This is a genomic window from Streptomyces krungchingensis, assembly GCF_054729265.1.
The window spans coordinates 961,678-1,075,748 of sequence record NZ_JBPUKY010000001.1 but is presented as its reverse complement, the minus strand read 5'-3'; the positions used below and the strand labels follow the sequence as shown (position 1 = coordinate 1,075,748).

Here is a 114,071-nt window from a genome sequence, read left to right as displayed (position 1 = left end):
CAGGTCGAGCGCGGTCTGCACGGTCCAGCGGCCGGTGCCCTTCTGCCCGGCCGCGTCGACCACGACGTCCACGAACGGCGCGCCGCTCGCGGGGTCGGTGTGCGCCAGCACCTCGGCGGTGATCTCGATCAGATACGAGTCGAGGCGGCCCTTGTTCCAGCGACGGAAGATCTCCGCGATCTGCGCGGGCGCATATCCGCCGACGCGCCGGAGCAGGTCGTAGGCCTCGCCGATCAGCTGCATGTCGGCGTACTCGATGCCGTTGTGGACCATCTTCACGAAGTGCCCGGCGCCGTCCGTGCCGATGTGGGTGGCGCACGGCTCGCCGTCGACCTTGGCACTGATCGACTCGAACATCGGGCCGAGCGAGGCGTACGACTCCGGAGACCCGCCGGGCATGATGCTCGGGCCGTTCAACGCGCCCTCCTCGCCGCCCGAGACGCCCGCCCCCACGAAGTGGATGCCACGCTCGCGCAGCGACTGCTCGCGGCGGCGGGTGTCGGCGAAGTGGGCGTTGCCACCGTCGATGATCATGTCGCCCGACGCGAGCAGCGGGGCGAACTCCTCGATGACGGCGTCGGTCGCCGCGCCCGCCTGCACCATGATCATGAGGCGGCGCGGGCGCTCCAATGCGGCCACGAACTCCTCCGCCGTTCCGGCCGCCACGAAGGCGCCCTCGTGCCCGAACTCCTCGATCAGCGCCTTGGTCCGGGCGGGGGTGCGGTTGTGGACGGCGACGGTGTACCCGTGCCGGGCGAAGTTCCGGGCCAGATTGCGGCCCATCACCGCGAGCCCTGTGACACCGATCTGCGCGGTCGCCTTCATGGTGTGCTCCTCGAATCCGGATCTGCGTCCCCGCGTACCTGACGGGCGAGCAGTCGACTGTCGCTCTCCCGGTCAAGTACGGACGGCGGGGGCCGCGGCGTTCAGCGTGCGGGCGTTGTCCGCGCGGTGAGTTCCGCGGGCCGCTCCCGCAGCCGCCATCCGTGGTCGACGGGGCCGATGCCGGCACCGAGCGCGAAGCCCGCAGCGATGGCCGACGTGACGTACTCCTTGGCCTGCCGCACGGCGTCGGGCACCGAACGGCCCTCCGCCAGCCCCACCGCGATCGCCGAGGCGAGGGTGCACCCCGTGCCGTGGGTGTGCCGGTTGTCGTGCCGCGGCGCGCGCAGCCAGTGCTCCTCCGTCCCGTCGGTGAGCAGATCGACGGCCTGTCCCGGAAGATGACCGCCCTTCACCAGGGCCCAGCGGGGGCCGAAGTCCAGCAGCCGCCCGGCCGCCCGGCGCATGCCCGCCTCGTCGTCCACGGTCACTCCCGTGAGTTCGGCGACCTCGTCGAGATTGGGCGTCACCACCGTCGCCACCGGCAGCAGCCGGCCGCGCACCGCGTCCAGCGCGTCGTCGGCCAGCAGCCGGTCCCCGTGCTTGGAGACGCTCACCGGATCGACGACGACGGGCGCGGGCACGTCCGCCAGCAGTTCGGCCACCGCCGTGACCAGGCCGGGCGACGCCAGCATCCCCGTCTTCACGGCCTGTACGCCGATGTCGTCGACGACACTGCGGTACTGGGCGCGCACCGCCTCCACGGGCAGTTCCCAAGCACCCTGCACACCCACCGAGTTCTGCGCCGTGACCGCGGTGAGCACGCTCATGCCGTGCGCGCCGAGCGCCAGCATCGTCTTCAGGTCGGCCTGGATTCCGGCGCCACCGCCGGAGTCGGAACCGGCGATCGTCAGGACCAGGGGTGGCCGGGGCATGGGGTGCTCCTCTCAGCGGTGCTGCGTGCGGACGGCGGGCAGGGCCGTCAGCGGACGGGAACGGCGGTGCGGCCCCGCGACCGCAGCGGGGCGTACACGGCGAGCGCGACGAGGAACGCCACGTAGTAGGAGAGGTCGGCGCCGTGCAGCGCTTCGGCGACCGGACCCACGTACAGGCCGGTGTCCATGAACGGGACGGCCGCGGCGAACGCGGCGACGAACGCCAGCAGCGCGGGCCGGGCCGGCTGCGGCAGCGACGCCTCGGCGGTGACGTCGAACGCGGCACCCCCGCGGGCGCGGGCTCGCGCGACCCAGTCCACGACGACGATCGCGACGAACCCGGGGATCCAGTAGCCGACGAACAGCAGCACGTTCTGGAACCGCGTGGTGGTGTCGGCCGCGTGCATCCACAGCACCAGCGGGAAGCCGAGCACGGCGGCGAGCGCGGCGGCCACCGGGCGGGGCACACGCACCCCCACGGTCTGCAGTGCCAGCGAACCGCTGTAGTCGTTCATCGCGTTGCTGCACACCGCCGCCAGCGCCACCGCCAGCAGTCCGAACGCACCGGCGGCCCCGCCGCCCAGCAACTCGTCGACGCCCGCGGCCGTCTGGTCCGTGAGCACGGACGCGCCCCACAGTCCGAGGGCCTGCACGGCCACGAACGACACCACGAGACCGAGCAGCGTGCACCAGAACATGCGCGTACGGGAGGTGCCCCGCGGCAGATACCGGCTGAAGTCCGTCGCGTACGGAGCCCAGGACAGGGCGAGGCTCAGCGCGATGGTGCTGGTCAGCACGAACGCGCCCGCACGGTCGGCGCCCGCCGCCGCACCCGTCGAGGCGGGGTGGACACCGTCCAGCATCCGCCAGGCGATGACCGCGAACGAGGCGGCGAGCACGAAGGTCATGACGATCTGGAGGCGGTGGATCGCCTCGTACCCCAGGACGCCCAGTGCGCCCTGCGCGGCCATCATGACCAGCACTCCGATCCAGAACGGCCAGCCGCACAGCCGGGCCAGCGCGTCCCCGCCGAACAGCCCGATCAGCGCGTCCCAGGCCACCGACGACACCCACTGCAGGATGCCGGGCAACGCCACGGCACGGCCGAAGGCCAGCCGGGCCAGGGGGAGTTGGCCGGTCCCGGTGAGGCCGCCCCAGGTGCTCAGATACGCGGTGGGCAGGGCGCCGAGCACGGTGCCGAGGACGACCGCGGCGAGTGCGGTGCCGAAGTCCAGGCCGAGCGCGACGCCGATGGTCCCGGTGAACACACCCGTCATGGTCAGATTGGGGGCGAACCACACCGTGAACAGCCGTCCGGCCCCGCCGTAGCGGTTCCCCTCCGGGACCGGCTCGATTCCGTGTCCCTCGACCCTCAGGTCCCCGGGAGCGGCCGGCATCCTGCCGTCGAAGACGGCCGGCCGGCCATCGGCGGGCAGCCCGCCGGAAACATGCGCCAATGGCATGAAGACATCCCTCCGCCAGTACGAACTGGTTCAGGTTCGACGGGTGTGATCTCAGCCCTCGATCGGGGCACCCCGTGTCCGGTACGACGCACACCCTAACGGACGCCGCGACCGGCGGGTGAGCCCAGGTGTTAGCCCGTATGTCCGACGCGGGGGCGACGCCGCACACGTCCCGGCGGACACTGGGGGCAACCGTATGGCGGGCCGGCCCGCAGCCCTGTCATCCCCGGACGCGCTGAGGAGTCACGGCATGCCGCTTCTTCACTCGGGCGACCTGGGCATCCACTACCAGGTCGTCGGGGAGGGCGACCCGCTCGTCCTGGTCCACGGCTCCTGGAACGACCACACGTCGTGGCGGGCGGCCATCGACGCCGACGCCCGCGCGTCGTTCCGGGTGATCACCTACGACCGGCGGGGCCACGGCCGCAGCGAGGCGGCACCGGGCCAGGGCACCAGGCGGGAGGACGAGGACGACCTCGCGGCCGTGATCGAGCAGGTGGCGGGGGAGTCCGCGCACGTGGCGGGCAATTCGTTCGGGGCCTCGATCACGCTGGGCCTGGCCACACGGAGCCCCGGGCTGTTCCGGAGCGTCACCGCCCACGAACCCCCGCTGTTCGCGATCGTCGCCGACGACCAGGACGCCATGGCGGAACTCCGCCCGACCCAGGACTCCGTCGACGCGACCCTCGACCATCTCCGCAACGGCGAGTACGAGCAGGCCGCCTGGCTGTTCGTGGAGGAGGTCGCTCTGGGGCCGGGCATGTGGGACCGGCTGCCGGCCGAAGTGCGCGAGACGTTCGTGCACAACGCGCCCACCTGGTTGGACGAACAGTCCGACGCCGGCTGGGCGACCCTGGACCTCGACGGCCTCGCCCGCTGCTCCGTACCGCTCCTGCTGAGCCGGGGTTCCGAGAGCCCGGCCTGGACGGCGAAGGTCCTCGACCGGCTGGCGGCGGCCGCGCCACAGGCTTGCTACCAGGTCATCGAAGGGGCGGGGCACATCCCCCACATCACCCACCCGGAGCAGTACGTCGACGCGCTCACCCGCTTCATCTCCCGGCTGCCGGCCCCGGGCGGACGAGCGGAAGGAGGCAGCACGCCGTGACCGTCATCTCCCTGAGGTCCGCGCGGCTGCGCGACGGACTCACCCTCCCGTACGCCGAGGCCGGGTACCCCGGGGGCACACCGGTCGTCCTCGTCCACGGGCTGGCCGACTCCTGGTGGTCCTTCGAGCCGCTGCTGCGGCGTCTGCCGGCGTCCCTGCACGGCTACGCGCCCACCCAGCGCGGCCACGGCGACGCCGACCGCCCTGCCACCGGGTACGCGCCCGAGGACTTCGCCGCCGACCTCGTGGCCTTCCTCGACGCCGCGGACATTCCGCGCGCCGTCCTCGTCGGCGCCGACGGCGGCGGCGTGCCGGCCCGGATCGTCGCGGGCAGCCACCCCGACCGGATCTCCGGGCTGGTGCTGCTCGGTGTGCCGGCGACGCTCGCGGACAAACCGGCGGTCGACGCGATGCGGGAGACCGTGCGGGGGCTGTCGGATCCGGTGCCACGTGATGTCGTCGAGGCGTTCATGGCCGCCGCCGTGGCGGACCGTCCGGTCGCCCGGGGACTCGTCGAGACCATGGTCGAGGAGAACCTCAAGGTTCCCGCGCGCGTCTGGAAGGAGACCCTGGAGGGTCTGCTGCAGGCCGATCTCCGCGCCACGCTCGCCGGCATCCTGGTGCCCACCCTCGTGATCTGGGGAGAGCAGGACGGCATCCTGCCCCGCGAGGACCAGCAGACGATCCTCGACGCCATCCACGGATCACGCCTGCTCGCCTACGAGGGGACGGGCCACGCCGTCCACTGGGAGCAGCCCGAGCGCGTGGTCGCCGACATCGCCGCGTTCGTCGCGGGCATCGAGCACCCCGGCACCTCCGCCATGCCCTGACGATCCGCGGTCCCGGCATCCCGCGGACGCCGATGTGCCCGCCCCGGGAAGGGCGGGCACACGCACGGCCGAGAAGAGACGGGGCAGCGAGGACTACGAAGCCTGACGATCCGTCACATCGGTGATTCTCCACCGCTGATTGGCGCCGGAGTTGGGCGTCCACATCGTGACCGCGGACCCTTCGGCGGTGGCCTGGCCGCCCACCTCCAGCAGCCCGCCGGTGGCCGCGTTCACCAACGTCCAGGTGCCGTCGCCGGTCGTCGACATGATCCACTGCGCGGCCCTGTCGCGCGGACCGCTGTCCGCCTCCAGCACCGGGGATCCGTCCCGCACGGCCAGCCGCCTGCCCCCGGCCGCGTCGGCGAACACGTAACGCTGCCGGCTGCCGGTGTCACCGGTGACCTGGAGCAGCCGCCACCGCTGTCCCGCGTCGCCCGGCCCCGTGCCCGCGGACCTGATGACGAGCTTGGTGCCGTCGTCCGCGACGGTCAGGTCCTTGCCGCTCTGCACACCGGTCAGCTCGTAGGCGCGGCCCTCGCGCAGCAGAGCCGCGTCCTCGGCCACCCCGGACACGCCCTTGACGAGGAACGACGTCACCGACTGGGCGGGCACGGTGAAGGTCGCCTGCCGCCCGGTGACCCGGACCGGCGTCCCGCGGACCAGCTTGCCCTCGGAGCTCGTCACGACGGGAGTGACCGCCGCGTTGCCCGCGATGTGACCGAACCCGGACAGGTCGATCGTCACCGTACGGGAGTCGGTGGAGCTGTTGACGTGGACGACGGTCGCCGCGTTGCCGCTCTTGGACACGGCGGCGGCGCTGGACCTGTCGTCGGTCTTGACGAGCCGGTCACCCGGCTTGATGTAGTGGGTGAAATTGCGGGCCGTGTCGAACTTGGTGTTCGTGCGGACCGGACACGTCTTCAGGGTGTCCGCCGAGGTGCAGCTGAACGGGACCTGGATACTGCCCCAGTTGCCGCCCTTGGCGGACTCCCCGCCCGGCTTCATGTTGTCGTAGTCCTCGACGGGCTGCCAGAACACCCAGGCGCGCGGCTCCAGTTCGCGCAGGTCGTCGACCATCTGCTGGGCCAGGCCGAGACCGGGCCGCATGTCCGTGAAGCTCTGTCCGTCGCCCCAGTCGCCCTCGACCTCGCTCATCCACAGCGGCTTGTCCGCCGCCTTGGCCAGGTCGCGGACGCTGGTGCGCCCGCCCGTGCCGTAGGTGTGCACATTCATCCGGCCGACCAGCGAGCGGACGTCCTGCGGGTAGGTGTTCCAGTTCTGCGTGAACAGGTTGGGGTTGGTCTCGTCCATCGCCGAGATCTTCGTGCCCGTCCTCGCGGCCTTCAGGGCCGGGGCCAGCGCCCGGATCACCTTCTGCTGGAGTTCCGGTCCGATGTGGGCGCCTTCCTGGCGGCCGCCGACCGGCTCGCCGTCCGCGCCCAGCCGTGTGCTCCAGTAACCGGTGTTGGGCTCGTTGAACGGGTCGAGGGTGTCGACCTTGATGTGGTGCGCCTTCTCCAGCCGCGCGGTCGCCCCCGCCAGGTAGGCGGCGAAGTCGTCGACGGACTCCTCCTTGAGCTGGTCCGCGTTGGCGTCGAACCCGCCCGAGACGTAGCCGCTCTTCGTCATGAACCAGGGCGGGGAGTTGCTGAACGTCTCCCAGTGGTCGATGTCCTTCTTGATCCGGTCCACCCACCAGCGCTGTGTGGCGTCGGCGTCCGGGTTCCAGTCGGCCGCTTCGTCGGCGCTCCACCAGTCGGTGTCCGTGCGGGTGGTGCCCTCCGGCGCCTTCCACCAGCCGTCGACGGCCCCGCCGGCACGCAAGTAGTCCTGGACGTCGGGGGCGTTGCCGCCGCCTATGTTGTAGCGGGCGATGTTGAGCGCGAGGCCGTCGTCGTCGAAGAGCAGCTTCGCCAGCTTCTCGCGGATCTCCGGCGGGTAGTCGCCGGTGGCGTTGGCGAACCAGACCAGGCTGGTTCCCCAGCCCTCGAAGCTCTGCTCCTTGTAGGAGGGATCGGGCCGGACGGTGACGGCGGCCTGGGCCGCCGCGGAGGTCTCCGCCTGTGTCGGCGGGGCGGTGAGCAGGGCTGCCCCGGTGGCCAGCGCGGTGACGGAGATGGTTCCCAGAAGCCGTCTTGTGCGGGTACGGCGTGCCAATGTGTGCTCCCAACTCGTCGGTCGACGTTTCGGTGCACCGCCGTGCCCCGCGCGGAGCACGGCGGAATGACCCCCGGACGGGCGCCTGACCGTCCGGGGGTGTTCAGGGGAGGGAGACCGCGCGACGGACCTCGTCGTCAGGTCGCGGGCTGCCGCAGCACGGCGACGCCCCTGGGGGACAGGACGAGCGCTCCGTCCTGCTCGGCGCCACCGGTCAGCGGTTCTCCGGTGAGCCCGGCCACCGGCACCGGCTCGTCGCTGCGGTTGACGAGGAAGAGGTAGCGGCTGCCGGCGTCGCGGCGCACGGCCAGCTCGACCTTTCCCCGTGCGCCCTCGGGCAGTTCACTGCCGACCCCGGCGTGGGCGAGCAGCGCGGGCAGCAGGCCGCTGAGGCCGTCCGGGCCGAGCCTGGTGGAGACGTACGAGGCCGAACCCCGGCCCAGCGCACGGCGGGTGACGGCGGGACGATCGGCGGAGGGACCGGTGAGGTACCGCGCCAGTACCTCCACCTCGGGGTCGACCACCGAGATCCGGTCGGTCCACAGGGTGCCCGTCGCGACGCGCCCCGCGGTCCCGTCCGGCACGTCGTCGCCCAGCAGGACGTCGGCCGTCTCGCCGGCGAGCAGCGGCCCGAACTCCTCGACGCGGATGCCGAGCAGCTCGCGCAGCGCGCCCGGATAACCGCCGAGCCACACATGGTCGTTCTCGTCCACGACTCCGGAGAAGTACGTGGTGACCAGGTGGCCGCCGTTCTCGGTGTACCGGGTGAGCTGCTTGGCGAGCGCCGCGGGGACCACGTGCAGCACCGGGGCGATCAGGACCTGGTACGTGTCGAGGTCGGCGCACGGCGTGACGACGTCCGCCCGGACGCCGAGCGCGAGCAGGGCGGAGTACCAGTCGAGGGCCTCCCGCCGGTAGTCGAGCAGGGAGGTGGGGTGCGAGTCCTGCTCGCTCGCCCACCACGACTCCCAGTCGAAGACGATCCCGACCCGGGCCGGCTCCCGCGTGGTCCCGGCGACCGGGGCGAGTTCCCGCAGGGTCCGGCCGAGCCCGGTCACCGCACGGAACACGTCGCTGTCGGAACCGGCGTGCGGCACCATCGCCGAGTGGTACTTCTCGGCGCCCGCGGCCGACTGGCGCCACTGGAAGAAGCAGACCGCGTCGGCGCCGTGCGCGACGTGCAGGAGCGAGTCGCGGGCGAGCTCGCCGGGACGCTTGGCCACGTTGACGGGCTGCCAGTTGACGGCGCTCGTGGAGTGCTCCATCAGGAACCACGGGCGTCCGCCGGAGATGCCGCTGACGAGGTTGGCGGAGAAGGACAGTTCGTCCCGGTCCTGCGGATCGGGCACCACGTAGTGGTCGTTGGAGACGAAGTCGATCTCGTCGGCCCAGTCGGCGTAGTTCATGCCCTTGGTGCCGCCCATGACCATGAAGTTCGTGGTCACGGGGACGTCCGGGGTGATCTCCCGCAGCACGTCCCGCTCCGCGCGCAGATAGTCCTTCAGCGCGTCGGACGAGAACCGCTTGAAGTCCAGCTGCTGCGTGGGGTTGGGGTGGGAGGCGGCCAGCCGGGGCGGCAGGATCTGCTCCCAGTCGCTGTAGCGCTGCGACCAGAACGCCGTGCCCCAGGCGTGGTTGAGCCCGTCGAGGGTGGTGTAGCGGACGCGCAGCCAGTCGCGGAACGCGCGGGCGGCGTCGTCCGAGAAGTCGTAGACGTTGTGGCAGCCCAGTTCGTTGGAGACGTGCCAGGCCACCAGCGCGGGGTGGTGCGCGTACCGCTCGGCCATCTTCCGCACCAGGCGCAGCGCGTGGGAGCGGAAGACGGGCGAGGTGGGCCGCCAGTGCTGCCGCGCGCCCGGCCACACCGTCTCACCGGACGCGGTCACCGGGAGGATCTCCGGGTGCGCCGCGGTGAGCCAGGGCGGCGGGGACGCCGTGGCAGTGGCCAGGTCGACGCCTATGCCGCCCGCGTGCAGCAGGTCCATCACCTCGTCCAGCCAGGCGAAGTCCCACTCGTCCTCCGCCGGCTGGATGCGTGCCCAGGAGAAGATCCCCACGGAGACGATGTTGACGCCGGCCTCCTGCATCAGCCGGATGTCGTCCTGCCACACCTCGCGCGGCCACTGCTCGGGGTTGTAGTCGGCGCCGTACGCGAGACGTGGGGTGGGGTCACCGTCCGGCCCATGGGGGTGCTGGGACAGGAGGGTGGAGATCATGGTGGTCCTTCCGGTGTTCCGCACGGTGCGGCACGGGGGTGCGTGGGCGCGCCCGACCGGTCGCGCCCACGGGGACGCTTCCGGTCGGCCGCTTCCGGGCCGGCTACTTCTGAACGGTGAAGCCCTGCTCGTTTCCGTACTTGACGGAGGCCTCCTGCCAGCTCTGCAGACCGGCGGTCAGCCTGGTGCCGGAGACGTAGGCCTTGCCGACGGTGTCGTTGAAGATGGAGTTGGCGTAGACCTGGTAGGGCAGGTACGACCAGTCCGCGGCGACGTTCGCGGCCGAGTCGGCGAAGACCTTGTTGGCCTTCTGCCCGCCGAAGTACGGGAATTCGGTGTTCTGGAACGAGCTGGACTGCAGGTCCGCGGTGGTCGCGGGGAAGGCGCCCGCGGCGAGGCGGGTCTGCACACCCTTGCCGGCGTTCGCGTACTCGACGAAGGCGTAGGCGAGTTCCTTGTTCTTGCCCAGCGCGGGCAGCGCGAGCGAGCTTCCGCCGTTCTCCGCGCTGGCCTTGTCACCGGCGGTCCAGGCGGGCAGCGGCGCCGCACGCCAGTCGCCGGAGGCGCCCTTCACGCCGGAGGCGAAGTTGGCGGGCATCCAGGCACCGGTGGCCAGGGTGGCGATGGTGCCGTCACCCAGCCCCTTGTACCAGTCGTCGCTCCAGCCGGTGATCGGCGCGAGCAGCTTCTCGTCGATGAGCTTCTGCCAGACCTCGGTGTACTTCTTCGCGCCCGCGTCCGAGAAGTCGATCTTCACGGTGGTTCCGTCGACCTTGTAGGGCCGCGAACCGGCCTGCCACAGCAGGCTCGTGGTCTCGCCCGCGTCGCCGGTGTCGTTGGCGATGTACGCCTTGGGGTCGGCCTTGTGCAGGTCGCGGGCGGCCGTCAGGTACTCGTCCCAGGTGGTCGGCACCTTGATCTTGTACTTGTCGAAGACCTTCTTGTTGTAGAACAGCGCCATCGGCCCGGAGTCCATCGGCAGGGCGTAGATGTTGTCGGTCCCGGCCTTCACGGCGTTCAGCGGGCCGGGCGAGTACTTGTCCGCGAGCTTGTCCGCCCCGTACGGGTTCAGGTCGTCGAGCCCCTTGGTCAGCGCGTACTGCCCCAGCGCGTAGTACTCGATCTGCGCGACGTCGGGGACGCCCTTCTTCGCGGAGATCGCGTTCTGCAGAGCCTTGTACTGGTCGTTGCCGGTGCCCGCGTTGACGAGCTTGACGTGGACGGCGGGGTGTTCCTTCTCGAAGTCGGCGACGACCTGCTTCAGCGTGGGCTCCCAGGCCCAGACCGTGAGGTTGCCGCCCTTCTTGAGAGCCGCGTCGATGTCCTTCGCGGACACCGCCTTCTGCGCGGCGTCGCCGTCGTCGGAGCCGCCGCAGGCGGTCGCGCCCAGGGCGAGGGCGGAGACCAGGGCGAGGCCGCGCAGCAGGCGGCGGGGGTTCATGTGCATGGAGGTGCTTCCACTTCGTCGTGGCCGAAACCGTGCCTGATGAGGGTTGAGGAACTGTGGGGGAGTCAAAGGGGGGAGCGCCTGCGCCGTGGTGCGGAGGCGGGACGCCGGGGCGCGGGCCTACTCCTTGACGCTTCCGGCGGCGAGTCCGGACTGCCAGTACTTCTGGAGCAGGAGGAAGGCGGCGATCAGCGGCAGGATGGTGATGAGCGAGCCGGTGATCACCAGGTTGAACACGGGCTGTCCGCCGGCGGTGGCGGCCTGCGCGTTCCAGCTGTTCAGGCCCAGGGTCAGCGGATACCAGTCGGGGTCCTTGAGCATGATCAGCGGCAGGAAGTAGTTGTTCCAGGTGGCGACCATCGTGAACAGCGAGACCGTCACGATGCCGGGTGCCAGCAGGGGCAGAACGACCTGGAAGAAGGTGCGCACTTCACCCGCGCCGTCGATGCGGGCGGCCTCCAGCAGTTCGCCGGGGACGGCCTCGGTCGCGAAGACCCACATCAGGTACAGACCGAACGGCGAGATGAGGGACGGAATGATCACGGCCCAGGGAGTGTCGGTCAGTCCCATCTTGCTGAACATCAGGAAGGTGGGTACGGCCAGTGCGGTGCCCGGTACCGCGACGGCGCCGATGACGACGGCGAAGACGGCACGCTTGCCGGGGAAGGCGAACTTCGCGAGGGCGTAACCGCCGAGGACGGCCAGCAGGGTGGCACCGCCCGCGCCGGCCACCACGTACAGGACGGTGTTCAGCAGCCAGCGGGAGAAGACGCCGTCGTTGTAGGTGAACGTCTCCTTGACGTTGTCCCACAGGGCGAAGTCGCCGTTGAACCACAGTCCGAACGAACTGGCCAGCCCCTCCTGGGTCTTGGTGGCGCTGATGACGAGCCAGACCAGCGGCACCAGGGAGTACAGCAGGACCAGTCCGGTCAGTGCGGTGAGCAGCATGCTGCGCCGCGGGCGGCTGGGGCTGCGCCGGCGTGCGGCGCGCAGCCGGGGGACCGGGGCGGCGGTCCCGGCCGGCGGAGGCGCGGGCTGGGAGACGGTGCTGACGGGGGTGCTCATCGCTTCACGCTCCCTTGCGCATGCCGCGCAGCTGGACGACGTAGGCGATGACCATGGTGATCAGGCCCATGACGATGGCGACCGTGGCGGAGTAGTTGTGCTGCTGGCCCGAGAAGGACAGCGAGTAGGTGTAGTAGTTCGGGGTGTAGTCGGTGGTGATGGCGTTGGGCGCCAGCTTCTGGAGGATGCTCGGCTCGTTGAAGAGCTGGAAGGTGCCGATGATCGAGAAGATCGTCGCGATCACCAGGGCGCCGCGGATGGCCGGGAGCTTGATGGCGGTGATCACGCGTATCTGCCCGGCGCCGTCGATCTGCGCGGCCTCGTAGAGGGAGTGCGGAATGACGCGGAGTGCCGAGTAGAAGATCAGCATGTTGTAGCCGACGAACTCCCAGGTCACGATGTTGCCGATGGACGCCAGGATCAGGTCGGGCCCCAGCGGGTTGGGCAGCGAGACACCGAGGGCGTCGTTGATGTCGCTCACCAGGCCGAACCGGGTGCCGTACATGAAGCCCCACATGAGGGTCGCGACGACGGCGGGCACCGCGTAGGGCAGAAAGATCGAGATCCGGAAGAAGTCCCGGCCGTAGAGCCGTCCGCTGTCCAGGGCCAGGGCGACGAGCAGCGCGATGCCCAGCATGATCGGCACCTGGACCAGCAGGAACAGCGACACGCGGGCGAGTGAGGACCAGAACTGGTCGTCCTGAAGGGCCTGTTGGTAGTTGTCCAGCCCCACGAAGGTGGTGCCGCCGATGAGCTGGTCGCGGAAGAGGCTGAGGTAGATCGAATACGCGATGGGTGCCAGGAAGACAAAGGCGAAGACCACCGCGAAGGGGCCGATGAATCCCCACCCGGTCCAGGAGCGGCGGTCCCGTCTCGCCGGTGGCCGGGTCGGCGGCCGTGTCGCGGCCGGTGGCTGAAGCGTCGTCATGTCGTTCCTCGCTCGTCCATCTCGGAACCGGCGCCGGGCGCCGTCGCGATGTTTACGCAAACATCGATGCCCCGAGTCCGCTCCGAGCTGTTATGTTTACGTAAACATCTGATGGCGGCATGTCTACACTGCCCCCATCTCGGTGGTCAAGGGTCACCTGATGAATCTGAGACTCGGGCAGTAGGGGAGACGGGTGGACACAGCGGACGGTGCCTCGACGAGCGAGGACCGGGCACGAACGCTCACCGGGCGGCGGGGCCGGCGCCGCGCGCAGACCGCGTCCATGGCGGACGTCGCCCGTCTGGCAGGCGTCTCGTCCCAGACGGTGTCGCGCGTGTCCAACGGCTACGCGGGCGTCAACGAGGAGACGCGACGGCAGGTGCTCGCCGCGATGAAGGAGCTGGGCTACCGGCCCAACAGCGCGGCCCGCGCCCTCAAGCGAGGCGAGTTCCGCACCATCGGCGTCATCACCTTCAACCTCTCCACCACGGGCAACATGCGCACCCTGGAGGCGATCGCCACGTCCGCGGCGCAGGAGGGGTACGCCGTCACCCTGCTCCCCGTCGCGGTCCCGACCCAGGACGAGGTGCGCGGCGCCTTCTCCCGGCTCGGCGAGCTCGCGGTCGACGCCGTCATCGTCATCATGGAGGTCCACCTCCTCGACACCGCGACGATCTCCCTGCCGCCGCACGTCCAGGTCGTCGTGGCCGACTCCGACGCCGGTGACCGGTACACCGTGGTCGACACCGACCAGGTCGGAGGAGCGCGCTCCGCGGTCCGGCACCTGCTGGACCTCGGCCACCGCACGGTCTGGCACCTGGCCGGTCCCGAGGAGTCGTTCGCGGCCCAGCGCCGCGCCGACGCCTGGCGCGCCGAACTCGCCGGCGCGGGCCGGACCGTGCCCCCCGTGGTGCGCGGCGACTGGTCGGCGGAGTCCGGCTACCGCGCCGGCCTGCAGCTCGCCGACCGGCCGGACTGCACGGCGGTGTTCGCCGCCAACGACCAGATGGCACTGGGCCTGCTCCGGGCCCTGCACGAGCGCGGCAGGAGGATCCCCGAGGACGTCAGCGTCATCGGTTTCGACGACATCCCCGAGGCGGGCTCCTTCCTGCCTCCCCTGACCACGGTCCACCAGGACTTCGCCGAGATCGGGCGGCTGTGCGTCGAGGGCGTTCTGCGCAGGATGCGGCAGGAGGGGGTGGAGCACGGCACCACGCTGGTGCCCACGCAACTGGTGGTGCGTGACAGCACGGCTCGGCCGGCCCCTGAGGCGGAGGGCCGGTAGCGCTGAAGCCGGGCGGCCGGGGCGTGAGGAGGCGTCGCGCCGTGCGGGCTGTTCACGCTGCGGAGTGTTGTTCGCAGCCGGGTGCGCGCGTACTCGGGCCCTCGGTGGAGCTCTTCTGGACACCTGGGCCGAGCCGTCTGCCACGCCCATGGCCCGGACAAATCGATTGATCGACCCGGTGCCGTGAGGTAGTCATGCCGGATGATGACAGGCGAAAAGGTCGGGCTCAGGGCCCGGCGCGAAGCGGACGTGCCCGTGCTGCACGCGGGGCTCCACGACGATGTGCTCGTCCGCTCGCAGAGCGACACCCGGCCCTGGCAGCCGATCGGGCAGGACTCGGCGGCCTCCCCCTTCGCGGTGTCCGAACCGTCGGAGAAGGTGGCGCCGTTCTCCGTGGTCGACCTCGACTCGCAGGAACTGGTCGGCGCGGCCATGCTGTGGGCCATCGACAGCCACAACAGGACGGCGCACCTGGGCATTTCCGTCCTGCCCGCCTTCCGCGGGCGGGGGCTGGGCTCGGACGTCGTCCGGGTGCTGTGCGAGTACGGCTTCGTGGTGCGCGGAATGCAGCGCCTGCAGTTGGAGACCCTCGCGGACAACGCGGCGATGATCGCGGCCGCGCGGAAGGGCGGCTTCACGGTCGAGGGCACACTGCGGCGCTCGGCCTGGGTGTACGGCGGGTTCAAGGACGTGATGGTCCTCGGACTTCTCGTCGACGAGTGGACCACCTGACCGCTCGCGCGTGACCGGCCGGACAGGGCGCGGCGGCGACGGACGAGTACGCCGACCGGGCGCGGCGGCCGGCACCGCCCTTCCGCCGCGCAGCCAGGGCGCCCGGTTTGGTCCAGGCGGCCGACGGACCGAAGTCCGCCCAGGAGCAGGGGAGTTCGTATGCCGATGGAGGAACCACGCCACGTGCTCGTGCACGCCCGGGGCGAGGCGTCGCCGCTGTACGAGCCGCACGAGGGCGGAGCGCCCGAGGACGTCGGGACGTTCACCCGCGGCATCGCGCTGGACGCGCCCGGCCTCGGTCTGCCCGGCGACCTGGCCGGCCCGCTGCACTCGTGGTCGCTGGTCCGCCCGCCGGAGGGTTTCCTCTCGCGTCCGGCCCTGCGCAAGCATGTCGGACTGGGCCTGGCGCTCACCCGGAGGCTGGCCAGGCATCTCGGGCCGTCATGGGCCGTTCGCTACCGGGACGAGCGCCACAGCACGTCGAAGTGGGTGTGCTGGGGCTGCGACCGTCTGTACTGGGAGCGCGACAGCCATGGCACGCCCCCGCATCCGGTGGACGTCACCGTCGAAGGCGAGTTCGGGTTCGGCCCGCTGCGCGCCGACGGGTTCGGGGACTTCGCCCCCGACGACCCGGCCGCCGCCCTGAACCTGTCCGACGGACTCGTCGCGGCCCTGAACACGTGGGCCGCCGGCATCGACACCACGATGAACCTGTACGTCCGGGACCGGGCCGACGGCACGTACGACGCCGACTTCGATCGGCTGTTCCACGAGGGCAAGGACCTGGCCCGACAGGTCGCGCACGAGCTCGGCCCCGCCAGGAAGGTGACCTACAAGGGCCTGGCCAACGGCGGCCTGGCCGCCATGACCTCGGTCACCTGGCAGGGGGACCGAGAGCTATAGAGAGTGTCGTGCGGATCGGCTCGGATCAGGCCATGCCGGGCATCGCGGACCCGGGCTGATCCGAACGAGACCCATGGACGCCGGGCGGGCGCTGTGCCCGGCGTGTTGAGAACTGCTCGGGCGGGCGCGCGGCGTAGCGCGCACTACCATGCTGCCCGGAGACGGATCCTCTCGTGGGATGCCGGCTTCACCCGCTGACGGCCTCCTGCGACAGCAGGGGGCCGTCGTGCGTGGCGGCCCGCCGGGAATCGGCGGACAGGATCCGGCGGGCTCGGCGCCCCACACGCGACCCTGGAGCGAATGAGCTGGAAGGGTCGGCCAGTGACGTGAGCCGGGGCTCCGCTCCGCGGCCCGGGCCTGTCGGCGGGACGGGCGTGCGGGCCGATGTCCGTTGGTCCCGCCGCGCATGACGGCATGTGTCAAACTGCCCCGATGACCTCAGAGATGATCACCGCGGACGCCGCGGGAACATGGAAGCTGGGCGAACTCAGCGTCAATCGGATCGGTTTCGGGGCCATGCGGCTGACGGGCAGCGCCGCGTTCCACCACGGGACGCCGAGCAACCGGGAGCGTTCGATCGCCGTGCTGCGACGGGCTGTCGAGCTGGGCGTCGATCACATCGACACGGCCGCCTTCTACTTCTCTTCGCTGCGGTCCGCGAACGAGTTGATCAACAGCGCGCTGGCGCCGTACGCGGACGACCTCGTGATCGCCACCAAGGTCGGACCGTACCGCGACTACGCGGGGGACTGGAGCACCTCGGCCAGGCCCGACCAGCTGCGCTCCCACGTCGAGGAGAACCTGCGGCAACTCGGCCGCGACCACCTCGACCTGGTGTATCTGCGGCGCATGCGGCAGGACTCGATCGCCGAGCACTTCGGGGCGCTGGCCGAGCTGCGCGAGGCGGGCCTGGTCCGGAACCTGGGCGTCTCCGACGTCGAGGTCAGGCACCTGGAGGAGGCTCGTGCGATCGCGCCGGTGGTGTCCGTGCAGAACCAGTTCGGGCTCGGCACCCCGGATCCGCAGGCCGACGCCGTCCTGCGCGCCTGCGGCGAACTGGGCATCGCGTTCGTGCCGTTCTTCGCCATCGCCGGCCAGGGCGGTGCGATGGGCCCGGGGGAGGCCGACGAGCCCGAGGTGACCGCCGTCGCGGAGGCGCACGGCGCGACGCCCGCCCAGGTCCGCCTGGCGTGGACGCTCCGACAGGGCCCGCACGTCCTCGCCATCCCCGGCACCGGCAACCCGGACCACCTCGCGCAGAACGTGGCGGCCGGCGCGCTGCGCCTCACCGACGAGGAGACGGCCCGCCTCGACGCGGTCCGCGCCGGCGGCCGGTGACACCGAGGGCGCCGAGCGAGACCGAGGGCCCCTGCCGGCCGTGGCAGGGGCCCTCGCCCGTCAGCCCGCGTACGCGCTCAGCGGGTAGTGGTCGGAGAGGTTCGTGTACGTGTAGTCGGTGCCCCAACTGGACACCGTCCACGGCGCGCACGACTCCTTGACCACCTCGTTCCGCCAGGCCCCCGGGCGCGCGTGGCCGGCCCGGTGCAGGACGTAGTCGAGGTCCTCGCGCGGGTCCGTCGGGTAACGGTCGTGCGCGATGGAGTTCTCCTGCGTGTCGAAGGAGTACGGGTGCCCCGTGCGTGCGTCCGCTCCCACCAGGTCCGCGTCGGCGAGCATGGAGGCGTACTCCGGGGTGCGGGAGTCGACGTTCATGTCACCGGCGACCAGGACCTGTTCGTCCGCGGGGATGTTCTTGGCGTCCAGGAACGCGTCGATCGCCTTGAACTGACGGCTGCGCATGGCCGCGGCCTCACCCGCACCGCAGCCCGGGTCCGTCGACTGCGCGTGGGTTCCGACGACGTGCACCTTCGCGCCGTTCACGTTCAGCACCACATAGGCGAAGCCCTTGTTGGACCACCAGTCCGCACCGCAGGCGTCCTTGTAGACGTACTGCTCCTTGTGCACGATCGGCCACTTGCTCAGAACGGTCACCCCACCGTCCTCGGGCGTGGTCGACGAGTACGCCCCGCCCGTCGCGTCCCAGCCGCTCCGGCTCCGCCCGACGACCGGCGTCTGGTACGGGTAACCGCCCGCCGCCGCGCTCTTGAGGGCGTCGGAGGCGCCGTTGTCGAACGCCTCCTGGAGCACGACGACGTCGTTGCCGCGGAAGAACGAGGTCTTCGGGATCTCCGCGGCGCGGTGGTCCTGGCCCCAGTTCGGGTACAGGGACTTGCTCATGAGGAAGACGTTGTACGTCAGAACCCGCATCGCGGGTGTCGTCGCGGCGTCGGCCGAGGGGACGGCCGACGCGGGCGCGGCTCCGGCGAGGCCCGCGGCGGTGAGCGCGAGAGCGAGGGCGGCCGCGCCGCGGGTGCGGCGCGCTGAGGAGAGCGGCACTGGATCTCCCTGTGGGTGAGGGGGGTTGAGTGGCGCCGCACATCAAATCACCGGCAATTACCGCCAGGTAACTACCGTGCGGGAAAATGATGTCCGCGAGAAGTACCTCCTGTGCGACGAGAAGTACCTCCCGTGCGACGAGAAGCGCCTCCCGTGCGAGGCCAAGTGCCTCCCGCGCGAGGAGGAATGCCCTCCGTGCGAGGGGGAATGCCCTCCGTGCGAGGAGGAGCGCCTCCCGTACGAGGTCGAGTGCCTCCTGTGTGCGACGCCAAGTGCCGCCCCTGGCCGAGCGGATGCCGTGGTGCCGCGCTCAGCCCAGCTGCTCCCGCAGGAAGGCCAGCGTGCTCCGCCACGCGGCCGCGGCGGACGCGGGGTCGTACGTCTCCGGGCGGCCGTCGTTGAAGAAGGCGTGGCCGGCGGGGTAGAGCCGGATCTCCGGAGTGATGCCCGACTGCCGCTCGATCGCCTCGACCAGCCGCTCGCGGCTCTCCTTCGTGATGCTCGTGTCCTGTTCGCCGTAGTGGCCCAGGATCTGCGCCTTCAGACGGGAGAAGTCGGGCAGCTCGCCCTGGACCACTCCGTAGAAGGGCACCGCGGCGGCGACGCGAGGGTCGGCCGCGGCCTGCTCGATGACGAAGCCGCCGCCCATGCAGAAACCGACCGAGGCCACCGACTCCGAGGTGACCTCGGGCAGTCCCAGCAGATGGCCGACGGCGCCGGAGAGCAGCTCGACACCGCGCGCCACGGGCAGTTCACGCATCATCCGCAGGGCCTCGCCACTGTCGTGGGCGACACTGCCGCCGTACAGGTCAGGGGCGAGGGCCACGAAGCCCTCCGCCGCGAGCCGGTCCGCGACGTTCGCGATGTGGTCGGTCAGGCCCCACCACTCCTGGATGACGATCACTCCCGGGCCCGACCCCGACGGCGGCAGCGCGAGATAGCCGTGCGCGGTGCCTCCGGCGCTCGGGAAGGTCACGTTCTGACGGGCCGGGGCGCCCGTCGACTTCGGCAGCTCGGACATGGCGGTCCACTCCTGTGGGGCAGAGTCGGAACGGGGACCCGATGGGGCGGGCCCTTGACGATCTTCACGATCGATCTCCACCATGCCATGCGCGCGCCCGACGCCGCCGCCCGCCTCGCACCACCCGGCCCGCCGCCACCTTCTGGAGCAGGCTGTACGCGAGGACCGGGAGCAGGACGTGCGGCCGGTCCGGCAGCGTCGTCGCGACCAGCACGGCGCCCGCACTGCTGTTGGTCATCCCGCAGGCCAGGGTGACGGAGGCGCCGACAGACGCGTCGAGACGCAGCAACCGGGTGGTGATCGCGCCGAGCGCGAAGGACAGGCCGCAGACGGTGGCGGACACGGTCAGCGCGGCCGTGAAGAGCAAGGGCTCCGGGTGGGTGAGGAACGGTGCGAGGGCGGCGCCGGCGTTGACGTAGGTCAGCAGCAGTGAGCCGAGCAGCGCCGCCGGGACCGCCAGGTCGAGCAGGCGGGCGGTGAGCCGCTGCGGCAGGGCCGTGCGGCACAGGATTCCGGCACCGCACGGCAGCACCCCGGAGAGCGCGAAACCGCTGCCCGCGGACTGCGCTGCCGCGGCCAGTGTGCCCGCGTACGCGCCGTCCAGCAGGGGACAGAGCGTCGTCATCGTGACCGGGATCGTCAGAGGGCTGACGAACGTCGAGGTGAGCACCAGGCCCACGGTCGTCGGCTGGTCGCCGGCCCCCTTGCCGGTCCATACGGTCGCCCCCGCCGCCACCGGCATCGCGACGATCACGATCATCCCCGCGATCAGGCCGCTGCCCCCGTCGCTGTCGGGGGAGTGACGCAGCGCGAACGCGACCCCGGGAATGATCAGCAGCGGCGCGACCAGATGGAGGACGAGCCCGGTCAGCAGCGGCGTGGGCCGGCGGACGAGGGAGCGCAGGTCGCGCACGGGCACCTGGAGGCCCGCGGAGAACAGGACCAGGGACAGCAGCAGGTGCGAGGTGTCGACGGGGACCTGGAGTACAGGGTGGGTGCGGCGCAGCCACAGACCCGGACCGGGCGCGGCCGCGGCGGCGAGGTAGGCCGCGCCCACGGCCCAGCCGAGGTGCCTGCGGAGCAGGCCGAGGTGGCTACGGAGACGATGGAGGGGGGACCTCCCTCTCGGTGCGCGATGCATGGCGGTGCTCTTCCGTCGTGGGACCAGGGCGGAGAGAGGGCGCCGATATCGCGGAGTGGGCACGGGGGGCGAACCGTGCGAGGGCGTAGGTGCAGAGGCCGAGCCAGCAGGTGGCGAACAGCCAGCCGCCCAGGACGTCGGAGAACCAGTGGACGCCCAGATAGACCCGGGACAGCCCGACCAGAACGGCCCAGCAGCCGATGGCCAGGGCGATCGGCCAACGGCCGCGCGGAGCCCTGGCGAGCACGGCGAGCGCGAGCAGTCCGGCGGCGACGGCCGACGTGGTGGTGTGGCCCGAGGGGAAGGACCAGCCCGAGGCGTGGGTGGCCCAGTCGGCGGCCGCGGGGCGGGGGCGGGCGACGAGCGACATCACCCCGTACCGGACCGCCTGCGCGGCGGCCAGGCAGAGGAGACAGACGGTGACAGCGGTGAGCCGCTGCCGTGCCGTCCGCGCGACCACGAGCCCCGCCAGGGCGGCCAGGACGTACGGAACGACTCCGGTGCCCGTGTCCGTCACGCCGCGTGCCAGGGCGAGCGCGACGTCCGGACGGTGCCCCACCGACCACGCGGTCAGGTCCTCGTCGCCGAACAGCGCGGTCCCGCCGCGGCCGGCGACGACCAGCGTCAGCAGCACGAACGCGACCGCGCTGCCCAGCGCCGTCGAACCGGCGAGCTCCGTGGTGTCCTCGCGCTTCACGACAGCGTCCGGAGACTGCCGGCGTCGCGCGACGACGCCACGCACCGGGCTGCTGCGGACATCGGGACCCCTTCCACCGCGCTTCCGTCACGGGCGCGCGGGACACCACACACCCGATGACTACAATTCTGTAGACGGTCTACAGAACAGTAGACGATTCGCGCGACGCGTGCGTTCCCGGGGTGGCCCGGCGGATTCCGCCGTCTGCGCGGGCCCGCCCGATTCCGCCGCCTGTGCGACCGCTCGAATCCGGCGGCTCCGCGGCCGGCGGATCTCCGTGACGCATACCGCTTCCGCTGGTCATGCCGACCGTCCCGTGGGATGCCGTACGCTACGTGTTACGTATAACCCTGGAGGGGCTCCGATGAGACGCATCGCCCTGGTCACCCTCGTCGTCGACGACTACGACGAGGCGATCCGCCACTACACCCAAGCCCTCGGCTTCCGGCTGGTCGAGGACACGCCGCGGCCCGACGGCTCACGCTGGGTCGTCGTCGCACCGGACGCCGGGCGCGACGGCAGCGGGCTGTTGCTGGCCAGGGCCAAGGACGACGCGCAGCGCGGCCGGGTCGGCGACCAGACCGGCGGGCGCGTGGGCTTCTTCCTGCACACCGACGACTTCGCCCGCGACCACGAGCGGATGCGGGCGGCGGGCGTGACCTTCCTGGAGGAGCCGCGGCACGAGCCGTACGGCTCGGTCGTGGTCTTCCAGGACCTGTACGGAAACCGCTGGGACCTGCTCCAGCCGGCCCCCGCCCCCTGAGCGGTCCGCCACCCCCTCCGCGCGGCCCGGCGACGCACCCGCCCGGCCCGCACCCGACTTCCGACCCGCCGAGCCCCGAATGCCACCGGAGCTCCGCCGAGCCTGCCGAGAACCCCGAGGAAAGACACGCATGACCGCGCCCCGCATCGACATCGACACCATCCGCCGCCTCCCCAAGGCCGTGCTGCACGACCACCTCGACGGCGGTCTGCGCCCCGCCACCCTGGTGGAGCTCGCCGGGACGGTCGGCCACACCCTGCCGACCACCGACCCGCAGGCACTGGCCGACTGGTACTACGAGGCCGCCAACTCCGGTGACCTGGTGCGCTACATAGCGACCTTCGAGCACACGCTCGCCGTCATGCAGACCCGTGAGGGGCTGCTGCGCACCGCCGAGGAGTACGTCCTCGACCTGGTCGAGGACGGCGTCGTCTACGGCGAGGTCCGCTACGCGCCCGAGCTGATGGTGAACGGCGGGCTGACCCTGCCCGAGGTCGTCGAGACCGTGCAGGAGGGCCTGGCCGCCGGCATGGCCAAGGCCGCCGCCGCGGGCACCCCCGTGCGCGTCGGCACCCTGCTCTGCGGCATGCGGATGTTCGACCGCACCCGCGAGATCGCCGATCTCGCGGTCGCCTTCCGTGACGCCGGCGTCGTCGGCTTCGACATCGCCGGCGCCGAGGACGGCTTCCCGCCCGCCGACCACCTGGCCGCCTTCGAGCACCTGCGCGGCGAGAGCGTCCCGTTCACCATCCACGCCGGTGAGGCCCACGGCCTGCCGAGCATCCACCAGGCCCTCCAGGTGTGCGGCGCGCAGCGCATCGGGCACGGCGTGCGGATCACCGAGGACATCGTGGACGGCAAGCTCGGCCGGCTCGCCGGCTGGGTGCGCGACCGCCGCGTCGCCCTGGAGATGTGCCCGACGTCCAACCTCCAGACGGGCGCGGCCACCTCGATCGCCGAGCACCCCATCACCGCGCTGCGCGACCTCGGCTTCCGTGTCACCCTCAACACCGACAACCGCCTCGTCTCCGGCACGACGATGACCCGCGAGATGTCGCTGCTGGTCGAGGAGGCGGGCTGGACCGTGGAGGACCTGCGCACCGTCACGGTCAACGCGGTCAAGAGCGCGTTCATCCCGTTCGACGAGCGCAACGCCCTCCTCCACGACGTGGTGCTGCCCGGCTACGCGGCCGCGCTCTGAGGAACCCCGGGACCCAGCTGGGCCATCCGGCTCTCAACCGGCGCCGAGCAGCCCCCTGACGTAGGCGGCCTGGCCGACGTGCTGCAGATCGTCGGCCAGGACGCTCACCAGCCGGACACCGAAGGTGACCGCCGGGGTCCAGCGGTCGTCCACGACACGCTCCAGGTCCTTGGCGGTCACCTCGCGCAGGACTCCGAGGGTCTGCTCGTGGACGGCGTCGTAGTACCCGGTCAGCAGGTCGCCCGAGTCCACGCGGACCTTGGCGACCTGCTGCGAGCTGTGCCCGTACCCCGTGTCGTGGCGGGGCAGTCCGAGCCCGAAGCGCTTCTCCCAGTCCTGCGCGAGCCACACCTGGTCGAGGCCGGCCGCGTCGGCGACGTGGTCGTCCTGGACGCGGGTGAGGTGCCAGACCAGCCACGCGATGGAGTTCGCGTCGGCGGCGGGACGGGCGTCGAGTTCCCCGGGGGAGAGTCCCCCGACGGCGGCATGGACTTCTTCCTGGATGCGGCTGAACGCGTCGATGAGGATGTCCTTTGCATGCATGCGTCCACCATCGCGCATCACCGCTCCTCACGCGTCCGCAATCCAGCTCCCGTGGAAGCCGGGCGGCACCCGTCCCGGCAGGTGGATGCGGGCGAGCGGCTCGCCGGTGAAGTCCTCTTGCGTGCCACGGCGGACGACCGGATCCGCCGGTTGCGGTACCGCTCGGCGCGGCCGTCCCGCAGCCGTACGCCGTGCACCATGCCCTCGCCGAGCATCCAGTGGTGGGCCCTCGGGTCCTCGTGTCCCAGCACGTCGGGCCCGTTGCGCAGGAAGCGGCCGTTCAGTTCGCGGGGTATCCGCCCCGCCCGGTGACCGGCAGGTCGAAGGCCGGCAGTTCCTCGGTGACGGGCGTGAACGCCCCCTCCAGGAAAGGAAAGCGGCGTGCCTCCCGCGTCCCGGCAGGCGGGGTGGGCGTGGTGGCCGCCGTCGCCCGGAGGCCGCCCGCCGTGCCGGCCAGTCCGGCTGCCGCCGTGCCGGCCGCTCCCCGCAGCACCGTGCGTCGTGTGTGATCCCTCATGCCCGCTCCCGACTCGCGTTCCCGTGTGGACGTCCACGAGTCTGCGGCGGCGCAGCGGTGATGCCAGGAGTGCCAGAACCCCTCCTGGGGTGGTGTCAGACCCCCTCCTCGGCGGTCTCCAGGAGCGCCATCAACGCGCGCGCGGCCGGACTGGTCGCTTCCGGCGGCGGCAGCATGGCGACGGTTTCGTACGAGGTCTCCCGTGCCCCCTTGAACGGGAGCGAGACGAGGTCGCCCGCTTCGCGCTTGAGGCCGAAGTGCCGCGGCACGACGGCGATGCCGAGGCCCTCGTGGACCAGCTCCAGCAGGCTGTGCACGTCGTTGACCTCCAGGGCCACGGTCCGCCGTACGTCCGCCGCGGCGAAGGCCGCGTCCGTGGTGCGGCGCGGTCCCCAGTCGTGGTGGAAGTCGACGAACGCCTCCCCGCCCAGCTCCTCGGGCGTGACCACCGCGGCACCCGCGAGACGGTGTGCCGGATGGCAGAGCACGGTCATCGGCTCTCCGGTCAGCGGGACCGAACGCAGCTGGTCGGTGTCCGCCCTGGTCCGCACCCCGAAGGCCAGGTCCAGCCCGCCCGCTGCGACCTCCTCGGCCAGCGCTTCCGCGCCCGCCTGCCGCAGCCGGATCTCCACGTCGGGGTGACGCCTGCGGAACCGGGCGAGCAGCCGGGCCACCTGGACCCCGGCGATGCACTGTTCGGTCCCCAGCGAGAGAGTGCCGCGCAACACGCCCTGCACGGCGGCCACCGCGTCCTGGGCCGACCGGACCTGCGCGAGGATCCGCTCCGCCTCGCCCAGCAGGGCCCGGCCGGCCTCGGTGAGCGTCACACGACGGGTGGTGCGCACGAACAGCGCGGCCTGCAGCTCCCGCTCTAGGGCGCGGATCGACGACGACAGCCCCGACTGCGACACCATGAGCCGCTCGGCGGCCCGGGTGAAGTGCTGGTCCTCGGCGACGGCGACGAAATGCTGAAGGTGGCGCAGTTCCATGACGTGGAAGCCTAAGGGCTGTCCCGTCATCCCTGGCGGGCGCACGACGACAGCTACGGCACCTCGCCGCGTTGGAGGGTCGCCCGAATACGCCCAGTATGAGGACGCCCCTCCGCCTTGCGATGCACCGCATCTGACGCCGCGCGCTGATCCACCAGGGATGACGGGACAGCCCTTGGCCGCCGATTGAGAGCCCTCGCCGCTCAATGCCATCCGATTCTCCCGTTGGACCGCTGCCGCGGGCGCGGGCGAGAGTGGAGACCTGACTTCCCGGCCTTCCAGGAGTACGCGTTGTACACCGCACACCCCGACCGTTACGCGGACATGCCCTACCGGCGCACCGGACGCAGCGGCCTGAAGCTCCCCGCGCTGTCGCTCGGCCTGTGGCACAACTTCGGCCCCGACCGGCCCGTGGAGACCCAGCGGGCGATCCTCCGCCGCGCCTTCGACCTCGGCGTCACCCACTTCGACCTCGCGAACAACTACGGACCGCCGCCCGGCGCGGCCGAGTCGGCCCTCGGCGACGCGCTGAAGGCCGACTTCGCGCCCTACCGCGACGAACTGGTCGTCTCCACCAAGGCCGGATACCTGATGTGGCCCGGCCCGTACGGCGAATGGGGCTCCCGCAAGTACCTGCTGTCGTCACTGGACCAGAGCCTGGCCCGGATGGGCCTCGACCACGTCGACATCTTCTACTCGCACCGCTACGACCCGGAGACTCCCCTGGAGGAGACGATGGGCGCCCTGCACTCCGCCGTGCAGCAGGGCAAGGCGCTGTACGTCGGCGTCTCCAACTACTCGGCGGAGCAGACCCGGGAGGCCGCCCGCATCCTGGGCGAGCTGGGCACCCCGCTGCTCATCCACCAGCCCCGCTACTCCATGCTCGACCGCCGCCCGGAGGCGGAGGGGCTCCTGGACGCGCTGGACGAGCTCCAGGTCGGTTCCATCGCCTACTCGCCGCTGGAGCAGGGCCTGCTCACCGGCCGCTACCTCGACGGCATCCCGGAGGGGTCCCGCGCCGCGAGCGACAGCCCGTTCCTGAGCGCCGAGACCGTCACCGAGGACCTGGTACGGAAGCTGCGGGCGCTCGACGAGATCGCCAAGCAGCGCGGTCAGTCCCTCGCCCAGACCGCGCTGGCCTGGGTGCTGCGCGGCGGCCGCGTGACGTCCGCGCTGATCGGCGCGAGCAGCCCGCAGCAGCTCGAGGACAGCGTCGCCGCCATCGGGAACCTCGACTTCGACGCGGACGAGCTCGCCCGCATCGACGCGATCATCGAGCCGTGACACGGACCGGCCGGGCGCCCGGGCGCCCGGCCGGAACACTCGTCGCCGTGCCCCGCAGGGCGACGGCTCCTGCGACCGCGGGTGTGGGGCCGGTGGGACGCGAGTGCATTTGTGCGACTGGAGCAGTGGGCCAACACTGGATGAGCATCGGAAATCGACACAGATGGCGGGCGGCACACGGCCAAGGTGCCGTCGCCGGACAGGTGGCCCCCCGTGACGATCTCGCCCTTCGGGTCGAACGACCCGTTCTCCGATCTCTTCAACCGCTTCTTCGGCATGAGTCCGGCCACGTCCCCGCCGGCGGTGCAGCGCGTCCCCATCGGGCGCCTGCTCAGCGACTCCGCGCACGATCTGCTGGCCGCTGCCGGCGCCCGCGCGGCCGAGGACGGCTCGGACCTCGACACCGTGCACCTGCTGTGGGCCGCCACCCAGGTGCCCGCCGCGCGCCAGGCACTGGAACACGCAGGCGTGGACATCGACCGGCTGGAGCGGGACCTGCGGGACACGCTGCCCTCCGGCCCGGGCACCGGTGAGCCCGCCCTCACACCGGCGGCGAAGCGCGCCCTGCTCGCGGCGCACGCGCGGTCACAGGCGGCCGGAGCGTCCTACATCGGCCCGGAACACATCTTGGCGGCACTCCTGTCCGAGCCCGGTTCCGGCGCGGGCCAGGCGATGCGGGCCGAGGGGGCCGCGCCCGGCGGTGGCCGGGCGGCGTCGGCCGGAGGGCACGGAGACACCCCCACCCTCGACGAATACGGGCGGGACCTCACCGAGGAGGCGCGCAGCGGCCGGCTCGATCCCGTCGTCGGGCGCTCCGAGGAGATCGAGCAGACCGTCGAGGTCCTCTCCCGCAGGACCAAGAACAATCCCGTCCTGATCGGCGATCCCGGCGTCGGGAAGACCGCCATCGTCGAGGGCCTCGCCCAGCGCATCGTGGCCGGTGAGGTGCCCAAGGCGCTGCGCGACCGCCGGGTGGTCGGACTCGACCTCGCCGGGCTCGTCGCCGGGGCCAAGTACCGGGGCGAGTTCGAGGAACGGCTGAAGAAGGTGATCGACGAGGTCACCGAGGCCGAGAAGAACGTCATCCTGTTCATCGACGAACTCCACACGGTCGTCGGCGCGGGTGCCGGCGGCGAGGGCGCCATGGACGCGGGCAACATCCTCAAGCCCGCGCTGGCCCGCGGGGAACTGAGTGTCGTCGGTGCCACCACCATCGACGAGTACCGCAGGTACATCGAGAAGGACGCCGCACTCGAACGCCGTTTCCAGCCGGTCATGGTCCCCGAACCCAGCGTCGAGGAGACCATCGAGATCCTGCGCGGGCTGCGCGACTCCTACGAGGCACATCACCAGGTCCGCTTCACGGACGAGGCGCTGGACGCCGCCGCCGCGCTCTCCGACCGCTACATCAGCGACCGCTTCCTGCCCGACAAGGCCATCGACCTGATGGACCAGGCGGGCGCGCGGGTGAGTCTGCGCAGCGTCGACGACTCCACCGAGACCGTCGACATGGAGGACCGGCTCACCCGGCTGCGCCGCGAGAAGGACGAGGCCGTCAGCACCGAGGCCTTCGAGCGCGCCAGTGAACTGAAGGTGCAGATCAGCGAGTTGGAGGAAGAGCTCGCCGGAGTCGGCGAGGGCCGGACCCCCGCGCCCAGCGTCACCGCGGACGACATCGCCGAAGTGCTCTCCGTGCGCACCGGCATCCCGGTCTCGCAGTTGACCGAGACCGAGCGCGACCGGCTGATGAAACTCGAGGACGTCCTGCACGAGCGGATCATCGGCCAGGACCAGGCGGTCACCGCCGTCGCCCAGGCGGTGCGACGCGGCCGGGCCGGCATGGGGGACCCGAACCGGCCGACCGGCAGCTTCCTCTTCCTCGGCCCGACCGGCGTCGGCAAGACCGAACTCGCCAAGGCGCTCGCGGAACTCCTCTTCGGTGACCCCGAGCGCATGATCCGCTTCGACATGAGCGAGTTCCAGGAGAAGCACACGGTCTCCCGGCTGGTCGGCTCCCCGCCCGGATACGTCGGGTACGAGGAGGCCGGACAGCTCACCGAGGCGGTGCGCCGCAAGCCGTACAGCGTGGTGCTCTTCGACGAGGTCGAGAAGGCGCACCGCGACGTCTTCAACCTGCTGCTCCAGGTACTCGACGACGGACGCCTGACCGACGCGCAAGGACGCACGGTCGACTTCCGCAACACCGTCGTCATCATGACCAGCAACATCGCCTCGAAGCACATCCTCGACCACCAGGGCGACCTCGACGAGATCAAGGACGATCTGATGGCCGAACTCCAGGCGCACTTCCGCCCGGAGTTCCTCAACCGGATCGACGAGATCATTGTCTTCCACGCCCTGAACCGCTCCGACCTGGTGCGGATCGTCGACCTCCTGCTGGAGCACAGCCGGCGTCGGCTGCGGGCGCAGAAGATCGACCTGGAGGTCACCGAGGCCGCGAAGGAATGGCTGGCCGACCGGGGCTACCAGCCGGAGTTCGGCGCCCGCCCGCTGCGCCGCACCATCCAGACCGAACTCGACAACCGGCTGTCGACCATGCTGCTCGACGGCACGCTCAACCCGGGCGACACGGTGCTCGTCGACGTCAAGGACGACGAGCTGTCGCTGAGCCTGAAGGAGCGGGCCGCCGGGGAGGGCGCGACGGAAGCCGCGGCGCCGTCGGAGGGTGAGGCGCAACCCCAGGAGTGAGACAGGACCGGGAGCTCGGCCGACGGTGGACGCCGGCCGAGTTCACCCCCGTGGCCTGCCCCCGGCTCCGCGCCACGCGCCTGGCCGCGGGCTATCCCGGGACGCGGTCCAGGAACCCGTACACGCTCCGGATACGGTCCTCACCGTCCAGGGTGATCACGTCGGACCCGGCGACGGGCGCCGAGCCGTCCGACTCGTCGACCAGTTCCCAGCCGAAACGCGCGGTGTCGTGATGGCCGTCGACGCTGCCCAGGAGCCGGAAGGAGAACCCGGGGAACTGTTCGTGCGCCGCGGCGATCACCGCGGCGATCCGATCGTGGCCGCGCACGTCGGCCAGCGGGTCGGTGTACGTGCCGTCGGTGGCCCAGGCGGCGGCGACCGACTTCGCCAGCGCGTCCTGCCCGCTCGCGTTCCAGGCCTCGAAGTAGCGGGCGACGGCGGTCTCGTAGCGGTCGGTGTTCGCGGACATGGTGAATCAGCCTCCATCGAGGTCGTCATTGCTGGTCGGAGTCCGGATCCCGGGCTGTCGCGCCCCGTTGGGATGCGGTACGACCACCATGCCGGGCTCCGTCCGGGGCGTCGATTACCCCTCGGGTAATGCCCGGGCTCCGCCGTGCCACGGCGGGACTTCACCGCGCGCACGGACGGGCAGGACGGGCCGGAGGGCGCGCTGCCCGGCCCCGTGGGGGGTTTCGGCCAACCGCGGCGGTGAATATGCCAAGAGACTGGCTGGAATGGCATGGTGACAGAGTGTCAGGAGTGGCGATACTCGATAGCAGGGCAATTCAGCCACGCTCTGTGAGCATCACCGCCCGATCAGCACCATCGTGCACAGCAGACGAGCCGCGGGGAAAGAGAGGCCCGGCCGGCAGCGAGCGACGCCAATGGGGGAACGATCGTGCACGACGAATTCCTGTGCCACGTCACCGCGTACGGAATATGCGGTGGTCGGCGTGTCGGCGTACCCCTCGGGACGTATCGCGCGCCGACTCTGGCACTGGCCCTGTGGTGGATGCGCGACCGCGCGGCATGGATGGCGGAGCGGCTCGACCCGCAGCCCGAGGACCCCGCCTTCCCGCCGAACTCGATCGCGCCGGTTCCGGACACCGTTCCGGACGTGCCGGGCATGCTGCGCGCCTGGTGCGGGGACACCGCCCAACAGGAGCTGGTCGCGGAGGAATTGGCCGCGGGAAAACTCGTCCGCGTCGCCACCAGCGACGACACCACCGAGTACGAGCTGCTCGCCGAGTCCGTCGACGCGCTGCGGATGCAGCGGACCGCCGCGGTGCTGGGCATCTCCGCCGCCTGAGCACCCCGCCGCCGCGGCGCGACGGCACCCGCGTCCGGTGCGCCGAGAGGCCCTGCCGATCAGGCGCACATGTGGGCGAATCGTTAGAATTCTGGCATGCGAGAGCGGCCGGTCACGCCCACTGCGCCGGAACTCGTCCTCGAGACCGAGACCGGCTCCACGGTGATGAGTCCGAGCCGCGACTACCGAGTGGGGCGCGATCCCCTGAGCGACGTCGTCCTCGAGGACGAGCGGGTCTCGTGGCACCACGCGGTGATCCGCCCGGAGGCCGACCACTGGACACTGGAGGACGAGCACAGCACGAACGGCACGTACGCCGACGGCCGGCGCGTCCACGAGTGGGGCGTCGGCCCCGGCAGCGTCATCCGCTTCGGCAACCCCGCGGACGGCCCCCGCGTGGTCCTCGCGGACCGTCCGCCCCCCGCCTCCGAGCGCCCCTCGGGCGTCACCGCGCCGGGCGCCACCGGCACGTTCCGGCGGCCGAGCGCCGTCCGGCCGCTGCCCACCCGCACCGTCCGCATAGGCCGCGACGCGTCCAACGACCTGGTCATCGAGGACCTGATCGTCTCCCGGGAGCACGCGGAGCTGCGGGCCCACGCGGACGGCACGTACGAGATCGTCGACCTCGACAGCCACAACGGCACGTTCCTCAACGGCCGGCCCGTGGACCGCGCCGCGGTCACACCGGGTGACATCGTCGGTATCGGCCACGCCGCCTACTGTCTGGTGGGCGACGAGCTCCAGGAGTACGTCGACACCGGCGAGATCTCGCTCGACGTCCAGGACCTCACCGTCGACACCGACCGCGGACGCAAGCGGCTCCTGGACGAGGTGTCCTTTCCCGTCGGCGCGAAAAGCCTGCTGGCCGTCGTCGGTCCGAGCGGTTCGGGGAAGTCCACCCTCCTCAACGCCCTGACCGGGCAGCGCCCCGCCGACGAAGGCACCGTCCTGTACGACGGCCGCGACCTCTACCGCGACTACGCCGAGCTGCGCCAGCGCATCGGCCTGGTCCCGCAGGACGACATCCTGCACACCCAGCTGACCGTGCGCAGGGCTCTCGGCTACGCCGCCCAGCTGCGCTTCCCGCAGGACACCGCGAAGGCCGAGCGCCGGGCGCGGGTCGACGAGGTGATCCGCGAGCTGGGCCTCGAACAACGCGTCGACCAGTCCATCCACAGCCTCTCGGGCGGCCAGCGCAAACGGGTCAGCGTGGCCCTGGAACTGCTGACCAAGCCGTCCCTGCTCTTCCTCGACGAGCCGACGTCGGGCCTCGACCCCGGCATGGACCGCTCGGTGATGCACATGCTGAGGGGCCTCGCCGACGACGGCCACACGGTCATCGTGGTCACCCACAGTGTGCTCAGCCTCGATGTCTGCGACCGGCTGCTCGTGCTCGCCCCCGGCGGCAGGGTCGCCTACTACGGGCCGCCCGAGGACACCCTCGCCTTCTTCGGCTACCGGCAGTGGCCGGAGGCCTTCGAGGCCTTCGAACGGGACCACGGCCGGAACTGGGCGGAGGAGTACCGGGAGTCGCCGTTCCACCGCCAGTACATCGAGAACGCCAGCAGACAGCCCCATCTGGCACGCGGCGCGACCGGGCCCGTCGCGCCGCCCCACAAGCCGCAGAGCTGGATCGTCCAGCTCGTCACACTCGTCCGCCGCTACGCCCGGGCCCTCAGCAGCGACCGGACCTTCCTCGCCGTCATGATCGTGCTGCCGTTCGTGATGGGCGTGATGGCCCGCGCCCTGGCCGGCAGCCGGCTGACCCAGGAGACCGCGATGAACGCGCTGCTCATCCTGTGCGTCGGCGGAGTCCTGACCGGCGCGGCCAACGCCGTGCGCGAACTGGTCAAGGAACGGGTGATCTACCAGCGCGAACGCGCCGTCGGCCTGTCCAGATCGGCGTATCTGATGTCGAAGATCGTCGTCCTCGGCACCATCACCGTGCTCCAGGCCGTCGTCCTCACCCTCGTCGCCCTCCTCGGCGTCGACCTCGACGCCCCCGGCGGCGAGGGCGTCCTCATGCCGCCCCTCGTGGAGCTCACGGTGGCCGTGGCGCTGCTCGCCTTCACCGCGATGATGCTCGGCCTCCTCGTCTCCGCCCTGGTGACCAAGGAGGAGGTCACCATGCCGCTGCTGGTGCTGCTCGCCATCGTCCAAGTGGTCTTCTGCGGAGCACTGTTGAAACTGAACGGCGTGCCCGGCATCGAGCAGCTGTCCTGGCTGGTGCCCGCGCGCTGGGCGCTCGGCGCGATGGCCGGGACCATCGGGCTGGCGCGGATCGTCCCCTGGGACCTGACCGCCGATCCGCTGTTCCGGCACTCGGCGGACGTCTGGCTGTTCAACATGGGGATGCTCGTCGTGCTCTGCGTCGTCTTCGGACGGCTGGTCGACCGGCTGCTCCAGCGGCACGAGCCCGCCGTACTGCGGAAGTAGGTGCCGATGACGACTCCCGGCTTCCACCCCACGCATGTCGTACCGCAGGACGGTCTCCCGGCCTGGGAGGAACCGGACCCGTCCCGGCCGACCGTGCCGCTCGACCCGCTGCTGCCCGTCGAGTTGGTCGACCGGCTCGGCGACTGGGGCCGCGTCGTCTGCTCCAACGGCTGGTCGGCCTGGGTCGACGGCCGCCTCCTGGTCCCGGTGCCGCAGGCGCCCCCCGAGGCCGGCAGTCCGCTCGCCCGCACCGCGGACCCGCGCCCGCTGCTGACCCGTGTGGAGGACGCGCTCATCCGCTACCGCAGGGCCGCCGAGGAACTCGCGACCGGGCGGATCGACGGGGAGAGCTTCCGCGACCGTACGAGGGGCCAGCGGATCGGGGTGATCGTGGACGGCGAATCGGTCTGGATCTACGACGGTGAGCACGAACGGTGGGTGTACTGCGACGGGACACGGCTGAGCACCTTCGCGGCGGAGCACGACCCGTCGGCGGCGGCACCGGAGCACCCCGCGGACCCCTACCCGCGGGAGCAGACCGGGGTCGTCCAGGCACCGGCTCGCGACGACCGGGAGCCCACGCGCCTGGTGTCGTACGACGGTGACGAGCTGGGAGAGACGTGATGGGCCGGACCTGGGCGGACCCGCGGCCGCACGGCGTCAGGCGGACGGTGTGCCGTCGGAGGGGCCGGGCGCCACCCCGGCCTGGCCCCGGCGGTGTACGCGCCTCGCCGACAGACCGCCCACGAAGCCGGTGACGAGGCCCCACAGTGCCGCCCAGCCGAGCGCGGACCACACATCGGGCCGCAGGAGCAGCTCGCCCCCCAGGCCGCCGCCGAGGTCGCCGATGCCGAGGACCGACAGACCGAAGTGCGCCGAGACACGGCCGACGAGGCAGATCATGAGCACGGTGAGCACGAGTGCCACCGCCATGTGCACCGCGTGCTGCCGACTCCGCATCCGCGCCGGTGACCGGGCCGCCATCAGGAACGCGGCGGCGAGCAGCAGCACCGCGTCGACGACCGGCAGCCACCACACCCGGCCGTCGTGGGCGGCCAGGGTGCCGAGGTCGAGGGTGGAGACGTCCGGTGTGCGGAGCACCTCTTCGAGCAGGGGCGGCATGGGCAGCCCGAAGGGCCCGTCCACGCGTCCGTGCCAGGTGGCGCCCAGCCCGATGGTGAAGGCGAGCCAGACGAGGTTCGGGAGGCCGAGGAGGATCGCCGCGAACGTGTCCGCCGCATGACCGCGGGTCGCCGCCACGACCAGCCCGACCACCAGACCGAGGGCCACGTACGCGAGCAGCAGGGCCACCATGGCGAACGCGGCCGGACGGACGGACTCCTGGAAGCGCAGCAGCCGCGCGAGCAGCGGTGCCCCGGGCGAGACCAGCAGGGCGAGCACGAGCACGCCGAGCAGCCACAGCATCCCGAAGCCCAGGGTCTGCGGCACGTTCGCCTCGAACCCCACCTCGGGCGTGACCCCGAACAGGTCGCCGATGTCGCCGATGGTGTCGTCGCCGAGGGAGATCGTGAACGTGTGACGGGCCGGCAGCGCGAGCGCGATGAGGACCACGAGCCATACGACGGCGATCCGCGCCGCCCATCCGGCCAGTTCACGGGCGCCGGTGACGGCCCGATGGCGCAGCGGTCGCAGGAAACCGGCCGCGACGACCAGGGTTCCGGCGAGCGTCACCGACAGGGGAAGCACCGTCAGGCCCGCCTCGGTGTCGGCGACGAGGCCTGCGCCGCCCGCGAATTCGACGGTGCCGCCGACCGCGGTGACCACGGTCGCCGCCACGACACGCGCGAACGCGCCGTCGGGGAGGTCCGCCGCTCCCGCCGCCCACAGTCCCAGCGCCGCGACGGCCATCATCACTACCGTCCCCGCCAGTACGGCCACTACGGCCTGACCCCAGCCATGGTGAGCCGCCGTCCGCTCACAGCGGAGGGCTCTTGCCTGGTCGGACGGGGTTTCGGGACTCACGCTGCCACGTTAGGCAGGGCCCGCACGTGCCGCCCCTCGGAGGGGGCCGACCGCGTCGGCTTGCGGGGGGCACGGGGCTGGAGCACACAATGGTTCAGTTGTGGAAGAAAGCGGCACGAGTTACACCAGGTGCCGCGGAATCCCTACAACGGGAGCAGCTCGTGAGCGTCGAACCGCCGACTTCCGGCCAACCCACAGGACCGCCCTCCGGCCCGCTGGCGCGTCCGTCGCAGCCGAGCCGGCCCAGTCCGAGTCCCACGCCGACCCAGCCGGACAGCCGTGTTCCGTCGGAGCCACCGCCGGGTGGGTCCGGTCCGGGGGGCCGCGGAGGCGGTGGGGGCGGGCCGTCCGGAGGCGGTGGTCCGGGGCAGGGGCCCGAGCATCCCTGGTGGAGGTCGGCACCCCGAGTCGCGCTGCTGACCGGCGTCGTCGCGCTGGCCGTGGTCGTCGGTCTCCTGTTCAGCAACAACGGCGGCGGTGGCAAGAACACCGCCGGTGAGGTGTTCCTCCAGCCGGCGGCCGCGGTCGGGCCCGACCCGTTCACGGAGTCGACGGCGATCGAAACCGGCACCGAGCCGGGGACTTCGAAGACCGGCACCACGCAGCCGAAGACCACGGAGCCGGGGGGCACGACGCCGAAGACGACGGAGCCGGGGGGCACGACGCCGAAGACGACGGAGCCGGGGGGCACGACGCCGAAGACGACGGCGCCGAAGACGACGGAGCCGGGGGGCACAACGCCGAAGACCACGCCACCGAAGACGACGCCGCCAGAGGGCACGACACCGAAGACCACCGGCGCGCCGGTCGAGACACGGACGCAGGGCGGGGGCACCGTCGAGGTGCCCGGCAACGTCACGCGTGGCGCGGTGGGTTCGGCGCCGGGGCTGTACGCGGGCCAGAAGAACGTCTCCCCGTGCAACGTGGAGAAGCAGATCAAGGTGCTGCAGGCGGACCCGTCCAAAGCCAGGGCCTTCGCCTCGGTGGAGGGCATCACGGCGGGACAGATTCCCTCGTACCTGCGGTCGCTCACACCGGTTCAACTGAGTGCCGACACGCGCGTGACCAACCACGGCTACCGTTCCGGTGGCCCCACCAGCTACCAGGCGATCCTCCAGTCGGGCACCTCGGTCCTCGTCGACTCCCACGGTGTGCCCCGTACGCGCTGCGGCTGCGGCAACCCGCTGAAGGAGCCCGTCCAGCAGAAGTCCACGCCCAAGCAGACGGGCCAGCGCTGGGCGTCCTTCCAGCCGCAGAACGTCGTGGTGATAGCGCCCTCCGTGACGATCATCAACGTGTTCGTCATCGTCGACCCGGACAACGACAAGTGGACAGCCCGGTACCGGGGTGACAACACGCACCACGACCGCAGGACGCACCGTCCGCCACGCCCCTTCCCGACGGTGGTCGTGACCCCCACACCGACGACGCCTAAACCGACGCCGTGCGTCACCCCGACCGGTGGCGGGGCGTGCGTCCCGACCACCCCGCCCACGTCGCCGTCCTCGCCCTCCCCGACGTCGTCCGGGCCCTCCAAGTCGGGCTCGTCTACCTCACCTTCCGAGTCCTCGGCCTCGCCGTCGAAGTCCGAACCCTCCAAGTCCGAGTCGTCGAAGCCCGAGTCCTCGAAGTCGGAGTCGCCTTCCGCGTCGAAGTCGGAGCCGTCCAAGTCCGAGTCGTCGAAGCCCGAGTCCTCGAAGTCGGAGTCGCCTTCCGCGTCGAAGTCGGAGCCGTCCAAGTCCGAGTCGTCGAAGCCCGAGTCCTCCAAGTCGGAGTCGCCTTCCGCGTCGAAGTCCGAGTCGCCGAAGCCCGAGTCCTCGAAGTCGGAACCGTCGAAGTCGGAATCGCCCAAGCCCGAGTCCTCGAAGCCGGAGTCGCCGAAGTCGGAATCGCCGAAGCCCGAGTCCTCGAAGGCCGAGTCGCCTTCCGAGCCGAAGTCGTCGGCACCCGAACCGACCGCCACCCAGCCCGCGCCGACCGCCACGCAGTCGGCCCCGCCCGCCGAGACGCCGACGCTCTCGTCCGCGCCCGTCACGTCCGCTCCCGTCTCGCAGGAACCGCCCCCGTCAGAACCCGCCGAGACGGCCCAGGAGCCGGGTCAGACAGGCCAGGAGGAGCCCGGTGAAACCGCCCAGGAGCCGGCCGAGACCGAGCAGGAGCCCGCCGAAACGGGCGGCGGGGCCTGAGGGGCAAGACCCTCCCTCCCCAACCACGCCGCCCGCGATCCGGACCCACCGGACCCATGGCCCACGGATTCAACGATTCCTGGAGCCCGGGATTCACCGAGAGCGGAACGCCGATCCCTTCCCGTCCGGCTCACCCCTTCTAGGCTGAAAGGGTGAGCAACGACGCGCCCGACGAAGCCCGAGTCATCCCCCTGCGCCCGGCGGCCGGGTCCGGTCCGGCCAGGGCGGTGCCCGCGGTCCCCGCCCCGCCGCCGCGACGAGCCCGGCCGGTCCTCGCACCGCGCCCGCTGCCCCAGGCGCCCCCGGGACGCGAGCCGTTCGGAGGCAAGGAGCCCCTCTGGCGCGACCTCGTGGGCGACGTCCTGCGGCGCGAACGGCTCGCCCAGGAGCGCACGCTGAAGGACGTGGCCGAGGAGGCCCGGATCTCCATGCCGTACCTGTCGGAGCTGGAGCGCGGGCGCAAGGAGGCGTCCTCCGAAGTGCTCGCGGCGGCCGCGCGCGCACTCGGCCTCGGGCTCACCGATCTGCTGTCGCGGGCCCAGGACGAACTCGTCCGGCTGGACCGGCTCGCCGGGCTCGGGCGGGGCCGCGGCACCTCGGTGACGCCGGCCGCGAGGCCCACGACGTCCGGGTACGACGGCATGTGCCTGGCCGCCTGACCCCGGCGGGCGCCGTCAGGGCACCGCGGGCCGCGCCGTCAGAGCACCGCGAGCCTTCGGCTCAGCACCTCGTCCGCGAGTCCGTAGGCGACGGCCTCGTCCGCGGTGAAGATCTTGTCCCGGTCCATGTCCGCGCGCAGGGTCGCGATGTCGTGGCGGGTGTGGCGGGCGAGGACCTCCTCGACCTGGGAGCGGATCCGGATCATCTCCTTGGCCTGCAGGCTCAGGTCCGAGACCGTGCCCTGGCGTCCGCCGCTGGCCGGCTGACCGAGCAGGACGCGCGCGTGCTCCAGCACGAACCGTCGCCCCGGGTCGCCCCCGGCCAGGAGCACCGCCGCGGTCGAGGCCGCCTGCCCGACACAGAAGGTGGAGATGGGAGCCTGGACGAAGGTCATCGTGTCGTAGATGGCCATGAGCGAAGTGAACGAACCTCCGGGCGAGTTGATGTAGATCGCGATCTCGCTCTCCGGGCTCGACGACTCCAGATGGAGGAGCTGCGCGATGACGACGTTCGCGACGCCGTCGTCGATCTCCGTGCCGAGGAAGATGATCCGCTCGGACAGCAGACGGCTGAAGACGTCGTACGACCGCTCGCCCTGCGGGGTGCGCTCGACGACGTTCGGGATCGTGTACGTACCCATGTCAGAGCCCCATCCTTCGCCGTGCGGCGGCCGGGCGGACGTCGTCGAGCGACTCCACGACCCGGTCCACCATGCCGTACTCCCGCGCCTGTTCGGCCGTGAACCAGCGGTCGCGGTCGCCGTCCCGGGAGATGGTCTCCTCGCTCTGCCCGGTGTGCTCGGCGGTGATCCGCTCGATCGCCTTCTTCGTGAACTCCAGGTTCTGCGCCTGGATCTCGATGTCGGCCGTGGTGCCGCCGATGCCGGCCGACGGCTGGTGCATCATGATCCGCGCGTTCGGCAGCGCGTAGCGCTTGCCGCGGGTGCCGACGGTGAGCAGGAACTGCCCCATGCTCGCAGCGAATCCCATGGCGAGCGTGGACACGTCGTTGGGGATCAGCCGCATCGTGTCGTAGATCGCCAGACCGGCGGTCACGGAACCGCCGGGGCTGTTGACGCACAGACTGATGTCGGTGCGCGGGTCCTCCGCGGACAGCAGGAGCAGCTGGGCGCAGACCCGGTTCGCGGAGACCTCGTCGACCTGTGTCCCGAGGAAGACGATCCGCTGTCCGAGCAGTTGCGCGGCGAGGTGGTCGTCGAAGCGGGACGGCGGGGTGTCGCCCTCCTCGGCCCGCGGCGCGTGGGCCGGGTGGCGGCCCGTGACGAGTGGAGACATCGGTCCTCCTTGTGGTGAGGCGGCCGACAGGGGTGGCCGCGCCCTCCACTCTCGGCCCGGCCTCCCGGCCGTGTCCGGTTTCTCTGCCTGCGGCAGATCTGCCACGGGCAGAGGCCGACACGACCCGGCCGGCCCGCCGGTCTGCTGCACCGGGCCATGAGGCAGTACCGGCCCCGGCGTCCGGGGCCGAGCGGCGGGCGGTGACCGGCACATCGTCCCCTGGGCGGGGCGCCGGGCGTGCGTCACCCGAACGATCCGCGTGCCACCGATGAGTTTGCGGGCGACGGCCGGTCGATACGGGTAAGGATGTTTTCCCGCCCGAGGAGGTACACATGCCCGCCGACGGATTCACCACGTGCCTGTGGTTCGACGGCCAGGCCGAGGAGGCCGCCCACTACTACGTCTCGATCTTCAAGAACTCCAAACTCGGCAGGATCGGCCGCTACACCGAGGCGGGGCCCGGCCCTGCCGGATCCGTCCTGGCCGCCGAGTTCGTGGCCAACGGACAGAAGTTCGTCGCGATCAACGGCGGCCCACAGTTCACGTTCGACGAGGCCATCTCGTTCCAGATCCACTGCGCGGACCAGGAAGAAGTGGATCACTACTGGAACAAGTTCGTCGAGGACGGCGGCGAAGCGGGCCCGTGCGGCTGGATCAAGGACAAGTACGGCCTGTCCTGGCAGGTCGTGCCCAGCCGGCTGATCGACCTGATCAGTGACCCGGACCCGCAGAAGGCGACCCGCACGGTCCAGGCGATGTATCAGATGTCCAAGCTGGACATCGCGGCCCTGGAGAAGGTGTACGCGGGCGAGTGAGCGGGCCGGCCCGGCCCCGACGGGCCGCACGCCCGCAGCCGTGCGGCCGTGCGGCCTGCCCGGGCCGGAACCGTTCCGGTGCCCGGGCGGGCCGGTCGACCTCAGGCGGGCTGACCGCTGTACAGAGCCGCGTAGGCGCCGCCGCGCCGCAGCAGCTCCTCGTGCGAGCCGATCTCCTGGATGACGCCGTCCCCCATCACGACGATGCGGTCGGCGCCCCGGACGGTGGACAGCCGGTGCGCCACGACGAACGTGGTGCGGCCCCGCAGCAGCCGCGCCAGCGCCTGCTGGACGAGGGCCTCGGAATGCGTGTCCAGCGCCGAGGTGGCCTCGTCGAGGATGAGGACCCGGGGATCGCGGATCAGCGCCCGCGCGATGGCCAGCCGCTGGCGCTGCCCGCCGGACAGCCGCGCCCCGTGCTCGCCCACCACGGTGTCGAGGCCCTGGGGCAGCCCGTCGACGAACTCCAGCGCGTTCGCGTCGCGCAGAGCCTGCCGCACCACCGTGTCCCCGGCGTCGTCCATGCCGTACGCCACGTTCTCCCGGACGGTGCCGTCGAAGAGGATCGACTCCTGAGGGACGACCGAGACGAACCGCCGATACGTGCGCAGGTCCAGGGTGCTCATGTCGGTGCCGTCGAGCAGCAGGCGGCCCGACCCGGGGCGGACGAAACCGATGACCAGGTTCAGCACCGTGGACTTGCCCGCGCCCGATGCGCCCACCAGGGCGACGGTCTCGCCCGGAGCGACGGAGAGGGTGAAGTCCCGTACGGCGGGCCTGCCTTCCTCGTAGGCGTGCCCGACGCCCTCGAAGGTGACGGCGCCTCGCACGGATGTCACCTCCGACTTGCCCTCGTTGTCCTCCAGTTCGGGTGCCTGGAGGACCTCGCCGACCGAACGCACCGACTCCAGACCCTTGGTGATGACCGGAGCCAGCCCCGCGAGGGTCGTCGTGGAGTTGGTGAGGGTGGTCAGGAAGGCACTGAGCATGACGACGTCGCCGGGTGTGACACCCCACACGCCGTAGTAGGACACCAGTGCCGCGCAGGTGAGGAAGACCACGCCGACGACATTGAGGAACACCCAGGCCAGCGAGGCGAACCGGCCGTTGAGCAGGTCGAGGCGGAGCCCCGAGTGGAGCACCTGCCGCAGCGTGCCGTCCATACGGCGCAGCGCCTTGCCCTCCAGCCCGTGCGCCCGCGTCACCGGGATGAGCCGGGTCATCTCCGTGACCCGCGACGACAGATGCTCGACCTCGTGGCGGAAGTGCTCGTTCTGCGAACGCAGCCGGGTCCGCAGCCGGGCGACGAGCAGGGCCGCGACCGGCACGACGCACACGAACACGGGCACGAACTCGGGGGTGCGGACGGCGATCACGACGAGGCCGCCGGTGAGCACGGTGAGCGCGCCGAGCCCGGTCTCGGCGGTCTGCTGCACCATCTGCTCGACCGTCTCCACGTCGCGGACGACCTTGGCCTGGAGCACGCCGGCGCTGACCCGCGAGTGGTAGCCGATGGACAGTTGCTGCATGCGGGTGCACAGCGCCGACCGCAGATCGGTGCCCATGCGGCGCACGCTGCCGTACAGCAGCCGGACGTAGAGCAGGTGCAGCGGGATGTTGACCAGCAGGATGAACAGGATGACCCCGGCGCTCAGCCACATCCGGCCGATCGGCTGGTGCTGGACGACGGTGTCGATGATGGCCGCGGTGATGAGCGGCAGGAGCCACACCGGACTGTGCTTCACGGTGAAGACCACGAAGGCGCCGGCCAGCCGGCGGCGGTCGGCGCGGAACAGGTAGGCGAGGGTGCGGATCGGGTGCTCGCCCCGGTAACGGTGGTCGAGCGGTCTCTCGGACGACGCCATCGGCGATGGTCCTCCCCAGTGGCCGAGTAGAGGGCAAGCGCTTACTGCCCGGACGGCGCGCACGTACACCCCGCGGGCACCACGGATGACCCCGGATTTCCCGGAAGCCGCACCCGGACGTCCGGGAAGGACGCTCTTCCTTCGCGGACGTCCGCCGGCCCGCCTCGGCGGCTAGACTTCTCCGGCACCAGCCGCACCGGGGGAATCGGGGGACACGGTGGGCGACGGCCTGACACGTCGGATGGACCTCCTGCTGGAGGGCGACGCGGACAGTGACCAGGAGGAACTGGACGCGCTCACCCGGCAGTTGAGGGAACGACTGCTCGAACTCGAAATCGTACGAGCCGAGTTGAACCGATCGGGCGCAGTACCCGATCGCGCCAAGCCGGGCGAGGCGATCGCCGTCGGAGCGCTCGCGGTGACCGCCGCGCCGGTCGTGCTGCGGAGCGTGCTGCAGACCGTGGCGTCGTGGCTCGGCAACCGGCCCGTCCGCACCGCCAGCATCACGATCGGCGAGGACCGCCTCGAACTCCAGGGGGTCTCCTCGGACGGCCAACAGGCCCTGATCGACGCCTTCCTCGCCCGCCACGTCGCGCCCCCGCCGGCCTCGGCGGATCCGGCCCAGGGGGCCACGCCGGCATCCGGGAACGGCACGGCACCGGGGGCCTGAACCGGCCGCCGGGCCGCTTCGCCGGCAGGTCGACCCCGCCGCCCGGACCGGAGCAGCCGCCCGGACCGGATCAGCCGGCGTGATCGGCGACCACGCGGGTGATCTCCCGCGTGATGCGCTGGATCCCGGGGGAGCGGACCGGGCAGGGCTTCGGGGTGGTCGTCGTGGGGGCCAGGCAGAAGTGCAGGTAGTCGTCGTCGCGGTGGAGGGCCGTGCGGTCACTGCCGGGCTGGGTGCAGTACGTCGGATGGGCGCGCTCGTACGACGTGCAGGGCAGGTACTGCGTCCAGGTGTAGCGGGCCGACGTCGCGCTCACCGTCCTGCCCGCGTCCGCCACCAGGTCGCCGGAGGCGCGGGCCCGGGCCTCATACAGCTCGTTCACCCGTTGAATCCGGCCGGGGGTGATCGGGTCGGGCCCCTGGAGCACCCACACGATCCGGGGCCGTGAGGCGCCGTCCGCCGCCTCGGCCATCTGGTCCGTGAGCCGCTTCATGTCCGCCTCGTACCGCTGGAAGTACGGGCCGCGCTGCTTGTCGTAGGTGATGCCGTCCATGCAGGGGGTGTAGCCCCAGGAGTTGCCCCAGAACTGCAGTACGACGAAGTCCGGTCGCAGCGAACGCACCAGGGCGGCCGCCTTGTCGCCGGCCGGCACGAGCGACTTCGCGCCGGTGCCTTCCAGGTAGTCGCACAGGGTGGTGCCCGAGCGCGGGGCGCTCGTGTAGCGCGCGTGCAGCCGGTCCCGGAGCAGCCCGCCGAGGACCTTCTGGTTCTCCATGGCGAGCGAGTCACCGAGGTAGAGCACCTTCGGTGCCTTCGCGGGGGTGCCCGCCCCCGGGGACGCCGCCGCACCCTGATGGGTGGTCCGGGCCGAGGGTCCCGTGCCGTCGGGCACGGCAGGAGCGGGCGGGGACGCCTCCGGGCCCGACGCGGGGTCGCCGCACGCGCCGAGCAGCAGCCCGGCCAACAGCACCCCCACGATCCACGGTTTCCGCATACGGCAACTCCCGCCCCGTCCACCGAAAGGGTTCCCCAGGCAAGCACAGGCGGGCGCAAGGCGGAAGACACACGTCGGCCATGCGACGCGCCCGGGGCGGGCACGGGCGCCAGGAGGCAGCAGGACGGGAGTCCGGAGCGAGGACGGGCTGCCCGCACCGGCACGGCGTCCGTCACCGCTCGGGAAGCGTGCCGCCCAGCAGTTCCAGCAGGTCGACCAGTGGAAGCGGCTTGGCCAGATGGGCGTCGAACCCGGCACTCCGTGACGCGCCCTGGTCGGAACCCCGGCTGAACCCGGAGATCGCGATCAGCCGGACCTTCCCGCCGTGCGGCCGCGACCGCACCGCTCGCGCGACCGCGTAACCGTCGATGTCCGGCAGGCCCAGGTCGCACAGGACGACGTCGAACAGGTGGGCCCGGGTGGCCGTGATCGCGTCCTCGCCGGTGTGCACGACGGTGACATGGTGGCCCTGCCGCTCCAGCAGGGTGCGATAGGTCGTGGCGAGGTCGGTGTTGTCCTCGACGATCAGGACGGCCAGCTGCTTCGGCGTGGTACGGGACCGTGGCGCGCGGCGCGGCTCCGGCACCGTCGCGGTCGCGGACGCGAGGGGGAGTACCGCCGTGAACGTGGCACCGGTACCCGGGCCTTCGCTGTGCGCGGAGATCCGGCCGCCGTGGAGTTCGACGATCGTACGGGCCACCGCGAGACCCAGGCCGAGTCCCTCGGGCGTGCTCGGCCCGGCCGGGGCGGCGCGCATGAAGACGCCGAACAGTTCCTCGGCCTGGCCGGGCGCGAAGCCGATCCCGTCGTCCGCGACGGTCAGGCGTGCCCGGCCCTCCGCCACCGACAGGAGTACCCGCGTATGCCCGCCCGCGGGCGTGTACTTGAGCGCGTTGGACAGCAGGTTCGTCAGCACCTGGGCCAGCCGCAGCCGGTCCCCGTCCACGAGCACCGGCTCGGCGGGCAGGTCGACGTCGAGCGTGCGGCCGTCGTGGTCGAACAGGCCTCGGATGTCCGCGCAGGCGCCGGCGACCACCGGGCGCAGGTCCGTCCGCCCCCGCACCAGCTCCAGCCGTCCGGTCACCGCCCGCGTCCCGTCGAGGAGGTCGTTGCTCATCCGTACCAGCGTGCCGAGCTGGCGTTCCAGGACGGACAGCGCCGGATGGCCCTCGGGCAGGTCCAGGGCGAGGAGTTCGGTGGCCGCGGTGGCGGCGGCGAGCGGATTGCGCAGTTCGTGCGAGAGGGTGGCGATGAACCGGTCCTTGGCCTGCTGCTCCTCCCGCAACGTCCGCCCTGCCGCGTCGAGTTCGGCGTTGGCGCGACTCAGCTGCTCGTTGACCTCACGGATCTCCCTGGCCCGTACGAAGAGATCGATCTCCATGTTCTCGGCGCGCGTCCGCGCCGCCGCCTCGGCGCGCTCCCGTTCCTGCCCGGCGCGGCGCAGCCGGACGAACTCGGTGACGTCCTCGACACGGTGGATGATGTGCGTGACCGTGCCGTCCGCGTCGATCACCGGGGTGTTGACCGGACTCCAGTACCGCTCGACGAACCCGCCCGCCTCACTCGTGGGGATGTCGTAGCGCTGGAGGGCCATCGTGTCCGTCCGGCGGGTTTCCAGCACGGACCGGAGCGAGCGGCGCAGATTGGCGACGCCGTCCGCCGACGGGTCGTCCGGATTGTCGGGGAACACCTCGAAGACGGGACGCCCGACGATGCTCCGCTCGGTGCGGGTGGCGTTGAGGTAGGCCCGGTTGACCTCCACGATCGTGAAGTCGGGCGCCAGGACCAGGAGGGGCGAGAGCGTCGTGTCGAACAGGTTCCTGAAGTCGGGTACGGGATAAGGGGTGTTCGCGGACATGGCGGCCTTCAGGGATCGAGTCGGTAGCCGAAGCCGCGCACCGTGGTGATCCGCGGTGCGGGCGTGGGGACCCCGGCGAGCTTGCCGCGCAGCCGGTAGACGTGCTCGACGACGGTCGCCGAGGGCTGCCAGGACGCGCCCCAGATCTGCTCCAGCAGCTGTTCGGCGGAGAAGACCCGGCCGGGGGAGCGGGCCAGCAGTTCCAACAGGGCGTACTCCTTGGGACGTAGCGCCAGCGGGACGCCCGCGACGGTCGCCCGGTGGGCCGCCGTGTCCACGCGCAGCGCCCCGGCCTCCAGGACGACCGGAACGTCGGGCGGCTCGGAACGGCGCAGCACCGCACGGATCCTGGCGACGAGTTCACGCTGCGAGAAAGGTTTGACCAGGTAGTCGTCGGCGCCGATCTCCAGGCCCGCCACCCGGTCCGCCTCCTCGCCGCGCCCGGAGACGACGATCACCGGGAGACGGCTTGTGGAACGCAGGCCACGCAGCAGTTCCAGCCCGCTGCCGTCGGGCAGCCCGAGATCGAGGACGACCAGGTCGATGCCGCCGTCGTGCATGGCGGCCTTCCCGGCGCGCGCGTCGCTCGCCCAGCGGACCGTGAATCCCGCACGCTCGAGATAGGAGCTGCACATCAGTGCGAAGTCGGTGTCGTCCTCGATCAACGCGAGGTGAGGTCGCATCCCACACCCGGCCCAGCTGCCGCCCGCCCCGTGTTGTTGCACGGGTGAGCGGGCGTTGATGCCCCGACCATGTGGTGAAGGTAGAACAGGAACGGCCCACGGTTCAAGGGGGAGCCACCCGGGGGGAGTTCGGCGCGGGCTCGTGCGGTGCGGGGAGCGAAGCACCGCCGCACGGACCCGCGCCGGCGCACGCCCACATCCTGGGCTGACGGCGTGACGGCGTGACGGCGTGACGGCGTGACGGCGTGACGGCGTGACGGCGTGACACCGCCCCGGCCCACTGCGCCGGGGCGGTGTCACGCCGTCGGCCGGTGGCGGATGCGGGCCGCGAGTACCGCCACGTCGTCCTCCGCGTGCCGCGTGTCGAGCTTGGCGAGGATCGCGTCGAGCAGGTCGTCGACGTCCGCGCCCGGCGGCAGGCGCAGTCCGGCCAGCCGGGCGAGCGACTCGTCGATGTCCTCTCCGCGGTGCTCCACGAGCCCGTCGGTGAACATCACCAGGGTGTCGTCGGGAGCCAGCCTGCGGCCGGTCTGTTCGTAGCCGCCGACCCCCGTGCCGAGCGGAGGGCCGACGGGCAGGTCCACCAGTTCGCCGGTGCCGTCGCCGCAGAACACCACCGGGGGCAGGTGCCCGGCGCTCGCGAGCGAGGCCACGCCCCGCGCGGGGTCCACACGCACGAGCAGACTGGTGGCGGGCCGCCGGGTGCCTTCCTCGGCGACGGCCGCGTCGAGCCGGCGCAGTACCCGGTGCGGCGGCAGGTCCGTGGCCGCGACGTAGCGCAGCATCGAGCGGTACGCGTTCATGTCCACCGCCGCGTCCAGCCCGTGCCCCATGACGTCGCCCACGACCAGCAGGGTGCGCCCGAAGTGCAGCCGCACGGTCTCGAACCAGTCCCCGCCGACCAGGGTGCTGCCCCCGGCCGGCAGATAGCGCGTGGCCAGCTCCAGATTCGGATGCGGGCGGCCGGGCTCGGCGAGCAGTGCCCGCTGGAGCGACAGGACCGTACTGCGCATGGCGCCGTGCCGTCGCGCATGGCCCAGGTGGACGGCCGCGAGACGGGCCGCGTGGTGCGTGCGCGACGTCTCCGCCTCGCTGAAGGCGGGCCCCCGCCGGACGGCGACGAGCACCCCGTACCGCTGTCCGTGGGCGAGCAGGGGCACGGTCATGACCTGCCGGGGATCGCGGCCCGACAGATCGAGCGAGGCGGCGATCGGTTGCCCTTCGTCCAGAGCCTCGACGGACAGGGGGCGGGGACCGTGTGCCGGGGGGAGCAGCTCGACGCGGCCCGCCGTGGCGACGCGCGACAGGTCCAGGTCGGGCGGGCTCGGGGCGGTCGGGACGTCCGTCGGCAGCAGATCGACGGCTGCCGCGTCGCAGAAGTGACGGCACACGAACGCGACGAGCTCGGCACAGGTGACCGGCTCCTGCAGCGTGGTCCCGATCGACTCGACGGCGTCGACCAGCGCGTCGGGCGGCGGCCCTGTACGCGCGGTGACGCCCGGCGAGCCGGGAGACGGCCCCGCACTCGCAGCGCCGCCCGACGCCTCGGAGTGCGCCCCGGCACCCTTGGAGGTGTCCGGCTCGGCGGAGGGCGTACTCCGGGTGGTGTCCGGCGCGTCGGGCGGCGGCGTCGTACTCGCGGTGGTGTCTGGCGGGTCGGCCGGCGGCCCGGTACTCGCGGTGATGTCCGGCGGGTCGGGCGGCGGCCCCGCGGTCGCGGTGTCGTCCGGAGCCTCGGACGGCGTCCCCGTCGGCCTGGAGGTGTCCGGCGCGTCGGGCGGCGGTCCAGTGCTCGCGGTGGCGTCCGGCGGGTCGGGAGACGGCCCCGCGCTCGCGGTGGTGTCCGGCGGGTCGGGAGACGGCCCCGCGCTCGTGGTGTCGTCCGGAGCCTCGGACGGCGCCCCCGTCGGCCTGGAGGCGTCCGGCGGGTCGGGCGGCGGTACCGCACTCGCGGTGGCGTCCGGCGCGTCGGCCGGCGCCCCGGTACCCGCGGTGGCGTCACCGCCCCGGTCGGTCATGCCTCCTCCCTCCGCACCGCACCTCTGGCACCATCCACGCACGGGCGCGGCGGACCCGCATGCTCAGGCGGACGGCGGAAGATCGTTCACCAGTACCGCCGCTCCGTCGAACCGGCCCGCCTTGAGGTCCCGCAGGGCGTCCTGCGCCCGCGACAGAGGGTAGGGGTGCGTTGTGGCGCGGACACCGTGCCGGGCCGCGAGCGCCAGGAAGTCCCGCCCGTCCCGTCGCGTGTTCGAGGTGACGCTGCGCAGCTCCTTCTCGTAGAACAGCTCGCGCTCGTAGTGCAGCACGGGGACGTCGCTCAGATGGATCCCCGCGACCGCCAGGATCCCGCCCCGGTCGAGCGCGCGCAGGGCGACCGGGACCAGGTCGCCGACCGGCGCGAACAGGATCGCGCTGTCGAGCGGCTCGGGCGGCTCGTCGTACGCCCCCCGGGCGGACTCGGCCCCCAGTTCGAGCGCCAGCCGTCGCGAGGCCGCGTCGCGGGTCAGGACGTGCACGGTGGCGCCCTGCGCGAGCGCCAGCTGCGCGCACAGGTGGGCGCTGCCCCCGAAGCCGTACAGCCCGAGCCGCCCGCCCGGTGTCAGCCCGGCCCTCAGCAGCGCGCGGTAGCCGATGATGCCGGCGCACAGCAGCGGCGCCGCGGCGACGTCGTCCAGGTCCGCGGGCAGCCGGTACGCGAAGGCCGCCGGGACGGTCGTGTACTCGGCGTAGCCGCCGTCGGCGTCCCAGCCGGTGTACTCGGATGCCGGGCAGAGGTTCTCCGCGCCCCGCGCGCAGTAGGTGCAGGTGCCGTCGGTACGGCGCAGCCACGCGACGCCGACCCGGTCGCCGAGGGCGAAGCCGTCGACCTCGTCGCCCGTGCCCGCGACCACGCCGACCACCTCGTGCCCCGGAGTCACCCCCGGCCTGCGTACGGGCAGGTCGCCCTCGCTGACGTGCAGATCCGTGCGGCACACGCCGCAGGCGCGGACATGCACCAGGATCTCGTCGGGCCCCGGTGACGGAACCGGCTTCTCGACGAAGCGCAGCGGGCCCTGTTCGATGGGCCCGGGCCGGGCCACCTCCCACGCGTGCATCATCACGTGCCTCGTTCCGTCGACGACACTGTGCCCGTTCACCAGTGTCCTGCGGTCGCTCCCGCTCGGCGCGCGGCCCGCGCGGAGCCTGGCTAGCGTGAAAGGCGCACACCCGGTTCACCGAGCAGGAGAAGGTCGACGTCATGGCCGTACAGCCCGAAGGAACGCCCTGTTGGGCGGACGCGATGTTCAGCGATGTCGAGGGAGCGAAGAGTTTCTACGGTGACGTGCTGGGCTGGACGTTCGGCGAGTCGTCGTCGGAGTACGGCAACTACACGCAGGCGTACGCGAACGGCAAGGCGGTGGCCGCGGTCGTGCCGCCGATGCCCGGGCAGGAGGGCCAGTCGGCCTGGTGCCTGTACTTCTCCTCGCCCGACGCCGCCGCCACCGCCGCGAAGATCAGGGACAACGGCGGCGAGGTGCTGATGGAGCCGATGCAGGTCGGCGAGTTCGGCACGATGGCGCTGGCCCGCGACCCGAGCGGCGCCGTGTTCGGCGTCTGGCAGGGGGGCACCCACGAGGGCTTCGAGGCGGTCGCCGAACCGGGCGCGTACGCGTGGGCCGAGCTGTTCACCCGCGAACCGGAGAAGTCCGACGCCTTCTTCCCCGCCGTCTTCCCGCTCAGCGCGCGGCAGATGGAGGACGACAACACCGACTACCGGATCTTCAGCGTGGGGGAGAACCCCGTGCTGGGCCGGATGAAGATGACGGACGAGTTCCCGCCCGAGGTGCCTCCCTACGTCAACGTGTACTTCACCGTCGAAGACTGCGACGCGGCCGTGGCGAAGGCGACCGAGCGCGGCGCCGTCCTGCGGTTCGGGCCCATGGACAGCCCGTTCGGCAGGTTCGCTGCGCTCAGCGACCCGCAGGGCGCGTCCTTCTCCGTCATCGACGTGAGCACCACCCAGGGGGAGATGCCGACGATGAACGAGGTGTCCTGAGGCGCCGCCCCACGAGGGCAACCGCACGGATGCGGTATTCGTCCCTCCTTGTGGCGACGGCGCTCAGGGGCCGAGCCGGCACGAGGAAGGGCGAGTGGAAGAGACCGCATGCTCCGCATTCACTTCACGTCGACCGATCTTCAGAACATCCGCGTGGCCCGGCAACCCGATCCGCTGTGGGAACTGGTCTGCAGCGTCTGCCGGTTGGAGACGGGCCAGGGTCCGCTGGACTTCGGCCACTGGCGGCGCGCGGCCCGTGAGCGTCTCTCCCAGGACGTCGCAGCGGGCCGCGCGCTGGGCCCGCTGCGCGCGCTGATCCCGGCGGCCGGCTACATCCCGGACTTCCTCACGCCGCCGGTCACCGGTGGTGGCCTCGCCGCGGGCCTGGACGCGTTACGGGGCACGCCTCGTGCGCGGCTGACCCATGAGCTGACGCGGCTGGCCGAGGCGCGCCCGCTGCCCGCGTGGACGACCTCGCTGGGCAGGCCCGGCGGCGACGGGCTCAGGTCCCTGACCGTCGCTCTCGGAACCTACTTCCGGACCCTGCTGGAACCGTACTGGCCGCACATCCGCACGGCCGTCGGCAACGATGTCGACATGCGCTCCCGGGCCCTGCTCGACGGCGGTACGCAGGCACTCCTCGCCGGGATGACCCCGCTGGCGCGCTGGAGGGCCCCGGTGCTCGAAGTGGACTATCCCACCGAGCGCGATCTGCATCTGGAGGGGCGTGGCCTGCTGCTCGTCCCGTCGTACTTCTGCTGGCGCCGGCCGACCGCGCTGGCCGATCCGGGCCTGGACCCGGTGCTCGTGTACCCGGTGGCGAAGGCCCCGCTCACCGTCGCCACGACCACGGACGACGGGCTGGAACGCCTGCTGGGCCGCACCCGGACCGCCGTGCTCGCCGAGGTCGCGGACGGCGGCCCGCGCTCCACGTCGGAGGTGGCGCGGGCGGTGGGGATCGCGCTGCCCAGCGCCAGCTACCAGATCGGCGTCCTGCGCGACGGCGGTCTCCTGGCGAGCCACCGGGACGGCAAGTACGTCCTGCACACGGCCACCCTCCTGGGACTGCGGCTGCTGGGCACGGGCAGTTCCTCCGGAGCCGGGTGAGCCCTCGCCCCGGCCCTCCCGGCCCCGGCACTGACACAGGCACCGCGATGGTCACCGGGCTCCCGCACCGGCTGCGGCATCGGCACCGGGCTTTCGCCCCGGTTCCGCCATCGGCACCCGGCTCCGGCACCGGGATCCGCCATCGGCACCGGTCGGCGCGTGGCATGATCGAGGCCATGCCTGAACGTGTTGTGGCCGCCTGCGACGGGGCCTCGAAGGGAAACCCGGGACCCGCCGGATGGGCCTGGGTCGTCGCCGACGGGGACGAGAGCCCCACCCGCTGGGAGGCCGGCCCGCTGGGCACGGCGACCAACAATGTCGCCGAACTGACGGCGCTGGAGCGCCTGTTGACAGCCGTTGCCCCCGACGTGCCCCTGGAGATCCGGATGGACTCCCAGTACGCGATGAAGGCCGTCACCACCTGGCTGCCGGCCTGGAAGCGCAAGGGCTGGAAGACGGCCGCCGGGAAGCCCGTCGCCAATCAGGAGCTCGTCGCCCGTATCGACGAGCTCCTCGACGGCCGCACCGTGGAGTTCCGCTACGTCCCGGCGCACCAGGTGGACGGCGACCGGCTCAACGACTTCGCCGACCGGGCCGCGAGCCAGGCCGCGGTGGTGCAGCAGCCCGCGGGCAGCGACCTCGGGTCCCCGGAGCCGCCGCCCTCCCCGGACACCCCCGCCCCGGGCGCGGCGACCCGGCGCCGCGCCTCCGCCAGGCCCGCGCGGCAGGGCACGTCGACCCGCACCATCAAGGCCAAGTTCCCCGGCCGCTGCGTCTGCGGCCGTTCCTACGCGGCGGGCGAGTCCATCGCCAAGAACGCGGAGGGCTGGGGGCACCCGGAGTGCCGGACGGGCGCGGCCTGAGGCCCGGCCGCGCGGACCGGCCGTCGCGACGGCGACGGCCGGGGCCGCGTGTCCTGCGCGAGCGCAGGAGTGGTCCACCGGGCCCGAGCGGGCCCGGTCAGGCCGTGTCGAACGTGTAGAACCTGGTGTGGTCCAGCAGGTCCGACGGCCGTACGTCGTTCCACGGCTTCATCGTCTCCCCGATGTCCACCACGTTCGGGGTGCCGGCGAGCGGCAGATAGCCGGCGTCCGGGTGCCGGCGCTGCCACTGCGCCCACAGCTTGTCTATGTAGGCGTGGTGGAGCCAGAAGACCGGGTCGTTGGGGGAGACCCCGGTGGCCATCTGGCCGCCCACCCACACATGCACCCGGTTGTGGAGGTTGACGCCGCGCCATCCTTCGAGGTGGTTGCGGAAACCGTCCGAGGAGCTGTTCCAGGGCGCCATGTCGTACGTCGCCATGGCGAGCACCGACTCCACCTCGGCGCGCGTGGGCAGCTCCCGCACACCGGTGCCGAGCGAGCGGCGCAGATAAGTGCGGCTGTCGACACGCACGTTGATCGGCCAGTTGCCCGCGGAGGCCGCGAACGCGCCGTCCGTCACCCGCCCGTCGAGGCTGCGCCCGGTGCCGCCGAGGAAGTCGGGTGCCCACAGCGAGGAGCGCGTCGTGCGGTCGGTGCTCCAGTCCCAGTACGGCAGCGCGACGGAGGCGTCCACGGACTGCAGCGCCTGCTCGAACTCGATGAGGAATCTGCGATGCCAGGGCAGGAAGGACGGCGAACGGTGGCCCGTCCGTTCGCCGTTGTCGGTGTCACCGAGGATGAAGGCGTTGTGCGTCGTCACGAAGGCGTCGTAGCGGCCACTGCGCTTGAGCTGCACCAGTGCGTCGACGAAGCGCCGCTTCTCGTCGGCGGTCAGGTTCGCCTGGTTCTTGCGTACGGTCATGTGCGGGACTCCACGATCTGCTTGCGGGTGGTTCAGTTGCCGTTGAAGGGGACCAGCGGAGCGCCCTGGAGCTCGACGACCGCGGCGCGTGCGGCGGCGCGCGGGGTGGCGACCGGGTCGTAGTGGCTGACGACGCTGATCCAGCTGCCGTCGGCGTTCTGCATCACGTGCAGTTCCACGCCGTCGATGAACACCGCGTATCCGGTGCCGTGGTGGTGGCCGCCGCCGCTCGCGGGGCGGCCCTGTATGCGGCGGCCCCGGTACACCTCGTCGAAGGACTCGGGCTGTCCCCCGTGGTGATGGTCCGGCGTCGGCGCGGCGGTCGCCGGGGTCGCGGTGACCGCGGCGGCACCGGCCACGGCGGTCAGAGCTGCCGCGGCACCGAGGGCGCGGCGACGAGTGAGTTCCGGCATGCGGATTCCTCCGTTGATCGGCTCGGTAGCTGACCCGGTATGCCTATCGGGTCGTCAAAGAGCGGGAGAAATCGCCGGATGTCGGTTGGCTGCGATCAGGACAATCACGTACATGCCGTGCAAGATTGAACGAAGATGATCTTGCTGCGCGGGGTGCCCGGGGATCGCCGGAGGGAGGAATTCCTCCCGTGCGCGGGCCCGTTGTCGATGATCTTGCGGCGCCGGTCCGCCGCGAGTGGTGCGGCTCACGCGCGCAGACTGACGTGATCCGCGTCCGCGTTCCACCGCGATCCGTGGAATGTCGCTCCTGCTACTCTTCGTGGCCAATCGACCGCTCTGTGCAACAAAAGGGGAGTGCGCGTGAAGATCGCGTGCGTCGGCGGCGGACCCGCCAGCCTGTACTTCTCGATCCTGATGAAGCGCCAGGACCCGTCCCACGACATCACCGTCCACGAGCGGAACCCGGCCGGATCCACGTACGGCTGGGGGGTGACCTACTGGTCCTCCCTGCTGGACCAACTCCGCGACGGCGATCCCGAGTCCGCGCGCGCCGTCGCCGAGGCATCGGTCCGCTGGAGCGACGGAGTCGCCCACGTGGGCGACCGCACGACGGTGCACCACGGCGACGAAGGGTTCGGCATCGGCCGGCGCCGGCTCCTCGACCTGCTCGCCGAACGGGCCCGGACCCTCGGCGTGCGCGTCGAGTTCGAGCACGAGGTCCCGGCCGACCCGCTGCCCGACGCGGACCTCGTCGTCGCCGGAGACGGCGTGAACAGCGCGCTCCGCGACCGTCGCGCCCAGCACTTCGGTCCCGAAGTCACCCACGGGCAGAACCGCTACATCTGGCTCGGCACCACCAAGGTCTTCGACTCCTTCACCTTCGCCTTCGTCGAGACCGGCCACGGGTGGATCTGGTGCTACGCCTACGGGTTCGGCGAGGACGCCAGTACCTGTGTCGTGGAGTGCGCCCCGCAGACCTGGACCGGTCTCGGGCTCGACCGGGCGGACGAGGCCGAGGGGCTCGCCGCCCTGGAGAAACTCTTCGCCGGCCTGCTGGACGGACACCCGCTGATCGGCCGGGCGCAGGCCGACGGCACCGCCCAGTGGCTCACCTTCCGCACCCTGGTCAACCGGACCTGGCACCACGGCAACCTCGTCCTGATCGGCGACGCCGCCCACACCACCCACTACTCGATCGGCGCCGGCACCACCCTCGCCCTGGAGGACGCCATCAGCCTCGCCCGTGCGCTGCGCGAGCACCCGGAGCTGGAGTCCGCCCTCGCCCACTACGAGCGGGAGCGCAGGTCGGCGCTCCTGCCGGTGCAGAGCGCGGCCCGTCTCAGCGCCCAGTGGTACGAGAACCTCCCGCGCTACATCGGCCTCCCGCCGGCCCGGATGTTCGCCCTGCTCGGCCAACGGCACTCGCCGCTGCTTCCCTACGTGCCGCCGCAGTTGTACTACCGCATGGACCGCGCGGCGGGGCGGCTGGAGGTGCTGCGCCGCTTCAAGCGCTGGCTGGGACCGCGGGTGGCCCGCACGGTGCAGTCACGTTCCCGCCCGTAGCGGCCGAAGCGGTCTCCGGGAGGACGCGCGGTTGGGTGAATGGCGATTCACCGATAGGGTGAATATGAATTCACCTGGTTTTCGCATTGACTTCTGGAGAACCCATGACAGCCCTGCGGGACCGGCTCACCGTCCCCGTCCTGGCCTTCGGCGGCATCCTCATGGCCGTCATGCAGACCGTGGTGGTCCCGCTGCTGCCGGACCTGCCACGGCTGACGGGGGCCCCGGCGAGCACGGTCTCCTGGACGGTCACGGCGACGCTGCTGTCCGGAGCGGTCCTGACGCCGGTCCTCGGCCGTGCGGGAGACATGTACGGCAAGCGGCGCGTCCTGCTGATGGCCCTCGCGCTCATGACGGTCGGCTCGCTCCTGTGCGCCCTCACGTCGGACATCGGCGTCCTCATCGCGGCCCGCGCCCTTCAGGGCGCGGCGGCCGCCGTCGTGCCGCTGTCGATCAGCATCCTGCGCGACGAACTGCCCCCGGCGAAGACGGGATCCGCGGTGGCGCTGATGAGTTCCACCGTGGGCATCGGTGCCGCCCTCGGACTGCCGCTCGCCGCGCTCGTCGTCCAGTACGCCGACTGGCACGCGATGTTCTGGGCCACGACCGCGCTCGGCGCCTTGGGACTCGCGCTCGCCTGGTGGGCCGTGCGCGAGTCGCCCGTCCGCGAGCCGGGCCGCTTCGACACGCTCGGCGCGCTGGGCCTGGCCGCCGGACTCGTGTGCCTCCTCCTCGGTGTGTCCCAGGGCGGCACCTGGGGCTGGACCAGTCCCGGGATCGTGGGTCTCTTCGTCGCCTGCGTCCTGATCCTCGCCCTGTGGTGCCGGCAGCAGCTGCGTGCCGAACGCCCGCTGGTCGACCTGAAACTGGCCGCCCGGCCGCGCGTCGCCCTCCCGCACATCACGGCGCTGCTGACCGGATTCGCCTTCTACGGCAACTCCCTCGTGACGGCGCAGCTGGTCCAGGCTCCCGAAGCGACGGGCTACGGTCTCGGCCTGTCCATCGTCGCGACCGGCCTGTGCCTGCTGCCCGGGGGAGTGACCATGCTGCTGCTCTCACCCGTCTCGGCCCGCATATCGGCGGCCCGCGGTCCGCGCGTCACGCTGGCCCTCGGCACGGCGGTGATCGCCCTCGGCTATCTCCTGCGGATCATGGACAGCCGCGACCTGTGGATGATCATCGTGGGTGCCACGGTCTGCGCGACCGGCACCACCCTCGCCTACTCCGCCCTGCCCACCCTGATCCTGCGGGCGGTGCCGGCCGGGCAGACCGCGTCCGCCAACGGCGTCAACGTCCTGATGCGCACCATCGGACAGGCCGTGTGCAGCGCCGCGGTCGCCGCCGTCCTCGTGCATCACACGAGCCTCGTCGGGGGTGCCCCGGTGCCCACGCTGCACGGATATCTGCTGGCCTTCGCGATGGCGGGTACGGTCGCACTGGTGGCCTGCGCCGCCGCGCTCTCGATACCCGGCGACCCCGCCTCCCGCGGCACCCGGCGCAGCCGTGGCCGTACCGGGGCCCGCCGTGACGAGGCCCTCGAAGGAGCATGAGAACAGTGATCACCCCGCACCCCGGCGACACGGCGTCCCCCGCCGGCGCCGTGCACGAGGACGACGCGACGCGGACACCCGCGCCGCGTCGCGACGCCGAGGCGACGAAGGCGGCCATCCTCCGCGCCGCCCGCCATCTGCTGGCCCGGCACGCCCACGGGGACATCACGCTCAAGGCGGTCGCCGAGCGGGCCGGGGTGAGCGCGCCGCTGATCCTCAAGTACTTCGGCAACAAGGACGCGCTGTTCGCCCGCGTGATGTCCTTCGAGTCGGACGCCGAGGCCCTGCTGGACGCGCCCCTGCCGGACCTCGGCCGCCATATGGTCCGCCACCTCCTCGAAGGTCAGACCCTGCGCGGCGCCGACCCGGTCCTGCGGATCGTCTTCGCCCCGCTCCACGGAGAACAGGGCGACATCCTGCGCGCCAACTTCCGCACCCAGGTCAGCGAACGTCTCGCCGGCCGCCTCACCGGCCCCGACGCGGGCCTGCGCGCCGAACTCGCCGTCGCCACCCTGCTCGGACTCGGCGTCATGTACGGCATCGCGCGCGGCACGCATCTGCGCGCCGCGGAGATCGAGGACATCGTCGACCGGTACGCGCCGGCGGTGCAGGACCAGCTCACGCCCTGACCGGCGCCGGCCGCGGCTCTCGCACCGGACGCGGGCTCAGCTCACCCCGTTCGGGCGGAACTGCACACTGATCCGCGGCCCCGTGGCGCGCGCCGACTTGGGGACGGCGTGCTCCCAGGTCCGCTGACAGGAACCGCCCATCACGATCAGGTCGCCGTGGCCGAGCGGGCGCCGTACGGTGTCTCCCCGCCCGTGCCGAGGCCGCAGCAGCAGGTCGCGCGGGGCACCCACGGACAGGATCGCCACCATGGTGTCCTCGCGCGCGCCCCGGCCGATCCGGTCCCCGTGCCAGGCCACGCTGTCGCGGCCGTCGCGGTAGTAGCAGAGGCCGGCCGTGGTGAACCGCTCGCCCAGTTCGCCGGCGTAGTGCGCGGACAGCGCGTCCCGCGCCTCGTCGAGCACGGGGTGCGGCAGCGGATCGTCCGCGCGGTAGTGGGCGAGCAGCCGCGGTACGTCGACCATCTGCTCGTACATCTGCCGTCGCTCCGCACGCCAGGGCACCTCCGCGACGAGCCGCGCGAAGAGCGCGTCCGCGCCGCCGAGCCAGCCCGGCAGCAGGTCGATCCATGCCCCGTCGCCCAGGACGGTGCGGCGCAGTCCGTCCAGCGGACCGAGGTGGAGCTCGTCGGTCTGGTCGAAGAGCGAGCCCTGGAGATGCGTGACCATGTGGCCAGCGTACCTCGGTAATCGAAAATATGTTCTATGCCGGGGTGGGGGGCTGACCACCCCGCTCACCGGGCGGGTGGCCGGCCCGGCGCTCTCAGTGGACCGGCCACCCGCTCGCCCCGCTCACCAGGGGACCGGGCCGGACGCGTCGAAGTAGCCTCCGGTGGGGCCGTCGGGGCCGACCTGCGCCATACGGACGATGATCTCGGCGCCCTGCTCGACGGTCTGCGTCCCCGTGTTGCCGTTCAGGTCGGTCGCGGTGAAGCCGGGCTCGACGCAGTTGATCCGGATGCCCGGGAAGGCCTTCGCGTACTGGGCGGTGATCATGTTGACCGTCGTCTTCGACGCCGGGTAGGCGATGCCCGGGTAGCCGTACGCCGGGGCGCCGGGATCGGTGACCAGGGCCATCGAACCGAGGCCGCTGCTCACGTTCACCACGACGGGGGCGGCGGACCGGCGCAGCTGCGGCAGGAACGCGTGCGTGACGCGCACCAGGCCGAAGACGTTCGTCTCGAACGTGGCCCGCATGGTCTCGGCCGTCTCGTCCCCCGGGCCGACGACGGTGTTGCCCTCGCCGCGCCCTTCGATGCCGGCGTTGTTGATCAGTACGTCCAGTCCGCCGTCGGCCTCGACGGCCTTCGCCGCCGCGGCGACGGAGGCGTCGTCGGTCACGTCGATCACCACGGCCCGTGCGCCCAGTTCCTCGGCGGCCCGTCGCCCGCGCTCCGGGTCGCGGCTTCCCACGTAGACGGTGTGCCCCGCGGCGACGAGCCGGCGGGCGGTCTCGAAGCCGAGACCCTTGTTCGCTCCTGTGACGAGTGTCGTAGTCATGGCTCCAGGCTCCGACGGGGCGGCGCGGTCAGCCAGGCGTCCCGTCTTCCTGGGACCGCCAGTACCAGTCTTCGACTGCCTCGTTGACTCGCGAGGCGCACGAACGGCCGACTCAGGCGCTGAAGCCGTGACAGGAGAAGTACCCGGGGGGCGCGCAGCCCCCGAAGTCCGTCTCGAAAGTCCTGCCAAGGCCGTCGTCCGGGTCGCCGAGGGCGCCACGCTCCTGGTGGTGGGCCATCGGGAGCACCGGACCGGCCTCGCCTTCGGCCGCGGCGATCGACGGCTCGTTCCACCGCGAGCGGGTGGCATCACCTTTCACGCCGGTGTCGAGGTCTGACGTGTGCACTCATCGTGCCGGCTGGTCGTGCCGGTATGCGGATTGCGTGCCGCGATGACGGTGAACAGGGTGGCGACGAGGGCAGAAGCGCCGTAGCCGAGCGCGATCTTCGGTAGTGAGAAGGTGTTGGACAGCTGACCGGAGATGAGGCTGGGAATGGTCGCGCCGCTGTAGCTGAGGAGGTACACCACGGCGAAGATCGGTGCGCGGTCCGCCTGGCTGCTGGCATGGAGCAGGCCGCGGGTGGTGCCACTGATGGCGATGCCCTGACCGGCCCCGGCGACGATGGTTGCGGCGATGAACAACGGAAGCGCACCGGTGGCGATTGCTGTGATGATGCCGGTCCAGCCGGCGCAGAAGGCGACCATGCCGATGCGTTGAGCTCCCGCCGGCGCGAATCGGCCGCTGAGGGGAGCGCTGAGAGCGCTGGGGGCCATGTAAGCGGCGAACACCAGTCCCAGGACGAGTGAACTGTGAGTGCGGAGCTGATCTTCGACCAGCGCGGGCACGAAGGCTTGGTAGAACGCCCCGGTGGCCCAGGTGGACAGGAGCACTACGGCCGTGACAGCGAGCAGAGGCCTGACTCGGACCGGTACACGGACAGTGGGATGCAGTGATCGCCACGCGCCGCCGACCGCGGTCACGGTGTCCGGGCTGATGGCGATGAGCACGGTGGACACCACGAGCAGGCCGACGGAAATGAGGTAGATGAGGTCGCGTGGCCAGGGGCCGAACTGGACCAGGGCACCGGAGGCGATGGCGCCTATGGCAAGGCCCAGCATGACTGTCTGGCTGGACGCGACGGAGGCCAGCCAGGCCGGCTTGGTGGGTGCGGTGTCGACGATGTACGCGGTGAGGCTGCTGCTGGCCAAACCGGCACCCAGACCCATCAGGAGTCGGCCGGCGATCAGGACGCCTATGTGGTGCACGTTCAACAGCACCAGGCAGCCCAGCAGGAGCAGGCCGAGGCTGACGAGGGCCGTGGGCCGCCGGCCGACATGGTTGGACAGCCGTCCCAGTACCAGCAGCGTGCTGATGGTGGCGGCGGAGTAGGCGACGACTGTCATCGAGATGTCCGCGTTGGTGAACCCGTCCTGGGCCCGGTAGACGTTGAACAGGGGAATCGTCGAGCCCACTGCGGCGAACGCGGCCGTCAGGGAGAGCACCGAGGACAGGAACGCAAGCCGGAATGTTCTGCCCTGACGATCCTGATGGGGCGCTGGGGCCGCATTGTGCATCGAGCCGTTTCCTTTTCTCGTTCTGAATCAGGCCGGCGCACCGGCTTCTGTGTGGAGGTCACAGTCGGCTCCGCGGCTCCTGGCTCCTGCGAGCTCCGTCCTCGCGTCACGACTGCGGTTCGCCAGGTAGGTTCGCCTGCCCGTCGATCATGCAGTAACAGGACTATACAGTCCAGATAAAGGGGACGTCACGCTCTGGCCAGCGAGCCCCTTTTGCCCTGCGCCCACCCGCGCTCCTGCGTCAGAATTCGGCCAATGCCTTGTTCTGGCGGGGTGAACGGTGATCGGATGCATGGGTCGCGCGATCGCCTGCCGCAATGTCGTAGCGCTGCCGCCTTCCCGTGTTTGGACTCTGCCGTCCACTTCGAGGCTAAGCTGACAGTAGTGACTCGAGGGTCGAGCCGAGATCGCAGCAGTCCGCTGGACCGGCTGGCTCTGGCTGGACGACGTGCCGCGCAGGCAAGGAACCGGAGACAGGGAGGCGCCTCATGAAGGCAATTGTGGTGACGGATCAGGCAGCGGGAACGGCCGGGATGACGCTGACCGAGCGCCCGGAGCCGAAGGCCGCGGGCAACGACGTCCTCGTTGAGGTTCACGCGTCGGGATTCACCCCAGGTGAGCTGGAGTGGCCCTCGACCTGGGTCGATCGTCTCGGCCGTGACCGGACGCCATCGATCCCCGGCCACGAGGTGGCCGGAGTGGTCAGCAGTCTCGGCTATGGCACGAGGGGGCTGTCGCTCGGGCAGCGGGTGTTCGGGCTGACGGACTGGACGCGCGACGGCACCCTCGCGCAATACGTCGCCGTCGAGGCGCGCAACCTCGCGCCGCTGCCCGGCGATGTCGACTTCACGGCGGGCGCGAGCCTGCCGATCTCTGGCCTGACGGCCTGGCAGGGACTCTTCGTACACGGCCGATTCCAAGAGGGGCAGAGCGTTCTCGTACACGGCGCAGCCGGCGGCGTCGGCTCGATGGCGACGCAGCTCGCCCGCCAGGCCGGCGCCTACGTCATCGGAACCGGACGCGCCGCCGACCGGCAGGCCGCGATGGAATTCGGGGCGCAGGAGTTCGTCGACCTCGGCAACGACGCACTGGAGGACGTCGGCAGCGTCGACCTGGTCTTCGACGTGATCGGGGGCGACATCGGGAAGCAGTCGGCGGATCTGGTGCGAGCAGGCGGGATGCTGGTCACCATCGCCGGCCCGCCCGAGACGCAGCCCAAGGACGGCCTGGCGGTCGACTTCGTCGTCGAAGCCGACCGCGCACAGCTGGCCGAGGTCGTCCAGCGAGTCCGGGACGGACGCCTGCGCACGAACATCGGCCAGGTCGTGGCCCTCAAGGACGCCGTTTCCGCTTTCAACCCGGCCGAGCGGGTCAAGGGCAAGATCATCGTTCGCCTGTGAGGCCACTGCACATGCCCGGACACAACCAGCAAAGGAACACCGCATGACCGGCCCGACCGAGCCGAACCGCTCCACCATCGATGACCCCGACAGGGCACGCCCAGATCTCCCCACTCGAGGTCAGGCCGTCGTGACCGGCGATGCCAGCGATGACCCCCATGCTCCCGCGTTCGACTTCGACGTCGTCAACGACGAAGAGACCGGTGTCTACGAGGCCAAGGCCGGGGACACGGATGTGGCCGGACTGGCCTATCGGGCCGCGAGCGAGAACCGACTCGTGCTGCTGGCCACCTCAGTGTTGCCCGAGTTCCGCAACCAGGGCATCGCCACCGAGCTGATCCGACGCGTCCTGGACGATGTGCGCGCGCAGAGAAAGACGGTCACCATCACGTGCCCGGTCGTGCGTACCTTCATCGAGCGCAACCCGGCGTACGCCGACCTCATCGACCCCGAGCACCGGGGAACCGGCAACGCGGCTCACCGGTCCTAGGCCAGCCCGTCACGCTTCCCCCAGGGAGAAGGCGTGACAGTGACGATGAGCGTCGAGGCCGAGGCGGATACGGAGGAGAACAACGCGACGCTCATCGCCGCACTGGACACGACAGGACTCGGCAAGGTGGAGTCGAGCCGTCATCAATGACACGGAGCGCAGTCGATGACCCCGGCTGTCGGAGCCGAAGCGATCCCGGACCTCTCGTACCGGTTCGTGGGCTGCCGCGTGTTGTTGACGACCTGGGGCGACGCTGTGTGCCCGGCCACTTGAGGGCGGGTCAGGAAAGGATCCGCATGAGCGCGGAGAGCGCGCGAGGCCACACGGTGTCGGAGGGCACTCCGTAGCCGACGACGAGGGCATCGGTCACGACGTTCCGGGACCGTGCATGGCGGTATCGGGACAGGCCCGCCACTTTGAGTCCCTGCCGGGTCGCCGACTGAAGGACGCGCTGCTCGGTCCCGGGCGGCAGACTGAGCAGGGTGTGCAGGCCGGCAGGCGTCCCTGTGACGCGCACGTTCGGGGCGTGCCGGGCCAGGGCTGTGACGAGAGAGTCTCGCCGATCGCGGTAGCGCCGACGTTCAGCACGTACGTGATGGCTGTAGGCGCCGGAGGTGATGAATTCCGCCATGGTCAGCTGGCTCAGTACCTCGCACGAGTCGATCTGTCCCTTGGCCGCCACCGCTTCCGCAGCGAGCGCGGGAGGCAGCGCCATCCAGGCCAGCCTCAGGCCAGGAGCAAGGGTGTTGCTGGCGGTACCCAGGTGGACCACGCGGTCCGGAGAGAGTCCCTGGAGCGCTCCGACTGACTGGTGGTCGAATCGGAACTCGCCGTCGTAGTCATCCTCCAGGACCAGTCCGCCTGTCCGTCCGGCCCAGTCCACGACGGCCGTCCGGCGATCGCGCTGCAGCGTCGTGCCCACGGGGAACTGGTGTGCCGGCGTGAGCAGGACCGCATCGGTGCCGTCGGGCGGGACCGGGTCGGTTCCGTGCGTATCCAGGGGAAGGGGGAGGGTCTCCAGTCCCGCAGCCGCCAGCAAGGTGCGGTGCCTGTCTGGGCCGTAGGACTCGACGGCGACACGGCGTGCCCCTCGACCGGCCAGGACTTCGCTGAGGATCTGCAGGGCGTGGGAGACGCCGGCACAGATCAGGATGTGCTCCGGATCTGCGTACACGCCCCGCGCTCGTGCGAGATGGTCTGCGAGTGCGGCCCGTAGCTCCGGCCGGCCGCGGGGGTCACCGTAGCCGAACGCGTCGTCGGGAGCCGCGGCCAGGGCACGGCGTGTGGCCTTCAGCCAGGCTGCACGAGGAAACGCGGTGAGGTCGGGGGTACCTGGGATCAGGTCGTAGCAGGGTTCACCGGACGGTTCGGAGGCCGAGAGGACCAGGGTGGGCCGAGTGATCATCCGGTCTGTGACGAGTGTGCCCGAGCCTCTGCGGGCGGTAAGCCATCCCTCGGCGACGAGGTCGCCATAGGCGTCCGCCACGGTGTTGCGGGCAAGGCCGAGGTCGGCGGCGAGCCGGCGGGAGGAGGGCAGCCGTGTTCCGGGCGCCAGGCGGCCGCTGCGGACAGCGTCGCGCACGGCTGAGGCCAGCGCGCGGCGCGCACCCCGTCCAGCTCCGATCCCATCGCTCTCGATGACCTGCCGTAGCCGCGGTGGACTGGTCGTACCGCGGGCGCCGAGGGGGCTGACGGGCATGACGACGGTCAGGCCCGGCGGCCGTAGGTGTGCGGATCCACAGGCTGCTCGGACGTGGGAAGTCCGCTGACCACGAGACGGTAGGAGTCGATCACGAGTTCCTTCACCAGCTCCTCGTCGACGGTGCCCCCGCCCTCCACCGTGATCCAGTGCCTCTTGTTCATGTGATAGCCGGGGGTGATGTCTGCGTGCCGCTCACGCAGAGCGGCGGCGTCGTCCGGATCGGCTTTCAGGATCACGACAGGGTGCCCCGGCATGTCGGTCATGAGCATGAAAACCTTGCCCGCCACCTTGTAGCGGTGCCAGTCGGAGCCGAGGCGATGCTCCAGGTCGGCGCCGGGCAGCTCCGCAGTGCACGCGCCCGCGATCTTCTGCAGTTCCTGTCCGTCCACGGTGATCAACTCCTGTATCCATCGAGTACCTCGACCGGCCGGCCGAGGCTCCAGGTGGCGTCTCCCGCATCGCCGCACGAACGGCGGTGCCCGCCGGGGCGGCGCGACGCGGCCGCCGAATGTCCACCGGTCATGCCCGGCGCGCAGACGTCCGTCCGTGCGGACGAAGGAGGTCGTCCGATGCCGGCCAGTTCGACGGCCGCGCAGATGGCCCTACCGACAGGCCCGCCACGGATGCCGGGCCGCCGGCGCTGCGGCCTTCCTCGCCCTGGCCGTCGCCTCCATAGAACCGTTCAGGCCCATGGCGTCCCGTTGGCTCTGTCACGGGCAGCCCCGTCGACCAGGCTCAGGCAGTTGTCACTGTTCTCCCGTAGCGCCTGCCGGGGCCGGCAGACGTACGCGTGAACGTGGCCTGCGGGGGACGGCGGGGCGTCGTCGCCCGGCACGTGATCCGCCGGTGCCGAAGCGCTCACCGGCCTGCCTGACCTGAGCAACAGCGCAGCGAGGACGGTGCGCTGCCTCGGCCGGCCGGCTCCTGCGTCGGCCTCCTGTCGGTGTCGCCGGACTGGACCGGCCACTGGGAACGGGACGTCCATGTGCATGGTGCTTACCGCCCTGGAGATCCTTGTGAAGCTTGACTGCTCAGCTGTCCGCAGGAGACCGCTCTCGACCAACGTACCGCAAGTCGCCACTCCTCAAGGACTAAATAGTCCTTTTCTTGGGAGAGAGTATCCGATTTTGACTGGAGGACGGCGCTAGACGGGGGCACGGAATGTGCGGACAGGCACCTCCTGACGCCGTCAAACGCCCGCCAGGGCCGCATCCGGCCCTGGGGGCCGGTTGAAGGTCCGGTGCCGGATGGTGCGACGCAACCCTCTGTGGTGCGGCACCAGGATCTCTCGGTGCCCCGTGTCGCCGGCGACTTAGAGCCCTGCCGGGTCTCCCGCCGGCTGACTGGCGTCCCCAGCAGGCACGGCATAGGCCTTGACGTGGCCGATCGCCATGTCCAGGGCGATCCTCATGGGTTTGACGTCCTGGGCTGTCTGTGCGAGGAGGTAGCCACCTTGAAGGGCGGCCATGAGGCCGGTGGCCAGCTCTTCGGCATCGGCGTCGGCACGGAGGACTCCCGAGTCCTTCATTCGCTCAAGCCCGGCCTCGAGTAGTCCCTCCCAGCTCTCGAAGTGCCGGGCGAGCGCCTGGCGCGCCTCTTCATCCTGGTCGGCCAACTCGCTTGCAAGGGATCCGAGCGGGCAGCCGTACGCCCCGTTCCGGAGCGCGTTGTGTTCGACCATCGCGTCCCGCCAGCGCTCCAGCCCGCGGAGGGAGTTGAGCCGCTGGAGTAGCTGGTGCTGACGTTTGAGCAGTTCAGCAGCCTGCAATGCGACAACGTCCCGCACCAGTGCATCCTTGTCGGGGTAGTGGCGGTAGAGCTGGGATTTGCTCGTTCCGCTGGCCGCCCTGACCTCGTCGAGGGTCGTGGAAGACACGCCCCTGACGTACATCATGTCGGCGGCAGCCCTCAAAATGCGCTCCCGAGTCGCCCGCCCGCGCTCAGTCAGCCGGGAGTCGTTTCTGTCGCGCGTCTGTTCCGCCACATGGGCCAGATTACCGCTGCGTACGCTAGCAGGATCGCAAAGGGACCTCAAGGTCCTTTTTCTGAAGTTTCCTGAGGGACGGGCACTGCCGGAGCCTGACCGCGTGTGCTCGGGCTCCGGGCCGGCACTGCCCGGGGAGATCAAGGCCGCCGGCGCCGCCTCTGAGAGCGGAACGGTCCCCGCCCACCATTCGCCGCCTCCCGGCTGACCAGGGGCAGAAGGCCATCGGCAACGCCCCAACCCGCGATGACCCCCTTGCATCCTTCAATCCGGCCGAGCGGATCACCGGGAAGACGATCACCGGCGTTCGCCGCTGTGTCCCGCAGGGGCCCAGCTGCTCCGGACATGTCGTGGCGGAGCAGAACGAGCTCCTCGGGCTGCAAACGTGGGCTCAGCTGCGAGCGAAGAACGCGATGTGGTCCAGGGCCATGTCCAGTGCGACGGCCATCGGCTCGGAGCTGTGAGCGTTCTGTGCAAGCACGTAACCTCCCTGCAGAGCGGCCAGCAGACCAGTACCCAGGCGTCGCGGGTCCGCGTCCTCGGCAAGTACGCCGAGGTCGCGGAGCCGGGTCAGTGTTTCGACGAGCATCCGTTGCCAGGCATCGAATGATGCGTTGAGCGCCTGGCGGGACTGCTCATCGTTGTCGGACAGCTCAATCGACATCGCGCCCAGCGCGCACCCGTACGAGCCGTCCTGCAGTGCGTTGGCCTGGACCAGGGCGTCACGCCAGCGGCGCAGACCGGTGAGGGTCTTCACGCCGCGCAGGCGCTGTTCCTCGCGGGCGAGGACGAACTTTGACTGCACGTCGATCACGGCGTGGATCAGCGCGCGTTTGTCCTCGAAGTGGTTGTACAACTGCGACTTGCTCGTTGCGCTCGCCAGCCGGATGTCATCGAGTGTGGTGGCGTTGACGCCCCTGACATAAAACAGCTTGGCTGCCGAGTCAACGATCCGTGAACGGGTCTCCAAGCCGCGTGACGTGCGGCGAGCATCGCTGGTTGCGGGCATGGTGTCTCCCTCGGGCACGTTACTCACTCGTGCTGCTCAGCCGTGGAACGCATCACCGGCGCGGTGGCCACTTCCCAGGCAGCGACTGGGCCGGATCAGCTGTGACTCCAATACGACCATAAAGGCTGACCAGTGAGAGATGGCGCCCTTGTGATCCTTCACGCAGGTGCCGATGGTGTCGTGGCTCGTGAGCCGGCACCGGACCTGGCCCATGTCGCCCATTTCTGCCCCAGTCCGCCGCGGCGCCCCGGCGTCCGGCGTCCGTCCGGCCTCCTCTGCGAAGACTTCCGTCGGGGTTCCGCCCGGCCGGAGTGGCGGAGAGGGCCGGCCTGGCGCCGGGCGGGATCGTGACGCCGGGACGCCGAGGCGGCGCGGCACCCCGGCTTCGATGGCCTGGGCCGCGACGGCCATGTCAACCAGTACCTCCTCGTGGACGGATGTGAGACGGGGGTGCAGGCATCCGAGAGGTCTTGCCTTCGTTCCGGTCGAGCCTCTTCCAATATTGGACTAAAAAGTCCACTCGGTTCAATCGTTCTGGATCGAGCCAGGCTGGGATCGGGTGACTTGCATCCGCTCGATCCGAACCGTGCACTCGATCACAACTAGACCCGTATGTGGCACTGAACTGCGCATTTATTGATCCGGCGTGACCTCATCCCGTCCGGAGGCGACCTGGTGGACATCTCCTCGGCGGGAGAGGGGTTGCGTGGAAGTTTCTGGTCTGTATAGTCCTTTCTATGAGGTGTCCGAGGTAGTGCAGAACAGCTGGAACTCGGCACCGACGGAGTCGCCCGTCTCGACGCAGGCCACCAGGGCCAGGCCAAAGGACGCGAGAGCCGAGGTTGCGGCCGGGGCAGGAAGAGCCCGCGGCGGAGCTCCGAAACACTGCGAGCCCGGCTTGGGCTCGACGACTGTTCACACCCCGATCGGAGGTCGATTCGCCGTGTCACGACTGAACGTTCCTGCTCCAGAGGATGTGCCTGCCGGCGCGCAGCAGATACTCGGCAACGTTGGTGCGCAGCTGGGTTTCGTCCCGAACATGTTCAAGACCCTCGCGTCGAACCCGGCCGTTCTTGAGGTCGTCACGACTCTGCAAGGCACCCTGAGCCGGGTCCTCGACGCAAGGACGCGGCACAGCATCGCGCTGGCCGTGTCGCAAGCCAACGGCTGCGATTACTGCTTGGCGATGCACACGCACGTCGCCACCGAATTCGGCGGCATGTCTGGCGACGACATCGAGCTCTGCCGCTCCGGGAACTCGGTCGATCCCAAACGCGCCGCGGCTGCCCGCTTTGCGCAGCAGGTGGTCGAGAGCCGCGGACAGGTCAGTGACGCCGACCTCGCGGATGTGCGGGACGCCGGGTACACCGACCCGCAGATCCTGGCCATCGTCGCGGTGACGGTGCAGTTCCTGCTCACCAACTTCATCAACAATGTCAACCAGACCGACCTCGACATCCCCGCCGTCGACTCGGTCGGTACGACCGTGCCCCAGTGAATCCGCCCCCGATCCGCCGGCCCCGGCGCGGGACACGGAGAGACCCACCGCCGTGCAGCGGGATACATGGGCGCTCCGGTGGGGCGAGGGCCGCGCGCCGGACCCGCCTCGTCGAGTCCGCAGAAATCGTCCACGGCCCGCGTCATCCCGTCTGTTGAGGCCGGGGCGACGTCAGCCACACGGCCGCCGGCAACACCCCACCCGCCGGTTGATCTGTGGAACCCCCGACGCGGCCCGGGCACGCAGTGGGCAAACCCCTCACTGACTCAACGATCATCGAGGAAGGCTCGACATGCCGGGCTCCGAGCTCTACGAGAAATTCATGGCGCTGCACACCCGCGACGGTGGCCTCGTCATGCCCAATGCGTGGGACGGCCTCTCGGCGCTGATGCTGGCCGATGCCGGGTTCGAGGCGATCGCGACATCGTCCGCGGCGATCGCCGCCACGCTCGGCCGCCTCGACGGGCGTCACGAAGTCACCCGCGAAGAGCACCTTGAGTGTGCGCGGCTGCTCGGCAGCCTCACAGGGCTGCCCGTCAACGGAGACTTCGAGGACGGATACGGCGACACGCCCGAAGACGTCGCCGCGACCGTCGAGGCGGCCGTGGACTCCGGCCTGGCCGGTATCGGGGTGGAGGACACCTCGGGCGATCCCGAAAAGCCGATCCGCGACTTCGACGAAGCAGTCAGTCGCGTACGCAGCGCCGTCGCCGCTTCGAAGGGACGCATCGTCGTCACCGGCCGCACCGACAACTTCATCCAGGGGCGCGCCGATCTCGACGACACCATTCTGCGCCTGACGGCCTTCGCCGAAGTGGGCGCAGATGTGGTCTACGCGCCGTTCCCACCCGACCTCGACGCACTCGTCGCGATCGTCACCGCGGTGGCCCCGACACCGGTCAACGTCCTGGTGTCTCCGTCGGACAAAGTACTCACCGTCGCTGAACTGCAGCAGGCCGGGGTCAAGCGCATCAGCCTTGGTCCGATGCTCTACACCCACGCGATGGGAGCGGTCGACGAGGCCGCGAAGGCGCTCCTCGCGGGCGACCTCGCCTCGGCGACGACGGGCATGAGCTTCGCCCGCGTCAACGAACTGCTGACCCGCGGCAAGAGCTGACCCGATCAGCACGAATCACTGACTCTTCATCTAGCGATCACAGCACAAAGGCAGGATGACATGGATCTCGGCAAGCTCATGAACAAGCACCTCACCAGGTACTTCGACCCCAGCAAGACGATTCCGGAGGAGACACTTCAGCAACTGCTGGGGTTCCTGCGCTCAACGCCGTCGTCGACGAATGTGCAGCCCAACCACTTCTACGTCCTCGCCACGCCCGAAGGCAAGGAGCGGCTGGCGGCCAACCTCGGCGAACGGTTCCAGGACAACAGCGAGAAGATCCTGAACGCCTCGCACACCGTCATCCTCACCACCAGGGCGGATCTTCCCGAGGGCCACCTCCAGGCGGTGTTCGACAAGGAGCGGGCCGACGGCCGGTTCCCCGACCCGGCAAAGCAGGCGCGGTGGGAGTCCATGACCCGCGACTTCCTCAATCTGCGCAACTACGGTTACAAGGACCTGAACCACTGGATGGAAAAGCAGACCTATCTCGCGATGGGTCTGACCATGATGGCGGCTGCTGAGCTCGGCGTCGAAGCCATGCCGCTCGAAGGGTTCGACCCGACCAGCGTCGACAAGGCGTTCAAGATCCGCGAGACCGGACACACCACGACAGTGCTGCTGGCTCTCGGCTACCCCGACCCCGAGAAGGCGTACGGCAGCCCGATTTCACGTTTCGAAACCGACCAGTTGTTCACGTTCGTCTAGGCAACCACGGCAGCGGGAACGACGGTGGCCGAAGTCCGCAGACTGCGGACGCCCCTCGTCCCAGAGGCCCGGAGAGCCGGACCTGCGGCCGTCGCCGCCGGTCGTCGGTCGGCGTGATGTCGGTCGCGGGCCGCCGGCCGGCGCCCCGGTCGTCGGGGACCAGAATGCCCCAACGGCGGAGGTGGACCTCCGACTTGCCCGGCAACGCGTTCTCGAACCGGACCGTGGGGCGGTCGAACGGCTCAGCACGGACTGGTGGTGGTCGGCGTCGACGAGTGCCGGACCGCCTCCAGGCAGGCCGCCATCTCGCCGGCACCGATCGGGCCGGGCGGCACCTTCCGCAGCGCCTCGACAGCCCCGACGTATCGCTCGTCGAGCGCCGAGGCCTCTGTCCCAGCAGGTTCAGACAGGAGGCGGCAACGCTGCTGCCCGAAGCGCTGCGGATCTGGACCCGGTCGGTCGAACTGAGCGCGAGAGCAAAGATCTACCATGAAGGCGTACGGAATGTACCCATTCGGCACCGCTGTCGGATTTGGGTTTCCGGCCCGTACCTCCTGGTCGGCCGGACTGCGTGAGAGGACAAAGATCCACTGTGAAAGCGTGCGGAGTATCCACGGCAGAGACGGAAGTTGCCCTGCTGGAACTGCCCGAACCGTCATCTCCCGGGCCGGGTCAGATCCTGGTCGCGGTTGAGGCCGCCGGGGTCGGTCCGTGGGACGAACTGGAAATCAACGCTAGTTGGGACGTGGGGCTGCGCCTCCCGGCCGCGCTGGGAGTGGAGGGCGCAGGCAAGGTGCTGGCCGTCGGTGCGGATGTCACCCGGTTCGCCGTAGGCGATCGGGTGCTCGCGCACGAAGCCCCGCTGCCCGGAGGAAGCGGCTTCTGGGCCGAACGCGTTCTGCTCAACGCGGATCACACGGCGGCCTGCCCGCCAGGCCTGGACGCCGCCCACGCAGCGGCACTGCCTGTCAACGGGCTCACCGCGCTGCAGGCTCTGGAGGAGCTGGACCTCAGCCGAGGACAGCGGCTCCTGATCACCAACGGAGGCGGGGGCACCGGAGCCCTGGCCATCCAACTCGCCGCGGCCCAGGGCATCGAGGTGACCGCGACCGCGTCTGCTGCCGCAGCGGAGCGTCTGCTCGGTCTGGGAGCGATGGAGGTCGTCGACTACCACGACCCCAACTGGCCGGCCGAGGTACGCGGCGGGTTCGACGCCGCCCTCATCATCGCCGCCGGCACGGCGGCCCCGGCGCTGCCCTTGGTGCGTGACGGCGGCCGGCTGTGCTCCCTGACCTCGGACGCGCCTCCGGAGGAACGAGGCATCACGAGTTGGGACCTCTACATCGAGCCCAACGCCGCGCAGCTTGCCCAATTGGCGGAGCAGGCCGCGGCTGGAACGTTGAAACTCGCACCAGAACCCCTGCCGCTGAGCGAGGGACCGGCGGCATTCACTCAGGTGGTCGCCGGACGGGCCGGCGGTAAGAAGATCGTGCTCATTCCAGCATGACGCGCCCGGGCACCGGCCGATCCCGATGCAGGGCCACGGTGCGCGCCGCACTGGCAGCCGAGGCTCTCGCATCGGCGCCTGCGCCTGAGGGACCTGCGCCACGGCCGCGACCGCTGTAACCACCGGGTTGGACACGACGGCACATCGGGGCGCTCAGCATGCACACCGTTCCCGTCCACGTCGCGACAGAGACAGAGACAGAGACAGACGGAGATTACGCAGAAAGAGGAACACCTATGAAAGCCATCGTGGTTATGGACCCCGCCGCCGGAACGGCGGGAATGACGCTGGCTGAACGGCCCGATCCGGAGACGGCGCGGCTCGCCAGCCTCGACGGCGCGAACTACGGTGACGTCGTCGTCGAAGTTCGCGCGTCGGGGTTCACCGGGGACGAGCTGGAGTGGCCCTCGACCTGGGTCGACCGTCTAGGCCGGGACCGGACGCCCTCGATCCCCGGACACGAGGTGGCAGGCGTGGTCACCTCTCTCAGCTATGGAACGGCAGGACTGTCGGTCGGGCAGCGCGTGTTCGGCCTCACGGACTGGACCCGCGACGGCACCCTCGCGCAGTACGTCGTCGCCGAGGCACGCAACCTCGCGCCGCTGCCCGGGGACGTCGACTTCACGGTCGGCGCGAGTGTCGCGATGACGGGCCTCACTGCCTGGCAGGGACTGTTCGAGCACGGACACCTCTCGGTCGGGCAGAGCGTGCTCGTACACGGCGCCGCCGGCGCGGTCGGATCGATGGCCGCTCAGCTCGCGCGAGAGGCCGGTGCGTACGTCATCGGCACCGGACGCGGCGCCCACCGCCAGAGCGCACTCGACTTCGGCGCGCACGAGTTCGTCGACCTCGAGAACGACACGCTGGAGGACGTCGGCGGAGTCGACTTCGTCTTCGACGTATTCGGCGGCGACATCGGCGCCAGATCGGCCCGGCTGGTGCGAGGTGGAGGAACATTCGTGACCGTCACCGGGCCGCCGGAGGTGCGGCCGCCCGACGGACTGGCGGTCGACTTCGTCGTCGTCTCCGACCGCGCCCAGCTGGGCGAGATCGCCCGGCGGGTGCAGGAGGGACGTCTGCGGACGCACATCGGCCAGGTCGCCGACCTCGACGACGCTGTCGCCGCCTTCAACCCGCCCCAGAAAGTAGACGGAAAGACGATCATCCGCATGCAGTGAAGCCGCGGACGACAGTCTCACGCAAGCCGAGGTGACCGGAGTGTCGTCGCACGACAGCCCCGGCAACAGCACCCCCGCCTTGCGTGAGGTTCTGACCCGCGTGCGAGCCTTCGCCTCCCAAGTCTCCTACGAGCGCATCAGGTGCCGGGAGCGATCACGCAGGCTGAGACGCAGACCCAGGTCCCCCCATGCTTCTGATACGTATCCGTACACAGAGATCAGCACAACGCCACTGAGAATTCGGATTTTGACGTCATCTACCGAAAGATTCCTGAAAGGACGTGGCCCAGCCTCCGAGTGCAAGCTTTTCTCAACCACCTCGGAGTTCCCGAAGCCATCGGGCCGTACGTCGGTAGAGGGTCTGGGCTCATCGGAGCAATACCTGCACAGAGTGCAATGCTGCATAGCGGAATGTATGCATTGCTAGAATGCTGAGTCGGGCCGAGGAGATGCAGTCACCTCGTCCGGGGAATTTCAGAGGCGAACGTTGCCAGCCCCCAACCCCAGCGGCTCGGCCTCCAATTCTTTTCCTGCGACGCAGCGTCGCAGCAGTCATCTGGAGCCTCCCATGCGCGTGTTCGTCACCGGAGCCAGCGGCAGCATCGGCTCAGTTGTAGTTCCCGAACTCATCGCTGCTGGTCACGAGGTCCTCGGCCTCGTCCGTTCCGATGCCGCAGCTGCGGCCGTTTCCGCTGCCGGCGGGACGCCGCTCCGCGGCGACCTCACCGACCTGGACAGCCTCCGTGCGGGCGTCGCCCAAGCAGAAGGCGTCATCAACCTGGCCTTCGGGAACGACTGGAGCAATCTGGAGCCGTGCATCGAAGCGGAAACACAAGCCATCCAGACCCTCGCGGCCGCACTCGCAGGCAGGGGCAAGCCGTTCGTGCATGCCGGACTCACGCCGATGATGCCGGGCCACGTCTCCACAGAAGAGGACCCCGACACCACCAACGGTCCCGTCGGTGGCCGCGGCCGCAATTCACAGATGGTGCTGGCCCTGGCCGACCAAGGGGTCCGCTCCTCTGTCGTGCGGCTGCCACGCTCCGTGCATCAGCGCGCGTCGCATTACGGCTTCTGCTCGGTGCTCATTGCCGCCGCGCAGAAAACGGGCGTGTCAGCGTACGTCGGCGATGGCACGCAACGCTGGCCGGCGGTCAACCGGCTCGACGCCGCCCGGCTGTTCCGCATCGCACTCGAGGACGCTGAGCCCGGCACCGTCCTGCACGCGGTTGCCGACGAAGGCGACACAATGCGGTCGCTGGCCGAGGCTATCGGCGGCGTGCTCGCGGTGCCGGTCGAGTCGGCGTCGCCCGAGAGCTTCGGTCTCATAGGCCGGTTGTTCGCCCTCGACATGCCGTCCGCGAGTGAGGTGACGCAGAAGCGGTTCGGCTGGGAGCCCACCCACCCGAGCCTGATCGAGGACCTGGTCGCCGGCGACTATCCGGTCTAAGGGCCTGCCGGGAATCAACACGTCGGTTTGATCTTGGTTGTGTCGGGGTCGAGGAACCTGGCGACGTCTTCCCGTGTCAGAGCGTTTTCCTCTGACTGCCTTCGATCGCCTCTGCAACCCGTTCTTGCAGGTCACAGCCGCTTCGACCTCAGTGAGCCCAGGTCAGAGAGGTGCGTCGGTGGTACCGCCAGTACCAGGACGACAGGCACGAAGCGGTGCACAGTGGTGGCATGGCGAGTACGGAGTTCGGCAGCACGGTACGGCGGTGGCGCGACCGCGTCCCGCCACAGGCGGCGGGACTGCCCACGGGAGGGCAGCGGCGCGCGGCCGGGCTGCGTCGCGAGGAACTGGCCCTGCTGGCCGGGATCTCGGTGGACTACGTCACCCGTCTCGAACAGGGCCGGGCGGCCCATCCGTCGGAGCAGGTCGTCGAGGCGCTGAGCCGGGCGCTGCGGCTGTCCGGCGACGAGCGGGAGCACCTCTTCCGGGTCGCCGGGCTCGTGCCACCGGGCCGTGACGCCGTCCCCGCCCGCATCACGCCGAGCGTGCACCGCCTGCTGGACCGGCTGGCCGGGACGCCTGTCGCGGTCTACGACGCGGCCTGGACGCTGCTGCTGTCCAACCCCCTGCACGCGGCCCTGATGGGCGACGCCTCCGGGTGGCGCGGCCATGAACGCAACGGCGTCTGGCGTGCCTTCCTCGGCCCCGCCGGCCGTGCCCGTTACACGCCCGAGGCCCGGCGTGCGTTCGAGGAGGGGCTGGTCGCCGACCTGAGGGCGACGGCGAGCCGGTACCCGGCGGACCGGCGCCTGGCACGGCTGATCGCGGAACTGCGGGCGAAGAGCGAACGGTTCGCCGGGCTGTGGGACTCGGGCGCGGTCGGCCGGCACCAGGCGTCGCGGAAGACCATCGACCACCCGCAGGTGGGTCCCCTGACGCTGGACTGCGACGTGCTCAGCGTCGCCGGTGACGACCTGCGCATCATGGTCTACACGGCGGAGCCCGGCACGGACGACGCCGAACGCGTGGCGCTGCTCGGGGTGATCGGCACGCAGTCGCTCGTGGAGTCCTGAGCGCCGCCGCCCGGCCGAGGCCGGGCGGCGGCGCGGTGTCGCGCGGACCGGTCCTCAGAGCTCGGCGAGCACCTCGCGGATCACGTGCTCCGCGTTGGCCGCGATCACGGGGTTCGTCGTGCGGTAGTAGGGCAGTTGGACGAGAGCCATGGACAGGGCCCAGCCGCGCCCCCGTGCCCAGGTGGCGTCGTCGGCGCCCGCCGCGTCGCGGAACGCGGGCCGCGCGGAAGCGGGCAGCAGGTTCCAGGCCGGGATCAGATCGCAGGCCGGGTCGCCCGTACCGACCGTGGCGAAGTCGAGGACGGCGGAGAGCCGGCCCTGCTGGACGAGCAGGTTCATGGGCATGAGGTCGGAGTGGACCCACACGGGCGGGCCCGTCCACGGCGGCTGTGCCAGCGCCGCCTCCCAGGCCGCGGTCGCGGCCGTCGTGTCGACCGTGCCGTGCAGAGCGGCGATCGCGGTACGCGTCTCGGCGTCCACGGTGGCCGGCGGCCCGCCACGGTAGGCGGGCGGCCCGCCGGGCAGCTCGACGTCCCGCATCGCGGCGACGAACCGGCCGAGGTCGACGGCGAGTTGCTCCGCGTCGTCGAGGGCGCCGACCGCGGGAAGCTCTCCTTCCAGCCAGCGGAGCACTCCCCACGACCACGGGTAGTCCTCGCCGGGCGGCCCCACCGCGAGGACCTCCGGGACGGGAACCGGCAGCCGCGGGGCGAGCCGCGGCAGCCACATGCCTTCCTTCACCACGTCGTCGGCGCCCGCCGCGATGCGGGGGAGGCGGACCACCATGTCGTCGCCGAGCCGGTAGAGCGCGTTGACGGTCCCGGCCGACGCGACGCGTTTCAGCGGCAGTTCGGCCCACTGCGGGAACCGGGTGGCCAGCAGCCGTCTGACGAGTGCGTCGTCGAGCGGCACCTCGTGGGCGTGCATCGGGCCTGCGTGCATCGGCGCCTGCTTTCGTGGATTCGGTGGGATCAGCGGGTAGCGCGGGCCGGTCCAGAGGGTCCGCGGTGAGGTCAAGTCCCGCCATCCTGCGCCGCGTTCGGGTACCGGCACAACGCGATTCGGGGCTTCCTCCCGCTCCCAGGCAACCTCGCGGGCACCTGCTTCGTCTTGATCGGCAACGGGTGGGTGGCGCGTCGGACTCGGTGGGACAAGGATTCCCGGGTGAAAATCCGACGCACTATACGCTGTGCGTATACATGATGTGTATACGTCGTGTGCATAGCTGCGTCGTCGTGTGACCGCCGCCCTTCCGGACAAGCAGGCGGCGCCACCGCCGAGCCGCGGGCGAACGCGGCCGGCCGGTGGCAGACGGAAAGGCATTCATGTACGGCAAGGCCTTCGCCCCGGAGTACCAGGGCGCTTTGACCACTCTCTCCGTGAACTCCTCGCTGACCGACGTCCTCGAGGCCGGCACCGAGCGACTGCGCGCGGCCGAGCGCGCGGGTGAGCACGGTGAGGCGGCCCGCTCGGGCCTCGCGGTCGCCGAGGCGCACCGCCGCCTCGGGCAGGTGAAGGACGCCGACCGGGCGTGGAAGGCGAGCTATCGCACGGCTCGCGCGGCCGGTGACACGGCGGCGATGGCGTGGGCACTGTGGAGCGGCGGGACGCTGGCCCGGCAGCGCGGCGCGTTCCCGCTGGCGTGGCGGCTGCTGCGGCTCGCCGCCGAACTCGGCGAGAGCGCGGGGGACGTCGTCGTGCGTGGCTACTCGCTGGCGGGGATGGCGGAGACCGGCCGCATCCAGGGCGACTACGCGGCCGTGACCGCCCTGCACGAACAGCTGCTGGCCGAGGCCCGCAAGCGCGGCGAGGCCCGCCACACCGTGTGGGCCCTGGAGGGAATCGCGCAGATCCATCGCAACACGGGCGCCTACGACACCGCGTACGCCATGTTCGAGGAGGCCGCGGAGATCGCCGCGCGGGCCGAGGACCGGCGCGGCCATGCCTGGGCCCTGCGGGGCCTCGCCGACATCGTCTCCGTCCGGGACGGGGACGCGGACCGGGCGCTGGAGCTGCTGAGCGAGGCGGAGCAGTCCTGCCGCGCGATGAAGCTGTCCGGCGCCCTCGCCTACAACCACAAGATGCGCGGCAACGTCCTTTACCGGGCCGGGCGTTACGAGCAGGCCCGCGAGGTGTACGCACAGGCGCTCGCGGAGTTCGAGGCGATGAGCGAACCGCGCGGCCGGGCCCTGTCACGGCTCGGACTGGTCAAGTGCCTGGCCCGCCTCGGACGCGACCGTACGGAGACCGCCGCCGATCTCGCCGACCTGGCCCGGGCGTTGGAACACATCGGGCTGCGGCACGCCCGCCGGATGGTCGAACGGGCACGAACCGAACTCGGCGTGACGGCGACGTCGGAGGTGGCCCGATGAGCCCCGCCGCCCTCCAGTCACCGCCCGGCGCCCCGGAGATCCTGCGCCGCAGCCGCGCGCTCGTCGCCCCGGCCCTCGCACAGGCGGTCGGGAGCCTGCACCCCTGGGTGGCCGAGATGGCCGGATACGCGCTGGGCCACTGCGAGGTCGGCGGCGCCCCCGCGACCGGTGCCCAGGGAAAGGGCGTACGGCAGGCGCTCGCGCTGCTCGGCGCGGAGGCCGCCGGGGGGCCGGCCGAGGCGGGCGTGCCGGGTGCGGTCGCGGTGGAACTCGTGCACACCTTCTCGCTGCTCCACGACGACATCATGGACGGTGACGCGCTGCGCCGGGGCCGTCCGGCGGTGTGGAAGGCGTACGGCACCGGACCGGCCGTCCTCGCGGGCGACGCGTTGTTCGCGCTGGCCGTGGAGACCCTGGCCGCGGCACCGGCCGGGGTCCGGACCGCCCGCGCCGTACGGCAGTTGACCACCGCACTGGGTGATCTGGTGCGGGGCCAGGCCGACGATCTGCTGTTCGCCGGACGGCCCTGGACGGGGCCCGGGGCGGTGGGTGTGGCGGAGTACGAGGGGATGGCCGAGGGCAAGACCGGTGCGCTGCTCGGTGCCGCGCTGGCTCTCGGCGCCCAACTGGCCGGCGCGCCGGGGGAGATGGCCCTGGTCCTCGACCGGGCCGGCCGGCATCTCGGGGTGGCCTTCCAGATCGCCGACGACCTGCTCGGCATCTGGGGCGATCCGGCGGTCACGGGCAAACCGGTCCACGGCGATCTGCGACAAGGGAAGAAGACCCTTCCCGTCCTCGCCGCGCTGAAGGCGCCCGGCGGCGCCGCGCTGGCGCAACTCCTCGCCTCGCAGCCCGCTCTCGACGAGGCAGGGGTGCGCCGTGCGGCGGCCCTGGTGGAGCGGGCCGGCGGGCGCGCCGCGGCCGAGCGGGAGGCCCGCCGTCATCTCGCCTCGGCGGAGGAGCTCCTGGCCGGTGCGTCGCTCGCCCCGGAGGCCGCGGGCCGGCTCCGCGCGCTGCTGTCCTCTCTCGCGGACCGCACGGTCTGACACCGGCGAGCCGTCGGCCCGTCGCCACCGTCGGTTCCGTCGGCTTCGTGCCGACGGTGCTGCGACATCGGTCACATGTGCGCTCCGGCGAGCCCTGTCGGGCAACCTCCTCATTCCCTCTCACATCTGTCCGGTCGACGGGCAGTTGGCCGTCCGCCGGTCGCCGCGAAGTCAACGCATTCGTAAAGAGATCGCCCCAGAAGCAATAAAAGGGATCTTTCGTCTTTACATGTACATGGCGGATCGGTGAGGGTGTGGACTCGGGGCCCGACCAGCCCCCGCGGCGCCCGACAGCGCCGTGTCCCACGGTGGTCGGCGATCCCGGCCATCCCTGTACGAAGGAACTCAGTGCGTAGACCCCACATACGCCGCGTGGCGATCGCCGTCGCGGTGACGACGGCCGCCACGCTTCCGGCGGGCCCCGTCTTCGCGGCGCCCGACTCGCCCGCCCGTACGGCGGCTTCGGGCTCCTCGCCGGTGGACGCCGCCCGCGCCGCCGCGTTCGCCCATGCCTCGGCCACCGGTGTCGCCGGGGGCGACACTCTGCGCGCCAAGGACGTCATGACGGACCCGGACGGCAAGCAGCACGTCCGTTTCGTCCGTACCCACCAGGGACTGCCGGTGCTCGGTGGCGACCTGGTCGTGCACCTCGACAAGGCGTCCGCGTACCTCGGCGTGACACGGGCCGCCGACCACACGGTCGAGCCGGCGACGACCGAGGCGAAGCTCACGCCCGAGCAGGCGCAGCAGAAGGCGGCCACCGCGGCCAAGGGCGACGCGGGCACCGCCGAACTCGTCCTGGACGCCCGTGAAGGCGCCTCGGCCCTCGCCTACCAGGTGCGGGTGACGGACAGCGACACCACCGAGGCCGGCGGCTCCCGCACGGTCGTCGTGGACGCGGGGACCGGCCGGATACGCAGCAACGTCCCCGACAACGACGAGTTCATCTCGCCGTCCCTGGCGGACACGTTGCGCAGGCGCGGCGAGCACGCGACCCCGCAGACCGGTACGGCCGGCGCGCCGGCCGCTCTCGTCGGTGCGACGGGTGCCGCCCACTACCCGGCCACCGCCAACGGCACCGGCTCGTCCCTGTTCGCCGGCAAGGTGGCGCTGAAGACCACGCAGACCGCGCGGACCAGCTTCCTGCTCAAGGACCCGACCCGGTGGAACACCGAGACGCGGGACGCCAGGGGGCAGGAGCTGGAGAACTTCTCCCGCGGCAAGAAGTTCACCGACGGTGACAACAAGTGGGGGACCGGCACCACTTCAAGCCGGGCCACCGCCGCGGTCGACGCCCAGTACGGCATCACCAAGACCCTGGACTTCTACAAGAAGACCTTCGGCCGCAAGGGCATCAAGAACAACAGCGCCGGTGCCCGCGGAATGGTCCACTTCGGGAACAAGGTCGGCAACGCCTTCTGGGACTCGGTCTGCGGCTGCATGCTGTACGGCGACGGTGACGGCGACATGTTCAAGAAGCCGCTGGTCGTCCTGGACGTCACCGGTCACGAGCTGACCCACGGCGTCGTCGACGCCACCGCCGGCCTCGAACCGACCCGCGTCGACCGGGACGGCAACCAGTACGGCGAGCCCGGCGCCCTCAACGAGTCGCTGGCCGACATCTTCGGCTCGAACGTCGAGTTCGCCACCGACAACCCGAGGAACCCGCCGAACTACCTCCTCGGGGAGAAGCTGGGTCTCGCGCAGAAGTTCCTGCGCCGGCTGGACCACCCCTCCCTCGACGAGCTCGAAGGCACGATCGACTACTGGTCGCCCGCCGCCTTCGACACCGAGGTCCACGCGGGCTCCGGCGTCTCCTCGCACGCCTACTACCTGCTCGCCGAGGGCAGCGGCCGCAAGACGATCGGCGGCGTGACGTACGACTCGCCGACGTACGACGGCTCTCGGGTGACCGGCATCGGACGGACGAAGGCGAGCGCGATCTTCTACCGGGCGCTCACCCGCTACATGGTCTCCACGACCGACTTCCACGACGCCCGGAAGGCCACGCTGAAGGCCGCCTCCGACATGTACGGCGCTGACAGCACCGAGTACAAGACGGTGAACAAGGCCTGGGCCGCCGTCAACGTCACGTCCGCCAACACCCCCGCCGCGGGGCACTGACGGACCGCACGACGAGGGTGCCCCGCCGTCCGGCGGGGCACCCTTGCGCCGTCTTTCCGGCCGGGGCGCCGAGGTGCCTCAGTGCTGCTGAGTCTTCGGCGGCGTCGCCTCGCTGGGCCGCACGACGACGAACCCCTCGCCCTCCAGCTTCAGTTGCACGGCCTCACCCGAACCACCGCGGATCATCGAGCCGATCGACTGGGAGCGGTGCAGGGACGTGTGCAGGTGGGCCGACCAGCCCACCACGGCGTCGGTGTCGACGAACACCGGCTGGTGCTGCGAGACGGGTATGACCAGCGGGTTGCCCTCGCATATCAGCCCCAGTGCGCCGTGGCCGGTGAAGACGCTGTTGAACAGACCGCCACCGGTGATGCCGGCCCCCTTCACGGTCTTGATCTCGTACGACAACGTCGCGTCGAAGCAGAGGACGTTGCGTCCGTTGACGGTGAACACGTCGCCCGGCTCGATGCCGACGATGAAACAGTTCTGCGCCTCGTGCGCGAACCAGGCCTCGCCCTGTCCGCGGACGGTCATCAGCGGCAGCCCCTCCCCGGTGACCGCGCGCTTGAGCATGCCGCCCACGCCCTGGCCCTTGCGCTCGAACTGGAGATTGCCCCGGTAGGCGATCATCGCGCCCTGGCGCGCGAGCATCTCGCCGTTGACGGCGTACCTGATCGACTTGGCGTTCTGGATGGTCATGCCGGCCGTGACGGCGGGCTGCACCATGTGGTCACTGGAAAAGAGGTCACCCTTCATGCGGGCATCCTGGCCCCGGAGCGATGCGTTCCGCCAAGATCGTTCCGAGTTGAGACACACGGGGTCGGTCCTGTGACATGCGGAAGGGCCGGCCCGGGTGAACCGGGCCGGCCCTCACGGGAGCCGGTCAGGCGGCGTTGGACGTGCCGACCTTGCTGTGCAGGCGGTGGACGACCTCGGTCAGCTGCTCGGCGACCTCGCTGTCGTCGGCGGGGTGGGTGTCCGCGAAGCGGGTCACGGAGCCGGGGATGGAGAGCTTCACGTCCTCCAGGACGGTGCCGCCGGCGATGCCGACGGCCTTGCGGGCCTCGTCCTGCGCCCAGACGCCGCCGAACTGGCCGAACGCGGTGCCGACCACGGCGACCGGCTTGCCGCCGAAGGCGCCGGCGCCGTACGGGCGGGACAGCCAGTCGATGGCGTTCTTGAGCACGGCCGGGATCGTGCCGTTGTACTCGGGCGAGAAGAGGAGGAAGGCGTCGGCGCTGCCGGCGGCCTCACGCAGCCGGGTGGCGGCGGCGGGGACAGTGCCCTCGACGTCGATGTCCTCGTTGTAGAAGGGGATCTCGGCCAGTCCCTCGAACAGCTCGACCTCGGCGCCTTCCGGGGCGAGCCGGACGGCCGCCTCGGCGAGCTGGCGGTTGTGGGACCCGGCGCGCAGGCTGCCGACGAGCGCGAGGATGCGTACGGACATGGTGTTCTCCCGAAGCTGAAACATTGCCGCAATAAAACGGACCGAGGTCCGTTTAAAGGTGTACCACTTAACCGGACCGCAGTCCAGTTGTCCCCGGCTGCGGCTACGCTGGGTGCATGTCCACCCCTCTCCCGGAGTTCCCGAAGCCGCAGGAACCCTCCGCCGAACCCGTCCTGATGGAGTTCGCCACCCCCGCCGAGGCCCCGCAGCTGCGCGCCGACGCCGCGCGCAACCGCGCCCGTCTGCTGGAGGCCGCAGCACGGCTGGTGGAGCGGCACGGAGTGGCCAATGTGACGATGGAGGCCGTCGCCGCCGCGGCGGAGGTGGGGAAGGGGACCGTCTTCCGGCGCTTCGGCGACCGCACCGGCCTGCTGACGGCGCTGCTCGACCACACCGAGCAGCAGTTCCAGACGGCCTTCATCAGCGGTCCGGCACCGCTCGGCCCCGGAGCGTCGCCCCTGGAGCGGCTGCACGCCTTCGGCTGTCGCGCCCTGCGCCTGACCTCGGACCAGCTCGACCTCTACCTCGCGGCCGAACCGAGCCCCTCCCGGCGCTTCAGCTCCGCGCCCTACCGCGTCCGCTTCATGCACGTCTGCATGCTGCTGCGCCAGGCCGGCCCGGCCGCGGACATCGAACTGCTCGCCCAGACCCTCATGGGGTCCCTGGAACCGGCCCTCGTCCACCACCTGACCCGCCAGCGCGGCATGCCGCTGGAGCGCCTGGAGTCCGGCTGGCACGACCTGGTGGACCGGACGGTCCGCCCACCGGCCGCCTGACGCCGGTCCGGCACCCGACCTCGTTCCCGGCGGCGCCGTCGGCCCGGCGTCCGTCCTCCGTCTGGCGCCCGCCCGCCGCCGGGCGGACAATGCCGTCATGGCGCACCGCCTCGACGATGTGAGCGCACCCGCACGGCTGGCCGGTCCCGACGAGGGCATCAGCCAGGAGGAACTGGCGCTCGCCGCCCGCAACCACGGGATCCCGCTGGAGGCGCTGAGGTACGACGTCACGCCACCGGGCCTGCACTACGTGCTGACCCACTACGACATCCCGTACGCGGACGAGGGCTCGTGGGAGCTTGCGATCGGCGGGCGGGTGCGCAGGCCCCTGCGGCTGGGGATCGACGCGCTCAGGAAGTACCCCGCCGTGACGAGCCGGGTGACCCTGGAGTGCGCGGGCAACGGCCGGGCCCTGCTGACCCCGCGGCCGGTGAGTCAGCCGTGGCTCGTGGAGGCGGTCGGCACGGCCGAATGGACCGGTGTGCCGCTGCGGGTGCTGCTCGCCGAGGCCGGGGTCGAACCCGGCGCGGTGGACGTGGTGTTCACCGGGGCCGACCACGGCGTCGAGCGCGGGATCGAGCAGGACTACCGGCGTGCGCTGCCGCTGGACGTGGCCCTCGGCGACGCGCCCGAGGTCCTCGTGGTGTACGCGATGAACGGCGGCCCGCTGCCCCCGCAGCACGGGCATCCGGTGCGCCTGGTGGTGCCCGGCTGGTACGGGATGGCGCATGTGAAGTGGCTGCGGGACATCACCGTGGCGGACACGCCGTTCACCGGGTTCCAGCAGACCGTGGCCTACCGGCTGCGGCAGGACGCCGACGACGAGGGCGAACCGGTCACCCGGATCGCCCCCCGCGCGCTGCTGGTCCCGCCCGGCTTCCCGGACTTCATGTCCCGGGCGCGGGTGGTGCGGCCGGGACCCGTCACGCTGGAGGGCCGGGCCTGGTCGGGCCGGGCGCCGGTGACCGGTGTCGAGGTCAGCACGGACGGCGGAGGGTCGTGGCGGGCGGCCGAACTCGGCCCGGCGGACGGTCATCCCTGGGCCTGGCGCTCGTGGCGCCTGGCCTGGACGGCGACACCCGGTCAGCACGTACTCGGTGCCCGGGCCACCGACGCCGAGGGGCACACCCAGCCCCTCGATCAGCCGTGGAACCGGGGCGGTTTCGCGAACAACCTCGTCCAGCGTGTCCCCGTTCTCTGCCTAGGCCCAGGCGACGACAGCTGACGGGTGGCCGGGCGGACCCCTCGCGCTCCCGGCCACCCGCGGTGCCCGTCAGCTGAACGGGTCCAGCGTGACGTAGGCCTGCTGCGGACTGCCGTCGTGGACGAGCGACTCGTGATTGCCGACGTCGTCGAACGCGAACGCGTACGCCTTGCCGTCGGCCATCTGCGCATGGACGGCGCGCGCGTAGTGGTTGGTCACCCCGTCCTGGTAGAAGCCCGCCGAACTCGTGTCGGGCTGGTTCGGATTGGTCAGCAGGGTGGAGCGGTTGAATCCCGCGCACAGCGTGCGGGAAATGGGCCCGCGCACCAGGTCGTTGGGCGCGTCGAGCCGCTTGTAGCAGCCGAAGACGCTGTCGGAGTCCGGCTTCTGGAAGCTGGTGACGACGGCTCCGGAGCCGTTGGTGAAGTTCATGACGCCACCGGAGACGCGGCCGTAGTACTTCGTGCCGGGCTGGTCGGTGAACGGTGTCACCGTCAGCGTGGACGAACTGTACTTCTGCCAGACGCGGTTGATGTAGTCGTCCATCACCGTGGCGGGCAGTGCTCCCGCCTCGATGCCGTGACCTGGGGCGAGGGCGCGCAGGACGGTGCCGTCGGACCGGGTCTGGATCAGGCCCGCCCAGCCGCCGGGCTGGGCCCGCAGCGCGTTGAAGAACCCGTTGTACCCGCCGGGCTTGAGATGCCCGGTGGTCTTGGTGCTCCCGTCGCCCGCCTGGACGCCGACGGCGTACGGGGCCGAGAACATGTCGACCTGGGTGCTGTTGATCCACAGTCCGGAGTCGTTGAGCGTGTACTCGGACCAGTTGAAGAGGATGTTGCGGTTCGGGTCGCTCGGGTTCTGCACGGCCGGCTGCACGAGACCGCCGGTGGTCAGCCGGAAGTCGAGCTTCTGCCCGTAGGAGAAGTAGAGCCGGCCGGAGAACTTGGGGATGCGGATCGTCTTCGACTGGCCGTTCGCCGGTCCGGCGATCGAGGCGTCCGGTGCGGGGGTCGGCGGATTGCCGCCCGCGGGCCAGGCGTGGAAGGCGCCGTTCGCGTCGGCCCAGCCCTGCCGGCCGGTCGACAGCAGCGTACCCAGGTCGTAGATGTAGACCGGGTCGCTGCGGCCGGAGTTGTTGGTGATCTTCAGCGGGATGGTCGCCGGTACGGCCGCCTCGGCGCGGGACGGTGTCCCGAACGTGAGGAACGACGCCGTGAGGGTGGCCGCGGCCACCGCCAGAGCGCGCCATCTGGGTTTTCCGGGCACTCTCTACCTCCTTGACGTGGGGGTTCAGCGAGGTGGATTTCTGCGGACGGTCTTCGTCCGTTTTCCGTTGAGAGCGCTCTCAGAATTGCTCTGCATGGCGTACATGTCAACGATTCACGCAAAGTTGGTCCGGTCCAACTCCCTTGTCTTGGTGCGGTGTTCGTGCGGGGAGCCGGTGGTGCTCGGAGACGGTTCACCGGCGGGCGGCTCAACGAACGCCTGCGGTCTGGGGGTTGACCCCGCCTGTCGCTCACTGGTTCAGTGGATCAGCCACTCATCCACTCACCTTGGGGAGAACCGTGGAGGCACTGCCCCGCGAGACCATCGTGGACGTCCTGGAAGACCGGTTGCGCACGGACATACTCGACGGCCGTCACCCGGCCGGGAGTTATCTGCCGCCCGAACGACAGCTCGCCGACGGCTACGGAGTCACCCGCACCACGCTCAAGCACGCCTTCGGCCGTCTCGTCCAGGCCGGCCTGCTGGAGACCCGGCACGGAGTCGGCACCCGGGTGCGTGACTACGCGCGACTCGGCGGGGCCGACCTGCTGCCGATGCTCGTGCGCCACGACGCCAAATGGGTCCACGAGGTCTTCGAGGTGCGGCGCGGCGTCGGCGCGCTGATCGCCGGGCGGGCCGCCGCGCGGGCCACCCGCAGACAGCACGCCGAACTCCGCACGCTGCTCGCGGCCGTACGGGAGGCCGAGGACGCCGACGCGGTGCAGCTCGCCGACGTCGAAGTGCACCGCGCGCTCGCCCGCGCCACCGGCAACCGGGTCTACGTCCTGTTGACGAACACGCTCTTCAACGCGTATCTGCCCGTCCGTTCCCTCCTCAAGGGACCCTTCACCGACCCGCGGACCGCCCATGACCGGCTGGCCCCGGTGGTGGCGGCGGTGACCGCGGGCGACACCGGACAGGCGCATGCGGCGGCCGAGGCATACCTGCGCGCCACCGAGCGGATCATGCTGGACGGTCTCGCATGAGGGCCACCGAGTTCACCGAGACGATGCTCGGCACGGTCCGGTTCGACGCCGAGCCGCGCGAACGGCGCCTCAGGCTCGACCTGCGCGCCGACGCCGACACGGTGCTCCGCCCGCACCGGACGACCATGGCGCGCCTGACGGGCCGGGCACGGATCGCCGGGCTCGCCGACGACACGGGGGCCAAGGGCGAGCTGGAGGTGTCACCGCTCGCCCGCAGGCGCATCCGCTACCGGCTGACCTTCACCGCCGACGGACGCGTCCTCACCCTCGACGGCTGGAAGTCCGTCACCCCGCGGCGCCCGGTCGCGTCCATGACCGTCCTGCCGTTCACGCTGTACGAGGGCGACACACGGGTCGGCGCGGGCGTCCTGCGCTTCCCACTGCTCACCGGTCTGCTGCCCTTCCTCCTCAGCTTCCGCTTCCCGCGCCGCGACACCCAGGGCGAGCTCCTCGCCCCGCGCTGGGACGGCACCCCCGGACGCACCGAGGTCTGGTACACCACGCTGACCGACCCGGCGACCGGCACCGGGGTCTGGCTGCACCACGAACTGACCGCGCCCGCCGACGGATCCGAACCGACGGCCCACGGCTGGGTCGCGGCCTTCCCCCGCGAGGGCGAGGTGCGGCACGCCCGCTTCGGACCCGTCCCCTGGACCCGGCCGGAGCACGGATTCACGAGCGACGACGTCACCGTCACCGCCGGGCACCTGACCGGCAGCGCGGACGACTTCCACTGGAAACTGACCGAACGCCCGCAAGAGTCACCGCTGTTCACCTTCCCGCGCTGGGCCTGGCGCCGTCCGCTGCTGCCCGCGGCGCAGATGCTCCCGGCCGCACGCGCCGCCTACGACGGAGAATTCGCCTACGGTGACCGGACGTTGACCCTGCGCGGCGCGCCCGGCGCCTCCGCCCGCATCTACGGCCACGGCAACGCCCAGCGCTGGACCTGGCTGCACGCGGACCTCGGCGACGGAGACGTCCTTGAAGTGGTCGCCGCGGTGTCCACCCGCCCGGGGCTGCGACGGCTGCCGCCCCTGGTCTTCCTGCGCCTGCGCCACCGGGGCCGGACCTGGCCGCGCAGGGCGGAACGGTCGGCCGTCGGCTGGCTCGGCGTCGGGCGGTTCCGCGCCGGATTCGGACTGCCGCGATGGACGGTGACCGGCCGGACCGCCCTGCGCCGCATCCGCGTCGAGGTCGACCAGCCCGCCGAGCGGACCCTCGTCCTGGAGTACCGCGACCCGGACGGCGCCCGCGCGGTGTGCCGCAACAGCGAGACCGCCGACGCCCGTGTCGTGCTGGAACGCTGGTGGGGCCGCTGGCGCCCGGAGGCCTCCTGGGTCCTGGACCGCACCGCGCACGCCGAGGCGGGCGACCGGTGACCGCCGCGGGACTCGTCGCCGCGCTGCTCGCGGACACCGGCGACGAGGAGTGGCCCGCCCGTGTGCCGGACCGGCTCGACTCCGTGCTCGCCTCGCTGCCCCTGCCCGCCCGGGCCGGAGTGCACACCGCGGTCGCCGCCCTCGACGCGTACGCCGTCCTGCGCTCCGGCCGACGGCTGGCCGCGCTCGGCGCCGACGAGCGCGAGAGCCTGCTCCGCTCGCTCGCCGCGCGTCCCGGGCTCGCCCCGCTGCTCGACGTCCTCAAGGTGCCGGTCATGCTCGCCGCCGGCACCGAACGGATGCCCGCCCTGCCCGCACCCGCGCCGGTGCCCCAGGACCCGCCCCTCGACTGCACCCCGGCACGGGACTGGCCCACGCGCTCCACCGCCGACGTCGTGGTCGTCGGGTCCGGCGCGGGTGGCGCGGTGGCCGCGCGGACATTCGCACGCGCCGGGCTGAGCGTCGTCGTCCTGGAGGAGGGCGAGCACCACTCGACCGCCTCCTTCGGCCGCCGGGCCCCGCTCGACCGCTTCACCGAGCTGTACCGCGACGGAGGCGCCACCCTCGCCCTGGGCCGTCCGCCCCTCCTGCTGCCGGTCGGCCGCGCGGTCGGCGGCACCACGGTGGTCAACTCCGGTACCTGCTACCGCACTCCGGACCGTGTGCTCACGCGCTGGAGCCGGCGGTTCGGATTCGCGCTCGCCGACGCCCTCCCGCCCCGACTCGACGAGATCGAGCGCACCCTGCGCGTGGCCACCCAGCCGCTCGACGTGCTCGGCAACAACGGCCTGCTGGCGCTCGCGGGCGCCGAACGACTCGGCTGGCGGGCCGGCGCGCTGCGCCGCAACGCGCCCGGCTGCAAGGGCTCGTGCCAGTGCGTGGTCGGCTGTCCCACCGGCGCGAAGCAGAGCGTGCAGCTGTCGGTCCTGCCCGACGCGTGCGCCGCCGGCGCCCGCATCGTCACGGGCGCACGGGTCCGCCGCATCCTGCTGGACCACGACCGTCCCGGAGCACCGCGCGCCGCGGGCGTGCGGGTGCGGCGGCCCGACGGCAGCGAGCTGGAGATCCTGAGCCCGCTCGTCGTCACCGCGGCCGGCGCGCTCCAGACACCGCCCCTGCTGCGCCGTTCCGGCCTCGGCGGACACCCGCGCCTGGGCCGGAACCTCAGCGTGCACCCGGCCACGAGCGTCGCCGGACGCTTCGCGCAACCCGTCACCGCCTGGCGGGGTGTGCTGCAGAGCGCGGGGGTCGAGGAACTGCACGACCGCGGGATCCTCATCGAGGCCACGGCCAGCCCTCCCGGGATGGGCAGCTTCGTCCTCCCCGGCCTGGGCCGCGAGCTGCGGCGCGAACTGGAGGACTCGGAGCGGCTCGCGACCCTCGGGGCCATGATCGCCGACCGCCCCTCCGGCCGGGTCCGGGGCCGCGACCGCACCCTGGTGAGCTACGACCTCGACCGCCGCGACGGCGACCGGCTGATGACGGCCGTCCGCGCGATGGGCCGCCTGCTGTTCGCGGCGGGGGCCGAGGAGGTCCTCACCGGTGTCCCGAGCGTCCCGCGGGCCCGCTCCGCCGGTGAGCTCGACGAGCTGCTCACCCGCGTCGGCGCCCGCGACCTGCACCTCTCCGCGTTCCACCCGACCGGTACCGCCGCGGCCGGTGCCGATCCCGGGCTCGCCCCCGCGGACCCGGAGGGCAGACTCCGCGGCGTCCACGGAGTCCTCGTCGCGGACGGCTCCGTCCTGCCCGGCTGCCCCGAGGTCAACCCGCAACTGAGCATCATGGCGGCCGCACTGGCGATCGCGGAGACCTGCCTCGAACGGGAAGGAGGCGGCCGTACGGGCTGACCCACCACCCCGAATGGGTCACGCGGTTCGCGGACACCGGGCCGGGCGCCGAGCATGGGGAAGTCCCGTACCGCGGCCAGAGGACGAGCCTTCATGAGCACACGTACTTCCCACGGCAGAACCCGCACCGGCCGGATCGTTGTCCTGGCGGCAGCGCTCGCGTGCGGCTCCCTGCTCGTCTCGTGCGGCTCGGGCGACGACAGCGGCGGCTCCTCCGTGAGTCCTCGCCCGACCCCGCCGAACACCGCATCCTTCACCGGGACGGCGCCCTCCGCCATGGCCTCGGCCGCCTCCTCGATCATCGAGTCGGCCAGCGCCAGAGCGTCGGCGGCGGCCTCCTCCGCCGCCGCCAGGGCATCGGAGTTCGAGGCGTCCGTCTCCGCCGAGACCGCGCGCTCGGCCGCCGTCGCGGAGAAAGCGCTCAAGGACGTCAAGGACGGCGGCAACGCGCGGTCGGAGGTCGCCATGACCGGACTGCCCACCGCGGAGACCGGTGGACTGCGCGCCGTACTCGTCACCATCACCAACAAGACCGACAAGAAGGCGTCGTACGCCGTGCAGGTCGATTTCAAGAACCCGGACGGCAAGGTCGTGGAGACGCGGTTCGTGGGAGCGGAGAACCTCGAACCGGGCGCGCGCAAGCAGCCCATCGTGATCAGCAGGGAGCCCACGGAACCCAAGCTGACTCCCGCACTGGCCAAGGCCCAGCGCTACTGATCCCGTCCGCGGCACGCTCCTCGGGCGGCCGCGCCCCGCCGGGCCCGCCCGGCCGGTGCGGGGCGCGGTGCCCCGGGCGCGGCCGCCCCCTCGGCTCCGGGCGGGCCGTCGCCGACGTCAGGCCTCCGGTTCCCGCACCAGGTGGATCAGCGCACTCGCCCAGTCTCCCCGCGGCAGATCCGGCTGAAGGCCGTACTCGGTGAGCACCGTGGCGTGGTGCACGGTGTCCGTGGCGGTGTCGCGGTAGCGCGCTCCCGGAGCGAGACCGCGCAGGCGGACCGGCTGACGCGGGGCGCCGTGGCCCGCGGTCCTGCGGCCGGCGAGCAGTACGGTCTCCGAGGCGTCCGGGGCGGTGTACTGGACGGCGCAGACACCTTCCTCGGTGGGTGGTGACAGACGGTCCATCCGGCCGTGCTGGACGAGATGGCGCACCCGCTTGTACTCGGCGACCAGGGCCGCGCCCTCCCGCAGTTCGTGCTCCGACCAGCGGGTGAGGTCGCCTCCGATGCCGAGGGCCCCGGCCATCGCCACATGGAAGCGGAAGCGCAGCGGAACGGTCCTGCCGGTGAGCTGGTTCGGCACGTCGGTGACCCAGGCGCCCATGGTGCGCGCCGGATAGACCTGACCGTAGCCGTGCTGGATCCACATCCGGTCGGCGGCGTCGGTGTTGTCCGACGCCCACGCCTGGTCCGTACGGGACAGGATGCCCAGGTCGACCCGGCCGCCCCCGCCGCTGCACGACTCGATCCGCAGCCCCGGGTGGTCGGCGCGCAGACGGTCGACGACGGCGTAGAGGTTGCGCACGTACGCGGGACCGAGCCGGTCCGCGCCGTCGGACCGGCCGGGCCAGCCGGCCTCGCTGAACGCCCGGTTCATGTCCCACTTCAGGAAGTCGATGCCGTGGTCGCCGACCAGCCGGGTCAGCCAGTCGTGGGCCCAGTCGGCGACGTCCTGGCGGGCGAAGTTGAGGACGAGCTGGTTGCGGAGCTCGGACCGGTGGCGGCCGGGGAAGTGCAGCACCCAGTCGGGGTGGTTGCGGTAGAGCTCGCTGTCCGGGTTCACCATCTCCGGCTCCACCCAGAGACCGAAGCCCATCCCCAGGTCGTGCACGGCCCGGACCAGCGGCCCCAGCCCGTCGGGGAAGCGGTCGGGGGCGGGCGTCCAGTCACCGAGACCGGCCCGGTCGCTGCGCCGCCGCCCGAACCAGCCGTCGTCGACGACGTACAGCTCGACCCCGAGCTCCGCCGCCCGCTCCGCGAGCGCCTTCTGACCGACCTCGTCGACGTCGAAGCCGGTCGCCTCCCAGGAGTTGTAGAGCACCGGAGCGGTCTCGTCGCCGTGCGGCAGGACATGGGCCAGCGTGTACGCGTGCCAGGCCCGGCTGGCCGCGCCGAACCCGCCGTCCGTGCACAGTCCCGCGAACGGGGGAGTGGTGAACTCCTCGCCGGGCGCGAGCGGAACCGTCGTCCCGTCGTGCCCCGCCCCACCGGTGAATCCGGCCCGCCCGTCCGGGGTGCGCTGCACGGTGACGCGCCAACTCCCGCTCCACGCGAGGGCGGCGCTCCACACGCGCCCGTGGTCCTCGGTCGCCTCGCCCGCGTCGAGCATCACCCAGGAGTTCGCGTGATGGCTGGTGATCCCGCGACGGCTCGTCAGCACGGTCTCGCCGTGCGGGAGGGGCTCGCGGCGCAGCCGGCTCTCGGCGGACCACTGGCCGGTGACATGGCTGAGCCGGTAGTCGCCGAGCGCGGGCAGGGACCATGCCGCCGAATCGGCCCGCACCAGGGTGACCTGCTCGTCACCGGCGTTGCGGACCACGGTCCAGCGCTCGATGACGTCCGTGTCGGGCCGTACCCGGTAGTGCAGCGTGACGTGCAGGGGGTGGCGGCGGTCGCGGAACTCCAGCGCGAGTTCACCGTCGTGGACGCGGTGCCCGGTGGGCTGCCACTCGAAGGCGCGGGATCCGTCGGCGAAACGGACCTGGAGGGACGGCGGGCCGTAGCGGGTCCCGCCGTCCACGGGGAGTTCCTCACCGACGCCGGGTCTTCCCTCGAAACTGCTGACCTCGGCGGGCGGGGGCCCGGCGAGTTCCTCCGCCTCCGCGAGTGTCAGCCTCGGGCCCCACGCGAGGTGGCAGGGCGCCCCGGAGGCGTCGACGCGCAGCGCGTACGACGTGCGCGGTGTGGTCAGCAGCCAGACCCCGGTGTCCGGGGCGAAGGAGATCATCGACGGGGATCCTCACGTTCCGCTCGTGCCATGAGACGTCCGAAAGCCAACCCCGACCTTCGATCGTGTGTCAACACCTCGCGTACATCTGTCTTTTGCAGGTCGAGGTCACCTCACAGCGGAGTCTCAAGATAATCCTGTTTCTTTCATTGACAGCAGAAAATAAGGGACCTAGGTTCCGGGCCATGCGTTCGACCTCTCGCACCGAGGCGTTCTTGGCCCACACCCCCGCCGCCTCCCAGATCTTCACCACCGTGCTGTCCCACGGCCCGCTCACCCGGTCGGAGATAGCCGGGCGGACCCGTCTGTCGGCGGCCGCGGTCACCAAGGCGGTCAAGCCCCTCATCGAGGCCGGCTATCTCGTCGAGCACGTCGACGAGGACCGGCAGTCCTCGCTCGGGCGTCCCGCCAACCCGGTGCGGGTGGACGGGGGACGGGCGCTGTTCATCGGCGTCAAGGTCACGGGCGACGAACTCATCGCCGTACTCACCGACTTGTGCTGCCGTATCAGGGTCGCCCGGCACCTGCCCCTGCGCAGCAGGGACCCCAAGGCGGTGCTGGCCTCGACAGCGGCACTCGTCCAGGAACTGCTGGCCGAGGCCGACGGCTTCGGAGTCCGGGTCCAGGGACTCGGCATCGCGGTCTCCGGCGACGTGGACCGCGCCGCCGGAGTGGTGCGCTACTCGCCCTTCCTGGACTGGCGTGACGTGCCGCTCGCCGAACTCGCCCAGATGACCACGGGACTTCCGGTCACCGTCGACAACGACGTCCGGGCGCTGACCGTCGCCGAGCAGTGGTTCGGCGCCGGAGTGGGGCTGTCCGACTTCGCGCTGGTCACCGTCGGCGCCGGCATCGGCTGCGCCCTCGTGGTGCACGGCCAGGTCGTGTCCGGCGCGCACGGCGTGGCCGGCGAGATCGGGCACGTCGCCATCGACCCGGCAGGCCCCCTCTGCCACTGCGGAAACCGCGGCTGTGTCGAGGCGATCGCCGCCGACTCGGCGATCGTCGCCCAGGTCCGGGAGGCGACCGGCGTCGACGTGGCCGACGCCGCCGCCGCACTGGACCTGGCACACACGGGCGACCCCGGCGCCCGTGAGGTGTACGCACGGGCGGGCGAGGCGATCGGCCGGGCCCTGGCGACCGTGGCCAACCTGCTCGGTCCCGAGCGGGTGATCATCTCCGGCGAGGGTCTGGCCGCCTACGACCTGTTCGCCGGACAGATCCGTGACGCGTTCGCCGCGGCCGCCTTCGGCTCGGCCGCGCGGTGCGACGTCCAGACCCGCCCGCTGCCGTTCGAGGAGTGGGCGCGCGGGGCCGCCGCCACCGCGATCCAGTCCTTCATCAGATCAGACACGCACTAGCACGTACGAGGAGTAACGATGACGCAGCAGAGCCGCCCTCACCTGGCTGCGCGCGGCCCAGGCCGGCGCAACGTGGTCGGTGGGCTGTTCGGACTCGGCGCCGCCGCCCTGGGCGCACCCCTGCTGAGCGCCTGCGGCGGGGGAGCGGGGGCCGACCCGAAGACGGTCACCTTCGGATCCAACGGCGCGGACGCCACCCCCAAGTCGGCCTACACCGCCGTCACCAAGGCGTTCGCCCGGGACAGCGGACTGAAGGTGAAGACGAACACCGTCGACCACGACACCTTCCAGAAGAGCATCTCCACCTATCTCCAGGGCACCCCGGACGACGTCTTCACCTGGTTCGCCGGCTACCGCATGCAGTACTTCGCGAAGAAGAAGCTCTGCAGCCCCATCGACGACGTCTGGGACTCGATAGGCGCCAACTTCAGCGACGCCACCAAGCAGCTCTCCCGCGGCGAGGACGGCAAGTACTACTTCGTTCCGCTGTACAACTACCCGTGGGCCGTCTTCTACCGCAAGAGTCTCTTCGCCGAGCGCGGCTACCAAGTCCCCACGAAGTGGAGCGAGTTCATCGCACTCGCCAAGCGGATGAAGAGGGACGGCCTCGCGCCCGTCGCCTCCGGCTACGGCGGCGGCGACAGCTGGAGCATCCTCGGCGCCTTCGACTACCTCGACCTGCGGGCCAACGGCTACGACTTCCACATGTCGCTGATGCGCGGCGAGGTCTCCTGGACCGACAAGCGTGCCGTGGCCGTCCTCGACCTGTGGCGCGAACTGACCCCGTACTACCAGCAGAGCGCCGGCGGCCGTTCCTGGCAGGACGCTGCCCAGTCGCTGCTGGACAAGAAGTCCGGCATGGCCGTCATCGGCCTGTTCCTCGGCCAGCAGGTCACCGACGAGAAGATCCGCGCCGACATCGACTTCTTCCCCTTCCCCGAGATCGACGCCGCCCACGGCCAGGACGCGGTCGAGGCCCCCACCGACGGCTTCATGCTCAGCCGCCGGCCCAAGAACGACGACGGTGCCCGGAAGTTCCTGGAGTTCCTCGGCGGCGCCGGGGCCGAGGAACTGTACATGGGCGTCGACCCCAGCAACCTCGCCGTCAACACCCAGGCCGACACCGGCTCGTACAACGCGCTGCAGAAGAAGTCCGCCCAGCTCATCGCCTCCGCCAAGCACATCAGCCAGTTCGCCGACCGCGACAGCGACCCCGGCTTCATCTCCACCGTCGTCCTGCCCGGCCTCACCGAGTGGCTCGGCCACCCGGACGACGGCACCGGAACGCTGAAGAAGATCGAGTCCCAGCGCTCCCGCTTCTTCACCGGCTGACCAGGACCGGAAAGGCCGCACCCACCGTGTCCTCCGCCCCTCTCGCACCCAAGCGCTCCCGCTCCCGCGCCCGCCGACTCACCCCCGGCGACCGGGTCTTCCTCGCGGTCGTCATCGGCATCCCGCTGGCCGCACTGCTCTTCTTCGTCTGGCTGCCCGCACTGGCCTCCCTGGGACTGTCCTTCACCACCTGGGACGGCATCGACCTGGCCGACATCCACTGGATCGGCCTCGACAACTACCAGCAGATCTTCGGCAATTACCCGCCGTTCTGGCCGGCCGTCCGGCACAACGTCATCTGGCTGCTGTTCACCGCGCTGCTGCCCACACCGTTCGGCATCTTCCTCGCCTACCAACTCGACCGGAAGATCCGCTTCACCCGGATCTACCAGACCGCGATCTTCCTGCCGATGGTGCTGTCCCTGGCCGTCGTCGGCTTCATCTGGGAAATCATCTACAACCCGGACACCGGACTTCTCAACGGCATCCTGAACGCCGCCGGACCGGGCCACCACATCGACTGGCTCGGCAACCCGGACCTCAACCTGTGGGCCGTGCTCGTCGCCTCCGGCTGGCGGCACACCGGCTACATCATGATCCTCTACCTGGCCGGACTGAAGGGCTTCGACCCGGCACTCAAGGAGGCCGCCGCGCTCGACGGCGCCAACGGCCGCCAGACGTTCCTGCGCGTGGTCTTCCCGGCGCTGAAGCCCGTCAACGTCATCATCCTGGTCGTCACGGTCATGGAGTCCCTGCGGGCCTTCGACATCGTGTACGTCCTCGGCGGCGGAGTCGGCAGCAAACCCGGCATGGAACTGCTGTCCCTCCTCATCACCGACAACATCATCGGCGAGTCCAGCCACATCGGCTACGGCTCCGCCCTCGCGGTCGTCCTGCTCCTGGTCTCCCTCGCCGCCATCGGGACCTTCCTCGTCCAGACGTTCCGCAAGGAGGACCAGTGACCACGACCCTCACCCGGCCCGCCTCCGACGTGCGGGACCCCCGGACGCGGCCGGCACCCGGCAGGCCCAGGCGGCAGACGGGCCGTCACCTGATGCTCGGCGGCATCGCGCTGCTCTGGCTCGTCCCGCTGCTGTGGGCCGTGTACACCTCGCTGCGCCCCTACTCCGACACGGCGAAGCACGGTTACCTCTCCTGGCCGCACAGCCTGGGCCTCGGCAACTTCACGGACGCCTGGAACCAGTCCGGCATGCCGCACTTCTTCTGGAACTCCGTCCTCATCACCGTCCCCTCGGTCCTCGGCACCCTGCTCTTCTCGGCGGCCGTCGCCTTCTTCGTCTCCCGCTTCGACTTCCGCTGGAACATCGTCCTGCTGATGCTCTTCACGGCGGGCAACCTCCTCCCGGCGCAGGTCCTCATCACCCCCCTGTACCGCCTCTACCTCCTCGTCCCGCTGCCGGAGTGGATGAGCGACTCGCTCCTGCTGTACAACTCCGCCTGGGGCATCATCGCCATCCACATCGCGTACCAGTCGGGGTTCTGCACCTTCGTCCTCAGCAACTACATGAAGACGATCCCCAAGGAGATCTCCGAGGCGGCACTCGTCGACGGCGCGCCCGTCTGGCGGCAGTTCTTCCAGATCATCCTGCCGCTGTGCCGCCCCGCGTTCGCGGCCCTCGCCACCCTCGAATCGATCTGGATCTACAACGACTTCTTCTGGCCGCTCGCCCTCGTCGAGACCGGCGACAAGCGGCCCATCACCTCGGCCTTGGCCAACCTCCAGGGCCAGTACTTCACCAACCCCAATCTGATCGCGGCCGGTGCGCTGATGACCGCGATCCCCACGCTGCTGGTGTACTTCGCGCTCCAGCGCCAGTTCATCAGCGGACTCACCATCGGCTCGGGCAAGGGCTGAGCCGCCACGACGCCGGAGTCCCACCGCGTCCCCCGCCCCCGCTGACACCGTCCCAGGAGGTCCGACCCATGCGGTCATCCTCGTACCCCGTCATGCCCGCCCTGAGAACCCTGGCCGTTCTCGCCCTCACCGCGGGCCTCGCCACGGCCGTCCCGGCGTCGGCACACGCCGGCCCCGTCACGGCGCCGGCGGCGCCCGGCACCGCAGCCACGGCCGACGCCCCCGCCCTCGCCGCCAAGCCGTACATGGGCTGGTCGAGCTGGAGCATGCAGTCGTCCAAGTACCCGGGCCTCAACCCCGACGGCGACTACAGCTACCTCACCGAGGCGAACGTCCTGAAGCAGACCGACGCCCTGGCCGCCAAGCTCAAGCCGTACGGCTACGAATACGTCAACATCGACGCCGGCTGGTGGCGCGACCTGTCCTGGAAGCCCGAGTTCGACCAGTACGCCCGCCAGAAGGCCGACCCCGGCCGCTTCCCGCACGGCATGAAGTCCGTCGCCGACCGCATCCACGCCAAGGGCCTCAAGGCCGGCATCTACCTGCCCGTCGGCCTGGAGAAGGAGGCCTACAACGACGGCAAGTCGCCCATCCACGACGCCGAGGGCTGTACCACCGGCGACATCGTCTACGGCGACCTGCGCACCACCAACGGCTGGGACAGCGCCTACAAGCTCGACTTCTCCAAGCCGTGCACCCAGAAGTACGTCGACTCCCAGGCCCGCCTGCTGGCCGACTGGGGCTACGACTTCCTCAAACTGGACGGCGTCGGACCGGGATCCGGCAAGAGCGGCGACCAGTACGACAACGTTGCCGACGTCGCCGCCTGGCAGAAGGCCATCGCCGCCGCCGGACGCCCCGTCCACCTGGAGGTGTCCTGGTCGCTCGACATCGGACACGCCGCCGACTGGAAGAAGTACTCCAACGGCTGGCGCGTCGACACCGACGTCGAGTGCTACTGCAACACGCTCGTCAGCTGGGAGAACTCCGTCGACGACCGCTGGGACGACACCCCCGGCTGGACCCGGCACGCCGGCCCCGGCGGCTGGAACGACCTCGACTCCCTGGACGTCGGCAACGGCGCCATGGACGGCCTCACCAAGGCGGAACGCCAGAGCTACGCGACCCTGTGGGCCATCGCCAAGTCCCCGCTCTACACCGGCGACGACCTCACCCGCCTGGACGCCTACGGTGTCTCCCTGCTGACCAACCGCGAGGTCATCGCCGTCAACCAGGGCAGCACCCCGCCCGCCCGACCGGTCACCCCCTCCGACGCGCAGCAGGTGTGGGCCGCGAAGAACGCCGACGGCAGCTACACGGTCGCCCTCTTCAACCTCGCCGACGAGCCCGCCGCCGTCACCGCCCACTGGGCGTCGCTCGGCCTCACCGGCAAGGCCGCGGTCCGCGACCTGTGGAACCACGAGAACCTCGGCACCTACAAGGACAAGGTGACCCAGGCCCTGCCCGCCCACGGCTCGCGCCTGTTCACCGTCACCCCGCGCGGCGGCGCCCTCAAGACCACGGCGTACGAGGCCGAGGCCACGGCCAACACCCTCGCCGGCAACGCCTCCGTGGCCGACTGCTCCGCATGCTCCGGCGACCACAAGGTCGGCAACCTCTACCTCGGCGGCAGCCTCCGCTTCAACGACGTGACCGTGGACAAGGCGGGCACCTACCTGATCAAGGTCGCCTACGTCAGCGGTGACGCCCGCTCCGCCGACATCTCGGCGAACGGCAACAAGGCCACCTCGCACAAGTTCCCGTCCACCGGCGACTGGGGAAGCGTCGAGAGCGTGAGCGTCCCCGTCGCGCTCAAGGCGGGCAGCAACACGATCACCTTCGACAGCGGTTCGGGCTACGCGCCCGACATCGACCGGATCGACGTACCTCAGTCCTCCTGAACCCGCGGGGCCCCGGCACCTGACGGCCGGGGCCCCGCCCTGCCCCGGAGACACGTATGGACACCGCACCCGGAAGCCACCCCAGCAGACGCCGCCTGCTCTCCCTCGCCGCCGTGGCCGGAGCCGCCACCGCCCTCGGCTCCCTGCCCGCCTTCACCGCCTCCGCCGCACCGCGGCGTCCCACCACGGCACCCGGCCCGACCACCGGCCCGCACCACGAACTGTGGTGGCGGGCGCCCGCGGACGAGCACTCGATGATCCGGCAGGGCCTGCCTCTCGGCAACGGCCGGCTGGGCGCCCTGGCGGGCAACGACCCGGGCCGGGAACTCCTCCTGATCACCGACGCCACCCTGTGGACCGGCGGGCTCAACGGCACCCTCGACTCCGACGGCCAGTTCCCCTACTCCCGCGACGACTTCGGATCCTTCACCCTCCTCGCCCGCCTCACCGTCGACATCCCCGACCACGACCTGTCCGCGGTGAACGACTACCGGCGCGCCCTCGACCTCACCCAGGGCCTCGTCACCACCACGTACCGGCGCTCGGGCACGGCATACCGGCGCAGCATGTTCGCCAGCGGCCCCGACGACGCCATCGTCCTGCACTTCGACCAGAGCGGCGGCGGCAGTTACAGCGGGACCGTCACCCTGGACGGCACACACGGCGAGAACGTGAAGGGCCTGTCCTTCGGCGGCGCGCTCCCCGGCGGTCTGCGCTACGGAGCCGCGGTGAAGGCGTACGGCAGCGGCGGCAAGGTGAGCGTCGACGGCCCGCGGATCACCTTCACCGACTGCAGGAGCCTCACCGTGGTGGTGAGCGGAGGCACGAACTACCGGCCCGACGCCGCCACCCACTACCGCGACCCGTCCCTCGACCCCGAGCGGCTCGCCCGCACCAAGGCCGCCGACGCCGCCGCACACAGCGCCGCCACCCTGCTGCGCACCCATGTCGCCGACTACCGGGCCCTGTTCGCACAGCAGGACCTCTCGCTCGGCACGTCCTCCGCCGAGCAGCGCGCCCTCGACACCTGGGAACGCCTCCAGGCCCGTGCCAGGGACGACGCCCCCGATCCCGAACTGGAGGCCGCCTACCTGCAGTTCGGCCGGTATCTGATGATCTCCGGCTCACGGGGCAGTCTGCCGCTGAACCTCCAGGGTCTGTGGCTGGACGGCAACGACCCCGACTGGATGGGCGACTACCACACCGACATCAACCTCCAGATGAACTACTGGATGGCCGACCGCGCCGGACTGCCGGGCTGCTTCGACGCGTTCACCGACTACTGCCTCGCCCAGCTGCCCTCGTGGACGGATCTCACCCACCGCCTCTTCAACGACCCGCGCAACCGCTACCGCAACTCGACCGGAAAGATCGCCGGCTGGACGGTCGCGATCTCCACCAACGTCCACGGAGGCATGGGCTGGTGGTGGCACCCGGCGGGCAACGCCTGGCTCTGCAACAGCCTGTGGGAGCACTACGAGTACACCCGCTCCCGCGCCCACCTCGCGAAGATCTACCCGATGCTCAAGGGCGCCTGCGAGTTCTGGGAGGCGCGGCTGCTGACCACCACCCTGCCGGACACCGGCGAGGAGGTGCTCGTGGCCGACAGCGACTGGTCGCCCGAACACGGCCCGCTCGACGCCAAGGGCATCACCTACGCGCAGGAACTGGTGTGGGCTCTCTTCGGCAACTACCTTGCGGCGACGGAGGAGTTGGGGAAGGACAAGGCGTACGCCGAGACGATCGACTCCCTGCGCGAGCGGCTGTACCTTCCCCGCGTGAGTGACAGGACCGGCTGGCTGGAGGAGTGGATGTCACCCGACAACCTCGGCGAGACCACCCACCGACACCTGTCGCCCCTCGTAGGGCTCTTCCCCGGGGACCGCATCAGGCCGGACGACTCCACGCCCAAGGCCGTCGTGGACGGCGCCACCGCTCTGCTCACCGCCCGCGGCACGGAGAGCTTCGGCTGGGCGAACGCCTGGCGTGCCCTGTGCTGGGCCCGCCTGAAGAACGCCGACAAGGCGTACCGGCTCGTCGTGAACAACCTCCGCCCCTCGACGGACGGCAGCAACGGAACGGCACCCAACCTCTTCGACATCTACGAAGTCGAGAAGGGCCGCGGCATCTTCCAGATCGACGCCAACTTCGGCACCCCCGCCGCGATGATCGAGATGCTCGTCCACTCACGCCCCGGCCACCTCGAACTGTTGCCGGCGCTGCCCGACGCCTGGGCGACGTCGGGCTCGGTCACCGGAGTCGGCGTACGCGGCGGCTTCGTCGTCGACCTGAGCTGGCGTGACGGCACACCGACCGAGGTACGGATCCACAGCGTCGGCGGCCGGACGACGACCGTGGCGCACCGCAGCACCTCACGGCAGGTCACCGTGGCGCCCGGCGCGTCCGTGACCCTCCGAGGGTTCGGCCGATGACGGCGCGCCCGGGAGCGCGCCGGACGGCTGTCGCCGTCGCCGCCGTGCTCGTCACCGCCGTCGGCGGACCGGCGTGCGCGACCACCGTCCAGGGACACACCGCCCAGGGACACACCGCCCAGGGACCCACCACCCAGGCGTCCGCGGCCCGGACACCCGCTGCCCCGGCCCGGACGTCCTCGACCCAGGCCCGCGCCGCACATGACGACGTCGTCACCTGGGGCGCCAGTGCCGACCGTGTGGGCGGCGCGGTCGCCGACCACAGCTACCGGCTCGTCGTGCACACGAGCGCCGGCGGGGACCAGGCCCGGATCCGGCTCTCCAACGCGTTCGGCGACGGGCCCGTGACCTTCGACAGCGTGTACGCGGGCCGGCAGAGCGCCGGCGCGGAACTCGTGCACGGCAGCAACCGGCGCCTGACCTTCGGCGGCGCGGGCTCCGTCACCGTGCCCGCCGGAGCCACCGCGTACAGCGACCCGCTGCCCGGCCGGCTGCCCGCCGCGACCGACCTGGTCGTCAGCCTGCACACGGCCCGCGCGGAGGGCACCGCGACCGGGCACGGGATGGCCATGCAGACCTCGTACGCGGCCCCTGGCGACCACACGGCGGAGGAGGGTGCCGACAGCTGGACGGAACGGATCGGCTCCTGGTACTACCTCGACGCCGTCACCGTACGGGCGGCCGGAGACACCTCCGCCGTCGTCACGCTCGGCGACTCCATCACCGACGGCTGGCAGTCGAGCAGCGACCTGAACCGCCGCTGGCCCGACTATCTCGCCCGCCGCCTCCAGCAGGCGGGCGGCCCCGTCCGGGGTGTCGCCAACGAGGGGATCTCCGGGAACAAGGTCCTCGCGGACGGCGCCGGACAGAGCGCGCTCAACCGGCTGCAACGCGACGTGCTGTCCCATCCGGGAGTCCGCACGGTCTTCCTCTTCGAGGGCGTCAACGACATCAAGGCCCACACCGGTGTCACCGCCCAGGACATGATCGACGGCTACCGGAAGATCGTGGAACGGGCGCACGCGGCCGGCAAGTGCGTCGTCGGAGCCACCATCGCTCCCTTCAAGGGCTGGTCCGAATGGGACGCGGCGGCGGAGGCCGTGCGCGTCGAGGTCAACGCGTTCATCCGGGACGGCGGCCTGTTCGACGCCGTCACCGACTTCGACCGGACGCTGCGCAGCCCCTACGACCACGAACGCGTCCTGCCGTTCTTCGACGGCGGCGATCACCTGCACCCCAATGACAAGGGGATGCAGGCGATGGCCGACGCGGTCGAGCTCGGGAGCCTGACCTCGTGCTGAGGCCGGGCCCCCGGCACGCGGTCAGGGGTACGAGACCACCGTGGACGGCACGGTGGAGGTGCCCGAGGTCGGCGACCCCGTGTCGTTGATGACGCGCTCGTACTGTCCGTTGCCGCCGAGCGAGACCACCAGGAGGTCGTGGAACTTCACGCCCGGCACGTTCGGCGCCGCGAACCCGTGGTGCTGCACGATCGTCGGATCGACGTTGTAGTAGCAGTAGCTGCCCAGGCCCCATCCCTCGTGCGTGGTCACGGAGTCGGCGACCTTGTAGGCCGCGTACCCCTTGACCGAGCCGTTCTGGATGGCGGCCTGGTTCGGCGCGTCGTACGCCTTCTCGTTCTGGAAGAAGATGGTGCGGCCCCGCTGGCCGTACCACTGGACGTCGTACTTGTTGAAGTGCTCGACGAAGAGGCCGGTGGCCAGCACGTCGTCGCCGTTGACACGGATCCCGTAGTCGGCGCGGTTGGTCTCCCACCCGACGCCGGTGCCGTGGTCGGCGCGCCAGATCCAGGTGTGGTCGACGATGGTGTGGCGGCTGTTGATGACCATGCTGGTCGTGGCCTTGCCGGGGCCGGCACCGCCGATGCGCACGAAGACGTCCTGCACGGTGGTCGGGTTGGCCGAGTGATTCGCCGAGGCGCCGGCGGGCCCGACCTCCAGCAGGGTGGCCGAGTTGACCGGACCGGCGTCGATGAGGAACCCGGCGAGGCGCACGCCGTCCACGTCGGCCGTCTTCATCGCGGTGACGCCGTTGTCGGGGATCAGGGTGGCGTAACCGAGGCCCAGCACCACGGTGTTGGCGCGGTTGACCTCGATGGGCCGGTCGAGGTGGTAGATCCCCGGCGTGAGCAGCAGGTGCAGGCCCTGGGCGAGTGCCGCGTTCAGGGTGGCGGCCGTGACACCGGGCTTGGCCACATAGAACTGGCTGAGCGACAGCGACGAACCGCGCGGGGTGCCGCTGCCCCACGTGGTGCCGCGCGCGTTGGTGCGTTTCTCCGGCAGGAAGACGCGGTACTCGCTGCCGTTGAGGTACAGGAACGGCTTCTCCCGGGACACCGGAGTGGTGTCGAGGGTGGTGTACGGCGGGTTGGGGAAGGACTGCGCCGGAGCACCCTGGACACCCGAGAAGACCATGTTCCAGACGGCGTTGACCCAGCCGCCCACCGAGCTGTCGCGGGTGTACCACTGCTGCTGCGAGTACGGACCCACCTGGCCGTCGATGCGGCTGTCGGCGATGTAGCCGCCGCTGGCCCAGCCGTATCCGTTCGGGGCGAGGTTGAGGCCGCCGCGCACATGCATGCGACGGAAGGGCGCGGCCTGTGCGACCGCCCAGCGGTTGGTGCCGTTGACCGGGACCAGCGCGAGGTTCTCGGCCGAACGCCAGAAGTTCTGTGTGGCGTTGCCGTTGAACCAGCCGGCGTCGACGGTCACGTCGCCGTTGATCGTGGTGTCGTCCGGTGACAGGCCGAGACCGGCGATCGAGGTGTAGAAGCCGAGCTGGGCGTTGAGCCCGTTGTACGTGCCCGGCTTGAACAGCAGCGCATAGCGGCCGGTGCCGAACTGCGCGGACTCCTGCTGGCGGAAGACCTCGTCCAGCCTGCCCTGGATGTTCGGGGTCGACGGGTCGAAGACGATGACGTTCGGGCCGAGATCGCCGCCGCCCGGAAGGGCCCTCGGCTTCTTGGCGGGGGTGGCGGACGCCGGTGACGACAGAGCGAGCAGTGCCGGGGCCGCGGCGGTGGCGGCCATCGCTCCGAGAACGGCCCGTCGGGCCGGCGCGGACCGGCCGGAGTCGGGACCATCTGTGGGGATTCGGGGCATGGGGCGACTCTCCTGGTTCAGGAAGTGAACGATGGAAGGTGCGGGGAGCGCTCTCTTGCCGATGCATGCTTCATCCGCGTGAACACAGCGTCAAGAGTTGTCACAGCAGTCCCGCGGATTGATGCCTTTTCAACCGTCAACTCTGTTGTATTTTGCGGTAGTTCACAGATGAATGCGCTCGCCCGGATCACCTGCGCGGACAGCGAATGTGTTCAAGAGGTGCTCCCAAGACGGCGGTTGGACCATCGAAACGGCCTTCCCGGGCGCATCCTCGGGCCGGGGAAGGGCCTTCAGGAGAGCGCTCTATACCCCCGCGGGGCTGGGCCGTTAGGGTGCGGACATGAGCAGACAGGCACCCACGCTGGAGGACGTCGCGCGGGAGGCCGGCGTCTCGCGTGCCACCGTGTCCCGGGTCATCAACGGCGTCCGCAGCGTGGACCCCGCACTCCGGGACGTGGTCCGGCAGGCCATCGAGCGCACCGGATACGCACCCAACCGGGCCGCCCGGTCACTGGTCACCCGCCGGACCGAGACGGTCGCCCTCATCGTGTCCGGCGCGGGCGACGTGGCCGACGAGGAGGAGAACGCCTTCATGGCACAGGTGTTCGCCGACCCGTTCTTCGGCCGCGTCGTCACCGGAGTGGTGGCACACCTGCGGCCCCGCTCGATGCACCCGCTGCTCATGTTCGCCGACTCCGCGCGCACCCGGCAGCAGGCCCTGAACGACCTCCGGCAGGGCAGCGCGGACGGCGCCCTCGTCGTCTCCACACACGCCGACGACCCGCTGCCCGCGCTGCTCGCCGACGCCGGGGTGCCCACGGTGCTCTTCGCCCGGCCGTCCCGGCCGGTGCCGCTCAGCTATGTCGACCTGGCCCACCGGGACGGCGCCCGCATGGCCGCCGAGCATCTGCTGGACCGGGGGTGCCGGAAGATCGTCACGGTCACCGGACCGCTGGGCGTGTCGGCGAGCCAGGAGCGGCTCGCCGGATTCCGCGACACGATGGCGCGCCGGGGCCATCCGTACGTCCCCGTCGCGGAGGGCGGGTTCACGCTCGACAGCGGCATGGCCGCGATGTCCGGCCTGCTCGCCGAACACCCGGACGTGGACGGCGTGTTCGCGGCCAACGACCTGATGGCCCAGGGCGTGTGCCAGATACTCCGGGAGCGGGGCCGAAGCGTGCCGGACGACGTCGCGGTGGTCGGCTTCGACGACTCCGCCGCGGCGGTGGCCTGCCGTCCGCCGCTGACCACCGTGCGTCAGCCGGTCGAGGAGATGGCGTCGGTCATGGCACGGCTCCTCACCGAGCACATCCAGGGCGTACGCACGGAACCCACCTCCGTGATCTTCGACCCGGAACTCGTGGTGCGCGCGTCTGCCTAGAGCCTGCCCGGCCCCCGCCCGAAACCGTGTCCCCGTGCCGGACGCTGCCGACGGTGACGGACACTGGACCGTCAGCACGAGTACGGGACCGGCGAGCGGGTGGGCCGGCGAGGGAGAGGCAGGCGCATGACCGACCGGATCACCGTGGGCGTGGACGGATCGCCCGAGAGCCGGGCCGCGCTGGCCTGGGCGGGCCGGGAGGCCGTCCGTCGCCGGCTGCCCCTGCGGCTGGTCCACGTCTGGCACTGGGCACCCCACGACGTGATCGGCGGCGGCGACCGCGACGACCACGCGCGCTGGGCACAGGACATGGTGCGGGAGGCGGCGAGCTCCCTCACCGACCGGCACTCCGGTCTGGAGGTGACCGCGGAGGTCCTGGAGGGCGCCGCCGTCGAACTGCTGCTGGCGGAGGCGGCCGCGACGCGGGCCCTGGTCCTCGGATCGCGCGGTTACGGCACGATCGTCGGCTTCCTCCTCGGTTCCGTCGGGCAGCAGGTGATCGCCGAAGCGCCCTGCCCGGTCGTCCTGGTCCGCGCCGACGACCACGCCCCCGCCGAAGCGGCCGGCCGCGAGATCGTCGTGGGGCAGCAGGGCGGACGGGACGACAGCGCCGCGGCGCTGGAGTTCGCCTTCGAGACCGCCGCCGCGCGCGGCGCCGCAGTGCGTGCCGTACGGGCATGGAGCCTGCCGCCCGTGTTCGCCTACAGCCCCGGCTCACTGAAGATGCTGGACGAGGCCGGGGGGCTGGAGCCGTACGAGCGGGAGGCGCTCGCGGAGGCGCTCCAGCCGTGGCGGGAGCGATTCCCCGGTGTGCCCGTCACCCAGCACGTCGAACTGGGCAGCGGCGGGCAGGTGTTGCTGTCGCTGGCGGGGCGGGCCCAGCTGATGGTGGTCGGGCGACGCGCCCACCGCTCGGCGGTCGGGTCGCGGATCGGTTCCGTGGCCCACGCGGTGATGCACCACGCGGACTGCCCGGTGGCGGTCGTTCCGCACGCCTGAGGGGTGCCGCGAGCGGGTCGCGGTGGCCATGGCTGCCGTGCCGCCGGGTCGCCCGAGGTCTCCTTGCCGGTCGGCACCGCGCCGACCGGCGCACTTGTGACCGCCTTCGGTTCGTTCAAGTACCGAAGGCGGGGCCGGGCGTGAGAGCGCTCCCGGGAAATGTTGGCGTGAACTATTGACGACACCATGACACTCGGGTTGACTCCCCGCCCAGCGCCGGTACCGGTTCCGGTACCGGTTCCGGTTCCTGCGCGTGAAGCCGCGATCCCCGTGTGCCGGGAGGCAGTTGTGGCCGTGACCATCGCCGATGTCGCCCAGGCGCCCGGTGTCGGCAAGACGACCGTCTCCCGGGTGCTCAACACCCGCGGCGAGGTCGGCAGGGCCACGGCCGCACGGGTCCGCCAGGTCATCGACCGTATGGGTTATGTACCCAGCTCCGGTGCCGTCGGCCTCGCCCGCGGCCGCAGCCGCAGCCGCACGGTGGGCATGCTTGTGCCCTCGCTGACCTGGCCGTGGATGGGCGAGGTGCTCCGGGGAGTCGCCGACACGGTCGAGGCCGCCGACTTCGGTCTGCTGCTGTTCACCTGCAACCGGGGTGCCGACTCCGTCGCGCGCTTCACCGGCCAGGTCTCCGCGCGCGCCTTCGACGGACTGCTCGTGGTGGAGCCGGAGAACACGCTCGACATGCTGACGGCCCTGCACCGCGACGGCCTGCCCGTCCTCGACGACATTCCGGTGGCCCGGCACACCGAGCGCACACTCAGCACGGTCCGCCGGCCCATGCGAGAGATGGGCGAGACGGTCGCCCGCATCCTCCTGGCCCACCTCGAAGGCCAGGACTGGCCGCTCACCCCGGTCGTACCGCCCACGACCATGATCGAGCGCCGGTCGGCACCGGTGCTCTAGGCGCCCCTGAGCACCTCACCGACCGCCGGGGGCCACGCCCCGGAACCGCGGCACGCCGGCACCGGCCCCTCCCGGCGCAGCGCGCCGTCCCACCGACGACCGCACGTGAGCACCCGCGCACCTTCGCCCGCACGAGTACGCCCCGCACGGACCCGGCACCCCCAACCTCCCCCAGGAGAGCCGCATGCCATCCCGTACCCACCGCACCCTGCTCACCGCCCTCGCCACCCTGACCGCCCTGTCCCTGCTCTCCGCGGGCACGGCCCTGGCGGCCACGGCGCCCGAGCCCGCCGCCGTGGCCGCCGCCGCGAACTGGGACACCGACCGGGCGGCGACCGCCTACGCCGCGAACCCCGCCAGCGTCACGGCCTCGGGCAGCGAGAACGCCGGCACCGCGCCCGGACTCGCCTTCGACGGCAACGCCACCACCCGCTGGTCCAGCCAGTTCGCGGACGACGCGTGGATCCGCGTCGACCTGGGCGCCACCCTGCGCATCGACCGTGTGGTCCTGGACTGGGAGGCCGCCTACGGCAAGCGCTACGTGCTGGAAGTATCCAAGAACGGCACCGACTGGACGCCGTTCTACACCGAGACCGCCGGAACGGGGGGATCAGTCACCGCGCACACCTACCCGCAGGAGGTCACCGGCCGGTACGTGCGGATGCGCGGCGTCGAACGCGCCACGCCCTACGGCTACTCCCTCTACTCCTTCAAGATCTACGGCGGCGAGCCGGCCCCCGCCTCGACGACCCGCTCGAACCTCGCCCTGAACCACCCCGCCTACTCCAACCTGTACCAGCACGCGGGCAATTCACCGGCGTTCGCCACCGACGGCGGCCGGCCCGCCGACCTCAAGGGCGACTCCACGCGCTGGTCCAGCGACTGGAACGCCGACCGGTGGATCTCCGTCGACCTCGGCGCGGCCTCGACCATCAGCAGCGTCGACCTGTACTGGGAAGCCGCCTACGCCGTCGACTACGAACTCCAGGTCTCCGACGACAACAGCACCTGGCGGACCGTGTACCGGCCGACGGCAGCCGAGGTCGCGGCCCGCCGCGCCGATGTGAAGGCCCCGGGCGACGCGGCCGGACGCCACGACACCGTCACCCTGCCGCAGCCCGTGACCGGCCGCTACGTCCGCATGCTCGGCAAGGAACGCCGCTCGTTCTACAACCCGGCGCCCGCCACGGCCCAGTTCGGCTACTCGCTCTACGAGTTCCAGGTCTGGGGCACCGGAGGCAGCGCCGCCGCCGCGTACCCGGCGCTCCCCGGCGAACAGCAGGGCGCGTACCGTACGGCGTTCTTCGACGACTTCACCGGCACGGCACTCGACCGCTCCAAGTGGCGTGTCGTCAGGACCGGTCAGGAGATGGGCCCGGTCAACGGCGAGTCGCAGGCGTACGTGGACTCGGCCGACAACATCAGCACCCAGAACGGCAGCCTCGTCCTGAAGGCCAAGTACTGCAAGGGCTGCACCCAGGCCGGGGGAGGCACGTACGACTTCACGTCCGGACGCGTCGACACCAACACCAAGTTCGACTTCACGTACGGGCGGGTCAGCGCCCGGATGAAGCTGCCCGTCGGCGACGGCTTCTGGCCCGCCTTCTGGCTGCTGGGGAGCAACGTCGACGATCCGTCGGTGTCATGGCCGGCGTCCGGGGAGACGGACATCATGGAGAACATCGGCTACGCGGACTGGACCAGCACGGCCCTGCACGGACCCGGCTACTCGGCCGACGGCAACATCGGCGCCCGGCAGACCTACCCGGCCGGGGGCCGCGCCGACCAGTGGCACACCTACGCCGTGGAGTGGACGCCGACCGCGCTGCGCTTCTCCGTCGACGACACCCTCGTCCAGGAGACGACGCGCAACAAGCTGGAGTCCACCCGGGGACAGTGGGTCTTCGACCACAACCAGTACGTCATCCTCAACCTGGCCCTCGGTGGCGCCTACCCGGCGGGCTGGAACAAGGTCACCACCCCGTACTGGGGGCTGCCGCAGTCCAGCGTCGACCGCGTCGCCGCCGGGGGAGTGCAGGCCGAGATCGACTGGGTGCGGGTCGAACGCAAGGGGTGACACGTCCGCGGGGACGGCCGCCCCGGATCCGCCGGGACGGCCTCCCCGCGCCGGCCGTGGCACCGCGTACCTCCGGCCGGCACGGTCACCGCGATCCGCCGGCGTGCCTACGCGTCGCCCGCCCGGGACATCCGCAGGGCGAGGTCCTGCAGCAGATCGGCGGTCTTGACGTCCGTCCGCCCCGAGTCGTGGACGTCGGCGAGTTCGGAGAACAGGAACGCGAACGCGCCCACGAGCGAGATGGCGGCCGGCAGATAGGCGTCCGCGACGGCCTGCCCGGCCTCCGCTGGCCCCGCGTCGCCCGGCACCTCGACGCGGGGGAACACTTCTGTGACGAGGGCGCCCAGGTGGGTCTCGACCGACTCGACCCCGGACTCCTCGTCCTGGGCGATCCTGCGCACCATCGCGTTGGTCTCGGTGAGCACGCCGATGGCGCGCAGGATGATCTCCGTCTGTTCCATGCCGTGAGCCTAGACGGGTGAAGCCCCGGTGTGGCCTCGATGTTCGTGCCGGGATGGTAGACAGGGCACATGAACGACTTCTCCCGCCTTTGCCCGGATCGCGTGCGATGACCGCAGGAATCGACACCCCGGACCGCCGGGGCCGCACCGGCCTGGACCGCGTCGGCCGTGACCTCACCGGCAACCCCCGCGTCAAGATCCGCGACGTGCGCCTGCTGTCCAGCCATTGGTACGTGGAGCGCACCACCAGCTTCGACTTCCAGCACGCCGACGGCACCTGGAGCACCCAGGAGCGCGAGACCCACGACCGCGGCAACGGCGCCACCCTCCTGCTCTACGACACAAGCCGCGAGACGGTGCTGCTCACCCGGCAGTTCCGCTACCCCGTGTACGTCAACGGGCACCCGGACGGCATGCTGGTCGAGACACCGGGCGGGCTCCTCGACGAGGAGGACGAGCACCCAGAGGTCGCCGTGCGTCGTGAGGTCATCGAGGAGACCGGACACACCGTCGGCGAGGTCCACCACGTCTTCGACGTCTACATGAGCCCCGGATCGGTCACCGAGCGGGTGAGCTTCTACGCCGCCTCGTACGGACCCTCCACGCGCACGCACGAGGGCGGCGGCCTGGACGAGGAGGGCGAGGACATCGAGATCGTGGAACTGCCCTTCGCCCGTGCCCTGGAGATGATCCGCACCGGGGAGATCGCCGACGCGAAGACCATCATGCTGCTCCAATGGGCCGCCCTGGAAGGCCCGTTCAAGAGGGCTTGACTTGAAGTGCTCTTCAAGTTCCAGACTCCCCTCCGGGCCCGAGGACTTCGGGCCCGGACGGGAGGGACACCATGAAGTACCGCACCATCGGCACCGACCCGGGAACCCGCCGCGAGGTGAGCGTGCTCTCGCTCGGCGCGATGCTGTTCGGCTCACGGACGGACGAGAGGACGTCCTTCGCCGTGCTCGACCGCTATGTCGAGGCCGGCGGGAACTTCATCGACACGTCGGACAACTACGCCTTCTGGACCGACGACAGCCAGGGCGGACACAGCGAGGCACTGCTCGGCCGCTGGCGGCGCAGCCGTGGGGTGGGCGACGAGATCGTCATCGCGACCAAACTCGGCGCGCGCCCGCTCGCCCCCGGTACGGGCTACGTGGACAATCCCGAAGGACTCTCCGCCAAGACCGTCCGCGAGGCGTCCGAGCGCAGCCGGGAGCGCCTCGGCGTGGAGCGGATCGACCTGCTGTACGCGCACATAGAGGACCGCACGGTCGATCCGCGCGAGACGGTCGAGGCGTTCGGCGAACTCGTCGCCGAAGGCGGCGTCGGACTGCTCGGGGTGAGCAACCACGCCGTGTGGCGGGTGGAACGCGCCCGCGCGCTCGCCGCGGCGGCGGGCCTTCCCGGGTACGAGGTCCTGCAGTACCACCACAGTCTGCTGCGGCCGCGCAGCGACGTGCCGAGCGACCTGTTCCCGGAGGGGAGCCTCGGCGCGGCGACGGGTGAACTGCTCAGCTATCTGCGGGCCGAGCCCGCCCTGACCCTCGTCGCGTACTCGCCGCTGCTGACCGGCGCCTACGTGCGGGACGACAAGCCGCTCCCGCCGGACTACGACCACCCGGGAACCCCGGCGCGGCTCGCCGTACTGCGGGAGATCGCCGAGGAGACCGGGGCGAGCCCCAACCAGGTGGTCCTGGCCTGGCAGATCGGCGGCGAGCTGCCGGTCGTCCCGCTGGCCGGCGCGTCCTCCGTGGCACAGCTGGAGGAGAACCTGGCCGCGGTGGACCTGGAGCTGACCCCGGACCAGCGGGCGCGACTGGACGCCGCCCACTGAGCCGGCCGAGGCCTATCGGGGCCCGCAGTCCGGGGACCTGAGCGTGGTGAGGAGCAGCGCGATGTCGTCGGGGCGCTCGGTGGCCTGCCGGGCGGGTGCGGTGAGCAGGTCGGCGGCCCCGGAGAGGGAGGAACCACCCGGCTTTCCGTGCGGTGTGCCCGCGCGGGACAGGATCGTGCACAGCGCCTCGATGCCGTCGTCGATGTCCGTGCCGGGCCGCTCGACCAGCCCGTCGGTGTACAGGGCGAGCACCGCCTCGGGCTGCAGCCGCAGCTCCGTCACCGGGTAGCGGGCCCGCGGGTCCACCCCGAGCACCACACCACCGGGCAGGTCCAGCACCTCGGTGCGCCCGTCGGGATGACGCAGCAGCGGCGGCGGATGGCCTGCCCGGGCGGCACGGGCGAGGCCCGTCACCGGATCCACCCGCACATAGCAGCAACTGGCGAACTGGCCCGGGTCGAGGTCGATGAGCAGCCGGTTGGTACCGCTCATCACCTCGTCCGGCGACCGGTCGCCGAGCGCGAACGCCCGGACCGCGCTGCGCAGTTGCCCCATGGTGGCTGCTGCCTGCACACCGTGCCCCTGCACGTCACCGATGACCAGGGCGAGTCCGTCGCCCGCCTCGACGACGTCGTACCAGTCGCCGCCCACGTCCATGCCCACGGTGCCGGGCAGATACCGGCCGGACGTCTCCACCAGGGGATGCGCCGACAGCCGGTGCGGCAGCAGGGCCTCCTGGAGCCCGCGTGCCAGGGCGGCTTCGTTGTCGTAGCGCCGCGCCCGCTCCAGAGCCTGCGCGATCAGCCCGGCGAGCGCGGTCAGCACCGTACGCTCCTCCACGCCGAAGCTGCGGGAACGGTCGAAGCCGAGGATGCACGAACCCACCGGGCGTCCCGAGGCGATCAGCGGCAGAAACGCGCGCGCCCCCTCCGCGGCGTCCAGCGGGATGCCCGGATAGGTCGCGGCCAGTTGCTCCATCGACTCGAAGAAGAGGGCACGGCCGTGGGTGAGGGTCTCCACGCCGGGCAGTTTCGCGTCCAGACCCACCCCGTCGAACGGGGCGAGGAACCCCTGCGGGAAGCCCGTCTCCCAGGCCAGGTACAGACGCCGTTCCTGGAGGAGATAGATGGCGAGACGACGGCCGCCGAAGGCGGGCAGCAGCTCCCGCATCACCACCTCGGACACCTGGCGGGCCGTCACGGCCTCGGTCAGCGCGATGGCGAGGACGATCGGCCGGTACAGCGGCGCCGTCGTCGGGACGCCGCTGCTCGGCTCCTCGTCCGTGTCCCGGCCTGCCGTCACGGAGGCCGGGTCGAGTGGGGCGGCCTCCGCGGTCTCGGCGACCCGCCCCACCGGCACGAGCCGGCAGGTGAGGCTGGCCGGGCCGGGGAACACGGAGAGTGTCAGCCAGGCGCCTCCGCCGCGTCCCGGCGTGCCTTCGCGGCGCCCGTGCGGGATCCGCACCTGGAACTGCACCGGGTCCGGTGACAGCAGCGCCCCGCGCAGATGGTCCTCGTACACGGGGCGGTCCAGCCATGGCACCGCCTGCCACAGGGACCGTCCGAGCAGTTCCGTCCGCGGACGCCCGAGCAGCTCGGCCGCGCGTTCGTTGGCGTAGATGATGAGCCCGAGCCGGTCGAGCGCGAAGACGGCCTCCGGCAGCAGGTCCGCCGCCTGGTCCGCCGCCGGGCCCGGGCCCGGTTCGACGACCACGCCGCTCACCCGGTAGGGCGGGAGCAGGCCCGGACCAGACGTCCACAGCTCCACCACCCGCACCTCGCCGCTCGCGGTGCACAGCGGTATCGGGTGGTGCGGCGGGTGCCC

At 71.3% G+C, this 114,071-nt stretch carries 98 protein-coding genes and 1 riboswitch (2 of these 99 only partly in view); of the genes, 54 read left to right on the top strand and 44 right to left on the bottom strand.

Annotated features, from left to right (window positions below):
* The 3 genes from gndA to ACSYGO_RS04950 all read right to left on the bottom strand — a co-directional run.
* Positions 1-825, bottom strand: the 5' portion of a protein-coding gene (gene gndA, locus ACSYGO_RS04960) for an NADP-dependent phosphogluconate dehydrogenase (protein WP_432176946.1). The gene continues 618 nt to the left of window position 1, outside the view; only the first 825 of its 1,443 coding nucleotides appear in the window; the start codon lies at positions 823-825; its stop codon lies off the left edge, out of view.
* Positions 826-926: 101 nt separating this feature from the next.
* A complete protein-coding gene (gene thiD, locus ACSYGO_RS04955) occupies positions 927-1,757 on the bottom strand; it encodes a bifunctional hydroxymethylpyrimidine kinase/phosphomethylpyrimidine kinase (protein ID WP_460385864.1) in 831 nt (276 codons plus the stop codon).
* Between the two features lie 47 nt (positions 1,758-1,804).
* The gene (locus ACSYGO_RS04950; RefSeq protein WP_460385863.1) at positions 1,805-3,220 is read right to left on the bottom strand and encodes a purine-cytosine permease family protein; all 1,416 of its coding nucleotides are present in this window, start codon (positions 3,218-3,220) and stop codon (positions 1,805-1,807) included.
* Positions 3,211-3,305, bottom strand: a riboswitch (TPP riboswitch). (Overlaps the previous gene by 10 nt.)
* 165 nt (positions 3,306-3,470) lie before the next feature.
* Here ACSYGO_RS04950 and ACSYGO_RS04945 point away from each other — a divergent pair.
* Positions 3,471-4,325 carry an alpha/beta fold hydrolase gene (locus ACSYGO_RS04945; RefSeq protein ID WP_460385862.1) on the top strand — a complete coding sequence of 285 codons (855 nt, stop codon included), beginning with the start codon at positions 3,471-3,473 and terminating at the stop codon, positions 4,323-4,325.
* Entirely contained in the window at positions 4,322-5,155 is an 834-nt protein-coding gene (locus ACSYGO_RS04940) for an alpha/beta fold hydrolase (RefSeq protein ID WP_426679403.1), read from the top strand. The genes ACSYGO_RS04945 and ACSYGO_RS04940 overlap by 4 nt, the downstream gene beginning before the upstream one ends.
* A gap of 93 nt (positions 5,156-5,248) precedes the next feature.
* Here the strand turns inward: ACSYGO_RS04940 and ACSYGO_RS04935 are convergent, their stop codons facing one another.
* The 5 genes from ACSYGO_RS04935 to ACSYGO_RS04915 form a co-directional block, all read right to left on the bottom strand.
* Positions 5,249-7,312: an RICIN domain-containing protein gene (locus ACSYGO_RS04935; RefSeq protein WP_460385861.1), complete on the bottom strand. Its 2,064-nt coding sequence runs from the start codon at positions 7,310-7,312 to the stop codon at positions 5,249-5,251.
* A gap of 137 nt (positions 7,313-7,449) precedes the next feature.
* The gene (locus ACSYGO_RS04930; RefSeq protein ID WP_460385860.1) at positions 7,450-9,528 is read right to left on the bottom strand and encodes a beta-galactosidase; all 2,079 of its coding nucleotides are present in this window, start codon (positions 9,526-9,528) and stop codon (positions 7,450-7,452) included.
* A 103-nt stretch (positions 9,529-9,631) separates the two neighbouring features.
* The gene (locus tag ACSYGO_RS04925; protein WP_426679400.1) at positions 9,632-10,975 is read right to left on the bottom strand and encodes an ABC transporter substrate-binding protein; all 1,344 of its coding nucleotides are present in this window, start codon (positions 10,973-10,975) and stop codon (positions 9,632-9,634) included.
* Positions 10,976-11,095: 120 nt separating this feature from the next.
* Entirely contained in the window at positions 11,096-12,040 is a 945-nt protein-coding gene (locus ACSYGO_RS04920; RefSeq protein WP_460385858.1) for a carbohydrate ABC transporter permease, read from the bottom strand.
* Between the two features lie 4 nt (positions 12,041-12,044).
* Positions 12,045-12,968, bottom strand: coding sequence for a carbohydrate ABC transporter permease (locus ACSYGO_RS04915; protein ID WP_345658369.1), 924 nt, complete (start codon positions 12,966-12,968; stop codon positions 12,045-12,047).
* A 193-nt stretch (positions 12,969-13,161) separates the two neighbouring features.
* On the opposite strand from ACSYGO_RS04915, the gene ACSYGO_RS04910 reads away from it, so the two are divergent.
* The 4 genes from ACSYGO_RS04910 to ACSYGO_RS04895 all read left to right on the top strand — a co-directional run bounded on the left by ACSYGO_RS04910 (position 13,162) and on the right by ACSYGO_RS04895 (position 17,226).
* Entirely contained in the window at positions 13,162-14,253 is a 1,092-nt protein-coding gene (locus ACSYGO_RS04910) for a LacI family DNA-binding transcriptional regulator (RefSeq protein WP_426679398.1), read from the top strand.
* Positions 14,254-14,454: 201 nt separating this feature from the next.
* A complete protein-coding gene (locus ACSYGO_RS04905) occupies positions 14,455-14,985 on the top strand; it encodes a GNAT family N-acetyltransferase (RefSeq protein ID WP_432176954.1) in 531 nt (176 codons plus the stop codon).
* Positions 14,986-15,150: 165 nt separating this feature from the next.
* On the top strand, positions 15,151-15,888 hold the full coding sequence (locus ACSYGO_RS04900; protein ID WP_460385857.1) for a hypothetical protein: 738 nt from the start codon (positions 15,151-15,153) through the stop codon (positions 15,886-15,888).
* A gap of 432 nt (positions 15,889-16,320) precedes the next feature.
* On the top strand, positions 16,321-17,226 hold the full coding sequence (locus ACSYGO_RS04895; RefSeq protein ID WP_432186889.1) for an aldo/keto reductase: 906 nt from the start codon (positions 16,321-16,323) through the stop codon (positions 17,224-17,226).
* A gap of 60 nt (positions 17,227-17,286) precedes the next feature.
* Here ACSYGO_RS04895 and sph read toward each other — a convergent pair whose 3' ends face one another.
* The 4 genes from sph to ACSYGO_RS04875 form a co-directional block, all read right to left on the bottom strand.
* The gene (gene sph, locus ACSYGO_RS04890) at positions 17,287-18,285 is read right to left on the bottom strand and encodes a sphingomyelin phosphodiesterase (RefSeq protein ID WP_460385856.1); all 999 of its coding nucleotides are present in this window, start codon (positions 18,283-18,285) and stop codon (positions 17,287-17,289) included.
* A gap of 310 nt (positions 18,286-18,595) precedes the next feature.
* Positions 18,596-19,306 (bottom strand): dienelactone hydrolase family protein, encoded by a 711-nt coding sequence (locus tag ACSYGO_RS04885; RefSeq protein WP_426679393.1) that lies wholly within the window; start codon positions 19,304-19,306, stop codon positions 18,596-18,598.
* 64 nt (positions 19,307-19,370) lie between these two features.
* A complete protein-coding gene (locus ACSYGO_RS04880; protein WP_460385855.1) occupies positions 19,371-20,447 on the bottom strand; it encodes a bile acid:sodium symporter family protein in 1,077 nt (358 codons plus the stop codon).
* The gene (locus ACSYGO_RS04875) at positions 20,401-21,144 is read right to left on the bottom strand and encodes a phosphatase PAP2 family protein (protein ID WP_460385854.1); all 744 of its coding nucleotides are present in this window, start codon (positions 21,142-21,144) and stop codon (positions 20,401-20,403) included. The genes ACSYGO_RS04880 and ACSYGO_RS04875 overlap by 47 nt, the downstream gene beginning before the upstream one ends.
* A 364-nt stretch (positions 21,145-21,508) precedes the next feature.
* Here ACSYGO_RS04875 and ACSYGO_RS04870 point away from each other — a divergent pair, with 364 nt between their 5' ends.
* Positions 21,509-21,907 (top strand): VOC family protein, encoded by a 399-nt coding sequence (locus ACSYGO_RS04870; RefSeq protein ID WP_028799449.1) that lies wholly within the window; start codon positions 21,509-21,511, stop codon positions 21,905-21,907.
* A gap of 130 nt (positions 21,908-22,037) precedes the next feature.
* Entirely contained in the window at positions 22,038-23,108 is a 1,071-nt protein-coding gene (locus ACSYGO_RS04865; protein WP_460385853.1) for an adenosine deaminase, read from the top strand.
* Between the two features lie 33 nt (positions 23,109-23,141).
* Here ACSYGO_RS04865 and ACSYGO_RS04860 read toward each other — a convergent pair whose 3' ends face one another.
* The 4 genes from ACSYGO_RS04860 to ACSYGO_RS04845 form a co-directional block, all read right to left on the bottom strand.
* Positions 23,142-23,651, bottom strand: a complete 510-nt coding sequence (locus ACSYGO_RS04860) for a mycothiol transferase (protein WP_432186883.1) — start codon at positions 23,649-23,651, stop codon at positions 23,142-23,144.
* Between the two features lie 17 nt (positions 23,652-23,668).
* On the bottom strand, positions 23,669-23,902 hold the full coding sequence (locus ACSYGO_RS04855; protein WP_460385852.1) for a carotenoid oxygenase family protein: 234 nt from the start codon (positions 23,900-23,902) through the stop codon (positions 23,669-23,671).
* A gap of 29 nt (positions 23,903-23,931) precedes the next feature.
* Positions 23,932-24,168 carry a hypothetical protein gene (locus ACSYGO_RS04850; protein WP_460385851.1) on the bottom strand — a complete coding sequence of 79 codons (237 nt, stop codon included), beginning with the start codon at positions 24,166-24,168 and terminating at the stop codon, positions 23,932-23,934.
* Positions 24,169-24,263: 95 nt separating this feature from the next.
* Positions 24,264-25,157, bottom strand: a complete 894-nt coding sequence (locus ACSYGO_RS04845; protein WP_345658356.1) for a LysR family transcriptional regulator — start codon at positions 25,155-25,157, stop codon at positions 24,264-24,266.
* Positions 25,158-25,448: 291 nt separating this feature from the next.
* Between ACSYGO_RS04845 and mgrA the strand changes: the two genes are divergently transcribed.
* Both mgrA and ACSYGO_RS04835 read left to right on the top strand, forming a co-directional pair.
* Entirely contained in the window at positions 25,449-26,441 is a 993-nt protein-coding gene (gene mgrA / locus ACSYGO_RS04840; RefSeq protein WP_426679387.1) for an L-glyceraldehyde 3-phosphate reductase, read from the top strand.
* 213 nt (positions 26,442-26,654) lie between these two features.
* A complete protein-coding gene (locus ACSYGO_RS04835; protein ID WP_460385850.1) occupies positions 26,655-29,150 on the top strand; it encodes an ATP-dependent Clp protease ATP-binding subunit in 2,496 nt (831 codons plus the stop codon).
* A 91-nt stretch (positions 29,151-29,241) separates the two neighbouring features.
* Here ACSYGO_RS04835 and ACSYGO_RS04830 read toward each other — a convergent pair whose 3' ends face one another.
* Complete coding sequence (locus ACSYGO_RS04830; protein ID WP_432186880.1) at positions 29,242-29,619, bottom strand: nuclear transport factor 2 family protein; 378 nt, start codon at positions 29,617-29,619, stop codon at positions 29,242-29,244.
* A gap of 429 nt (positions 29,620-30,048) precedes the next feature.
* On the opposite strand from ACSYGO_RS04830, the gene ACSYGO_RS04825 reads away from it, so the two are divergent.
* The 3 genes from ACSYGO_RS04825 to ACSYGO_RS04815 all read left to right on the top strand — a co-directional run bounded on the left by ACSYGO_RS04825 (position 30,049) and on the right by ACSYGO_RS04815 (position 33,519).
* Entirely contained in the window at positions 30,049-30,459 is a 411-nt protein-coding gene (locus ACSYGO_RS04825) for a hypothetical protein (protein WP_426679384.1), read from the top strand.
* Positions 30,460-30,555: 96 nt separating this feature from the next.
* Complete coding sequence (locus ACSYGO_RS04820; RefSeq protein ID WP_426679383.1) at positions 30,556-32,895, top strand: ABC transporter ATP-binding protein/permease; 2,340 nt, start codon at positions 30,556-30,558, stop codon at positions 32,893-32,895.
* 6 nt (positions 32,896-32,901) lie between these two features.
* Positions 32,902-33,519 carry an SH3 domain-containing protein gene (locus tag ACSYGO_RS04815; RefSeq protein WP_426679382.1) on the top strand — a complete coding sequence of 206 codons (618 nt, stop codon included), beginning with the start codon at positions 32,902-32,904 and terminating at the stop codon, positions 33,517-33,519.
* 36 nt (positions 33,520-33,555) lie between these two features.
* On the opposite strand, the gene ACSYGO_RS04810 is transcribed toward ACSYGO_RS04815, so the two are convergent.
* Positions 33,556-34,878, bottom strand: a complete 1,323-nt coding sequence (locus ACSYGO_RS04810) for a streptophobe family protein (RefSeq protein WP_460385849.1) — start codon at positions 34,876-34,878, stop codon at positions 33,556-33,558.
* A gap of 440 nt (positions 34,879-35,318) precedes the next feature.
* Between ACSYGO_RS04810 and ACSYGO_RS04805 the strand changes: the two genes are divergently transcribed.
* The gene (locus tag ACSYGO_RS04805) at positions 35,319-37,064 is read left to right on the top strand and encodes a DUF6777 domain-containing protein (RefSeq protein WP_460385848.1); all 1,746 of its coding nucleotides are present in this window, start codon (positions 35,319-35,321) and stop codon (positions 37,062-37,064) included.
* 152 nt (positions 37,065-37,216) lie between these two features.
* Positions 37,217-37,723: a helix-turn-helix domain-containing protein gene (locus ACSYGO_RS04800; RefSeq protein ID WP_460385847.1), complete on the top strand. Its 507-nt coding sequence runs from the start codon at positions 37,217-37,219 to the stop codon at positions 37,721-37,723.
* Between the two features lie 38 nt (positions 37,724-37,761).
* Here ACSYGO_RS04800 and ACSYGO_RS04795 read toward each other — a convergent pair whose 3' ends face one another.
* Positions 37,762-38,364 (bottom strand): ClpP family protease, encoded by a 603-nt coding sequence (locus ACSYGO_RS04795; protein WP_432186875.1) that lies wholly within the window; start codon positions 38,362-38,364, stop codon positions 37,762-37,764.
* A gap of 1 nt (position 38,365) precedes the next feature.
* A complete protein-coding gene (locus tag ACSYGO_RS04790; protein ID WP_460385846.1) occupies positions 38,366-39,019 on the bottom strand; it encodes an ATP-dependent Clp protease proteolytic subunit in 654 nt (217 codons plus the stop codon).
* Positions 39,020-39,351: 332 nt separating this feature from the next.
* On the opposite strand from ACSYGO_RS04790, the gene ACSYGO_RS04785 reads away from it, so the two are divergent.
* Positions 39,352-39,834, top strand: a complete 483-nt coding sequence (locus ACSYGO_RS04785) for a VOC family protein (protein WP_460385845.1) — start codon at positions 39,352-39,354, stop codon at positions 39,832-39,834.
* Positions 39,835-39,935: 101 nt separating this feature from the next.
* Here the strand turns inward: ACSYGO_RS04785 and ACSYGO_RS04780 are convergent, their stop codons facing one another.
* Complete coding sequence (locus ACSYGO_RS04780; RefSeq protein ID WP_435228057.1) at positions 39,936-41,699, bottom strand: ABC transporter ATP-binding protein; 1,764 nt, start codon at positions 41,697-41,699, stop codon at positions 39,936-39,938.
* A 241-nt stretch (positions 41,700-41,940) separates the two neighbouring features.
* Between ACSYGO_RS04780 and ACSYGO_RS04775 the strand changes: the two genes are divergently transcribed.
* Complete coding sequence (locus ACSYGO_RS04775; RefSeq protein ID WP_426679374.1) at positions 41,941-42,369, top strand: hypothetical protein; 429 nt, start codon at positions 41,941-41,943, stop codon at positions 42,367-42,369.
* A 70-nt stretch (positions 42,370-42,439) separates the two neighbouring features.
* Here ACSYGO_RS04775 and ACSYGO_RS04770 read toward each other — a convergent pair whose 3' ends face one another.
* The 5 genes from ACSYGO_RS04770 to ACSYGO_RS04750 form a co-directional block, all read right to left on the bottom strand.
* Positions 42,440-43,363, bottom strand: coding sequence for an SGNH/GDSL hydrolase family protein (locus tag ACSYGO_RS04770; RefSeq protein WP_435228055.1), 924 nt, complete (start codon positions 43,361-43,363; stop codon positions 42,440-42,442).
* Between the two features lie 172 nt (positions 43,364-43,535).
* Positions 43,536-45,221, bottom strand: a complete 1,686-nt coding sequence (locus ACSYGO_RS04765; protein WP_460385844.1) for a hybrid sensor histidine kinase/response regulator — start codon at positions 45,219-45,221, stop codon at positions 43,536-43,538.
* Positions 45,222-45,229: 8 nt separating this feature from the next.
* The gene (locus tag ACSYGO_RS04760; RefSeq protein WP_435228051.1) at positions 45,230-45,904 is read right to left on the bottom strand and encodes a response regulator transcription factor; all 675 of its coding nucleotides are present in this window, start codon (positions 45,902-45,904) and stop codon (positions 45,230-45,232) included.
* 296 nt (positions 45,905-46,200) lie between these two features.
* A complete protein-coding gene (locus ACSYGO_RS04755) occupies positions 46,201-47,922 on the bottom strand; it encodes a PP2C family protein-serine/threonine phosphatase (protein ID WP_460385842.1) in 1,722 nt (573 codons plus the stop codon).
* A 63-nt stretch (positions 47,923-47,985) separates the two neighbouring features.
* Complete coding sequence (locus ACSYGO_RS04750) at positions 47,986-49,002, bottom strand: zinc-binding alcohol dehydrogenase family protein (RefSeq protein ID WP_460389673.1); 1,017 nt, start codon at positions 49,000-49,002, stop codon at positions 47,986-47,988.
* A 143-nt stretch (positions 49,003-49,145) separates the two neighbouring features.
* Between ACSYGO_RS04750 and ACSYGO_RS04745 the strand changes: the two genes are divergently transcribed.
* The 3 genes from ACSYGO_RS04745 to ACSYGO_RS04735 all read left to right on the top strand — a co-directional run bounded on the left by ACSYGO_RS04745 (position 49,146) and on the right by ACSYGO_RS04735 (position 51,913).
* The gene (locus ACSYGO_RS04745) at positions 49,146-49,943 is read left to right on the top strand and encodes a VOC family protein (RefSeq protein ID WP_426679369.1); all 798 of its coding nucleotides are present in this window, start codon (positions 49,146-49,148) and stop codon (positions 49,941-49,943) included.
* 108 nt (positions 49,944-50,051) lie between these two features.
* Positions 50,052-51,050: an ArsR/SmtB family transcription factor gene (locus ACSYGO_RS04740; protein WP_460385840.1), complete on the top strand. Its 999-nt coding sequence runs from the start codon at positions 50,052-50,054 to the stop codon at positions 51,048-51,050.
* A 164-nt stretch (positions 51,051-51,214) separates the two neighbouring features.
* The gene (locus tag ACSYGO_RS04735; protein WP_460385839.1) at positions 51,215-51,913 is read left to right on the top strand and encodes a ribonuclease H family protein; all 699 of its coding nucleotides are present in this window, start codon (positions 51,215-51,217) and stop codon (positions 51,911-51,913) included.
* Positions 51,914-52,010: 97 nt separating this feature from the next.
* Here ACSYGO_RS04735 and melC2 read toward each other — a convergent pair whose 3' ends face one another.
* Together melC2 and melC1 are read right to left on the bottom strand one after the other, a co-directional pair.
* On the bottom strand, positions 52,011-52,835 hold the full coding sequence (melC2, locus tag ACSYGO_RS04730) for a tyrosinase MelC2 (protein ID WP_460385838.1): 825 nt from the start codon (positions 52,833-52,835) through the stop codon (positions 52,011-52,013).
* Positions 52,836-52,867: 32 nt separating this feature from the next.
* Positions 52,868-53,248 (bottom strand): apotyrosinase chaperone MelC1, encoded by a 381-nt coding sequence (gene melC1, locus ACSYGO_RS04725; RefSeq protein ID WP_432176430.1) that lies wholly within the window; start codon positions 53,246-53,248, stop codon positions 52,868-52,870.
* A 360-nt stretch (positions 53,249-53,608) separates the two neighbouring features.
* On the opposite strand from melC1, the gene ACSYGO_RS04720 reads away from it, so the two are divergent.
* The 3 genes from ACSYGO_RS04720 (at position 53,609) to ACSYGO_RS04710 (ending at position 56,990) form a co-directional block, all read left to right on the top strand.
* A complete protein-coding gene (locus ACSYGO_RS04720) occupies positions 53,609-54,811 on the top strand; it encodes an FAD-dependent monooxygenase (RefSeq protein ID WP_460385837.1) in 1,203 nt (400 codons plus the stop codon).
* 104 nt (positions 54,812-54,915) lie between these two features.
* The gene (locus ACSYGO_RS04715; protein ID WP_426679363.1) at positions 54,916-56,361 is read left to right on the top strand and encodes an MFS transporter; all 1,446 of its coding nucleotides are present in this window, start codon (positions 54,916-54,918) and stop codon (positions 56,359-56,361) included.
* On the top strand, positions 56,358-56,990 hold the full coding sequence (locus tag ACSYGO_RS04710; RefSeq protein ID WP_460385836.1) for a TetR/AcrR family transcriptional regulator: 633 nt from the start codon (positions 56,358-56,360) through the stop codon (positions 56,988-56,990). The genes ACSYGO_RS04715 and ACSYGO_RS04710 overlap by 4 nt, the downstream gene beginning before the upstream one ends.
* Positions 56,991-57,026: 36 nt before the next feature.
* Here ACSYGO_RS04710 and ACSYGO_RS04705 read toward each other — a convergent pair whose 3' ends face one another.
* The 4 genes from ACSYGO_RS04705 to ACSYGO_RS04690 all read right to left on the bottom strand — a co-directional run bounded on the left by ACSYGO_RS04705 (position 57,027) and on the right by ACSYGO_RS04690 (position 60,062).
* Positions 57,027-57,656: an alpha-ketoglutarate-dependent dioxygenase AlkB gene (locus ACSYGO_RS04705; protein ID WP_426679361.1), complete on the bottom strand. Its 630-nt coding sequence runs from the start codon at positions 57,654-57,656 to the stop codon at positions 57,027-57,029.
* A 123-nt stretch (positions 57,657-57,779) separates the two neighbouring features.
* Positions 57,780-58,487 (bottom strand): SDR family NAD(P)-dependent oxidoreductase, encoded by a 708-nt coding sequence (locus tag ACSYGO_RS04700; protein WP_426679360.1) that lies wholly within the window; start codon positions 58,485-58,487, stop codon positions 57,780-57,782.
* A gap of 112 nt (positions 58,488-58,599) precedes the next feature.
* The gene (locus tag ACSYGO_RS04695) at positions 58,600-58,806 is read right to left on the bottom strand and encodes a hypothetical protein (RefSeq protein WP_435228037.1); all 207 of its coding nucleotides are present in this window, start codon (positions 58,804-58,806) and stop codon (positions 58,600-58,602) included.
* Positions 58,803-60,062 carry an MFS transporter gene (locus tag ACSYGO_RS04690; RefSeq protein ID WP_426679359.1) on the bottom strand — a complete coding sequence of 420 codons (1,260 nt, stop codon included), beginning with the start codon at positions 60,060-60,062 and terminating at the stop codon, positions 58,803-58,805. Before ACSYGO_RS04690 ends, ACSYGO_RS04695 begins: the two co-directional genes overlap by 4 nt.
* Before the next feature lie 488 nt (positions 60,063-60,550).
* Between ACSYGO_RS04690 and ACSYGO_RS04685 the strand changes: the two genes are divergently transcribed.
* Together ACSYGO_RS04685 and ACSYGO_RS04680 are read left to right on the top strand one after the other, a co-directional pair.
* Positions 60,551-61,462, top strand: coding sequence for an NADP-dependent oxidoreductase (locus ACSYGO_RS04685; protein WP_426679358.1), 912 nt, complete (start codon positions 60,551-60,553; stop codon positions 61,460-61,462).
* Positions 61,463-61,505: 43 nt separating this feature from the next.
* Positions 61,506-61,952: a GNAT family N-acetyltransferase gene (locus ACSYGO_RS04680; protein ID WP_426679357.1), complete on the top strand. Its 447-nt coding sequence runs from the start codon at positions 61,506-61,508 to the stop codon at positions 61,950-61,952.
* A gap of 280 nt (positions 61,953-62,232) precedes the next feature.
* Here ACSYGO_RS04680 and pdxR read toward each other — a convergent pair whose 3' ends face one another.
* The 4 genes from pdxR to ACSYGO_RS04660 form a co-directional block, all read right to left on the bottom strand.
* Positions 62,233-63,534: a MocR-like pyridoxine biosynthesis transcription factor PdxR gene (gene pdxR / locus ACSYGO_RS04675; RefSeq protein WP_426679356.1), complete on the bottom strand. Its 1,302-nt coding sequence runs from the start codon at positions 63,532-63,534 to the stop codon at positions 62,233-62,235.
* Positions 63,535-63,659: 125 nt separating this feature from the next.
* A complete protein-coding gene (locus ACSYGO_RS04670) occupies positions 63,660-64,043 on the bottom strand; it encodes an MmcQ/YjbR family DNA-binding protein (RefSeq protein WP_426679355.1) in 384 nt (127 codons plus the stop codon).
* A gap of 923 nt (positions 64,044-64,966) precedes the next feature.
* Positions 64,967-65,638: a TetR/AcrR family transcriptional regulator gene (locus tag ACSYGO_RS04665; RefSeq protein ID WP_426679354.1), complete on the bottom strand. Its 672-nt coding sequence runs from the start codon at positions 65,636-65,638 to the stop codon at positions 64,967-64,969.
* 391 nt (positions 65,639-66,029) lie between these two features.
* Positions 66,030-66,647, bottom strand: coding sequence for a TetR/AcrR family transcriptional regulator (locus ACSYGO_RS04660; protein WP_426679353.1), 618 nt, complete (start codon positions 66,645-66,647; stop codon positions 66,030-66,032).
* Positions 66,648-67,590: 943 nt separating this feature from the next.
* On the opposite strand from ACSYGO_RS04660, the gene ACSYGO_RS04655 reads away from it, so the two are divergent.
* The 7 genes from ACSYGO_RS04655 (at position 67,591) to ACSYGO_RS04625 (ending at position 75,178) form a co-directional block, all read left to right on the top strand.
* On the top strand, positions 67,591-68,145 hold the full coding sequence (locus tag ACSYGO_RS04655) for a carboxymuconolactone decarboxylase family protein (RefSeq protein WP_426679352.1): 555 nt from the start codon (positions 67,591-67,593) through the stop codon (positions 68,143-68,145).
* A 292-nt stretch (positions 68,146-68,437) separates the two neighbouring features.
* On the top strand, positions 68,438-69,262 hold the full coding sequence (locus ACSYGO_RS04650) for an isocitrate lyase/PEP mutase family protein (protein ID WP_426679351.1): 825 nt from the start codon (positions 68,438-68,440) through the stop codon (positions 69,260-69,262).
* Between the two features lie 60 nt (positions 69,263-69,322).
* Positions 69,323-69,970 carry a nitroreductase family protein gene (locus ACSYGO_RS04645; RefSeq protein WP_460385835.1) on the top strand — a complete coding sequence of 216 codons (648 nt, stop codon included), beginning with the start codon at positions 69,323-69,325 and terminating at the stop codon, positions 69,968-69,970.
* A gap of 571 nt (positions 69,971-70,541) precedes the next feature.
* Positions 70,542-71,477: an NADP-dependent oxidoreductase gene (locus ACSYGO_RS04640; protein WP_460385834.1), complete on the top strand. Its 936-nt coding sequence runs from the start codon at positions 70,542-70,544 to the stop codon at positions 71,475-71,477.
* A gap of 236 nt (positions 71,478-71,713) precedes the next feature.
* Complete coding sequence (locus ACSYGO_RS04635) at positions 71,714-72,655, top strand: NADP-dependent oxidoreductase (RefSeq protein WP_460385833.1); 942 nt, start codon at positions 71,714-71,716, stop codon at positions 72,653-72,655.
* Positions 72,656-73,223: 568 nt separating this feature from the next.
* Complete coding sequence (locus ACSYGO_RS04630) at positions 73,224-74,105, top strand: SDR family oxidoreductase (protein WP_460385832.1); 882 nt, start codon at positions 73,224-73,226, stop codon at positions 74,103-74,105.
* A 230-nt stretch (positions 74,106-74,335) separates the two neighbouring features.
* Positions 74,336-75,178, top strand: a complete 843-nt coding sequence (locus ACSYGO_RS04625; RefSeq protein WP_426679346.1) for a helix-turn-helix transcriptional regulator — start codon at positions 74,336-74,338, stop codon at positions 75,176-75,178.
* Between the two features lie 54 nt (positions 75,179-75,232).
* Here the strand turns inward: ACSYGO_RS04625 and ACSYGO_RS04620 are convergent, their stop codons facing one another.
* A complete protein-coding gene (locus ACSYGO_RS04620; RefSeq protein ID WP_460385830.1) occupies positions 75,233-76,120 on the bottom strand; it encodes an aminoglycoside phosphotransferase family protein in 888 nt (295 codons plus the stop codon).
* A 383-nt stretch (positions 76,121-76,503) separates the two neighbouring features.
* On the opposite strand from ACSYGO_RS04620, the gene ACSYGO_RS04615 reads away from it, so the two are divergent.
* From ACSYGO_RS04615 to ACSYGO_RS04605, 3 genes are all read left to right on the top strand, one after another.
* Positions 76,504-77,550 (top strand): tetratricopeptide repeat protein, encoded by a 1,047-nt coding sequence (locus ACSYGO_RS04615; RefSeq protein ID WP_460385829.1) that lies wholly within the window; start codon positions 76,504-76,506, stop codon positions 77,548-77,550.
* The gene (locus ACSYGO_RS04610; protein WP_432189183.1) at positions 77,547-78,596 is read left to right on the top strand and encodes a polyprenyl synthetase family protein; all 1,050 of its coding nucleotides are present in this window, start codon (positions 77,547-77,549) and stop codon (positions 78,594-78,596) included. The genes ACSYGO_RS04615 and ACSYGO_RS04610 overlap by 4 nt, the downstream gene beginning before the upstream one ends.
* A 348-nt stretch (positions 78,597-78,944) precedes the next feature.
* Positions 78,945-80,720 carry a M4 family metallopeptidase gene (locus ACSYGO_RS04605; protein WP_426679342.1) on the top strand — a complete coding sequence of 592 codons (1,776 nt, stop codon included), beginning with the start codon at positions 78,945-78,947 and terminating at the stop codon, positions 80,718-80,720.
* A gap of 78 nt (positions 80,721-80,798) precedes the next feature.
* Here the strand turns inward: ACSYGO_RS04605 and ACSYGO_RS04600 are convergent, their stop codons facing one another.
* Positions 80,799-81,476 (bottom strand): AIM24 family protein, encoded by a 678-nt coding sequence (locus ACSYGO_RS04600; protein WP_460385828.1) that lies wholly within the window; start codon positions 81,474-81,476, stop codon positions 80,799-80,801.
* Positions 81,477-81,603: 127 nt separating this feature from the next.
* The gene (locus tag ACSYGO_RS04595) at positions 81,604-82,167 is read right to left on the bottom strand and encodes an NADPH-dependent FMN reductase (RefSeq protein ID WP_426679341.1); all 564 of its coding nucleotides are present in this window, start codon (positions 82,165-82,167) and stop codon (positions 81,604-81,606) included.
* A gap of 116 nt (positions 82,168-82,283) precedes the next feature.
* Here ACSYGO_RS04595 and ACSYGO_RS04590 point away from each other — a divergent pair, with 116 nt between their 5' ends.
* Together ACSYGO_RS04590 and ACSYGO_RS04585 are read left to right on the top strand one after the other, a co-directional pair.
* Positions 82,284-82,943 (top strand): TetR/AcrR family transcriptional regulator, encoded by a 660-nt coding sequence (locus ACSYGO_RS04590; RefSeq protein WP_426679340.1) that lies wholly within the window; start codon positions 82,284-82,286, stop codon positions 82,941-82,943.
* A gap of 97 nt (positions 82,944-83,040) precedes the next feature.
* The gene (locus ACSYGO_RS04585) at positions 83,041-84,168 is read left to right on the top strand and encodes a sulfite oxidase (protein ID WP_460385827.1); all 1,128 of its coding nucleotides are present in this window, start codon (positions 83,041-83,043) and stop codon (positions 84,166-84,168) included.
* A gap of 48 nt (positions 84,169-84,216) precedes the next feature.
* Here the strand turns inward: ACSYGO_RS04585 and ACSYGO_RS04580 are convergent, their stop codons facing one another.
* Positions 84,217-85,386, bottom strand: coding sequence for a glycoside hydrolase family 64 protein (locus ACSYGO_RS04580; RefSeq protein ID WP_432189205.1), 1,170 nt, complete (start codon positions 85,384-85,386; stop codon positions 84,217-84,219).
* 326 nt (positions 85,387-85,712) lie between these two features.
* Between ACSYGO_RS04580 and ACSYGO_RS04575 the strand changes: the two genes are divergently transcribed.
* The 4 genes from ACSYGO_RS04575 to ACSYGO_RS04560 all read left to right on the top strand — a co-directional run bounded on the left by ACSYGO_RS04575 (position 85,713) and on the right by ACSYGO_RS04560 (position 90,342).
* On the top strand, positions 85,713-86,399 hold the full coding sequence (locus ACSYGO_RS04575; protein WP_426679338.1) for a FadR/GntR family transcriptional regulator: 687 nt from the start codon (positions 85,713-85,715) through the stop codon (positions 86,397-86,399).
* Entirely contained in the window at positions 86,396-87,778 is a 1,383-nt protein-coding gene (locus ACSYGO_RS04570; protein ID WP_432176466.1) for a hypothetical protein, read from the top strand. The genes ACSYGO_RS04575 and ACSYGO_RS04570 overlap by 4 nt, the downstream gene beginning before the upstream one ends.
* A complete protein-coding gene (locus tag ACSYGO_RS04565; RefSeq protein WP_460385826.1) occupies positions 87,775-89,625 on the top strand; it encodes a GMC family oxidoreductase in 1,851 nt (616 codons plus the stop codon). The genes ACSYGO_RS04570 and ACSYGO_RS04565 overlap by 4 nt, the downstream gene beginning before the upstream one ends.
* Before the next feature lie 93 nt (positions 89,626-89,718).
* On the top strand, positions 89,719-90,342 hold the full coding sequence (locus ACSYGO_RS04560; RefSeq protein ID WP_426679335.1) for a hypothetical protein: 624 nt from the start codon (positions 89,719-89,721) through the stop codon (positions 90,340-90,342).
* 117 nt (positions 90,343-90,459) lie between these two features.
* On the opposite strand, the gene ACSYGO_RS04555 is transcribed toward ACSYGO_RS04560, so the two are convergent.
* On the bottom strand, positions 90,460-92,568 hold the full coding sequence (locus tag ACSYGO_RS04555) for an alpha-galactosidase (RefSeq protein WP_460385825.1): 2,109 nt from the start codon (positions 92,566-92,568) through the stop codon (positions 90,460-90,462).
* Between the two features lie 185 nt (positions 92,569-92,753).
* On the opposite strand from ACSYGO_RS04555, the gene ACSYGO_RS04550 reads away from it, so the two are divergent.
* From ACSYGO_RS04550 to ACSYGO_RS04520, 7 genes are all read left to right on the top strand, one after another.
* Positions 92,754-93,929: an ROK family protein gene (locus tag ACSYGO_RS04550; RefSeq protein ID WP_460385824.1), complete on the top strand. Its 1,176-nt coding sequence runs from the start codon at positions 92,754-92,756 to the stop codon at positions 93,927-93,929.
* 18 nt (positions 93,930-93,947) lie between these two features.
* Positions 93,948-95,261: an ABC transporter substrate-binding protein gene (locus ACSYGO_RS04545; protein WP_460385823.1), complete on the top strand. Its 1,314-nt coding sequence runs from the start codon at positions 93,948-93,950 to the stop codon at positions 95,259-95,261.
* Positions 95,262-95,287: 26 nt separating this feature from the next.
* On the top strand, positions 95,288-96,223 hold the full coding sequence (locus tag ACSYGO_RS04540) for a carbohydrate ABC transporter permease (RefSeq protein WP_028799404.1): 936 nt from the start codon (positions 95,288-95,290) through the stop codon (positions 96,221-96,223).
* Positions 96,220-97,137 (top strand): carbohydrate ABC transporter permease, encoded by a 918-nt coding sequence (locus tag ACSYGO_RS04535; RefSeq protein ID WP_426679331.1) that lies wholly within the window; start codon positions 96,220-96,222, stop codon positions 97,135-97,137. Before ACSYGO_RS04540 ends, ACSYGO_RS04535 begins: the two co-directional genes overlap by 4 nt.
* Positions 97,138-97,205: 68 nt before the next feature.
* On the top strand, positions 97,206-99,038 hold the full coding sequence (locus ACSYGO_RS04530) for an alpha-galactosidase D (RefSeq protein ID WP_460385822.1): 1,833 nt from the start codon (positions 97,206-97,208) through the stop codon (positions 99,036-99,038).
* A 56-nt stretch (positions 99,039-99,094) separates the two neighbouring features.
* Entirely contained in the window at positions 99,095-101,470 is a 2,376-nt protein-coding gene (locus ACSYGO_RS04525; RefSeq protein WP_460385821.1) for a glycosyl hydrolase family 95 catalytic domain-containing protein, read from the top strand.
* A complete protein-coding gene (locus ACSYGO_RS04520) occupies positions 101,467-102,771 on the top strand; it encodes an SGNH/GDSL hydrolase family protein (RefSeq protein WP_460385820.1) in 1,305 nt (434 codons plus the stop codon). The genes ACSYGO_RS04525 and ACSYGO_RS04520 overlap by 4 nt, the downstream gene beginning before the upstream one ends.
* A 21-nt stretch (positions 102,772-102,792) precedes the next feature.
* On the opposite strand, the gene ACSYGO_RS04515 is transcribed toward ACSYGO_RS04520, so the two are convergent.
* Positions 102,793-104,592, bottom strand: coding sequence for a coagulation factor 5/8 type domain-containing protein (locus ACSYGO_RS04515; protein WP_460385818.1), 1,800 nt, complete (start codon positions 104,590-104,592; stop codon positions 102,793-102,795).
* A 340-nt stretch (positions 104,593-104,932) separates the two neighbouring features.
* Between ACSYGO_RS04515 and ACSYGO_RS04510 the strand changes: the two genes are divergently transcribed.
* The 4 genes from ACSYGO_RS04510 to ACSYGO_RS04495 all read left to right on the top strand — a co-directional run bounded on the left by ACSYGO_RS04510 (position 104,933) and on the right by ACSYGO_RS04495 (position 109,955).
* Positions 104,933-105,973 carry a LacI family DNA-binding transcriptional regulator gene (locus tag ACSYGO_RS04510; RefSeq protein ID WP_460385817.1) on the top strand — a complete coding sequence of 347 codons (1,041 nt, stop codon included), beginning with the start codon at positions 104,933-104,935 and terminating at the stop codon, positions 105,971-105,973.
* A 126-nt stretch (positions 105,974-106,099) separates the two neighbouring features.
* Positions 106,100-106,972 carry a universal stress protein gene (locus ACSYGO_RS04505; protein WP_426679325.1) on the top strand — a complete coding sequence of 291 codons (873 nt, stop codon included), beginning with the start codon at positions 106,100-106,102 and terminating at the stop codon, positions 106,970-106,972.
* 288 nt (positions 106,973-107,260) lie between these two features.
* Entirely contained in the window at positions 107,261-107,878 is a 618-nt protein-coding gene (locus tag ACSYGO_RS04500) for a LacI family DNA-binding transcriptional regulator (protein WP_460385816.1), read from the top strand.
* 184 nt (positions 107,879-108,062) lie between these two features.
* Positions 108,063-109,955, top strand: a complete 1,893-nt coding sequence (locus ACSYGO_RS04495) for a discoidin domain-containing protein (protein WP_460385815.1) — start codon at positions 108,063-108,065, stop codon at positions 109,953-109,955.
* Between the two features lie 107 nt (positions 109,956-110,062).
* Here the strand turns inward: ACSYGO_RS04495 and ACSYGO_RS04490 are convergent, their stop codons facing one another.
* Entirely contained in the window at positions 110,063-110,416 is a 354-nt protein-coding gene (locus ACSYGO_RS04490; protein ID WP_345657085.1) for a hypothetical protein, read from the bottom strand.
* A gap of 107 nt (positions 110,417-110,523) precedes the next feature.
* On the opposite strand from ACSYGO_RS04490, the gene ACSYGO_RS04485 reads away from it, so the two are divergent.
* Together ACSYGO_RS04485 and ACSYGO_RS04480 are read left to right on the top strand one after the other, a co-directional pair.
* Entirely contained in the window at positions 110,524-111,189 is a 666-nt protein-coding gene (locus tag ACSYGO_RS04485; RefSeq protein ID WP_426679322.1) for an NUDIX domain-containing protein, read from the top strand.
* A gap of 71 nt (positions 111,190-111,260) precedes the next feature.
* Positions 111,261-112,247 (top strand): aldo/keto reductase, encoded by a 987-nt coding sequence (locus ACSYGO_RS04480; protein WP_426679321.1) that lies wholly within the window; start codon positions 111,261-111,263, stop codon positions 112,245-112,247.
* A 12-nt stretch (positions 112,248-112,259) separates the two neighbouring features.
* Here the strand turns inward: ACSYGO_RS04480 and ACSYGO_RS04475 are convergent, their stop codons facing one another.
* Positions 112,260-114,071 carry the 3' portion of a SpoIIE family protein phosphatase gene (locus ACSYGO_RS04475; RefSeq protein WP_460385814.1) on the bottom strand. The gene runs 729 nt beyond the window's last position, so the window shows 1,812 of its 2,541 coding nt (coding positions 730-2,541); its start codon lies off the right edge, out of view; its stop codon occupies positions 112,260-112,262.

Excerpts from the sequence above, each read along its gene's own strand:
- ACSYGO_RS04705 (WP_426679361.1), bottom strand. The coding sequence starts at position 57,656 with ATGGTCACGCATCTCCAGGGCTCGCTCTTCGACCAGACCGACGAGCTC.
- ACSYGO_RS04770 (WP_435228055.1), bottom strand. The coding sequence starts at position 43,363 with ATGCGGAAACCGTGGATCGTGGGGGTGCTGTTGGCCGGGCTGCTGCTC.
- ACSYGO_RS04740 (WP_460385840.1), top strand. The coding sequence starts at position 50,052 with ATGCTCCGCATTCACTTCACGTCGACCGATCTTCAGAACATCCGCGTG.
- ACSYGO_RS04775 (WP_426679374.1), top strand. The coding sequence starts at position 41,941 with ATGGACCTCCTGCTGGAGGGCGACGCGGACAGTGACCAGGAGGAACTG.
- ACSYGO_RS04880 (WP_460385855.1), bottom strand. The coding sequence starts at position 20,447 with ATGCATCGCGCACCGAGAGGGAGGTCCCCCCTCCATCGTCTCCGTAGC.
- ACSYGO_RS04505 (WP_426679325.1), top strand. The coding sequence starts at position 106,100 with ATGACCGACCGGATCACCGTGGGCGTGGACGGATCGCCCGAGAGCCGG.
- ACSYGO_RS04630 (WP_460385832.1), top strand. The coding sequence starts at position 73,224 with ATGCGCGTGTTCGTCACCGGAGCCAGCGGCAGCATCGGCTCAGTTGTA.
- ACSYGO_RS04945 (WP_460385862.1), top strand. The coding sequence starts at position 3,471 with ATGCCGCTTCTTCACTCGGGCGACCTGGGCATCCACTACCAGGTCGTC.
- ACSYGO_RS04685 (WP_426679358.1), top strand. The coding sequence starts at position 60,551 with ATGAAGGCAATTGTGGTGACGGATCAGGCAGCGGGAACGGCCGGGATG.
- melC1 (WP_432176430.1), bottom strand. The coding sequence starts at position 53,248 with ATGCCGGAACTCACTCGTCGCCGCGCCCTCGGTGCCGCGGCAGCTCTG.
- ACSYGO_RS04895 (WP_432186889.1), top strand. The coding sequence starts at position 16,321 with ATGACCTCAGAGATGATCACCGCGGACGCCGCGGGAACATGGAAGCTG.
- ACSYGO_RS04620 (WP_460385830.1), bottom strand. The coding sequence starts at position 76,120 with ATGCACGCAGGCCCGATGCACGCCCACGAGGTGCCGCTCGACGACGCA.
- ACSYGO_RS04765 (WP_460385844.1), bottom strand. The coding sequence starts at position 45,221 with ATGTCCGCGAACACCCCTTATCCCGTACCCGACTTCAGGAACCTGTTC.
- ACSYGO_RS04915 (WP_345658369.1), bottom strand. The coding sequence starts at position 12,968 with ATGACGACGCTTCAGCCACCGGCCGCGACACGGCCGCCGACCCGGCCA.
- ACSYGO_RS04600 (WP_460385828.1), bottom strand. The coding sequence starts at position 81,476 with ATGAAGGGTGACCTCTTTTCCAGTGACCACATGGTGCAGCCCGCCGTC.
- ACSYGO_RS04550 (WP_460385824.1), top strand. The coding sequence starts at position 92,754 with ATGCGTTCGACCTCTCGCACCGAGGCGTTCTTGGCCCACACCCCCGCC.
- ACSYGO_RS04790 (WP_460385846.1), bottom strand. The coding sequence starts at position 39,019 with ATGTCTCCACTCGTCACGGGCCGCCACCCGGCCCACGCGCCGCGGGCC.
- ACSYGO_RS04870 (WP_028799449.1), top strand. The coding sequence starts at position 21,509 with ATGAGACGCATCGCCCTGGTCACCCTCGTCGTCGACGACTACGACGAG.
- ACSYGO_RS04865 (WP_460385853.1), top strand. The coding sequence starts at position 22,038 with ATGACCGCGCCCCGCATCGACATCGACACCATCCGCCGCCTCCCCAAG.
- ACSYGO_RS04780 (WP_435228057.1), bottom strand. The coding sequence starts at position 41,699 with ATGGCGTCGTCCGAGAGACCGCTCGACCACCGTTACCGGGGCGAGCAC.
- ACSYGO_RS04920 (WP_460385858.1), bottom strand. The coding sequence starts at position 12,040 with ATGAGCACCCCCGTCAGCACCGTCTCCCAGCCCGCGCCTCCGCCGGCC.
- ACSYGO_RS04635 (WP_460385833.1), top strand. The coding sequence starts at position 71,714 with ATGAAAGCCATCGTGGTTATGGACCCCGCCGCCGGAACGGCGGGAATG.
- ACSYGO_RS04820 (WP_426679383.1), top strand. The coding sequence starts at position 30,556 with ATGCGAGAGCGGCCGGTCACGCCCACTGCGCCGGAACTCGTCCTCGAG.
- melC2 (WP_460385838.1), bottom strand. The coding sequence starts at position 52,835 with ATGACCGTACGCAAGAACCAGGCGAACCTGACCGCCGACGAGAAGCGG.
- ACSYGO_RS04555 (WP_460385825.1), bottom strand. The coding sequence starts at position 92,568 with ATGATCTCCTTCGCCCCGGACACCGGGGTCTGGCTGCTGACCACACCG.
- ACSYGO_RS04785 (WP_460385845.1), top strand. The coding sequence starts at position 39,352 with ATGCCCGCCGACGGATTCACCACGTGCCTGTGGTTCGACGGCCAGGCC.
- ACSYGO_RS04795 (WP_432186875.1), bottom strand. The coding sequence starts at position 38,364 with ATGGGTACGTACACGATCCCGAACGTCGTCGAGCGCACCCCGCAGGGC.
- ACSYGO_RS04515 (WP_460385818.1), bottom strand. The coding sequence starts at position 104,592 with ATGCCCCGAATCCCCACAGATGGTCCCGACTCCGGCCGGTCCGCGCCG.
- ACSYGO_RS04525 (WP_460385821.1), top strand. The coding sequence starts at position 99,095 with ATGGACACCGCACCCGGAAGCCACCCCAGCAGACGCCGCCTGCTCTCC.
- ACSYGO_RS04660 (WP_426679353.1), bottom strand. The coding sequence starts at position 66,647 with ATGCCCGCAACCAGCGATGCTCGCCGCACGTCACGCGGCTTGGAGACC.
- ACSYGO_RS04625 (WP_426679346.1), top strand. The coding sequence starts at position 74,336 with ATGGCGAGTACGGAGTTCGGCAGCACGGTACGGCGGTGGCGCGACCGC.
- ACSYGO_RS04900 (WP_460385857.1), top strand. The coding sequence starts at position 15,151 with ATGGAGGAACCACGCCACGTGCTCGTGCACGCCCGGGGCGAGGCGTCG.
- ACSYGO_RS04610 (WP_432189183.1), top strand. The coding sequence starts at position 77,547 with ATGAGCCCCGCCGCCCTCCAGTCACCGCCCGGCGCCCCGGAGATCCTG.
- ACSYGO_RS04645 (WP_460385835.1), top strand. The coding sequence starts at position 69,323 with ATGGATCTCGGCAAGCTCATGAACAAGCACCTCACCAGGTACTTCGAC.
- thiD (WP_460385864.1), bottom strand. The coding sequence starts at position 1,757 with ATGCCCCGGCCACCCCTGGTCCTGACGATCGCCGGTTCCGACTCCGGC.
- ACSYGO_RS04615 (WP_460385829.1), top strand. The coding sequence starts at position 76,504 with ATGTACGGCAAGGCCTTCGCCCCGGAGTACCAGGGCGCTTTGACCACT.
- ACSYGO_RS04650 (WP_426679351.1), top strand. The coding sequence starts at position 68,438 with ATGCCGGGCTCCGAGCTCTACGAGAAATTCATGGCGCTGCACACCCGC.
- ACSYGO_RS04815 (WP_426679382.1), top strand. The coding sequence starts at position 32,902 with ATGACGACTCCCGGCTTCCACCCCACGCATGTCGTACCGCAGGACGGT.
- ACSYGO_RS04520 (WP_460385820.1), top strand. The coding sequence starts at position 101,467 with ATGACGGCGCGCCCGGGAGCGCGCCGGACGGCTGTCGCCGTCGCCGCC.
- ACSYGO_RS04745 (WP_426679369.1), top strand. The coding sequence starts at position 49,146 with ATGGCCGTACAGCCCGAAGGAACGCCCTGTTGGGCGGACGCGATGTTC.
- ACSYGO_RS04845 (WP_345658356.1), bottom strand. The coding sequence starts at position 25,157 with ATGGAACTGCGCCACCTTCAGCATTTCGTCGCCGTCGCCGAGGACCAG.
- ACSYGO_RS04590 (WP_426679340.1), top strand. The coding sequence starts at position 82,284 with ATGTCCACCCCTCTCCCGGAGTTCCCGAAGCCGCAGGAACCCTCCGCC.
- ACSYGO_RS04690 (WP_426679359.1), bottom strand. The coding sequence starts at position 60,062 with ATGCACAATGCGGCCCCAGCGCCCCATCAGGATCGTCAGGGCAGAACA.
- ACSYGO_RS04925 (WP_426679400.1), bottom strand. The coding sequence starts at position 10,975 with ATGCACATGAACCCCCGCCGCCTGCTGCGCGGCCTCGCCCTGGTCTCC.
- ACSYGO_RS04860 (WP_432186883.1), bottom strand. The coding sequence starts at position 23,651 with ATGCATGCAAAGGACATCCTCATCGACGCGTTCAGCCGCATCCAGGAA.
- ACSYGO_RS04830 (WP_432186880.1), bottom strand. The coding sequence starts at position 29,619 with ATGTCCGCGAACACCGACCGCTACGAGACCGCCGTCGCCCGCTACTTC.
- ACSYGO_RS04930 (WP_460385860.1), bottom strand. The coding sequence starts at position 9,528 with ATGATCTCCACCCTCCTGTCCCAGCACCCCCATGGGCCGGACGGTGAC.
- ACSYGO_RS04480 (WP_426679321.1), top strand. The coding sequence starts at position 111,261 with ATGAAGTACCGCACCATCGGCACCGACCCGGGAACCCGCCGCGAGGTG.
- ACSYGO_RS04490 (WP_345657085.1), bottom strand. The coding sequence starts at position 110,416 with ATGGAACAGACGGAGATCATCCTGCGCGCCATCGGCGTGCTCACCGAG.
- ACSYGO_RS04750 (WP_460389673.1), bottom strand. The coding sequence starts at position 49,002 with ATGCACGCGTGGGAGGTGGCCCGGCCCGGGCCCATCGAACAGGGCCCG.
- ACSYGO_RS04905 (WP_432176954.1), top strand. The coding sequence starts at position 14,455 with ATGATGACAGGCGAAAAGGTCGGGCTCAGGGCCCGGCGCGAAGCGGAC.
- ACSYGO_RS04570 (WP_432176466.1), top strand. The coding sequence starts at position 86,396 with ATGAGGGCCACCGAGTTCACCGAGACGATGCTCGGCACGGTCCGGTTC.
- ACSYGO_RS04700 (WP_426679360.1), bottom strand. The coding sequence starts at position 58,487 with ATGACTACGACACTCGTCACAGGAGCGAACAAGGGTCTCGGCTTCGAG.
- ACSYGO_RS04950 (WP_460385863.1), bottom strand. The coding sequence starts at position 3,220 with ATGCCATTGGCGCATGTTTCCGGCGGGCTGCCCGCCGATGGCCGGCCG.
- ACSYGO_RS04495 (WP_460385815.1), top strand. The coding sequence starts at position 108,063 with ATGCCATCCCGTACCCACCGCACCCTGCTCACCGCCCTCGCCACCCTG.
- ACSYGO_RS04510 (WP_460385817.1), top strand. The coding sequence starts at position 104,933 with ATGAGCAGACAGGCACCCACGCTGGAGGACGTCGCGCGGGAGGCCGGC.
- ACSYGO_RS04710 (WP_460385836.1), top strand. The coding sequence starts at position 56,358 with ATGAGAACAGTGATCACCCCGCACCCCGGCGACACGGCGTCCCCCGCC.
- ACSYGO_RS04560 (WP_426679335.1), top strand. The coding sequence starts at position 89,719 with ATGAGCACACGTACTTCCCACGGCAGAACCCGCACCGGCCGGATCGTT.
- ACSYGO_RS04885 (WP_426679393.1), bottom strand. The coding sequence starts at position 19,306 with ATGTCCGAGCTGCCGAAGTCGACGGGCGCCCCGGCCCGTCAGAACGTG.
- ACSYGO_RS04530 (WP_460385822.1), top strand. The coding sequence starts at position 97,206 with ATGCGGTCATCCTCGTACCCCGTCATGCCCGCCCTGAGAACCCTGGCC.
- ACSYGO_RS04850 (WP_460385851.1), bottom strand. The coding sequence starts at position 24,168 with ATGAGGGATCACACACGACGCACGGTGCTGCGGGGAGCGGCCGGCACG.
- ACSYGO_RS04585 (WP_460385827.1), top strand. The coding sequence starts at position 83,041 with ATGGCGCACCGCCTCGACGATGTGAGCGCACCCGCACGGCTGGCCGGT.
- ACSYGO_RS04715 (WP_426679363.1), top strand. The coding sequence starts at position 54,916 with ATGACAGCCCTGCGGGACCGGCTCACCGTCCCCGTCCTGGCCTTCGGC.
- ACSYGO_RS04680 (WP_426679357.1), top strand. The coding sequence starts at position 61,506 with ATGACCGGCCCGACCGAGCCGAACCGCTCCACCATCGATGACCCCGAC.
- ACSYGO_RS04735 (WP_460385839.1), top strand. The coding sequence starts at position 51,215 with ATGATCGAGGCCATGCCTGAACGTGTTGTGGCCGCCTGCGACGGGGCC.
- ACSYGO_RS04595 (WP_426679341.1), bottom strand. The coding sequence starts at position 82,167 with ATGTCCGTACGCATCCTCGCGCTCGTCGGCAGCCTGCGCGCCGGGTCC.
- ACSYGO_RS04485 (WP_426679322.1), top strand. The coding sequence starts at position 110,524 with ATGACCGCAGGAATCGACACCCCGGACCGCCGGGGCCGCACCGGCCTG.
- ACSYGO_RS04545 (WP_460385823.1), top strand. The coding sequence starts at position 93,948 with ATGACGCAGCAGAGCCGCCCTCACCTGGCTGCGCGCGGCCCAGGCCGG.
- ACSYGO_RS04760 (WP_435228051.1), bottom strand. The coding sequence starts at position 45,904 with ATGCGACCTCACCTCGCGTTGATCGAGGACGACACCGACTTCGCACTG.
- ACSYGO_RS04755 (WP_460385842.1), bottom strand. The coding sequence starts at position 47,922 with ATGACCGACCGGGGCGGTGACGCCACCGCGGGTACCGGGGCGCCGGCC.